Origin of the sequence: Nonomuraea sp. NPDC000554, from assembly GCF_040300065.1 — a bacterium.
In the GTDB taxonomy this organism is placed as follows: Bacteria; Actinomycetota; Actinomycetes; order Streptosporangiales; family Streptosporangiaceae; genus Nonomuraea.
The window spans coordinates 397,634-492,878 of record NZ_JBEPDC010000004.1 but is presented as its reverse complement, the minus strand read 5'-3'; the positions used below and the strand labels follow the sequence as shown (position 1 = coordinate 492,878).

Here is a 95,245-nt window from a genome sequence, read left to right as displayed (position 1 = left end):
TCTTGATCGCGGCAGTTGCCTATGTCCCGAGACACACCTTGCTGGAGTTTCCTATGTCTTGCGACATGGGTTTCCTATGTCCTGAACCAGCACACCACCACCACCGCCACTCAAAGGGCCTCTGACCCGCAACTGCGGGTCAGAGGCCCTTTTGCTTGGGCAAGACCCCTGGGGAACGAGCCCGCCGAGGCGCCCATCCGCGCGCGGCCGGTCGCTGGGAGGGGCGGTTCCTACCGCCTGCAGGGTCGCGCTTACCGCCTGCAGGGCGGCGCTTACCGCCCGCAGGGCCGCGCCAGGCCGTCGCCTCCCGACGGCTCTTCGCAGTGGATGTGCGTCTGCGGGTGTGGTCAATCGGAGGGGACGGGTCGTCTGCCTCTCGGGGGTGGCGGCGGGAGGGTGAGGACCGCGCGGACGGCGGCCGCCAGACGTTCTCGGCTGTCGGCTTCGATGACGGGCCGGCCGTCTGCGGACGGCGCGGCCAACGCCCGGCGGAACACGGCCGTCGGCAGGTCGACCACGCACAGCGTCACCACTTCGACGCTGACCCCGTCGGCCCGGCCCCACAGCGCCCGCGCCAGGCGGGTCAGCAGCGCCACCAACCGCTTGTCCAGGGCGAAGATCGCCTCGGCCAGCTCCTCTGGCACCTTGGGGCCGAGCAGCTGGTCGCGGCGCACCGCCACGAGCATCCGCGCGGCCGCGGGCCGCCTGTCGGCGAACACCGCGGGCGCGCTCGCCGCCGCCACCACGGCCTCGACTGCCGCCTCGGCCGCCTCGCGGCCGCCCCCTTGCGCCGCGTCGACGAGCTCGACCTGCAGATCCAGGAAATCTCCCGCCGCCCTCAGCCACAGCCGGCCGAGCAGCACCGGCAGCGAACCGAACGCGTGGTAGATCGCCCCGTTCGAAACCCCGGAGGCCGCCGCCAGCCCCCGCACCGTCAACCGTTCCGGACCGCCGTCGGCCACCAGCCGCTCGGCGACGTCAAGCAACTGATCGAGATCGTGAACCCGAGGACGAGGCATGTCCAACAGCATAATAACAGAGCGCGTGCTCTATAATTGTGCACGTAGCTCTGAGCCGAGAGTCAGGAGTCCTGATGTTGCGCAAATCCCTGTCGGTCCTGCTCCCGATGGTCGCCGTCGTGGCCTTACAGGCGGTCGACGCGGCGCCGGCGAGCGCGGTCACGTACGGCTGCAGCGGATCACCGGTGGGAAGCTGGCCCGTGACGATGAAGAACGCGGCGGGAGGCACCTACTACCGCAGCGACATCAAGCTCTACTACAACGCGGACACCGGCTGGAAGTGCGCCGTCCTCGTCAAGCGTCCCGGCCTCCCCAGGTACGGCGAGCGCACCCCCATGTCCATCTACATGGAGAACGCCCGCATGTCCCGCGGCAACGTGAGGAACAACCAGGACAATGACGCTGGGCGCTTCAAGTACTACGCCGGTCCGGTGAAGGTCTACGGCAGGCACCTCTGCGTGACCATCGTCGCCGCACACGGCGACCACACAGGCACGCGCTACGACGAAGGCCCCTACGGCACCCGGCAACTCGGATCCATAGCCTGCGACTAAAAGATCATCCCCATTTCAGGGGACTCCTGGTCCGTAGAGCGGATTTCTGGCGAGGTGCGCCTCTATCGGCTACTGGGGGCAAATGGGTTCACGTCCCGCCGCCATGAACGGAAAGGGGCCCCGAGCCTGGCTCGGGGCCCCTTTCCGGATGTTCCCGGATCATTCGGTCGGCAGCTCCAGGACCCTGGCGTGCAGGATCGACCTCTGGTGCAGGGCCGCGCGCAGCGCCCGGTGCAGGCCGTCTTCCAGATAGAGCTCGCCCTGCCACAGCACCACGTGCGGGAAGAGGTCGCCGTAGAACGTGGAATCGGCGGCGAGGAGCGAGTGCAGGTCCAGCATGGCCTTCGTGGTGATCAACGAGTCGAGCCGGACCTGCCGCGGAGGGATCTGCGCCCACTCTCTGTGGGTCAGACCGTGGTCGGGATAGGGGCGTCCGTCGCCGACAAGCTTGAAGATCACCCCATTGATTTTAGGAGAGAATTCGTTTCCTCGCGCTGTCTGATGGCATCACCGCAGCTCCGACTGGTCGCAATCGGCGGGTTTGCCGGACTTGTAGCCCTGCTGGAAAGCGTTGACGCGTTGCTTGGAACTGCCGTGCGTGAACGATTCCGGATCCACCCTGCCGCGGGTTCTGCTCTGGATCCGGTCGTCGCCCACCGCCGCCGCGGCGTCCAGTGCCTCGGCGATGTCGGTGCTCGTGAACGGCTTTTCGTAGAAGCCGGTGTCCACGGCGTTCTTGGCCCACACGCCCGCGTAGCAGTCGGCCTGCAGCTCGGTCGGCACGGAGCTGCCCGACGAGCCGAGCTGGCTGAGCAGGTGCTGCGCGTGGTGGCCGTACTCGTGGGCGATCACGTACGCCTGCGCGAACGGGCCGCCCTTGGCGCCGAACCGGCTGTGCAGCTGGTCGAAGAAGCTCAGGTCCAGGTAGACGCGCTGGTCGCCGGGGCAGTAGAACGGGCCGACCGCTGAGCTGGCCGCGCCGCACGCGGTGCGCAGGCTGCCCGAGTACAGGATGGTCTTGGCCTGGCGGTAGCCGGAGATCTGCGTCCTCCAGTAGCCCTGGACACTGTTCACCACGCCGACGACCCGGCACTTCTCCGACTGGTCGGCGTCCTTGCCCGTCCGGCACTCCTGGGCGAGGTTCGACGGGGGCCGCCGCTGGACCGGCCGGCTGCCGCCGCCGTCGCCGATGTTGTTGAGCACGAACACCACGACGAGCGCGATCAGTGTGACGATGCCGCCGCCGCCGATGACCATGCCGCCCGGGAACCCGCCACCACCGCCCCCACCACCGGCGTCCTCGACCTGTGACGAGTCGAGGTCGGCGTCGTCCCTGAAGTCCATCGCTGACGTCCCTTCTCGGAGGCTGCCCGAAGACAGCTTCCCGAAAGGGACGCCCGGACGCCACCGCGGACAGCGGAACGGAGCCTCGCACCCGGCGCGACTGCTGTGAAGGCGGCGGCTGGCTCCGGGACGTGGGGGCGAGCGGGGCATTTCGGGCGGGTCCGCTAGTCTGCCCGTATGACAGGCGGCTTGCTTGGAATCGCGCTGGTATCCCTCGGTATGGTCCTCACCCCGGGGCCGAACATGATCTACCTCGTCTCCCGGTCGATCACCCAGGGCCGCCGGGCCGGCCTGATCTCGCTCACCGGCGTGGCGCTGGGCTTCACCATCTACCTGACCGCCACCTGCCTCGGCCTCACCGCGATCTTCGCGTACGTCCCTGTGGCGTACACCGCGCTCAAGCTCGCGGGAGCCGGTTACCTGCTCTGGATGGCCTGGAACGCGGTCAAGCCGGGCGGTACGTCCGCCTTCGAACCGCGCGAGCTGCCGGTCGAACCGCCCCGCAAACTGTTCGCCATGGGCCTGCTCACCTGCCTGCTCAACCCCAAGATCGCGATCCTGTACCTCTCGCTGCTGCCGCAGTTCATCGACCCCGCGATGGGCCACGTCCTGCTGCAGAGCCTGGCGCTCGGTTCGGTTCAGATCGCGATCGGCACCCTGGTCAACGGCCTGATCGCGGTGACGGCGGGAACCCTGGCGGCCTTCCTGGCCAGCCGCCCGCTGTGGCTGCGCGTGCAGCGCTACTTCATGGGGACGGTGCTCGCCGGCATCGCCATCCACCTGGCCACGGACCGCACCAAGGCCCTGGTGACGGCGTAGCGCCCCTGGGGTTGCGCCTGCGTCACGTCCGCGTCGCGGACCGGTGGCGTGCGGCTGGCCACGATGGACGTCGACAGTCAGAGCGGTCGCCGTCGATCGACTCGGGTGGCCGGACCCGATGGGGAGGGGGCGCCCCATGCAGGACACGCGCTCTACCAAGAGGCTCGGATCGCTGCTTCTCGCCATGCTCGCCGCTTTCGCGCTATCTCTGACCGTGGCGATCGTGGCGTCGGCCTGGCCCTCGCGGACGAGCTCGCCGCCCAAGATCGTGCTCGACGTCGGTGGCGACGGGCATGGCCAGAGCGGTACGGCTCCGCGGCCGTCGGGCCGGGGGTACTAGCGTCCGTGGACGGGAAAGCGCTAGCGCCGCTCCGCGCCGGCGCCGCGCACGCTCTTGTAGAGCCCGTACAGGGTCTCCAGCCCGCCGACGACCATCAGGACGACACCGACCTTCGACGGCGTGAACACGACGATCTCGACGTCGAGCCCGAACAGCCACAGCGCCGACCCGACGGCGAAGGTGGCCAGGCCGGCGAGGATCGTCTTGTGGGCGGGGGCCATGCAAACCTCGTTCGATCATCAGGGGAGCGCGTTGCCCCGTTCTCCGGCAACGCTAGTGAACATCCGGATCGAGAGGCTTCCTGCACATTGAGGAGATCGGGATACACCTTTCGGATGACGCTCGCGATGAGTTACGGAACCCCCGCCTGAACTGTCCCGTTACGTAGTACGACGGGACGATGATCAGAAGGAGGCGGGATGGCGGAGGTAGTGCAGATCTGGTGGGACGCGGCAGGCGTGGCGCGGGGCGTGCAGGTCACGAGCTCGCTCGGTCCCCCCTGCACCTACACGATCCACTACGACCAGTGGGGCGCCCAGGTGCGTCTCGCCGGCCAGAAGCTGGTCGCGACGGCCGGATACGTCGCCCAGCTGGGGTGCTACCGGTTCACGGCCGTCGGATTCACGCCCGCCCTCCAGCTGGGCGAACGGCGATGGGCGACACTGGCCGACGCAGCAGCCGGAGCCGCCCACGCGCACGCGATGCGCATGAACGAGGAGCTGGCCTCGATGAGCGTCGTCGTGGCCGCGATCGCGGCCGCCGTGTGATGCGGGAGCAGCCGCTCGATACGGCGCCGGCTCCTCGCCGCAGCAGGGCTGCGCCGAGGGCTCATTGACACAACGGCCGCCGGTCACCGACCAGGTGACAGGGAGCTGCGCTCGACGGTGGGGGTGATGCCCAGGCGTTCCAGCAGCAGCCCTTCGCGGGTGGACCAGGGGCAGATCTCCACGCCGGCGGCCTGGCAGGCGTCCATGATGGCCTCGGCCACCAGCGCGCCGGCAAGCGACTGCTCGGCGCGGTGGCGGCTGATGCCAGGCAGTTCGCCGCGGCGGGACGTGTCGGTCTCGGCCAGCAGGGCGATCGACGCCCGTAGCTGGGGCAGGGTCAGCTCCTGGCCGCTGTGCGGGGGCCGGCCGGACGGCTTGCCGTACGCGGCGACGAGCCCGGCGAGCTGGGCGAAGGCCTTGGAGCAGGCCAGCACGCGGCCGCCCGGTGGGGCGGTCGGGAGGCGGGGCAGCTCGCTGAGCGCCTGGCGCAGATGCTGCCTGACCTCTTTCAGGTGCCTCTTGGACGAGATGACGCCCCCGGGCAGCCACCGGCGTGTGACCGTCCTGGCCCCCAGCGGCAGTGAATGGGCGACCTCCGGCTGGACGCCGGTGCCGGCGGCGATCTCCACGGTGCCGCCGCCGATGTCCAGGACCAGCAGCGGTTCGGACATGCTGCCCGCCCACTGACGAGCGGCCACGTAGCTCAGTCGCGCTTCCTCCTGGCCTGGCAGCACCCGCAGCCGGGTGCCGGTCGTCCGCGCGACCCGGGCGATGACCTCGTCGCGGTTGGGAGCGTCGCGGATGACGGAGGTCGCGAACGCGAACACCTGCGGCCCCTGGTCGGAGTCCTCGCCCAGCGCCTGCGCCACCGCCCGCTGCACGCTGCGGACCCCGCGCTCGCGCAGGCGTCCGTCGGGCGTGAGCATCTGATGCAGGCGAAGGCGTACCTTGCGGGATAACAGCGTCTGCAGTGCCCCGTCAGCACGCCGTTGCCGCCCTCGCACCACCGTGAGCAGGGCACTGTGGCACCCCACATCCAGCACCCCTGCCTTACGCATCGGGCACCACCTCCTCATCGTCGGGGAAGGCCCCCAGTCGGTACCCGGGGGCAGATTCACCTTCCCCGCGATCACTGGAGGGCGCCAGCGGTTCTCAGTAAGGAGACGAAGCCCACATCGTGCATGGGCCCCTTCAAGGAACCAGGGGACGTCCGTCGAAGCAGGCGGCTCGTCTCTCGGAGGTTGAGCCGCGCCGAACAGAGACCCGCAGGTCAGAATGGGTATGGGGTTCGTCGCCGTTGGTCAATGCGTGGCGGCCTGAGCTTGCCTGGCACGTGGCATGGGCATCGGCTCTCGGGGTAGCCCGAATTGTCAGGCCGACAGGATCCACGAGGTCGCCCAGCCAACTACCGTCAGCGAATTGCGGAAGGCCCGCGGGCCGCCGGTATCCGCGGTGGAGGACTCGGATGAAAACGCGGACAGCTCAGCCCCAGGTCGGGATCACCCCGAACATGTTCGGGATCTCCTACGGTCTGGCCGGTCTGGCCACCTGCTGGGGGTACGCGGCCATGCTGAAGATCGCGCCCGCGCTGGTGGCCGACATCTTGTTCATCGTCGCCGCCGCCGTGTGGCTGGTGCTCGTCGTCGGCTACGTGTCGCAGGTGCCGCGCCGACCCGGCGGCTGGCGTGCCGAACTGGCCGATCCGGTGCTGGCGCCGTTCGTGTCGCTGATCCCGATCGTCGGCATGCTCCTGGCGATCGGTCTGATGCCCCACGCCGTCACCGCCGGCCGGTGGCTGTTCGCGGTCTTCGCCGCCGCCACCACCATCCTGGCTGGGTGGATCACCGGCCAATGGATCGTCGAAGACCTCGACCTGGACCGGTTGCACTCCGGCTACGTCCTTCCCGCCGTCGCTGGAGGACTCATCGCCTCCATCGGCGCCGCCCGCGCCGGCTGGACCGCCGTCGCCCACGCGTTCATGGGCGTCGGCGTCGTGTCGTGGCTGCTCATCGGCTCCGTCATCATGGCCCGGCTGCTGTTCCGCTCCCGGCTGCCTGCGCCGCTGATGCCCACGCTGGCCATCGAGATCGCGCCGCCCGCTCTCGCCGGCCTTGCCTACCTGGCCATCACCCACGGCAGGGTCGACGCCGTCGCCCTGGTGTTCGGCGGTTTCACCGCGCTCGCGGCCATCGTCCAACTCCGGCTGATCCCCCTGTACCGCCGGCTGGCGTTCAGCCCCGCGTTCTGGTCGTTCGCGTTCCCATACGCCGCCGTCGCCACCTTCGCCCTGCACTGGATCGACTACGGAAGACCCGTCGGGTACACGGTGTGGGCCTGGGGCGTCCTGCTCGCGATCACAGCCTTCATCGCCGCGCTCGTCGTCGAGACGACGGTCGCCCTCGCCCGCCGTAGGTTCCTGCCCCGACTCCAGTGACCGCGAGCAGCGAGGACGGGTAGCCACGGGGGCCGTACCGGCTGCGCCCGACATTGCAGCCGATGCACCAGGCCGGACAAGGTCAGGGCAGATGCCGGACGTCATCAGGGAGTACCGGCACCTGCCAAGTCTGGTGCAGCGGTGGTGACCAGTCGTGCGAGAACGGCCCCTGCCGTGACTCGATCAGCCCGACGACTTCCTCGCGAGCAGCAATAACGCGCCGATGCACCTGATCGTCGACCAACCCAAGCCGCCGACCATGGTGATACTCGTCCTCGTCCTTCCACTGGAAACGTGAGCAGTCCGGATCGACGATCAGGTCCAGTAGAAGATCGAAGGTGTCGATGCCCATGCGGGTGCGCTGTTTCGGCAGGTCGAAGTCCACGTACCAGGCAAGCGGCCGCTGATCCGCGTCGAAGTACTGCCGCACGGTGAAATGGGCGTCGAGGCAGTACCAGCTGCGCACCGTGGTATCGCGCCACGCCCACCAGCCGAGCTCCCAGGTACCCGATGCCAGCTCACGGATCGTCCGCTCCCGGTGGAGCCCACCGTTCAAGAACGAAGCAATCCATGTGGTCGATACCAAGCTGCGCAGACCTGGCCAGTTCGCCACCACGAGGTACCCATCGCTGTCCTGGAGCACCCGGTACGGCATCGCCGACCACACCTTGCCGTTCCATACGTGGCGACGCACCACGGTCGTACCCGGCTCGAAACGTTCGGGCTTGATCGTCATGCACTCGATCCTGCATTACCGGTTCGGAAAGAGGAGCAACCTGGCATGTCCGCATTCGCCGATCTTGCTCGCGAACAGGCGGCAACCGATGCGGTGCTGGCCGGGTATCCGGATCTCGGCGCGCGGGTGGGTCAGGACGGCATCGCCGTCCGGGAGCTGTGGGTGCACCGGATCGAGGAGTACGCCCGCCACTGCGGGCACGCCGATCTGCTGCGCGAACGCGTCGACGGCCGCGTAGGGCAATAGCGCACTCGACCGCTGGACGTTGCCTCGGGCACATGAGCACCGCGGCCCTCGGAGCGGCTGAAGGCTCCGCGTTGGTCAGGCACAGCTGAGCCTCCCAGGCGCTTCATCACATGCGGGACGAGCGGGATCGTTCAAGCTCATGTCGGTACGCGTCCAGGACGAGGCCGTGAAAATGGTGGACCGCGTGCTCCGACAACCCGGACCCGTCGGGGTCATAAACGATCTTCCCCTGGGTGAACGCAGGAGTGCGCATCCCGCGCTGGACGCTCTCCACCAAGGAGATGTCCTCCACCTGGAGGACCTCGTCGATGTACCGGATACTGTCCAGTTCGGCCTCGTTGGGCTCCGTGGTCTCCAGATAGAAGTCCCAGATCTCGCGAGTCCGTTCCGGGCCGTCAGGGATGATCTGCAACACCATGAAGTTACCGCGGCCGGGATAGCGCAGCAGGCAGGTGTTGGGCCACAGCCACCAGACCGCGTGCTCGGTGACCGTCGCCCCCGACACGTCGTAGGCGGAGTTGTCCGCCTTCCCCGCCTGGGCCATGTGGCTGGAGTAGATCCCATACGTGGTGACCTTGTAGGTGCTCATGTCGACCAGGGACACGAAGTCCTTGTGGGCCACGTGGCAGTGGTAGCACTCCAGGAAGTTGTCGACGACGTTCTTCCAGTTGGAGGCGATGTCGTAGGTGAGCCGGCGGGCGAGGGTCAGCTTGGCCACGTCCGGCGCCCGCGCCTCGATCTCCGCCTCCAGGCCCCCGGCCTGCTCCGACAGGAGGGCCGCCCCCGGATCAAGGTTGACGTAGACCATGCCGCCGAACTCCGCGACCTGGATCTGGTCCAGGCACACCGCGGACGTGTCGAAGCCCGGCATGCCGCCAGTGTTGCGCGCTCGCCTCAACCGGCCGGTCAGATCGAAGTTCCAGGCGTGGTAGGGACACACAATGCTGCGCCGGACACCGGAACCGGACAGCAGTTCATGCGCCCGGTGCTTGCACACGTTGTAGAACGCCCGCAGCGTACCTGCCTCGTCCCGGACGGCGACGATCGGCATGCCGGCCACCGTGCCAGTCATGTAGCTTCCCGTCTCCTGCAGCTGCTCCACATGGCACAGCCACTGCCACGTACGTGCGAAGATCGCCCGCTGGTCGACGTCGAACCACATCGGATCGGTGTAGGCGTCGGCGTGCAAGGACATCGACAGCGCGGGATCCGGGTCGTACCCGGCCGAAATGCGCTCGATTGCGGGGATTGAATCCGGTGTCACCGGACCTCCAATGCAGGCACCAAACGCATGCTTGCCCTGGGCGGGCATCGAGTGAGACGGCACAGAGGTTCTGCGTTCCGGATTGAGGCTAATGATCCTTCCAGTGAGGATTCAAGGCCCCCAGCGCGCGGCCGACATCGCGCCGGTCATCACCATGTGTACGACCCATTGCGCGACGACCGGGCAAACGTGCTGATCAGACACGTCCGAGCGCTCGGCGAGCGCACCGCGGCGGAGCTGAAAGGGCGTTGGCGTGCCCTCAAGCACGTCACCCTCAGCCCGAGCCGGATAGGCGACATCGCCCGCGCCGCTCTCGTCCTCAGCGGCCAGTGGAAATGATCTCCGTTGAGAGAACCTCACTGGCTGGCCCGTTCTTCCTGGCTCTCGGCGGACGAGCCGGCTAGCGCGCCACGCGGTAGCGGAGGTAGACGACTCTGGGGCTGAAGGTGCGGGTCTCGACGAGTTCGAGATCCACCCGGCGCTCGCGCTGGGGAAAGAACGGAATGCCACCGCCAACCAGCACCGGGTAGACCCTGGCCCGGTACTCGTCGATCAGGCCCAACGCGGCCGCCTCGGCGGCGAGAGTCGCGCCGCCGATCGCGATGTCGCCCTCCCCCGGCTCGGCTCGCAACCGCTCGATCTCCTCCGCCAGGCCGCCGGAGGCCAGGCGGGCATTGCCCTGCACCGCCGACAGCGTGGTGGAGAACACCACCTTTGGGAGCGACTTCCAGATCGCGGCCCACTCGAGCTTCGAGTCGTCGAGCGACGGATCCTGGTCGGCGGTCTCCCAGTACAGCATCGTCTCGTACAGCCGTCGTCCCAACAGGTGGACGCCGACCTCTCGTATCTCGTCGATCCAGGAGCGAAAGACCTCTGCGTCGGGCGGGGTCCAGTCGAAGTCGCCGTCCGGCCCGACGATGTAGCCGTCAAGTGAGACGTTCATCGAATAGGTCACGCTGCGCATCAGAAGCCCTCCTCGGCAGCAGGTTCGACAGTACGACCGCCGGACGCCGCAGAACTCATCGCGGCTCGCGGAATCCCTGCGCCGAGTCACTTCACGAGATCATTTCGTTGGGAAACCTCACTATTCAGGGTCTTCAGGCATGTCAGATGTGCTGCCTCGGTACTGCCAGCCTGAGCAGGTGGTCGCGGCCGACGAATCGGTGTCGTGGGTGGCGGTCGGTGAGGGCCTCGGGTTGCACGTCGAGGCGTGCGCGTGCCTGGCGGGGCTACACGCGGCCGGCCGCCGGTCTGCTGGCCTGAGAGCGGCCGTCACCAGGCGCAGAAGGGGGGATGCTCGCGGATGAGTACGCCCAGTACGTTGCTGCTTTGGACCAGGGGCAGGCCAGGCAGCATATGTGGTCGGCTCCCAAAGTCCTTCGGGGGTTGACGCGAGGCTCGTCAGGCGCTCGAACCTGGTGCCGTGGTAGGGCTGGCCCCAGGGCGGATACGCCCGCTGGCCGGGTAACGGGCGAGCGCGGTCGTCACTAGCGTCTGCGGCATGAAATCCGCTTATTCAACAGGCAATCCGCGCTCCGTGTTGCGTCGGCTCAGCGCTGTGACAGTCCTGGTCGGCCTGGTGTTAGCCGCTACAACGGTGACGACCGGAGCCGCCTCGGCGGACGCGGTGGCCCCAAGCGATCGCGGACAGTTGGTGTCCGCTCAGCAGGTGAGCACACTGGCCACGAAGCAGGACGTCGCAGCAGCACTGGCCGCTGCCGGATTCGACGCGAGTACGGTCCGGTTCGGGGTGGACGCCTACCGGCTCGTGTACCGCACCGTGGACCCCGAGGGTCGGCCTACCACCGCCAGCGGACTGCTGGTGCTGCCCCGTAGCCGCGAACACGAGTTGCGGACAGTCTCGTTCACTCATGGCACCACCAGCTACCGGTCCGATGCGCCGTCCTCCATGGTCAAGGTCGGCTTCGTGTCCTCTCCCGCCATTACGTACGCGTCCGCCGGGTTTGCCGCTGTCGCCCCGGACTACCTCGGCCTCGGCGCTGGTCCGGGGCTCCACCCCTGGATGGACGTGCCCTCTGAGACGACCGCCTCGTTGGACATGCTGCGGGCAGCCCGCGCCTTTGTTCCGCATACTGGCCGGGCGCTGGGACATGACGTGTTGGTCACCGGGTTCTCCCAGGGAGCCTCGGCGGCGATGGCACTCGCGCGAACGCTCCAGGCCGGCGGCGATCGATGGTTCCGGCTCGAAGCCGTCGCGCCGATCAGCGGTGCTTACGACTTCCAGAACGCCGAGATGCCGGCGCTGCTCGACGGCTCCCTCGATGCAAAGTCCGGTGTGTTGTACACGGCATATCTTCTCGTCGCGTGGAATCGGCTGCACCATCTGTACGACTCGCCGGGCGAGGTCTTCCAGGCGCCGTACGACAGCACGATTGAGGCACTGTTCGACGGTTCGCACACGGGTCAGCAGCTCTTCGCCGGCACGCCCGACACCCTCAGCGAGTTGCTCACCGAACACGGCTTCGACATGCTGCGCCACCCGACTGGCCAGCTGGCGGCAGCGCTGCGGGTGGCCGACAACACCTGCGCATGGAGCCCCCGCGTCCCGATCCGCCTGTACGCCGCCAGTGCGGACGAGCAGGCGGCCAATGCCAACACCGACCACTGCGAGGCCGCGTTGCAATCGCACGGCGTGACGGCGCCAGTCGTCGATCTCGGCAGCCCGGACTTCGCGGGTTCCCGGCACCTTGGCTCCAACGTCGCGGGCACAGCCGCCATCGTCCGCTGGTTCAGCCAACTGCGCTGAGCCACCGGACCACGCCGGGCCCGCCCTGCGCTCGCGAGGCGCGCCGGTTGCTCGATCAACCGGCGAGGCGGAACGAGGCAACGCACAACACTGATCCCCCCGAAGGACAGCCGACACGCCTTGACCTCTGCTCGACGCGAGCGGATGCGTGGAAGTCATCGGGCTGGTGGGACGACTTGCACGGCAGCCGGGCTACCGCAGCCCCGCCAACTTCGGGGACGCCCGTACGGCCTAACCACCGCACCGATGGTGTCCGTCATAGCGGGGCAAGCTCAATCCGAGGCAATGCGCTGACGTCAACTGAGACTAAAGCTGAGAGTGGGCATAGCAAAAGGGGCCGACTTGGATGGGGTCGGCCCCTTTGCGTTTACTGCCTCAACCAGGCGCGGAGGATAGGGGATTTGAACCCCTGATAGGTTGCCCTATACACGCTTTCCAAGCGTGCGCCCTCGGCCACTAGGCGAATCCTCCGCCGACGAGCTTACCGGACTCCCAGGCGTGCGGAGACCACGATTTTCGTCGTGGCGCGGGCTGGAGCGAGCACTGCCGCGTCGGGCTAGACTGTCTCTGGACCCCTCGCGCGGCGTCATCCTGTGAACCTCCCCAGGGCCGGAAGGCAGCAAGGATAAGCGGGCTCTGGCGGGTGTGCGAGGGGTCTCTTCGTTGGGAGCCCCTCGCAGGCGGGATGGTCGCATGAGCCTTGCGCTTTACCGCAAGTACCGGCCCGGTACGTTCGCCGAGGTCAAGGGTCAGGAGCACGTCACTGAGCCGCTCCGGCAGGCGCTGCGGACGAGCCGCATCAACCACGCCTACCTCTTCAGCGGTCCTCGCGGGTGCGGCAAGACGTCCAGTGCCCGTATCCTCGCCCGCTCCCTGAACTGCGAGAAGGGGCCGACCCCTGACCCGTGCGGCGTCTGCGAGTCGTGCGTGGCGCTCGCCCCCACCGGTCCGGGCCACCTCGACGTCATCGAGATCGACGCGGCCTCCCACGGCGGTGTCGACGACGCCCGCGACCTGCGCGAGCGGGCCTTCTTCGCCCCCGTGTCGGCGCGTTACAAGATCTACATCATCGACGAGGCGCACATGGTGACCCGCGAGGGTTTCAACGCGCTGCTCAAGCTCGTCGAGGAGCCCCCGCCGCACCTGAAGTTCATCTTCGCGACGACCGAGCCGGAAAAGGTCATCGGCACCATCAAGTCGCGTACCCACCACTACCCGTTCAGGCTGATGCCGCCCGCGACGCTCCGGGCGCTGCTGGAGGAGATCCTCACCTCCGAGAGCGTCCCGTTCGAGCCGAACGCCCTGCCGTTGGTCGTCAGGGCGGGCGCGGGGTCCGCACGTGACTCGCTGTCCATCCTCGACCAGCTGCTCGCCGGGGCCGAGGACGACGGCATCACCTACGCCAAGGCCGTCTCGCTGCTCGGCTACACCGACGGCGACCTGCTCGACGAAGTCGTGAACGCGTTCGCCGCCCGCGACGGGGCCCAGATCTTCCACGCGGTCAACCGGGTGATCGAAGGTGGCCACGACCCTCGCCGCTTCGCCTCCGACCTGCTCGAACGCTTCCGCGACCTGGTGATCCTGGCCAACGTCCCAGAGGCGGCCTCCAGCGGGCTGCTCGACCGTCCGGCCGACGAGTTGGAGCGCCTGGTTCAGCAGGCGTCCTCGATGGGGCCCGCCGAGCTCACCCGGGCCGCCGAGGTCTTCAACGCGGGCCTGACGGAGATGCGCGGCGCCACCTCGCCGCGCCTGCTCCTGGAGCTGATGTGCGCCCGCGTCCTGCTGCCGGGGGCGTCGCAGGGCGAGGAGGCGCTGCTGGCTCGCCTGGAGCGCCTGGAACGCGGCGGAGCGATCGCCCAGATGGCGGCCCGCGCCGCCACGCCGACCATCCCCACGCCCGGCGTCGCGGTGGCGCAACCCTCCTCTGCTTCGTACGGGAACGGCACAGGCGTTCCCATCGGTCCTGGCAACGCTGACGGTGCTCCCGGCGCCGGTGCCGGCGGCGGATCTGACAGCGCCGGTGGTTCCGGTGCTGGGGCTGCGTCGGCGGCTGACGACTGGCCGGAGGCGGCGCGCCCGGGCGCGCCCGTCCAGCCTGTGCAGGCCGCTGCTCCGGGGCCCGCCGCGCCCGCGGTGGGGGCGGCTTCCGCGATCCAGCCGCAGTGGCCTGCGGTGCTGGCCGCGCTCAAGCAGCGCAGCATCGTGGTCTGGGCCAACGTGAGCACCAACGCTCAGCTGGTCGGCGTGGAGGGCAATCTGGTCACGCTCGGCTTCTCGCAGGTCGGCGCGATGAAGAACTTCACGGGTGGCGGCAAGGACGCCGTGGTCGCGAGCGCCCTTGGCGACGTCCTCGGGGGCACCTGGCGGGTGGAGGCCGTCGTGGGCGGCTCTCCCGCCCCGCAGGGCAACCGGGGAGGGCCGTCGCGTCCGCAGCCGTCGCAGGGGCATTCCGGGGCTCCCGGCCAGCCGGAAGCGCAGGGTCCGTCCGGGGCCGGTCCGGCGGTGCAGGGGCATGGTGGGCACGCCGCGCCCGCCCAGCCCGCGCCCGACAGCAGCACCTCGCCGCAGGGGCCGGCATCAGGGGGCCACGCCAGCGGCCGCACGAGTTCGCACGGCGGGTCGCAGGACGGAAGCGCACAAGACCCGTCGCCTGGCCCGGCCGCCAGCGCCGCGCAGCCGACGTCCCAGGCGAGGCAGACCACGGACGAGTCCTGGCCCGACGCCCCCGACGACCCCGGCCCGGGCTCTCCCCCCACCCCCGACCCGACGCGCGCCACGCCAGGCGCCGGGCTCGCCGCCGCCAGGTCGGCTGCCAAGGCCGCCGCCCAGGCAGGTCCCCGGGCCCCGGCTACACGGCAGGGCGGCTCCTCGGCGTGGCCGGACGCCATCCCAGGCAGAGGCAAGGGCCCGGAGTCCGACGACGTGGACCCGCTCAACGACGCGGACGCCGACGTCGACGAACTGTCGGGCATGGCCCTCCTCCAACGGGAACTGGGCGCCCAGGTGATCGGCGAAATCGATCACACGTAACCCCGCTCGCCACGACTACCGCCCAACGGGGTAGACGCCTAGACGGCCGCCCAAGTGGTGGCCGGCTGGCGAACGTGAAAGGCGTGAGGTCGGAGAACGGGCGGAGCCCGCTCCGGTGGGCAGGAAGTACCGGCGTGCCAAATGGTGGTCGGCTGGCGAACGTGAAGGACGCGAGGCCGGAGAACGGGCGGAGTCCGCGGCCCCGTCGGTGGGCAGAGAGTACCGACGTGCCAAGTGGTGACCGGGGGACTGGTGGGGCCGGACGGTCGGCGATGCGCCGACGGGCCAGGCAGGACGTGCCAGCGGGCGGGGCGCTGGGTGGATGCGCCGGCCGAGCGGATGGTTGACGTGGGTGGAGGCGTGAGGTCGTGGAAGGGGCCGGCGAAATACCACCCAGATGTCTTCCGCGGTACGTAACGGCGCTCAGCCCGAACCACCCGACTGGCGTGGAACTGACAGACCGCAGTGGCGACGGCGGGCGGTGTCTTCGCGTGCTGGCCGTAGAAGAAGGCAGTAAAAGAAGGAAACGCCCACAGTAGGTCGCGGAAGGTTCAGTCGGTGTGGAGGCGGATGTGGGCGGCGGCGGCGCGTGGGTCCGAGGCGGGGAGTGAGGCCGACAGGCGTTCGAGGATGTGACGGTCGTCGCGCCCGTTGGGGGTTTGGGCGTACGTCCACAGGTCGTCGGGGGAGCCGTGGCGGAGCAGGCACGCCCGTACCTGGACCTCCAGTTCGTCCCGTTCTCTGCGGATTTCCGGTGACTCCGAGCGGGGGAGCAGGGGGCCGGAGTAGGAGCGCGCGACGGAGGCCGGGTCGTTGACCGACAGGAGGTGTCTGACCTGTAGGAAGTCGGCTTCGATGGGGGCCGTCAGGTGGTACGGCTTGGCGCCGATCGCGCCGCCGAGCTGGGCGCGGAGGCGGTGGATCTCGGCCCGGATGGTCACGGGGTTGCCGTCGTCGCCGTACAGGTGGAAGGTGAGCTGTTCGGCGGTGAGCCCGCGGGGGTGGAGCGCCAGCAGGGCGAGGATCTCGGCGTGTCTGAGCGACAGCGGCACGCGGCGTCCGCCCATGGTGGCCGTCGGTGGGCCGTCGCCGAGGAGCGACAGGCGGAGCGTGGGCGGTGCGGCGATGGTCGACAGCGCGTGCAGCAGGTAGCCGTCGACGAACGGTTCGAGCAGCGCCACCCGCCCGTCGCGCAGGATCATGTGCTTGCCCGGTTCGGCGAGCAGGACCCGCTCGCCGACGCTGCCCGACGGGTCGCCCGCGAGGACACGTCCGGTGGACGAGAGCAGGATGCCGGGACGGCCGCGCAGCGACTCGTAGCGGCGGCGCAGGCGTTGGTCGCGTTCGTGCATGCGCAGGGCCAGTTCGGCTTCGGCGAGCCTGGACGTCGCGGCGACCAGGGCGACGGTCGCGGGGTGCAGGCTGGGCGCGGTGCCGCTGACGTCCACGCAGCCGAGCACGGCCCCGGAGTCGGGGTCGGTGATGGGGGCGCCGCTGCACGACCAGACGTGCAGGACGCGCATGAGGTGCTCCTCCGAGTAGACGTGCACGGGCCGCCGGGTGGTGAGGGCGGTGCCGATGCCGTTGGTGCCGACGTCGCTCTCGGCCCAGAGGTGTCCGGCGGACAGCCCGATCCGGTCGGCGACGCGCATGACCGCGCGGTCGCCGTCGCGCCAGAGGACCCGCCCGGCGCCGTCGGTGACGATCATGACGTGCGCGTTCTGGTAGGCGAGCGAGGTGAGCGTCTGCGTGAGCAGGGGGAGCAGCGGCCGCAGCGGGTGCGTCTCGCGGACGTCGTCGATCTCGGCACGGTCGTAGATGAGGGGAGCGGCGTCGGCTTCGATGTCGACCCCGGCCTCCATCGAGCGCTTCCACGACGCGGCGACGAGGTGGCGCGGCCCGTCGGGCCAGCCTTCCCCGGTGGCCACCGCTTCCTGCGCTCGGCGGAGGCGGCGGGAATAGGCGTCGAGATGGCTGTAACTCATCGGCCACTCCAAGTAGTCGAGCCGTATTGCGAGCATCCGGGGTCGAGGGGATGAACGCAACCCGTTCAGAAGATTGCCGACGGTGATCAAACGGTCGCAACGTGTGTGCAACGTTGGCGGGACTAGCGTCCCCGCTCAGCGCGTCGGCGAGGTGCGGCCGCTCCTGCCGGCGCGGTTGGCCGGGTCTCGGACGCTGGAGGGGGGCCGAGACCCGGCCAGGGCCCGACGCGGCCGAACCCAGAGAACAGCCGCAGAACCCCGAGAACACCAGGGTTGGCACACGAACAGGGCGAAACACGAAGGCCGCCAGTGCATGACGACGCCCAAACACCGTAGGCTCGTGGCAGTCAACGACGACGCGGAGCCACGAGGAGCGCACGACGGTGAACCCAGGGGATGTCAACCTGCAGCAGCTGCTGGAGCAGGCCCAGCTCATGCAGCAGCAGCTAGTGAGCGCCCAGCAGGAGCTGAACGACGCGCAGATCGAGGGCTCGGCCGGCGGCGGCATGGTGACCGCCGTGGTGAACGGTTCGGGCGAACTGCTGGAGCTGAAGATCGATCCGAGCGTGATCGACGCCGCCGATCCGCAGGACACCGCTGACACGATCGCCGACCTGGTGATCGCGGCGGTCCGTGACGCGGTGCGAGCCGCCTCCGACCTGCAGCAGGAGAAGCTCGGCCCGCTGGCCCAGGGGCTGGGCGGCGGCGGTCTCGGTCAGTTGCCAGGGTTCTAGACCATGTACGAGGGGGTCGTCCAGAACCTGATCGACGAGCTGGGGCTGCTGCCCGGCGTCGGTCCCAAGAGCGCGCAGCGCATCGCGTTCCACCTGCTCGCGGCCGATCCGGCCGACGTCAAGCGGCTGGCGCACGCGCTGCTTGAGGTCAAGGAGAAGGTCAGGTTCTGCAGGACCTGCGGCAACGTGGCCTCCGAGGAGGAGTGCCGCATCTGCCGCGATCCGCGCCGCGACACCCACGTCATCTGCGTGGTGGAGGAGTCGAAGGACGTGGTCGCGATCGAGAAGACGCGCGAGTTCCGCGGCACCTACCACGTGCTCGGCGGCGCGATCAGCCCGATCGACGGCATCGGCCCCGACGATCTGCGTATCCGCGAGCTGATGACCCGGCTGGCCGACGGCCGGGTGACCGAGCTCATCCTCGCCACCGACCCCAATCTCGAGGGCGAGGCGACCGCCACGTACCTCGCCCGTCTGGTCAAGCCGATGGGTGTGAAAGTGACACGACTGGCCAGCGGTCTGCCTGTGGGCGGTGACCTCGAGTACGCCGACGAGGTGACCTTGGGCCGCGCTTTCGAAGGACGGAGGCTACTGGATGTCTGACCAGTGGAGCACGCTGGCGGAGGAGATCGCCGGGCACGCGCAGAACTATGTCGACGGTCTGGCCAGGGTCGCCAGCGGCGAGGGCGGCGACGCCATCTGGTCGCTGCTGCTGGTCGAGGTGGCGCAGGTGAGCCTGGCCGGGGCCAAGCTCGGCGCCAACGAGGACGTGATCCTGTCGGGCAACAACGAGCCGCCGCTGGGCGAGGACCCCGACATCGACGGCGTCCGCACCGCTCTGGCCGAGCTGCTGGAGGCGGTCGACGACTACGCCGAGGTGTTCGACCCGTACAAGGACACCGGCGTGACGGCGTACCGGCTGTCCGACGACCTGACGGCGGTCGCGGCCGACCTCATCCACGGCCTGCGCCACTACCATGCGGGCCGGCCGCACGAGGCGATGTGGTGGTGGCAGTACTCCTACTTCAACACGTGGGGCAACCACGCGGGGGCTGCGATGCGCGCGCTGCAGGCCCTGGCGGCGCACTCCAGGCTCGACGTGGCCGAGGAAACCACAACGGTCTGATCATCCATATAGTGGTACGAGCCATCGGCTCCATCAGAGGCCCCCAGTAGACTGGCAGCTCACAGTCCAGACCGGGAGACTCTCGTGGCGCTCGTTGTGCAAAAGTACGGTGGTTCGTCCGTCGCCGACGCGTCCTGCATCAAGCGGGTCGCGCAGCGGATCGTCGCGACGAAAAAAGCCGGCAACGACGTGGTCGTGATCGTCTCCGCCATGGGCGACACCACTGACGAGCTGCTCGACCTGGCCGAGCAGGTGTCGCCGCTGCCTCCGGCCCGCGAGCTCGACATGCTGCTGACCTCGGGTGAGCGCATCTCGATGGCGCTGCTGGCGATGGCGATCGCCAACCTGGGCCATGAGGCGCGTTCGTTCACGGGTTCGCAGGCAGGCGTGATCACCGACTCCACGCACGGCAAGGCGCGCATCATCGACGTGTCGCCGAGCCGTATCCGTGAGTCGATCGACCAGGGCCACATCGCGATCGTGGCCGGCTTCCAGGGCGTTTCGCAGGACACCAAGGACATCACCACGCTGGGCCGCGGCGGTTCCGACACCACCGCGGTGGCGCTGGCGGCGGCCCTGGAGGCCGATGTCTGCGAGATCTACACCGACGTCGACGGCATCTTCACCGCCGACCCGCGCATCGTGCCCGCCGCGCGCCAGATCCCCAGGATCTCCTACGACGAGATGATGGAGATGGCGGCCTGCGGCGCGAAGATTCTGCACCTGCGCTGCGTCGAGTATGCTCGCCGGTTCGACCTGCCGATCCACGTCCGCAGCTCGTTCAGCACCAGGGAAGGCACGTGGGTCGTCTCCGACCCTTACACCGAAGGAACCGAGATGGAGCAGCCGATCATCTCCGGCGTCGCGCACGACCGGAGCGAGGCCAAGATCACCGTTGTCGGTGTTCCCGACAAGGTCGGAGAGGCTGCCGCGATCTTCAAAACTCTGGCCGACGCCGAGATCAACATCGACATGATCGTGCAGAACGTCTCGGCAGCCGCGACGGGCCGCACCGACATCTCCTTCACGCTGCCCACGGCCGACAGCTCGACGGCGCTGACGGCGTTGAAGAAGATCCAGGGCGACATCGCCTACGAGTCGCTGCTGTTCGACGACCAGATCGGGAAGGTGTCGCTGATCGGCGCGGGCATGCGCTCGCACCCCGGTGTCACCGCGACGTTCTTCGCGGCCCTCGCCGACGCGGGAGTCAACATCGAGATGATCTCCACCTCGGAGATCCGCATCTCCGTGATCGTGGGCCAGGACGGTGTCGACTCGGCCGTGGCGGCCGCGCACCGCGCCTTCGATCTCGACGCCGACCAGGTCGAAGCCGTGGTGTATGGAGGTTCAGGACGATGAGCAGGCCGAATCTTGCCCTGATCGGGGCCACCGGTGCCGTCGGCACCGTCATGCGGGACATCGTCTCGTCCCGCGACGACATCTGGGGCGAGATCCGCCTCGTCGCCTCGCCGCGCTCGGCGGGCAAGGTGCTGAAGGTCCGCGGCGAGGACGTCGTCGTCCAGGCCCTGGCGCCCGAGGTGTTCGACGGTATCGACATCGCCATCTTCGACGTGCCCGACGAGGTGTCGGCCGTGTGGGTGCCGATCGCGGCCGAGCGAGGTGCGATCGCGATCGACAAGTCCGGCACGTTCCGGATGGAGCCGGACGTCCCCCTGGTCGTGCCCGAGGTGAACCCGCTCGACGCGCGTGAGCGGCCCCGCAACATCATCTCCACGCCCAACTGCACCACGCTGTCGATGATGGCCGCGATGGGCGCGCTGCACGCCGAGTACGTCCTCAAGGAGCTGGTCGTCGCCTCCTACCAGGCGGTGACAGGCGCGGGCGTGGCAGGCTCCGCGCGGCTGTACGACGAGGTCGAGGCGCTCGCCGGCGACCGCACGGTCGGCCAGGTCGCGGGTGACGTCCGCAAGGTGCTGGCCAACCGGCTGCCCGAGGAGTCGCCGTTCCCGGCGCCGATCGCGTTCAACGTGGTGCCGTGGGCGGGCTCGTACAAGGACGGCGGCTGGGCCTCCGAGGAGGTCAAGCTGCGCAACGAGTCGCGGAAGATCCTCGGCATCCCCGACCTGAAGGTCTCCGCGACCTGTGTCAGGGTGCCGGTGATCACCACGCACTCGCTGGCCGTCCACGCGCGGTTCGAGCGCGACATCACCGTCGCCGACGCGCACCGGGTGCTGGAGGCGGCGCCGACCGTCGTCCTGATGGACGATCCGGCCAACGGCGTCTACCCGACCCCGGTCGACGTGGTGGGCACCGACCCGACCTACGTCGGGAGGGTCCGTCAGGCGGTCGATTTCCCGAACACGCTCGACCTGTTCGTCTGCGGTGACAACCTGCGCAAGGGCGCCGCGTTGAACGCCGCCGAGATCGCCGAGCTGGTGGCGTCCGAGTTCTGAGGCGTCTGCGAGGTGCTGCGCCCGCTCGCTGAGCGGGCGCAGCTCACCGGAAGAGGATGTCCCAGTGGTTCGCCTCTCTCGCGAACGTGACGCCCTCTGGCGAGCGGTAGAGGCCTGCGCCGTCTCCGCGCTTGCCGGAGTAGTCGTAGTTCTCCGTGATATAGCGGTTCATGCACGCATTGGGCGTGATGTCTAGTTTGTAGCCGTTGCTGTGGCTGTAGCGGCCGGCCGCGTGCCCGGTTTCGGTGCCGCCCGTGACCATGATCGGGCAGCCGCTCTCACGCTTCAGGTCGATGAGGCGAGAGATCGTGTCCGTGCGGACCGACTCCAGCGAGGTGCAGTTGTACCTCCACCTGTTCGAGCAGTGTCCGGACGACGTCCAGTGCAGGCCCTCGTCCTGGAGCCAGTCGGTGGCGCTGGCGTGCGTCAGGTGGATCATCGCCTGTCTGGGCATGGCCCGGCTCAGGTCGACCTTCTGCCGCTTGTCGGGCCGCGATCCGCGCGGCGTGGCGCCCCGACGTGACTCTGGACCGGCCCTCTGGCTGTCCAGCCTGGTGTGCCAGCGGGCGAGCTCGATCCCGCCGCCCAGGTGATAGCCCCGGACTATGTTCGACGACATCTGCCGCGACTCCCCGACGGGTGTCTTGGGAGCGGCGGAGGCGGCCGATGCCAGTGCGATTATGGTGATCTCAATGCCGAGGAGTGCGACCCCTAGAGGGCGCCATGTTCCACGTATCCACATGTCGATGCCTTTTCGCGGAATAGCCCTTCCGCCAGAATCATCAATCCCACCATTCACACCAGATGATCCCTGTCGCACCAGGATCTTTGCCGTGTGTCGGTGATCACCGTGCGGGTCCATGACCTAACCCGCGACAAAGACGTAAAGTGACGAACGTGTCCGAAGCCCGAAACCGAGGATCGGAGAGCACCCGAGAGGTCATCGTCGAGACGGCCTTGCGACTGTTCCGGGAGCGTGGCTTCGACGCCACGACGATGCGGTCCATCGCAGCCGAGGCCGGCGTGTCTGTCGGTAACGCCTACTACTACTTCGAGAGCAAGGAGGCGTTGATCCAGGCGTACTACGACCGCGCCCAGGCCGAGCACGAGGACGCCTGCCGGGAGCTGCTCGCCACCGAGTCCTCGTTCGCCGCCAGGCTGAGCGGGGTACTGCGGGAGTGGGTGCGGGTCTCGGAGCCGTACCACGAGTTCGCGGTGAAGTTCTTCAAGCACGCGGCCGAGCCCGCGAACCCGTTGAGCCCGTTCAGCGCGCAGACGTCCCCGGCGCGTGAGGCGTCCATCGCGATCTACCGGCAGGTGGTCGAGGGGGCGCGCGACCGGATGAGCTCCGAGCTGCGCGAGGAGCTGCCGGAGCTGCTGTGGCTGCTGTCGATGGGCATGGTGCTGTTCTGGGTCCACGACACCTCGCCGGGATGCGCGCGTACGCACCGGCTGATCGAGGTCACCGTGCCCCTGGTGGACCGGCTCGTCGGCCTGTCGCACCTGCCCGGCCTGCGGGGCATCACCACGGACTTCATCGCGGCGATGCACGAGCTGCGCGCCTGACGCGGTCACGGCGAAGATCCGGCTGGAGACGGCATACCGCCCGGTTGGTATGGTCAGCCTGGGTGACGCCGAGCTGAGAGGCCGCGATGACGCAGAACTGGGGCATGACGATTCCGTTCCACGACCGCTCGCTGGCGCAGTCGCGCGAGCTGATCGAGGAGCTGCCCGCGCTGGGCTACACGGACGCCTGGTCGGCCGAGGTCAACGGCGTCGACGGCTTCGTCCCGCTGGCCATGGCCTCGCAGTGGGCGCCCGGTATGAGGCTTGGCAGCGCGATCGTCCCGGTCTTCACCCGCGGCCCCGCGCTGCTGGCCATGCAGGCCGCCACGCTGGCCGACCTGGCACCCGGCCGGTTCGTGCTGGGCATCGGCTCGTCCTCCCCGGCGATCGTGGAGCGCTGGAACGCGGGCGAGTTCGCCAAGCCGTACGCGCGGACCCGCGACACGCTGCGCTTCCTCAGGAAGGCGCTGGCAGGCGAGAAGGTGTCGGAGGCGTACGAGACGTTCCACGTCAAAGGGTTCAAACTCGACCGGCCGCCGGAGAACCCGCCCAGGATCGTGCTGGCCGCCCTCAGACCCCGGATGCTGCGCCTGGCCGCGTCCGAGGCTGACGGCGCGATCACGAACTGGCTCTCGCCCGACGACGTGCGCCGGGTGCGGGCCGAGATCGGGCCGGACACGGAGCTGATCGCCCGCCTGTTCGTCTGCGTTACGGAGCTCGGCGAGGACGCCGACAAGGTGCGCGAGCTGGCCCGCTGGATGCTGGCGAGCTACCTCACCGTGCCCGTCTACGCCGCCTTCCACGACTGGCTGGGACGCGGCGAGGTGCTCCGCCCCATGCACGAGGCCTGGGCGGCGGGCGACAGGCAGGCGGCGCTCAAGGCGATCCCGGACGAGGTCGTCGACGCGCTGGTCGTCCACGGCGACGCGGAGACGTGCCGGGCCCGGATCCAGCAGTATGTCGACAACGGCCTCGACACCCCGATCCTGGCGCCGATCCCCGGCGGAAAGGTGCCGCTCGCCGAGGCGGTCCGAGCCCTGGCCCCCTGACGGAGGGATGACCGACCCATGGACGAGGTACTCAGGCTGGACGCGATCGGGCAGGCGCAGGCCGTACGAGACGGGCAGGTGTCGCCACGGGAGCTGGTGGAGGCGGCGATCGCCCGGATCGAGGCGCACGACGGCGAGCTCAACGCCGTCGTCCACCGCAGGTTCGACCGGGCGCTGGCCGAGCTCGACGCCGCGCCCGCCGACGCCCCCTTCCGCGGGGTGCCGATCCTGCTCAAGGACCTGGGCTGGCCGCAGGCGGGCGAGCCATACAGCGCGGGCTCACGGACGCTCGACGGCGTCCGGGTCGAGGAGGACGGCTACGGCGTGGCCAGGCTGCGCGCGGCGGGCTTCGTCGTCCTCGGGCGGACGAACACGCCCGAGTTCGGCAGCACGATCACCACCGAGCCGGTGGCGTTCGGGCCCACGCGCAATCCGTACGACACCGGGTACTCCGCGGGCGGGTCGAGCGGCGGCTCGGCGGCGGCGGTCGCGGCCGGGATGGTGGCGCTGGCCACGGCGAGCGACGGCGGTGGCTCGGTCCGCATTCCCGCCTCCCTCTGTGGCCTGGTGGGGCTGAAGCCGACCCGTGGGCGCGTCAGCCTCGGGCCGCGCCTCGGCGAGGGCTGGAACGGCTTCTCCTGCCCCGGGTTCGTCACCAGGACCGTGCGCGACACGGCGGCGGCGCTCGACCTCGTCCTCGGCTACGAGCACGGCGACCCGTACGACGCGCCCGCGCTGCCGGGGCCGCTCGCCCGCGAGGTCGGCGCGGACCCCGGACGGCTGCGGATCGGGTTCCTGACCGCGCACCCGAGAGGCGACGTCCCGGACGTGCCCGACCTGGCCGAGGCCGTCGACCGGGCCGCGGGCCTGCTGGAGTCGCTGGGGCACCAGGTGACACCCGGCGGCCCGCCGGCGCTGGCCGACCGGGGCTTCGCCGAGCAGTTCGGCGCGATCGTGTCGAACAACCTGGCCGCCGAGCTCGAGAACATCGGCCGCTGGCGCGGCAAGCCCGTGGACCTGGACGAACTGGAACCGCGCAACGCCGCCATGGCCAGGGCGGGCCGCGGGCACAGCGCCCCCGAGCACATCCTGTCGACCCAGTGGATCGACGCCTTCCGCAGGCGGATGGCCTCCTGGTGGAACGCGGGCCACGACCTGCTGCTGATGCCGTCGCTCGGGGTGGCGCCGTTCCCGCTCGGCTGGATCCCGCCCGACGACCTGAGCACCGCCTTCGGCAGGACGGCCCACTCGGTCGCCTACACCTCGCCCTTCAACGCGACCGGGCAGCCCGCGATCTCGCTGCCGCTGCACATGACAGCGGCGGGACTGCCGGTCGGCGTCCAGCTCGTGGCCGCCGCCGGACGGGAGGACCTGCTGGTACGGGTGGCGTCGCAGATCGAGGAGGCCAGGCCGTTCGTCCATCCGATGATCGACAGGAACCCCGGCCGGAGGTAACGCGTTATGTCGTGAAGAGTCCGGGGTAGAGGGGTGCTCATGATGGCGAAGGCAGCACGGGCGGCGGCGGCGTGGAAGACGTACCGCGAAGTGACCAAGCCAGGCACACCTGGCGTGCTGAGCAGGGTGCGGGCCATCCCCCGCATGATCGGCGCGGTGATGCGCGGCCAGTACGACGGCATGGGCAAGGGCAAGCTGGCGCTGCTCGCGCTCGGCGTGGTCTACATCGTCTCGCCCATCGACGTGATCCCGGACTTCCTCGTGCTGGTGGGCGTCGCCGACGACTTCGGCGTCTTCCTCTGGCTGATCGCGTCGCTGCTCGGTGAGAGCGGGCGTTACGTCGACTGGGAGCACAAAGTCATCGCCGGCCAGGTCGAAAGCTAGATCTGCTCCATCCTGAGCCAGGCGCGCGACGGCAGCGGGTGGCCGAACAGGCGGGCCGCGTTGCCGTACGCGACCCTGGCGATGTCGGCCGGTGGGAGCGTTCCGAGGTTGGTGGCCAGCGACTTCTGGGTGTCGGGCCACGTCGAGTCGGAGTGCGGATAGCCGCTCTCCTGCAGCACGTGGTCGAGGCCGACCGCGAGCCGCACGCCTGACAGCGCGTGGTCGTCGAGGGTGCCGAAGTAGAAGTTGCGGCGCAGCACCTCGCTCGGCTTGAGCCCGCCGTCCCACTCCGCCTCGCCCGCGACCGGGTGGTCGAGCGCGTAGTCGGCCCGTGTCGCCAGCAACGGCAGCCAGCCCACGCCGCCCTCCACGATGAGGATGCGCAGCGACGGGAAGCGCAGCGGCACCCCCGACCAGAGCCAGTCGGCGCAGGCGAACATGGCGCTGGTGGGCATCAGCGTGGTGATCGCCTCGATCGGCGTGTCGGGCGACGGGACGGGCGACCAGCTCGACGCGCCCGTGTGCAGGCAGACGACCGTGCCGGTCTCCTCGCAGGCGGCGAAGAACGGGTCCCAGTGGCCCGAGTGGATCGACGGCAGCCGCAGCCGGGTCGGGAACTCGGGGAACACCACGGCCTTGAAGCCACGGGCCGCGTTGGCGCGGATCTCCTTGGCGGCGATGTCGGGATCGGGGAGCCACGGGAGCTGCAGGCCGATGATCCGCTCGGGGTAGGTGCCGGCCCAGACGTCGATGTGCCAGTCGTTCCACGCCTTGACCAGAGCCAGGCCGAGCTCCTGGTCGCGGGTCCTGGCGAACGGCATGCCCGCCTGGCCCGCCAGCATGCCGGGGAAGCAGAGCGCCGCCCAGATGCCGGCGAGATCCATGTCCTCGACCCGGGCCTCGATGTCGTGGCAGCCGGGACGCATGTTCTCGAACCTGACCGGGTCGAGGGTCCACTGCTCGCGCGGCAGCCCGGCGCCGACGTCTATCCCCGCGCAGGGATAGGTCGCGCCGCCGTAGCGCCACACCTGGTGACCGGCCTCCGTCTCCACGACCTTGGGCGCGACCTCGGCGAACTTCTCCGGCAGCCTGTCCTCGAAGAGGTCAGGAGGCTCGATCAGGTGATCGTCGGCGGAGATGATCACGTAGTCGCGCCGCCTCGGATCTGGGTCGGGGAGCAGCGGCGTAGTCACGCAGGTAACCGTACGACGACGGGATAACGTCGAACAAGCTGCGACGTATCCGTTGGGTATCCAAGCCCTCTTCGGACCCGGGATCGCCGGGGAGGGGGCGCGGGCGACCCCGGGGTGCCGACGGTCCGCTCAGCCCACGCGGACCCAAGTACCCGCTACCCCGCTGAAGCCGCCTCAGTCAGCAGAGCACGCCGCAGTTCGTCGACGACGCCCGACCCCACGCGCAGCACCTCGGCGCAGTACCGCGCAACCGAGCCGTGCCGCGCGACCAGGTCGGCGAGGAAGAGCCGCATCGCCTCGGCGGGAGCCTGGCCGAAACCCGGCCACATGGGGGAGCCGGGGTGTCTGGCCTGCCAGTCGGCGATGAAACGCTCGGTGGCCAGGCCGGTCAGCGCGTAGTCGGCCACGATGTCGTCCTCCGCCACGCCGAGGAGCGCCAGGATGATCGCGATGAGCAGGCCGGTACGGTCCTTGCCGGCCGCGCAGTGGACGACGACCGGGGCGCTGTCGTCCCGCGAGACGGTCTCGACGGCCTCGCGCAGGTTGGCGACGCCGTCTTCCGAGACCTCCAGGTAGCGGTCGGCGAGGAACCTGGGGACGCCCTGCGCGTCGTCGTTGTACGAGCTGGTGTCCCAGCGCCTTACCTCGATAGGCAGGTTGTGGTACCGCAGCTCCTCGTGCTCCGCTCATCACCCTAATTCGGGGCGGGATGCGTCTCCTGCTGCTCGGTGGAGGACTCCGCGGTCTCCGGCACCTTCGGGGACTCCGGCACCTCAGCGGACTCCGCTGCCTTTCTGTCGGCGACCTCGCGCCGGATGAGCAGGATCCAGCCGCCGATGGCCACGCCGATGAACAGCCACCACTGGACGCCGTACGCCAGGTTGAGCCCGCCGCCCGAGCCCACGTCGGGCGCGGGCACCGGCTCCGGCGCCGCGGCGGGCTTCGGCTGCTGCCCGGTCAGCTCCACGTACCCGCCCACGAGCTGGTACGGCAGCCCCTTGCCGATCTTGCCGGGGTCGATCAGCAGCACCTGGCCCGGAGGCAGCCCCGAGCGGTCCTTGAGCCCGCTTGACTCCTCCGTCTCCCCCGGGCGTAGCCGTCCGGTGACAGTTACCTGCCCTGCGGGCGGCGCGGGCACCTCGGGCGGCGCGTCGGCGCTCGCCCCCGCCTTCACCCAGCCCCTGTTCACCAGGACGGCCTGACCGCCACCCGTCACCAGCGGGGTCAGCACGTAGAAGCCGGGCCTGCCCTCCTGCGGTCGCCTGCGCACGACCAGGCCGTGTGCCGCGTCGTAGCTGCCCGAGACGGTGACCGTGTGGAACCGGTCGTCCACCTTCACCTGCCGGCCCGGCCCGGCCAGCGTGCCGAGGGGCACCGGCGCGGCCGCCAGGTTGGCGGTCACGCGGTCGCTGTTGGCCGAGCGCTCCTCGAACCGTCCGAACTGCCACCGGCCCAGGAACACGAAGGCGGGGATGACCAGCAGCACCACGATGTGGAGCGCGACCCAGCGAGGCGTAAGGAGGAACCGGTACACCCTTCAAGAGTAGGCAGCGCGACCTGTGCTCCCTCATCTGCCACCCTGCTGCCCCGATCTGGAGGAATGGCTTACCAGAACGGTGGTTCATCGCGTACGGTCGGGTTCGTCCCCCTGCGACCTCCCACCCCAAGGGCCACATGACCCTGCTTGCCGCGCCCCCGGAGGCGCCCGCGTTCGAACTGCCCCGGTTCGTCTCCCTGTTGCGCCATGCGGTGCCGCGGGTGCTGGAGGGCATGATCCTGCCCGTCGCGGTGTTCTACGTCGGCCTGGTGCTCGGGGGGTTCACCGCCGGCGTGGTGGTGGCGGTGGCGTGGGTGTACGGGGGAGCGGCCTGGCGGATCGTCAAAGGCCGGGCCGTGCCGGGAAGCGTCCTGCTGGCGGCGGGCATGGTCACGGTCAGGGCGGTGCTGGCGCTGCTCACCGGGAGCCCGGTGCTCTTCTTCCTGCAGCCGACGCTGGGCGTGTTCTGCGCCAGCGCGGCGTTCCTCAGCACGGCGCGGTTACGCAGGCCACTCGCGCGGCGGGTGGCGGAGGATCTGGTGCCGCTGCCCGACCAAGTGCTGAACAAGCCACTCATGCAGCGATTTTTCCGCCGACAGTCGCTGATCTGGGGGTGCGCGCAGTTCGTCAACGGCTCGCTGAGCCTGTGGCTGCTGCTCAGCCAGCCTGTGGAGACCTACCTGCTCGTCCGGACGTCCGCGGTGGCGGTGCTGCTGTCGGGAGCCGCCCTGGTGACGCTGGCGGACTTCCGGGGCCGCCTACGCGCTCTTCAGCGCGGCGCCTGAGCCGGGCAGCGGGGTGATCTCCCGGGGCCCCGCCACCTCGTGCCCGTCCGCGCAGCGCAGGTACTGCTCGACGGGGGCGCCGCAGTCGCGGTGCGTCAGCAGCACGGGCGGGCCCGCCTCGCCCGCCAGGTACCTGTCGCCCCAGTGCATGAGCGCCACCAGCAGCGGGTACAGGTCGCGGCCCTTGTCGGTCAGCCGGTACTCGTAGCGCTGGCGCTGGCCCGGCTCGCGGTACGGCTGCTTGCGCAGCAGGCCCTCCTCGACCAGCCGGGCCAGCCGCGCGCTGAGGACCTGGCGCGGCGCCCCGGTCATGGCCTGCATGTCGGCGAATCGGCGGACGCCGGTGAACGCCTCGCGCAGCACCAGGAAGGTCCACTTCTCCCCGACGATGTCCAGGGTGCGCTCGATCGAGCAGTTGTCCACCCGAAAAGGCACGTTCATGCCGACTATCATACCTGAGTTCAATTGACAGACTCAGCATTCGACCGGCAAGCTGAGTCCATGCTCGGAACCCAGATTCGTCCGGTCAGGTCGGACGACGAGGAGAGCGTCCGCCGCTTCCTGGCCGGGCTCTCGCTGCACACGCAGACGCTGCGGTTCTTCACCGGGGTCGGCTGTCCTGCCGCCGCTCTGGTGCGCGCGCTGCTCGCTACAGACGAGCACAGGGACGTCCTGGTCGCCGTCCAGGAGGGCGAGATCGTCGGTCACGCCATGAGCTACCGGGGCGGTGTGGCCGACGTGGAGATCGCGATAGTGGTCACCGATCGGTGCCAGGGGCGCGGGCTCGGCCGCAGACTGATCAAGAGGTTGCTGTACAGGGCCGCCGTGCGCGGCGCCACGACCGTCGGCATGGACGTCATGGGCGAGAACAGGCGGGTGCAGGGGATGATCCGCAGGCTGTGGCCGGACGCCAGGATGACCGCCTCTTCGGGATCGGTGGAGGTGACCGCTATCATCCAGGAGGCGGCAGTATTTGCGGAACAACGTTCTGGTGGCTCACCATTGACAGCGTGAAGAGTGTCAGGAACGGACGCGACGGCCGGACCCGCATCATCGAGGGCGCCCTCCGCCGATTCAGCCAGGACGGAGTGTCGGCCACCACGCTGGCCAGCCTCCGCGAGGAGAGCGGCGTAAGCGTCGGCAGCTTCTACCACCACTTCGCCAGCAAGGAACACGTCTTCGGCGTGCTGTACGCCGAGATCCAAGCCGCCTACCAGGAGGCGTTCCTCGCCGAGCTCGTCAGCCATGAGGAGGCCCGCGACGGCATCGAGGCCGTCGTCGCCTTCCACATGCGCTGGGCGGGCGAGCATCCCGAGCGGGCCAGGCTGCTGGTCAGCGAGCGCCCGCCGCGCAAGACCGAGCCGGGCGGCCCCGAGGTGGCCGAGGCCCGCCGTGCCTTCTTCCGCCAGGTCTCCGACTGGTGGCGGCCGCACATGAAGAACGGCCTGCTCCAGCCGGTGCCCGCGACCATGTGCTACGTCCTCTGGCTCGGCCCGGCCCGGGAGATGTGCAGGCTCTGGTTCGCCGGGGCCCACACGCCGACCGACGAGGAGGTCAAGGGGCTGGGCGAGGCCGCCTGGCAGAGCCTCCGCCAGCGCGGGGAGTGACGAAGCGACCACGTTGGGTGGTGTTATTGTCCGATTGTGACACGACCTCGGGCACTCGTCCTGCCCATCCTGCCGGAGCGTGCGCTCGCCCGCCTGGGCGAGGTCGCCGACCTGGCGCTGGCGTCCGACCGGCCCAGCGTCGGCTTCACCGACGAGCAGCTCGCCGACCTGGTCGTCGAGACCGGCGCGACCGTGCTCGTCACCGACGGTGACGAGGTCCGCGCGTCGGTGCTCTCGCTTCCCGTGCAGGTCGTCGCCAGCATGGCCGCGCCCACCGGCATCGATCTGGAACTGGCCGCCGAGCACGGCGTCACCGTCCTGCACGCCGCCGACCGCGACTCGGAGGCGGTCGCCGAGCTGACGATCGCGCTGCTGTTCGCGGTCGGCAGGAACCTCGTCACGGCCGACAGGGAGGTGCGGCGGGGCCGCGGCTACCGAGGCCGGATGCCGCCCGCGCAACGCCACCGCGGCATGCGCCTGAGCGGGCGCACATTCGGCATCGTCGGGCTGGGCCGGGTCGGCAGGGCGGTGCGCTGGCGCTGCGAGGGCCTCGGCATGCGGGTCATCGCCTGCGACCCGTACGTGGAGGAAGCCGCGCACAGCCTGCCCGCCCTCCTGGCGGAGGCGGACGTGATCTCGCTGCACACGCCGGTGACCGGCGAGACCAGAGGCCTGTTCGGCTCCGCCGAGTTCGCCGCGATGCGCCCCGGCTCGATCTACCTCAACACCGCCCGGGGCGCGCTGCACGACCTGACGGCACTGGTGGAGGCGCTGCGTGACGGGCAGCTGGGCGGCGCCGGGATCGACCACTTCGAGGGCGAGTGGCTCGACCCCGCCCATCCTCTGACCAGGCTGCCGAACGTGGTGCTCACGCCGCATCTGGGCGAGGCCACGGGAGAGAGCCACGAGGAGCACGCTGAGATGATCGTGGAGGACATCGCGCGGCTGCTGCGCGGCGAGGAGCCCGCGCACGCCTGCGCGCCCGTCATGCCGGTTGCCGGATCCGCGTAGGCACCCGCCAGCTGGCGGTGTCGAGGGAGATGTCGAGCCGCAGGTCGCCGCGCTGCCTGCGCAGGCCGGGCACGCGCACCCGGTCGTGGACGTCGAAGCGCCCCCGGTGCGGGTAGCCGAACCCCAGCTCGCCGGGCAGGACCCGCAGGTCGTCGCGGTTGCCGCAGCTCGGGCAGGTCCAGGAGACGAGGTCGAGGCCGCGGTTGTAGTCGGAGCAGGCGCTGAAGTACTCGTCGGGCATGAAGCGGGACTCGCAGGCCAGGCAGGGGATCAGCATGGGACCCGCTCCTATCCGGACGTGGGTTTGGCTCACTAGAGATATCGCGCGTCGGTTGTCCCTCGCTTGCAGAACACTTGGGTATTCCGGTAACAGTATGATTACTCTAAGTGTCCGATCATGTCGATAGCCTGGCGGTGAAAGGATGGTCGCGTGGAACGACTGCGCGAACACCTCCTGGAGACCGACTACACCATCGACGGCGTCCGCGACAGGCTGGGCGACATGGCGGCCTCGGCCCTGGCCCGCGAGGAGCTGGTCCCGGCGTTGCGCGCCACGGCCGACGGCGATCCGCTGGCCGCCCTGATCAGGCTCTGGTGGCTGGGCGTGCCCGTTCCGGCGGGGGCGGTGCCCGCCGCGGTGCTCGACTCTGTGCTCGATTCTGGCCTGGCCGTCGCCGAGGGGGGCGAGGTCAGGGCGTCCGTGCAGCTCCAGCCCTGGGAGACCGGCGGCTACGTGGTCTCCGACCGCAAGGTGCGGCCCGGCGATCCCGCCCTGCGTCCCGACCACGTGGTGGGCGCGGGTGGTGCTTCGGCGAACCTGGCACAGCTCGTCACCCGCCGCCCGGTCCAGCGGGCGCTCGACCTGGGCACCGGCTGCGGGGTCCAGGTGCTGCACCTGGCGGGCCGGGCGGGCGAGATCGTGGCCACCGACGTGAACCCGCGCGCCGTCGAGCTGGCCGAGCTTAGCTGGAAATTGTCGGAAATTTCGGGTGTGGAGGCCCGGGTCGGCTCGATGTTCGAGCCCGTCGAGGGCGAGCAGTTCGACCTGGTCGTCTCCAACCCCCCGTTCGTCATCACGCCGCCCGGCCGGCGCTCGACGCTGACCTACCGCGAGACGGGCCGTGAGGGCGACGCCTTCTGCCGCGACCTCGTCCGCCAGACGCCCGGCCACCTCGCCCCCGGCGGTCAGGCCCACTTGCTGGCCAACTGGCTGCACGTCGAGGGCGAAGACTGGCGCGAGCGCGTCGGCGGCTGGCTCAGCGAGACCGGCTGCGACGCCTGGGCGGTCCAGCGTGACGTCCAGGACCCCGCGCAGTACGTCGAGCTGTGGCTCAGAGACGCGGCCGAGCAGGGCACCCCCGGCTACGCCGAGCACTACGACCGGTGGCTGAGCTGGTTCGACGAGCAGAAGGTGGAGGGCGTCGGCTTCGGCTGGATCACCATGCGCAACTCGGGCACGCTCGACCCGGTCGTCCGCGTGGAGCAGCTCACCCACCAGGTCGCGCTCCCGGTCGGCGAGTACGTCGACGGCGTCCTCGACTCGATCGCGACCGCCCACCGCGTCCAGAACCTCGACTCCGCGCTGCTGCGCACCGTCGACGGCCTGCTGGACGAGCGCGTCGGCCTGCCGGGAGCCGAGGACCCGATGCGGATCGTGCTGCGCCAGACCACCGGCCTGCGCCGCAGCAGGGAGGTCGGCACCGTCGAGGCCGCGCTGGCCGGCGTGTGCGACGGCGAACTGGCCCTCGGCCCGCTGCTCAACGTCATCGCCGAGTTGGTCGGTGACGGCGACATCCTGCATGCCGACGCCATCCGCCCGCTCATCGCTGAGGGATATTTCACGCTTTGATCCGGCATTGATCCGACGTTGACAGCGACCGGCGAGGCTGGCGAGCACGGCACGAGCCTGGGGGGTTCGAGGTTCGTGTCAGGCCCGGCCGGCCGTCGATGTGAGGCGGCTAGCCGCCGCGCGGAGCATCCCGATAACCGGGCCCCCTAGCGACGCGAGGCGGTCAGATGGCCGGCCGGGCTGAACGTTCGTGACTCCCAGGGGACAGCCTTGTTCAATCATGTGTGGATGACACGTCTGGACGACGAGCTGTACTCAGGACTCGACGACCTGGGCGCTGTCGAGGAGAACCCTGAGGTCCGCGGCCTCGGGAGCGCCGAGCCTGGTGAAGATGTCCAGGGCCTGGCGTAGGCAGTCGGTGCTCCGCGAGGCGTTGCCCAGCCCGCTGAGCGCGTTGCCCAGCACGGTGAGCGAGAGCGCCTCGCCGTACGGGTGGCCGATCTCCCTCGACACGATCAGCGCCTGCTCCGCGTGACGCACGGCGTCCGGGTAGCGCTGGGCGGCGATGAACGTCTCGGCCAGCCGCGAGCACACCCGCTGCTCCCACACCCGCTGCTTGCTCGCCCGGAAGAAGGCCAGGCACTCCGCGTGGTGGTGTACCGCCTCCGTCAGCCTGCCGACCCGGCTGAGCACGATGCCCAGGTGGTAGCGGGCGCGGGCGGTGCCGGCGCCGCTGCCGATCTCGGTGAAGATGGCCAGCCCCTTCTCGGCGGCGGCGATCGCGTTGTCGGCGTGGCCGAGCCCGAGGTGGTCGCGGGCCGAGTAGCTGAGCACCAGCGCCTCACCCGCCGGGACGCCGTTCTGGCGGTAGAAGCCCATCGCCGCGTCGAACCACGACAGCGCCTCGGTGTGGCGGCGCTGCCTGCCCACGACCACGGCCAGCGCGTTCAGCACCTCGCCCGTGACGACCTTCTCGCCGCCCGCGACGGACAGTTCGTGCACCCTCCTGAACTGCTCCTCGGCCTGGGTCAGGCGGTTGCCCGCGAACAGCACCCGGCCGAGCACGTAGCGGGCGCGCAGCTCGCTCGCGGGGTCGCCGATGCGCGTGGCCGTCGCCAGCACCGCCCGGGTGCCGTGGTCGAACTCGCGCGTGTGCGTGCCGGACTCCAGCAGCGGCTCCATCGCCACCAGCAGGTCGCCGGCAGGCAGGAGCTGGTCCGCCGTCGTGGACGCGTCGGCGGCCTGGTTGATCGCGGCGAACAGCGAGTCGCCCTCGGCGATCAGCCAGGCGACGGCCTCGTCGGCGGTGCCGAAGGTGAGCCCGCTGCCGACCACCACGAGGTTGTCGGAGATCATGCTGCCCTCGTAGGCCAGCCGGTGCGCCGACTGAGCGGAGGCCAGGTAGAAGCCGAGCAGCCGCCGCAGCGCCATCGCGCGGGCCTGCGGACGCTCCGACTTCTCCAGCTCCCGCCTGGCGAACAGCCTGAGCAGGTCGTGGAAGCGGTAGCGGCCGGGCGCCGGGGCCTCCAGCAGGCTGGCGTCGACCAGCGACTCCAGCAGGTCCTCCGTCTCGAACGTGGTCATGGAGAGCACGGCGGCGGCGGCCCCCGCCGAGACGTCGGGGCCGTTGGGCAGCGAGAGCAGCCGGAACGCGCGGGCCTGGGCGGCTTCGAGCTGCCCGTACCCGAGCGCGAAGGTGGCCTCGACCGCGAGGTTGCCCACCCGCAGCTCGTCCAGGCGGCGTTGCTCGTCGGCCAGTCTGGGCACCAGCGACGCCACCGTCCACGACGGGCGGGCCGCCAGCCTGGCCGCGACGATCCGCACGGCCAGCGGCAGGAACCCGCAGGCCGCGACGACGTCCATGGCCGCGCCGTGCTCGGCCGCGACCCGCTCGGGGCCGGCGACGGCGGCGAACAGCGACAGCGCCTCGTCGGGCTCCATCACGTCCAGGTCGATCAGGCGGGCGGAGGGCAGGTCGGCCAGCTTGACCCGGCTCGTGACGATCGCCGCGCAGCCGGGGGAGCCCGGCAGCAGCGGGCTGACCTGCTCGGCGTCGCGGGCGTTGTCGAGCAGGACGAGGACGCGCCGCTCGGCCAGCAGCGACCGGTAGAGCGCGGACCGTTCCGACAGGCCCTCGGGGATGATGTCGGGCGGGATGCCGAGCGCCCGCAGGAACGCGCCGAGCGCAGAGGCGGGCGAGATGGCCTCGTCGGTGTAGCCGCGCAGGTCGGCGTAGAGCTGGCCGTCGGGGAACAGGTCGCCGGTGGAGTGGGCCACGTGCACGGCCAGGGCGGTCTTGCCGACACCCCCTATGCCGCAGATCGCGGCCACGGGCACCCCCTCGGCGGACGCCTGGGCCGACAGTAGCGTGCGCAGCCGGCCGGCGATCTCCTTGCGTCCGGTGAAGTCGTTCACCGCGGCCGGGAGCTGCGCCGGGCGGGGGAACTCCGGGAGCGGCTCGTCCTCGTCCGGCTGGTCCTCCACGACCTCGGCGGCGGCCAGCGTGGGGTCGGCGGCCAGGATGCGCTGGTGCAGGGCGGCCAGCTCGGGGCCGGGCTCGATGCCCAGCTCCTCGATCAGCGCCTCGCGGGTCTCGGTGAACACGGCCAGCGCGTCGCCCTGACGGCCGCAGCGGTAGTAGGCCAGCATGAGCTGCGCGCGCAGCCGCTCGCGCAACGGGTGGTCGGCGGTCAGCGCGATCAGCTCGGAGACGACGGCCGCGTGCGCGCCCAGCTCCAGGTCCACGTCCATGAGCGTCTCGAGCACGCTGAGGCGGCGTTCGGCCAGCCGGTCGCGCTGGTGCTCCGCGTACGGGCCCACGGCCCCCGCCAGCGGCTCGCCCTCGAACAGCGCGAGCGCGGCGCGCAGGTGCCTGGCGGCCTCGGCCGGCCTGCCGGCCTTGCGGGCGGCCTCGGCGTCCTGGATGCCGCGTTCGAAGCGGGTCAGGTCGAGCGCGCCGTCGGGCAGCCGCAGCGCGTAGCCACGTCCGACAGAGGTGAGCAGCTCGGGCCGGGAGCGGGCGGGCCTGTCAGGTTCGAGCACGGTACGCAGCCGCGAGACGTACGTGCGCAGCGCCCCCAGCGCCCTCGGCGGCGCGTCCTCGCCCCAGACGGCGTCGATCATCTCGGTCGGCGTGACCGCGCGGCCCTCGCGCAGCAGGAGCATTCCGAGAATGGAACGCTGCAACGGCGTTCCCAGGTCGAGCTCCTGGCCATCACGCCACGCGCGGACGGGACCGAGCACGGCGAACCGCAGCCCGCCTTCGAGGCTCTGACCAGCCATGCCGTCTGTCTCCAAGGCAATGGAACGATTTGCTACCAAATGATAGATCCATCTCTGGCCAATACCTAGTTCGTTAACCGAAGCGTTGACCAGCGGCAATCTGCCGCGAAGAATCAGGCCCCGCCCATGTGGCATGAGCGGGGCCGTACGGATGTTCCTATGCTGCTTCGACCAGACCGAGCCTCATGGCCAGCCGTTCTCGGACGGCGGGCCATTCGGAGTTCAGAATCGAGTAGAACGCCGTATCTCGGACCGTGTCGTCGGCGCCTCGGCTTTCCGCTCGTCGCACCCCGTCGAAGTGTGCGCCGAGAGCCTCGATGGCGGCCCGTGATCGGACGTTGCGTACATCAGCCTTGAGCGTGATGCGGTGGACGTTCCAGATGTCGAAGGCGTGCGAGAGCATCAGGAACTTGCTCTCCCGGTTCACACCCGAGCCCTGGGCGGACGCGCCCAGCCAGGTGTAACCGATGTCGGCCACGGACGGGATCTCGCCCACCGCTCCCCGCGTACCCGGAGGCCAGGGCATGGGGCCCTGCCAGTACTCCAGGTTCATGAGACGGGTGGCACCGACCACGCGGTCGGTGTTCAGCCACCGGATGGCGAAGGGCAAAGTGCGGCCCTCCGCCTGCTCAGCCAGCGTGGCCTCCACATAGGAGACCATCTCGTCCCGGCCTTCCGGGACGCGAGTGAAGGCATACGTGGTGCGGTCTTCACTCGCCGCGGCGACGAGTTCGTCGATCGCCGCGAAGCTGAGAGGTTCCAGGCGCACGAAGCGCCCGGACAAGGTGACAAGAGCGGGCATGAGCACATGATGGGGTCTGCTCACCACTGGTGTAACCAGGCATCGCCCGGGAACTTTTGCAGCTTTCTGAAGGTATGGCGTTTCCGCAGGTCAGAGGGCCGATTCCGGAAGATCGGGACCGGCCCTGAAGGTAAAACTTCGGCTAACTGTGCACTGCCGTCGGCACGAGCGCCAATTCCGGTTCAGGCGAGGCGCTCCGCCGTCGCAGCGACAGCTGTCGCAGGCCCGTCGCGAGATGATCGAGACTGTCGGCGATCCACGGCAGCCGGAGCGGGTCTGCGCTGTTCAGCGCGGCCATCCGCTCCTCGGCGGTCTCCCCGTACAGCAGGCTCACCGCCACCCGCACCCGCGCGGCGGCGGGGTCGTCGCCGAACGCGTGGCCGGGCAGCACGCCGATGCCGTGCTCCTCCAGCAGCGCCCTGGTGATTTCGGCCGAGCCGCCGAGCCGCAGGTGGCTCAGGTCCGGGTAGAGGTAGAAGCCGCCCTGGGGGACGGGCACCGAGGCGCCGATCTCGACGAACCGCTCCCTGACGGCACGGGCGACCGTGCCGTGCAGCCTCCGGCTCCGCACGATGCGCTCGACCAGCTCGGGGGCGTCGGTGAAGGCGTAGGTGGCGGCCTCCTGCACCGGGGCGGCGGGGGCCGACCAGATCTCGCTGGCCACCGCGAGCAGCCTGCTGCGCAGCGCGTGCGCGCCGTCCGGCAGCCTGGCCACGCCGATCCGCCAGCCGCCGAGAGCCAGGCTCTTGCTCAGGCCGGTCGTGATGACCGTGCGCTCGGGGGCGAGGTCCGCGGGGGAGGTGTAGGGGAGGTCGGGGTCGTGCAGCAGGTCGCGGTAGATCTCGTCGGAGATGATGATCAGGTCCAGCTCGCGGGCGACGTCCACCAGGCGGCGGATCGTCTGCGGCGACGCGAGGCGGCCCGTGGGGTTGTCAGGCAGCGTCACGAGCAGGCTGCGGACGTCCCTGCCCTGCGCGCGGGCCTGGAGCACCGCGGAGCGTGCCGTGTCGGGGTCGGGGGCGCCGCCCTCTCCCGGCGGTGCGGGCACCAGGATGGGACGCGAGCCGACCAGATCGGCCTGCGCCGCGTAGCTGACCCAGCTCGGCCTGGGGAGGACGATGTCGCCGCCGATCGCCAGCAGCAGGCCGTACAGCAGCGACTTGCTGCCGGGGCCGCAGATGACCAACTCGGGGTCGGTGATGAGGCCCCGTCGTGCCCAGTAGCCCGCCGCCGCCGCACGCAGTCCGGACGCTCCCGCGACCGGCCCGTAGCCGTTGCGATCGGATGCGGCCACCAGCCTTTCGCGCAGCGCCGGGTGGACGGGCAGCCCTGCCTCGCCGAAAGCGAGGTGCAGCACGCGTTCCCCGGCGCGCCGTCTTCGTTCGATGTCTTCGTTCGCCGCCAGGGTGGCGGACAGGGTCACGCTCATGGTTGTCACGTTCCCAGCGTGGTTGGATGAAGGCATCAGCACAAGCGAGGCTTTTCGTGGGTAGGCATAAGGAAGTCCGATGCTCGAACTACGCCGTCTGACGTTGATCTGCGAGTTCGCCCGCCGAGGCAGCATCGCCGCCACCGCCGAGTCTCTCGGCTACAGCCCCTCGGCTGTGTCGCAGCAGCTCGCGGCCCTGGAACGGGAGACGGGCACCGCCCTGATCGACAGGACGGCGCGCAGCGCGGAGCTCACCGACGCGGGCCGCAGGCTCGTCGCGCACGGCGAGCGCATCCTGTCGATGGTGGAGGAGGCCGAGTCGGATCTGTCCGCCCACGCGGGCATCCCGGCCGGACGCGTCGTCGTCACCGCCTTCCCCACGGCGGCCGTCGCCTTCGCCCCGGCGCTCGCCCGATCGCTGCGCCGCCACACCGAGCTGACCCTCCGCCTCGGCCAGAGCAGGTCCGGGCGGGGCATGCGCGAGGTGCAGTCGGGCGAGGTCGACATCGCGCTCGTCGACGACTGGTACGGCCGCGTCCGCGACAACGACAGCCTGCGCGTCTACCCGCTGCTCAGCGACCCGCTGGTGCTCGTGGTGCCGCGCAAGCACCGGCTCGCCGACCCCGAGGTGCCGTTCGACCTGCGCGAACTGCGCGACGAGCCGTGGATGGCCACCCCCGACGGCGAGCCGTCGCGCCTCGCGGTGGACCGCCTCCTGGTGGACGTGGGCGGCACCAAGCCGACGCCGTGGGAGTTCGAGGGGCTGGGGACGATCCTGTCGCTCGTGGCCAAGGGCATCGGCATCGCCGCGGTGCCCGCGCTGGCGCTCGCGGCGGGGGTCCGCGGGCTGGCGGTGCGGCAGTTCCCGGGAAACCCGGTCAGGCGCGAGGTGCACGCGGTCGCCCGCGGTTCCAGCGTGCACCGCCCTTCGGTGTCGGTGACGTTGCGGGCGATCCATGTCGCGGCGCGCTACATCGCCGCCGACCTCGATCCGGTGCGGCCCGCGGAGCGCTGACGCGAACCCCGCTGACGCGCACCCCGGAGCGCCGGCCCGTGTTCCGGTAGCGTCTGCGGCTATGGCGCCGTCCTACTCCATCGAGCAGCTCCTCCTCACCCAGCCCAGCATCGCCCGGGTGGCCGGGGTCGACGAGGTGGGCCGGGGAGCGTGGGCCGGGCCCGTGACGGTCTGCGCCGTCGTGACCGACCTGTCGGAGCCGCCGTCGGGCCTGACGGACTCCAAGCAGCTCTCGGCCGCCAAACGCGACTCGCTGGCGGGGGAGCTGGAGAGCTGGGCGCTCGGCATCGGGTACGGCGAGTCGTCGCACACGGAGATCGACCGGCTCGGCATGACCGAGGCCCTGCGCCGGGCCGCCCGCCGCGCCCTGGAGGCGCTGCCGGTCAGGCCGGACGCCGTGATCCTCGACGGCAAGCACGACTACATCGGTCCGCCGTGGCCGGTGCGGCTGGAGGTCAAGGGCGACGCGGCCAGCATCTCGGTGGCGGCGGCGTCCGTGCTGGCGAAGGTGCGGCGCGACACGTACATGGGGACGATCGGCTGCGCGGAGTACGCGTTCGCGGAGAACGCCGGCTACCCGTCACCGGTGCATCAGGAGGCGCTGGCCCGCCTGGGGCCCACGGAGCATCACCGTCTGTCCTGGTCGTACCTGGACGACCTGCCGCGGTGGCGCCACCTGAAGCGGCACCGCGACCCGTCCGTGGGAGAGGGTCAGGCCAGCCTGTTCGGCTAGGTGGGATGGCTGTGCAGAATCGGTCATCATCGGGTGGGTGCGTATCGGGATCTTTCTGGTTGTGGCCCAGTTTCCGGGGCAGGACGCGGGGCGGGTGCTGGCCGACGCCGTCGAGTTGGTGGTGGCCGCCGAGGAGGCCGGGTTCGACGACGCGTGGATCGCCGAGCACCACTTCATGTCGTACGGGGTGTGCCCGTCGGCCGTCACGCTGGCGGCCGTGGCGATCGGCAGGACCAGCGCGATCGGGGTCGGCACCGCCGTGAGCGTGCTGTCCACGCAGCATCCGGTGGCGCTGGCCGAGCAGGCGGCGATGTTGCACCACCTGTCGGGCGGACGGTTCGCGCTGGGCGTTGGGCGGGGCGGGCCGTGGGTCGACCTGGAGGTGTTCGGCACCGGGCTGGAGAGGTTCGAGCGGGGGTTCGGGGAGTCGCTCGACGTGCTGCTGGCGGCGCTGTCGCGGGAGCGGGTGTCGGCTGAGGGGGAGTTCTTCCGGTTCCGGGAGGTGCCGGTGGTGCCGTCCGCCAGGTTGCGGCCGGTCGTGGCGTGCACGTCAGAGGCGACGGTGGCGCTGGCGGCGGATCGGGGGCTGCCGATGCTGCTCGGGATGCACGTCGATGACCGGGAGAAGGCCGCCGTGGTGGACGCGTACGAGGCCCGGCGGGGGGCGCCGGAGGCGGGGCACGTGGCGGCGGCGGTCGGGTACGTGGCCGACTCGACCACGCGGGCCGTGCGGGAGCTGAAGGAGACGATGCCGCGCTGGCTGGAGCCCGGGCTGGCAGGGTACGTGCCGGTGGACGATCGGGCACGACCCCCGCGAGATGTCAGGAAATATGTGGACTTCTTGACCCGGGTGCATCCCGTCGGGTCGGCCGAGCACTGCGTGGAGACCATCCTGCGCACCGCCTCGGTGACGGGCCTCGACCATCTCGTCCTGATGGTCGAGGGCCTGGGGGAGCATCGGCGGACCCTCGAGAACATCCGGCGGCTGGGGGCCGAGGTGCTGCCCCGCGTCAGGCCCGCCGCCGCGTCTCCCTGACGAAGACGCCGGTCCCCGCCACTGCCGGGCACGGTGGGGAGACAGCGCCGTGCCGCCGGGTGGCGAACCCCGAGACGCCCGCCACCGTACAGCGGTGGCGGGCGTCCTGGCGGTCAGCAGTCGACCAGTGGCGAACCCGAGTCGCCGGTCAGCAGTCGACCAGTTCGGGTTTCTGGTTGAGGATCTGGGCCCTGGGGGTGACGAAGTCGCGCAGGGCCTCGGTCGCCGTCGGGTCGAAGACCGCCACCCGGTGGCAGTTCTGGAAGGCCAGCCGGACGCCGAAGTGACTCTCCAGGGCGCCGCGCATCGCGTCGCTCGCCAGGCAGCGCAGGAGCTGGCCGCGGGCCTCCTCGGACGGCGGCGGAACCTGGTTGTCGGCGAAGTCGGCCCCTGACTGGTCACGCTGCTCGACCAGCTCGCTGATCACCGACCAGGCGTAGGGCAGGGAGTCGCGGACGCAGGCGATGAAGGCCGCGTCGTCGATCTCGCCGGTTCTGGCCTGGTCGAGCAGATCGTTCGGAACGGTCAGCGACATGCTGTCTCCTCTCGAAAGGGGTGAATCTGACGCTAGGTGTGGCCGGCCGGTCACTCCAGATGACCGGAGGGCGACAGTCATGGGCCGTAGACGAAGTGCGGGTCGATCTGCTCAGCCAGGTCGAGGCCCGTGCGGTCGTTGGCCCAGGCGCGGGCGTTGCGGAGGTGGAACTCCGCCGTCTGGCGGCCGAACCGGGGCCAGTCCTTCACCTGCCCGTCGAGGTGTTTCAGCAGGACGGCCAGGGCGTCGGCGTTGCCGGGCTCCAGGTCGTCGAGGGCGAAGCGACGCCCCTGCTCCATGGCGCGGACGGCAGCCGAGTGCTCCATCCAGGTGAGCAGATCGTCACCTACATGCTCGCGCAGGAAGTCGACGTCGGAGGGCGCGTGCACCTTGTTGCCGACGACCGCGAGCGCGACGTCGTAGTCGGCGGCGTACTCGCGGTACTGCCGGTAGACGCTGACGCCCTGCCTGGTGGGCTCGGCGACGAGGAAGGTCAGGTCGAAGCGGGTGAACAGGCCGGAGGCGAAGGAGTCGGCGCCGGCCGTCATGTCGACCACCACGTACTCGCCGGGCCCGTCGACCAGGTGGTTGAGCAGCAGCTCCACGGCGCCGACCTTGGAGTGGTAGCAGGCCACGCCCAGGTCGTCCTCGGTGAACGGGCCCGTCGCCATCAGGCGGACGCCCTCGGCGGTGCTCACCGCGTACGGGCTGGCGGCGAGGTCGTCGAAGCGCAGGAGGCGGGAGCCGCGGCCGGGCGGCGTGGTCTTGACCATGGCCTCGGCCGCGGGGATGCGCGGGTTGTCGCCGCGCAGGTGCTCCTTGATCTCGGTCAGGCGCGAGCCGAGCGGCTCCGGCGACTCGTCGGCGCCGAGCACGAGGGCGAGGTGCTGGTTGATGTCGGCGTCGATGGCGACGACGGGTGCGCCCTGGCTGGCGACGTGTCTCGCGAACAGCGCCGACATCGTCGTCTTGCCGCTGCCGCCCTTGCCGACGAAGGCCACTCTCACGATCGCGCTCCTGAAGCTGATTATGAAAACCGTTTCCATTCGAGGGTGCGACCATCATGCCACACTTGGTCCGTGCGTGACGACGAATTGGAGCAGGCGGTTCGCCTGCGCGAGCAAGGGCAGCGCGAGGAAGCGCGGACGATCCTGCTGGAACTGGCCAAGCGCCACCCCGACGACGCCGAGGTTGCCTACCAGACGGCCTGGGTGCACGACGCGCTCGGCCTGGAGGCCGAGGCGGTGCCGTTCTACGAGCGCGCCCTGGCCGACAAGGGCCTGGACGACCGGTTGGGCGCCTTCACCGGGCTGGGCAGCACGCTCCGGGTGCTCGGACGCTACCGCGAGGCCCTGGAGACGTTCACGCGCGGCCTGGAGGAGTTCCCCGGCGACCCGGGGCTGCGCACGTTCATGGCCATGGCGCTGTACAACGAGGGCCGCGCCCGGGAGGCGGTCGGTTCCCTGCTCAAGCTCCTGGCCGAGTCGGGCCAGGTCGGCGGGTACCGCCGGGCCGTCGAGTACTACGCGGAGAACCTGGACGAGACGATCTGAGCGAAGGTGATCTCGGTGAGCAGGCGTTCCTCGTGCTCGCGCAGCGCGGTCCAGACCTCGGCCAGCGGGCCCGCCACGCCGGGGTAGCCGCCGTGCTCAGGGTATTCGGGCCTGCCCTCGATGACGGTGATCACGTCCGCGAGCGTGAGGTCCTCGGCGGGACGGGCCAGCCAGTAGCCGCCCTCCGGCCCGCGCAGGCTGTGGATCAGCCCGGCCCGCCTGAGCTGGAGCAGGATGTTGTCCAGGAACCTGCGCGGGATGTTCTGGGCCGATGCGATCCGGTCCGCCGGCACCGGCCCCGGTGGCGCCGCGGCCAGTTCGGTGACCGCCCGCAGCGCGTAGTCGGTTCTCGCGGAGATCCGCATCACACCGGATTGAGGCCCCAGCGCCGCCGCAGCGCGCTGTCAGCCACCTCGAACAGCATGTCGATCACGATGCCGATCAGCAGGATGACGATCATCGTGCCGATCAGCCCCGGCGAGTCCGACAGCTCGCGGGCGTTCGCGAGCTGCTCGCCGAGCGACGACTGGTAGGCGATGATCACCAGCAGCTCGCCCGCCATCAGCGACCGCCAGGCGAACGCCCACCCCTGCTTCAGCCCCGCCAGGAACGACGGCAGCGAGGCGGGCAGGATGACGTGGCGGTACAGCTGGAGCCGCCTGAACCCGAGCATGTGCCCGGCCCGCAGCAGCAGCGGCGGCGTGTAGTCGACGCCGGTGATCAGCCCGTTGGCGATGGACGGCGCCGCGCCCAGGATGACCACGAACGTGATCGCGCTCTCCGTCAGCCCGAACAGCAGGATCGCGAAGGGGAACCAGGCGATCGACGGCATGGTCTGCAACCCGGTGATCAGCGCTCCGCACGCGGCCCGCAGCACCTTCACCCGCGACACGGCCGCCCCGATGACGAGCCCGGCGAGCACGGCGAAGGCGAACCCGGTGACCGCCCTGCGCATGGTGGTGGCGACCGCCTGGTAGAACTCGGCCTCGCCCAGCCGCGACGCCAGGTCCTGGAAGGTCGTGAGCGGCCCGGCGAAGACGTACTCGGGCCACCGGCCGCTCAGCACGACCAGCTCCCAGACGACCAGCACCAGCGCGACGGCGGTCAGCATCGGCCAGACCCGCCCCCAGACGCGGGCGGCGACCCCCGAGCGCCGCTCGCCGGCCAGCTCCAGCGCGTCGAGCCCGGCGAGCTGCCGGGCGTGCGTGTCAACGGCCATGGCGCATGACCTCCTCCTTCAGCCGGTCGGTGATCTGCACCGCGAGGGAGGCGACCTCGGCGGACTCGGTGCGCCGGGGCCGGGGCAGCGCGACGGGGAACTCCTCGACGACGCGGCCGGGGCGGCTGCTCAGCAGCACGACCTTGTCGCCCAGCCGTACGGCCTCGCGCACGTTGTGGGTGACGAACAGCACCGACAGGTGCCGCTCCCGCCAGATCCGCTCCAGCTCGTCGTGCAGCAGGTCGCGGGTCATCGCGTCGAGCGCGCCGAACGGCTCGTCCATGAGCAGCACCGCGTCGGAGCCGGACGAGGACGCCGACGACTGGGCGAGCGCGCGGGCCAGGGCGACGCGCTGGCGCATGCCGCCGGACAGCTCGTGCGGGCGCTTCCCGCCGAAGCCGCCCAGGTGCACGATGTCCAGGAACTCGGCCGCCCTGGCCTGCCGCTCGCGCTTGGGCAGGCCGTCGGCGCGCAACGCCATCTCGACGTTGGCCGAGACGGTCAGCCAGGGGAAGAGCGCCGGGTCCTGGAACATCATCGCGACCCTGCGCCCGCCCGTGGAGATCTCCCCCGCGGTCGGCCTGTCGAGCCCGGCGACCAGCGAGAGCAGCGTGCTCTTGCCGCATCCGGACGCGCCGAGCAGGCAGACGAACTCGCCGGGGACGACGGAGAGCGAGACCTGGTCGAGGGCGAGCAGCCCGGTCCTGCCGTGGCCGTACACCTTGGAGACGCCCTCCAGCCGTACGGCGTCCTGCTGGTCGACTACCTGAGTCGTCATGTCCCTCACCTGTCCGATACGGACTTCTGGCCTTCCGCGGCCAGCACCTCGTTGAGCGGCTTGAGGTCGTAGATGCCGTTCAGGTCCACCGGCTTGAGCAGCCCGACCTGCACCGCGTGGTCCGCGCTGGCGGTGAGCGAGGAGGCGATCGGGTCGTTGGTGAACGTGATGTTCTTGAAGGCGCTCTGCAGCACCTCGGGCTTGAGCGGCTTCTGGGTCAGCTTCTCGATCGCGGTGTTGGCGGTCTGCGCGGCCGCCGCGGGGTCGTCGTTGATGAACTTCGTCGCCTCGACGTGCGCCTCGAGCAGCTTCTTGACCAGGTCGGGGTTGGCCTTGGCCCACTCCTGGCGGACGATCAGGTGGGTGATCACGAACTGCTTGTCCGGCCAGAGGTCGCGCTCGTCCTGAAGGATCTTGCCCTTGCTCTCCAGCACCAGCCGGCTGGCGAACGGTTCGGGCACCCAGGCGCCGTCGATGTCGCCGGTGGCGAAGGTCTGCAGGGTCTGCGCGTTCTCCTGCGGCACGATGTGGACGTCGCCGCCGCCCTTGGTGTCGGTCTTGAGGCCCTTGCTCTGCAGCCAGTAGCGCAGCGCCACGTCCTGGGTGTTGCCGAGCTGCGGGGTGGCGATCTTCTTGCCCTTGAGGTCGGCGGCCGTGTTGATGCCCGGCTTGACCACCAGGTAGACGCCGCCGGACGCGGCCCCCGCGATGATGTTGATGGCCTTGCCCTTGGACTTCTCCCAGGCGTTGATCGCCGGGTTCGGGCCGATGTAGGTGGCGTCGACGGCCCCGGAGAAGATCGCCTCGATCGCGGCGGGACCGGCGTTGAACGTGCTGGTCTTGACCGGCACGCCGAGGTGCTTGGCGTACAGGCCCTTCTCGACGCCGACGAGCGCCGTGGCGTGGGTGATGTTCGGGAAGAACCCGAGCCGGACCTCCTTGGCCTTGCCTCCCGCGTCGGACGCGGCGCCGCCCCCGCAGGCTGCCACCAACGTGGTGAGTGCCATGGCTGCCACCGCGGCGAGCACCCTGCGAGCGTTCATGCCCACTCCCTATTTCCTACTTAATAAGTCGGCTATGTGAGCATAAAACGCCGTTGTTTCCCTGATGTCAAGTCGGAATTAGCTGGAAGCGGCTCCCGGCCATCGGCGTGTCGGCGCGGTGGGTTTCCTGTCCCCGTCCGGCGGGCACGCGCGCGTCCTGGCGAGAGGCCGCGCTGCCGGTCCAGGCCGCCCACTGGGTGCCTGGACCGGTCGACGCGCCCAGTGCTTCGCGTGCGCGAGCAGGCCGCGATCCGCAGCGGCTAGCCGCAGGTGCTGTCGAGCGCCAGCGGGTTCTCCGGCGACCTCTTGGACGTGCTGCCCGCGGCGGTCGCCGTCCTGTTGGCCGGGCGTTCCGCGATGGCCTGGGCGACCTTGCGCCTGATCAGGTTCCAGTCCGGGTAGGCGGTGTTGATCAGCGGCGGGACGAAGCTCAGGCTCCTGATCCTGGTCTCCTTGACCTTCAGCGACAGATCCACCAGGGCGGGCAGCAGCCCCTGCGGGATGTCCGTGGAGATCGCCCGCTTGGTGGCGGTGGCCAGGCCCTCGAAGCGGTTCAGCACGGTCAACGGGTCGGCCTGCTTGGCGACGGCGTTGAGCAGGCACTTCTGGCGGCCCATGCGCACGTAGTCGTCGCTGTCGGTGCGCGAGCGGCCGTACCAGAGGGCCTCCTCGCCGGAGAGCCGGCGCGTGCCCGCGGGCAGCCGGCCCTCGCGGTACTTGCCGTAGATGATCGGCTCCTTGATGGTGACCCGGACGCCGCCCATCGCGTCGATGATCTCCGCGAAGCCCCGCATGTCGACTATGGCGTAGTAATTCACCGGAATGCCGAGGATGCCGCTGATCGTCTGCTTGAGCATGGTCGGGCCGCGCTGCCCCTTGTGGACGCCCGGCACCATCTCCGGATAGTCCTCGGCGTACTGGAAGATCTCGTTGAGCAGGCCGGGCGTGCTCTGGTCGCCCGCGCCGGTGAAGCCCTCCGGGAAGCGCCGCCTGGCCGGGCCCGGCGGCAACGGCACCCGCTCCAGGTTGCGCGGCAGGCCGAGCAGGACCGTCGCGCCGGTCGCGGTGTCGACGCTGGCCACGGTCATGCTGTCGGTGCGCACGCCGGGCCTGCTCGGGGCCGAGTCGGCGCCGATGAGCAGGAAGTTCACGCGCTCGGCGCCGTTCCACGGGTCCTCCGCCATCACCGGGGACGAGGGCGCGGTGAACAGGCTGTCGACGACGTCCCGAGACAGGTAGGCCAGGTGGGCCGCGTACGCGGTCGGGACGAGCACGAGCACGCACAGCGCGGCCGCTACGGCCGTGAGGACGGCCCGTCCCGTGGTGTTGGCGGCCTCCGGCCGGACGAGCGCGAAAGACCAGATGATCACGACGGACCAGGCGAGCGCGATCAGCCCGAGCGTGATCGACAGGATGGTGAGCCAGCTGGGTTGCACGGCCAGCGCCAGCAGCCTGGCGCTGAACGCGGTCAGCACGGTGAGGACGAAGGCCATCAGCGCCAGGTGGGTGATCATGAGGGCGAAGCCGGTTCTCCGGCGGTCGGTGGCGAGGTGGGCGATGCCCCAGAGCAGGGCTGACCCCATCATCAGGGCGACGCTCGCGCCGAGACCGAATCCGCGTTCTCTGCCTGTCATCCCTGGTCAACCCCCGTTAACGCTGAATCATCCCAGGCTAGTTACAGGGCGTGACCGGTTAGTTCTGCGCGGATTCCGTGTCGGATCAATTCCCGGTAAGCCACTCTTGAGATATAACGTGAATTGTGAGTGATCGACATGGAAGCTATGGGTTCGATGCTCCCTGGGCGCTTGGCGGCCTCGTCCTGGGGGCGCTCGGCCTGCTGGCGCTCGCGGCGGTGTCCTTCGCCTTCGACGTCCCCGCTGCCGGAATCGCCTTCCTGATCGGCGCGCTGTACACGCTCGCCAGCGCGGCAAGCTACGTCTACACCACCCGGGGCGGCAAGTTCGCCGTCTGGAAGGAGGAGCTCGGCCGGCTGCGCGGAGACGAGCGGCTGCTCGACCTCGGCTGCGGGCGCGGGGCGGTGCTGATGCTGGCGGCCAGACGGCTGTCCGACGGCGAGGCCACCGGCCTGGACCTGTGGAGCACCAAGGACCAGTCGGGCAACGCAGAGACGGTCACCAGGGCCAACGCCGAGCGCGAGGGCGTCTCCGAGCGGGTCGAGCTGGTCACGGGCGACATGCGGGAACTGCCCTTCGTGGACGGCGCGTACGACGCGATCGTGTCCAGCCTGGCCGTGCACAACATCCCCACCACCGAGGGGCGCGACAAGGCGATCAGGGAGGCGCACCGGGTGCTGCGTCCCGGCGGGCTGATGCTGATCGCCGACTTCCAGCACACGCCCGAGTACGAGGCCACGCTGCGCGACCTCGGCGTCGTGGACGTGCGCCGGCGCGACCTCGGCTGGCGGTTCTGGTACGGCGGCCCCTGGTTCAGGACCTGGATGCTGGAGGTCCGCAAGCCCGCGTGACCGCAGCGATGCCGCTCAGGAGAGCGGCAGGCTCAGCCGACCGGGGTGAGCTGGGCGAGTGAGGCCACCCGCTGGATGTAGGCGTCCGGCAGCTCGCGCAGGAGGGTCGCCACCTCCTGGTCGCGGATCGCCGGGAGGGCGGCGACGGCGTCCGCGGCGAGGTCGCGGCAGTAGGCGAGCGTGATGTCCACGATCCCGCCCGCCCGCAGCCGGCGCAGCACCTCCTCCGCCCGTTCGTCGGACATGTCCCTGCCGAGCAGCTCGGTGACGTCCGCGCCGGTCATCAGCAGCGGCAGGCTGTAGACGCCCTGGCGCAGGTCGTTGCCCACCGGCTTGCCGAGCCGCTCGCTGGACGCGGTCAGGTCGAGCAGGTCGTCGAGGATCTGGAAGAGCAGCCCGAACCGCTCGCCGTACGTGGCCATCCGCACCCTGTCCTCGTCGGACGCGTGCGCGCACACGGCCGCCACCAGGCATCCGGCCCGGAACAGCGCCGCCGTCTTCCCGGTGATGGACCTGAGCGCCGACTCCTTGGTCCGGTGCGGGTTGAACAGGTCCGTCGTCTCCAGGTACTGGCCCTCGGCCAGCTCCACCACGGCCGCCGCCAGCACCTCGGCCACCGGCCTGGACACCGCTGTGATCGCGGCCAGCCCCGCCCTGGCCAGCATGAAGTCGCCCACGACCAGCGCCCTGCCGTCGCCGAGCTCGGCGTTCAACGTCCGGGCGCCGCGCCGCTCGGTGGCCCCGTCCATGAGGTCGTCGTGCACCAGCGACCCGGCGTGGATCAGTTCCACGCAGGCGGCCGCCGTGACCACGCGTCGGTCGGGCGTCTTTCCCAGGGCGAGGGAGGTGGCGAGGGTCATGGCGGGCCTGAGCCGCTTGCCGCCGGCCCTGATGATCCTCCCGGCGGCGTCGTTGATCGCCGGCAGCGCGGACGACCCGCCCAGCCGCTGAACCCTGGCCTCGACCTTGCGCAGCCCCTGGGCGATGGCGGGCGTACTCAGCAATTGATCCATATGTCCAGCCTGCGCCGCGGCCGCTGTGCCACACCTGAGAGACCCTGAGGCCCCTCTCAGCCGGAGTCGGTTGACTCTGACACCGTGTGAGGCGCTATGCCAGGATGTGCCGACTCTAGGAGGACGTCATGGGGATCGCCGAAAGAATCGACGAGCTGCTGAGCTCGGGCAAGGCTCCCAACCTGCACGGTCTCGTGGTCGTCCAGGACGGGCAGATCGTGCTGGAGCGCTACGGGGCGGGGGACGATTTCCGGCTCAACGACCCCATCGGGCACGTCACGTTCGACGCCGGCACACCGCACGACCTCCGGTCCGTGACCAAGAGCGTCGTCGCGCTGCTGTACGGGATCGCGCTCGGCGACGGGCTGGTGCCCAGCCCGGATGACGGGCTGCTCGCGCATTTTCCGCAGTACCCCGAGCTGGCCGAGGGCAGGGAACGGCTCACGGTCGAGCACGCGCTGACGATGACGCTCGGGCTGGAATGGGACGAGAGCGTCCCGTACACCAGCAGCGCCAACAGCGAGATCGCGATGGAGGAGGCGCCCGACCGGTACCGGTACATCCTGTCGCGTCCGGTCATCGAGGAGCCGGGGAAGCGGTGGCTGTACTGCGGGGGCGCGGCGGCGCTGATCGGCAGGCTGATCGCCGACGGGGTGAAGGCGCCGCTGGAGGAGTTCGCCAGGGAGCGGCTCTTCGGGCCCCTGGGCATCGACGCCGAGTGGATGACCTACCGCGGGGTGGCGATGGCGGCGTCCGGGCTGCGGATGCGCCCGCGCGACCTCGCCGAGCTCGGCCGGCTCGTGCTCGAAGGGGGGCGCGGGCTGGTGCCGGAGAGCTGGATCGGGGAGATGCTGCGGTCCCGGGTCCGCATCGACGACGGGTTCGAGTACGGCTACCAGTGGTACATCACCCCGGGCCGCTGGGTCGCCGCGCACGGCAACGGCGGGCAGGCGCTGGTGGTGGCGCCCGACCGCCGGCTGGTGGCGGCCCTGACGGCCGGCGACTACAACTCCGACCAGGCCAGCACCTCGGCCGTGATGGAAGAGCTGCTCAAGGACTGAGCGAGGGGCGCGGCGCGGGAGCTGGTCAGGGGGTGAGCAGGACCCTGCCCAGGGCTGTGCGGGCTTCCAGGAGGCGGTGGGCCTCGGCGATCTGCTCCAGCGGGAGGGTGGCGTGGACGTGGGCGCGGCTGCGTCCGCTCGCGAGCCTGGCGAGGATCTCCGGGTAGTGGGTGCCGAACACCTGGGCGGCCCAGGCGGGGCCGCTGCATCCGGTGACCGTCACTCCGCGTTCCATGAGGTCGGCGGCGGTCACGGCCGGAGGCTCGCCGCTCAGCAGGCCGTAGGAGAGCATCCGGCCGGTGCCCGGGGTGAGACGGCCGAGGACCTGCCTGGCGGACGAGCCGCCGATGGACTCGAAGACCACGTCCACGTCCGGTAGCGCGTCCGGCCAGCCGGCTTCGCGGTGGTCGAGCACCTCGTCGGCGCCCAGCGCGCCGGCCCGGTCCCGCTTGGCCCGCGCGCCCGCGGTGGCGATCACCTTGCCCGCGCCGAGCTCCTTGGCGTGCTCGATCAGGTACGCGCCGACCGAGCTGGCCCCGGCCTCCACCAGGACGGTCTCCCCACCGGTCAGCCCGGCCTTGTGCAGCAGCGCCAGCGCGATCGCGCCGGGCGCGCCGGTGGCCACGGCCTCGACGGGGGTGACGCCGTCCGGAAGCGGGCTGGTCAGCGATACGGGCACCGCCACGTACTCGGCGTACGCCCCCGCCCCGCCCGTCACGCCGACGCGGCGGGTGCCGAGCAGCGCCTCGTCCACCCCCGCGCCGACCTCGACCACCTCTCCCGCCGCCTCCGCGCCGAGGACGGCGGGGAGCGGCAGCGGCACGGGCATCGGCAGGGTTCCCGCGCGGAGCTGGGTCTCGGCGTAGCTGACGCCGATCGCCTCCGTCCTGATGACGATCTGGCCCTCGTCCGCGACCGGCCGCGGCCGCTCTTCCAGCTTCAGCACCTCGGGACCGCCCAGCTCGTACGCCACGATCGCGCGCATGACTGCACCTCCATAACTGAACCATTGGTCCAGTTAATATATGGACCGCTGGTCAAGTTTGTCCATCGGCGAGAATGACCGGATGGAACGTCGAGAGCGGGCCGACGCCGCGCGTAACCGGCAGGCGATCCTGCGGGCCGCCGAGGAACTGCTGCGGGAGCACCCGCCCGAGCAGGTCTCCGTCGAGCGGGTCGCCGTGGCGGCGGGCGTCGGCAAGGGCACGGTGTTCCACCGCTTCGGCAGCCGCATCGGCCTCATGCAGGAGCTGATGGCGGAACGGGCGCTCGCGCTGCGGGAGGCCGCCACGGAAGGGCCGCCGCCGCTCGGGCCGGGGGCGCCCCCGAGAGAGCGGCTCGTCGCCTTCCTCGACGCGGTGGTGGCGCTGGCCACGCGCAACGCCGGGCTGATGGCCGCGCACGAGCACGCCATCGCCACCAGCAGGAGCGGGCCGCGCCAGACCAACCCCATCTACGTGTTCTGGCACGCCCACGTGTCGGCGCTGATCGCCGAGGCCCGTCCGGACGTCGACGCCGAACTGATCGGGCACGTCCTGCTGGGCACGCTGCACATGGAGCCGATCTCCGACATGCTGCGCGCCGGGGACGGCGGGCGGCTCGCCGCCGGCCTCGACGAGCTGGTGACCGGTCTCCTCCGTGAGGGAGCCGGGTGATGGGGGTGACGGCCCCGACCGGTCTCCTCAGAGAGGGAGCCGGGTGATGGCGGCGTGGAAGGCGGCCACGGCCGCTCTGACCGCCGGATGCTCGCCGTACCCCCTGCGGAAGGCGGCCAGCGTGCGGCGGTTCAGCGGCAGCGCGGCCAGCGTCACGCCCTGCGGGGGTGCGAGCGCCGCGAGGTGCGGCACCAGCGCGACGCCCTGGCCCGCGGCGGCGAACGCGAGGACGGTGTCGTAGTCGTCGATGTGGTGCCTGACCCGCGGCTCGAACCCCGCCGCCTGACAGGCCCTGATCGCCATCGTGTAGCAGAGCGTGCCCGGCGTGCTGGTGATCCACGGTTCGTCGCGGGCCTCGCCGATCGAGGTCCGGTTCGTCAGGTACATGGGCTCGCTGAACAGCGGCTCGGTCTCCAGTGACGCGTCGGTGACCGGCGGTACGAAGTCGTACTCGTGGACGAGCGCGACGTCGAGCTCGCCCGCTCGCAGCGCGGCGGAGACGTCCGCCGGGTCGATCTCGGAGATCATCGGTTCCAGCGCGGGGTGCGCGTCCGACAGCTCCGCGAGGGCGGGCGGCAGCAGCACCCGCGCCGCCGTGGGGAACGCGCCGACCCGCAGCGGCCCCGACGGCCCGCCACGCGCCGCGGCGAGCGCCGCCGACGCGCGTTCGAGCTGCTCCAGGACGGCCTGCGCGTGCTCGACGAGCAGCCGCCCGGCAGGTGTCAGCGTGACGGTGCGGCCGGTGCGTTCGAGCAGTGGCACGCCCGCCTCCCGCTCCAGCGCGCTGAGCTGCTGCGACACCGCCGACGGCGTGAACGTGACGGCCTCGGCGACGGCGGCGATCGTGCCGCGCTGGGCGAGCTCGCGCAGGAGGCGGAGCTTGCGAGGGTCGAGCATCAGGCCAGCCTACCTGGCGAGCATCAGTCGAACTTAAGCTCGGCCGGGTCGACCATAAGCAAGCGAGCATCGGTCGAACTTAAGCTCGGCCGGGTCGACCATAAGCAAGCGAGCGTCAGTAGATCTTAAGCTCGACCGCAGAAATCCGCGCTGGACCTAACGGGTCGCGGCACGCGAAGCTCGAAGCATGCTGAGGGGAATCCATGTACCGCTGGTCACGCCGTTCGACGCGTCGGGCGAGGTGGCGATCGACGCGATCGAGAAGCTCGCCGGGCACGTCCTCGACCAGGGCGCGTCCGGGCTGGTCGCGCTGGGCACCACCGGAGAGGTCGCGGCGCTGACCTCCGCCGAGCGGTCCCGGGTGATCGACGTGTGCCGCCGGATCTGCGCCGAGCGCGGCGTGCCGCTGACGGTCGGCGTCACGGGCAACGCCACACGCTCGACCGCGGAGGCGCTGAAGGCGCTGCCCGACGGGATCGCCGCCGCGCTGGTGACCGTGCCGTACTTCCTGCGTCCGGCTGAGCGGGGCGTGGTCGCGCACTTCGAGGCGCTGGCCGAGGAGACGCCGGTGCCGTTGGTGATCTACCACATCCCCTACCGGACGGGTCAGCAGGTGAGCGCCGCCACCCTGCGCCACCTCGGACGGCACCCGATGGTCGCCGGAGTGAAGTACGCGGCCGGCGGCATCGACCAGGACGCCGTCGACCTGCTCGGCGACCTGCCCGTCGGGTGTGACGTGCTGGGCGGCGACGACGCGTTCGTCTCGCCGCTGCTCGCGCTGGGCGCGTCCGGAGGCATCCTCGCCTCCGCGCACCTGGCCACCGACCGGTTCGCCGAGCTGGTCGACGCCTGGCACGCCGGAGACACGGCCAGGGCCAGGGCGCTGGGGCACCGGCTCGCCAGGCTGTCGGCCACCCTGTTCGCCGAGCCCAACCCGACCGTGATCAAGGGCGTGCTGCACACCCGCGGCCTGATCCCGACCCCGGACGTGCGGCTGCCGCTGCTGCCCGCGAGCGCGGAGTCGGTCTCGCGGGCCGACTCCGCGTGGCGGCTCATCGAGGAGGGCGGCTCGTGACAGTCGGGCTCGCGCCGTCCCTGATGGCGGTGCCGACCTCGCCGACGCGGTCGGCGAGCAGGCCGATCGCGCCGACCGCCCGGGTCATCGGGTCGTCGGCCGTGCCGCCCAGGGCCTTCTCCCTGAGGTAGGCCGCCTTGATCTCCGTCCAGCGGGCTTGCTGGGCGGGGGTGAGGCGGCCGCGGAGCTCCGCCAGCTTGAGGAGGTTGGCCTCGGCGTCGGCGGTGAGGGTCTGCGCCTCGCCGAGGTAGTGGTCGTCGACGACCGCCTCCAGCTCCTCGTCGTTCATCGCCGGGACGATCCGCTCCGCCAGCTTGTTCATGTTCCGGTAGGAGCCCTGGAGCCGGTACGGGGGCTCGGTGCGGGCGGCGTCCGACTGGGCGGCCGAGGCGATGTACGCCTGGTTGTTGGCCAGGACGACGTCCCGCACCCTGACCAGCTTGCGCAGGACGCTGAGGATCTGGTCCAGCTCCGTGCGGGCGTACGGGTGTTTCAGGTGGTCGGCCGTGACGGCCTGGTCGCCGCGGGCCAGGCGTACCAGGAGCTCCACGTCCCCTCTGTCGCGGGCCGACAGGGGCGCGAGGACGGGGTTCGAGGTGAGCGCCGTGTCGATGTAGCTCAGCGCGAACAGGTCCTCCCTGCCCGAGAGGACGTCGCCCAGGTTCCACACGTCGGCCCGGTTGGCGAGCATGTCGGGGATGCGGAAGCGCTGCCCGGACTCGGTGTACGGGTTGCCCGCCATGCACACCGCGAAGCGCTTGCCCCGCAGGTCGTAGGTCCGGGCACGGCCGTTCCAGACGCCCTCGATGCGGCGCTGCGCGTCGCACAGCGAGATGAACTTCTGCAGCAGCTCCGGCGAGGTGTGCTGGATGTCGTCCAGGTACAGCAGCGTGTTGTTGCCGGCCTCGAGGGCGAAGGAGATCTTCTCGACCTCCTGCCTGGACGTCGCGTCGGGCGCCTCCGCGGGGTCGAGCGAGGTGACCGCGTGACCCAGCGCGGGCCCGTTGACCTTGACGAACACCAGGCCGAGGCGGCTGGCCACGTACTCCATCAGCGTCGTCTTGCCGTAGCCGGGAGGGGAGATGAGCAGCAGCAGGCCCATCTGGTCGGTGCGCCTGCCCGCTCCGGCGGCCCCGAGCTGCTTGGCCAGGTTGTCGCCGATGAGCGGCAGGTACACCTCGTCGAGCAGCCTGTTCCTGACGAAGGCGGACATCACCTTGGGCCGGTACTCGTCCAGCCGCAGCCTGGCCCGTTCCGTCGCGAGCAGCTCGCCACGCCGCTTCTGGTAGGCGCGGTAGGCGGGGACCCGCTCGGTCCTGAAGCGGCGGGTCCGCGACAGGGTCTCGTCGAGGCGGAGTTCGAGCGTCCTGCCGGTGATGCGGGGGTGGGTGCCGAGCAGGGTCTCGACGGTGGCGGTGACCGTGGCGCTGGAGTCGTGCCTGGGCAGGTCGCAGAGCTGGACGGCCAGCGCCTCGGGCAGCTCTGGGGCCTGCTCGAAGGCGCCGAGCCAGGCGTCGGCCAGCTGGATCCGCTCGGTGAGCGGCAGCGCCGCCAGCTCCTCGTCGAACTCGCGGGCCCTGGCCGGGCCGAGCGTCTGGCGGAACCGGTCGAGCAGGCCGCGCGCCGCCGCGCTGGTGACGAACCCCGCCGGGTTGGCGGCCAGCTCCTCGACCAGGTACTCGCCGGCGTCCCGAGCGGCCCCGGCGTCCAGGGCGGGCCGGGCGAGGCCCGCCCCTGCGTCGGGAGCGGGCTTGGCGAGGCTCGTCAGGAACGTCCCGATCTGTGCGGACAGCTCGGCTGACAGCGCCTCCAGGGCCGGGGACGGGCCGAAGACCGAGCGGGCGCGCACCAGCGACACGGCCCGCGTGGTCAATGTTTTACGTGAAACCTCGTCGATCCCGAACGTCCAGAAGAGCTGGGCGGCGGCCCTGGCCTCGGGGAGGTAGCGCAGCAGCCCGGCTCCCTCGCGCAGCCTGAGCAGCGTGTCGAGGATGGCGGTGGCGTCGTGGTCGTGGACGCCGCGCTCGTAGCCCTCGTCGTAGCGCTCCTCGGCCGCCCGCCGCACCAGGTCCGGCAGGGACGTGCCGGACGTGACCCGGTCCACCAGGGACGCCGCCAGGTGCTCGGCCCGGTAGACCTCCGGCGTCTCGGAGACGAGCAGCTGGTCCCAGAAGGGGCGGGTGTCGGCGAAGGCGGCCGGCACGGGGGCGCGGTAGTCGGTGCCGGTGATGGCGAACTGGACGCCGTTCTCCGCCGGAACCAGCGTGAGGTCGATGGGCTGGGTGTTGACGGCGAAGCGGTGGCGTCCCAGGCGGAGTGTTTCGCCGCCGTCCGCGAACAGGTCCAGGCGGTCCCGCAGGGTCCGTCCGGCCTCCTGCTGGGCGGCCTTGACGCGGCCCTCCAGCTCCTCGGCCCGCACCTGGTCGCCCAGCTCGCGCAGCTCGGCGGCCACCGCGTGCAGCCTGGTCACCATCGGGTCGGTGGCGAAGTAGGTGTTGACCTCGTCCAGCGAGCCCAGCGTGGACGTCCTCCTGGCGACGCTGCCCAGCACCCGCTCGGCGGAGGCGAAGATCCGGTCGGCGCGGCGGGCGAGCGCGTCCAACTGCGTCTGCTTGCGTGCGGAGAACGCCTCGTAGACGTCGTCGCGTTGGGCGGCGAGCTGGGACGCGAAGTCGTCGAACTCGCCGAAGCGGGACTCCAGGTTTTCCAGGCGCAGCATCAGCCGTCCGAGCTGCTCGTCGCACCTGCCGGGCGTGTCGGCGACCGCCAGGGCGCCGGTGACGGCCTGCCCGAGCAGCGCGAACTCGGCCGCGAAGGCCGCCCGCCCCTCCGCGCCGAGCAGCTCCTTCCTGCGCCCTTCCAGGACGGCCCGCGCCCGGTTGACGCCGCCCAGCACCTCGGCGATCCGCTCCAGGATGCCGGTGCGGACGGTGGCGTCGGCGATGTCCAGCGAGCCGACGACCTCGGTGACGACCTCCAGCCCCTCCGCCTGGGTGGCCAGCCGCTCGGTGACGGGCTCCGCGCCGGCCACCGTGGAGATCGCGGCGGCCTCGGCGGCGAGCCGCTCCACGGCCTCGTGGTAGCCGGTGAACGCGTCCTCGCCCTCCAGGAAGGCCACGGCTCTGCCGCCTGCCGAGACCAGCTCGGCGGCCAGCTCCTCGGCCAGCGCGTCGAGCCGGGCGAGGTCGAGGTAGCGGACCTCGCGCAGCGTCACCAGCCGTCCCTGCGTCCTGCGCAGCGTGGCCAGCAGGCTCACCCAACCGTCGGCCGTGGCGGGGGAGTCGGCCCTGACCTGCCGGATCAGGGTGGTCGTCTGCTCGGCGGCCTCGTCCAGCGTCCGCCGGGCCTGGGCGGTGAGCTGCTCGACGTGCTCGTACTCGTCCAGGACCTGTTCCGCGGTGGCGCGCACGTCGGCGAGCGGCTCGCCCAGACCCTGCTCGCCCAGCCAGTGGTAGTGGTCGAAGGCGCGGGTGCAGGCGTCGATCAGCGCCTCGAACGTCGCGGCCGACGGCGCCATCTCCTCGATCATGCGGCCGATCGACAGGCAGTCGGACAGCCCGCGCACCAGCTCGGCGTTGCCGATGCGCTCCAGCGGTCCCGCGCCCACCGGCCGCGCGGCGGCGTAGGCGTCGGACACGTACGGGGTCTGCCAGACCTGCATGGGGTGGACCCGGGTCGGCTCCTCGGAGGTGGCGCGGAAGACCACCATCGTGCCGTCGTCGAACAGCGAGTAGCCGTGGCAGGCGACCGGGTTGGCCACCTCCTTCCTGATCACGTTGTACGGCAGCAGCAGCGACCGGCCGTCGCCCCTGGCGCGGAAGACGTACAGGGCGTCCTCACCGTTGGGGGCGCGGACCACGCGCTCGAACTCGAGGTCCGTGACGTCGGCGTCGAACGTCTTGCTGACGCCGGTGGCCAGGTAGTAGCCGCCGGGGAAGATCAGCCCCTGGTCCTCCGGGAGGCGGCGGCAGGCCCGGCCGATGCCGTCGAGCCTGGTCACGGACTTGGTCCGGGTGTTGAACACCAGGTGGCGCCAGGCTTCCTCCTTGTACGGCCTGATCCGGAGGAGTATCAGGGGGCCGACCCTGGCGTGCTCGACGTCGGCGTCCGCGAGGCTCTGGAGAGGCTCGTCGACGGGCTCGGCGTAGATGCCCTCGCCCGTCTCCGTGTTGTTCTCGATCTTGATGGTGAGGTCGCCGCCGACCGTCTCGACGAACACCTCGCCGCCGATCGAGATGTGCGGGTGGCGGCCGAGGACGTGGTCGTCGCGGGTGGTGGGCGTCCAGGTGAAGTCGTGGGACGGGGGGAAGGCGTGGTCACGCTCCCCGCGATTGTCCTGATATTTCGGGACCCCGGCGGTGTTGACCGTCCAGCGCAGGACCCTCGTGTCGCCCGGCCCGGTCTGGAAGACCGCCAGCAGCTTCCCCTCGACCCGCCTGAGCTGCTGGAGGCCGGCGTCCTTGTAGTAGCGGTACAGCTCGGCGAAGTCCTTGAGGAAGGCGGGGTCGTCGAGGGTCGGCAGCGTCCCGGGCGCGAAGGTGAAGGTGTCGCCGTCCCTGCTGAAGCGGTGCACCGAGAAGACGTCGGCGACGGACGTCTCGGGCTTCAGGCCGATGAAGACGTTGTACCCGAACAGCATCACGTCCCCCAGAGAGACGATGTCCCTCGGGACGCAGTTGTTCTCCGTCCGGATGCGCTCGGTGCCGAGCAGGCGGAGCTCGGTGGCGCCGAACACCGCCAGCCGCTCGCGGTTCACCTCCTCGGCGACCGCCGCCAGCGCCTTGGCCTGAACCTCCAGCCGGTTCCTGAGCACCTCGTAGGTTCCGGCGTCGAGCTGTTCCGTCATCGTCAGGCCTTCGCCGCCGCGAGCGCGGAGACGGAGGAGTCGGCCACGCCGAGACGGCGGGCGGTCTCCAGGAGCTCGCCGAGGGCCGTCGAGTCCGGGCCGCCCCGCTGGATGAGCCGCATGAGCAGGGCCGACACCGTCAGGTTCTTGACGTCCTCGGTGCGAACGCCGCCGATCACCGCGGCGAGGTCCGCCGGGAGGCTGGCCGTCCCGTTGAGGTACGGCCCCGCCAGCGACTGCGTCACCTGCGAGTGCTCGACGAAGCCGTCGACGACCTTGCCCGCGGTGATCGCGCCGACCACCTTGTCGAAGAACATGGTGTCGCCGCCGACGATGTCGATGTTCGCCTGGGCCAGCCCCGCCGCCAGCACGGACGCCTGCGACTCCGCCACCTGCCGGGTGACGTCGATGTGCTTGAGCCGGATCTCCTTGTCGGCCTCCAGCCGCAGGCGGTACTCCTCGTGCGCCCGGCTCGCCTCGTCCAGCGCGGCCATCGCCGCCGCCTTCTCCGTCAGACCCTCGGCCTCGGCCTTGAGCTTCTCGCCCACCGCCGCTGCCGCCGCCAGCGCCATCGCCTGCTCGCCCTCGGCCTGGGCCTTGAGCCGGTCGCCGTCCACGACGGCCAGCGCTCTGGCTCCTTCGGCCTCGGCCCTGAGCTTCTCGCCGAGCACCAGCGCCTCCGCGCGGCCGACCTTCTCGATCGCTTCCGCGTCCCGCTCCTTGACCTGGACCTGCGCCAGGCCGGACGCCGCCGACTCCGCCTGGACGCCCTCCGCCAGCCGGATCTTGGCGCGTGTGTCGAGCTCGGCGGCCTGCTGCCTGGCCTCCGCGAGCACCAGCTCCTCGCGCGCCCTGAACTTGGAGGCCGCCTCCGCGGCCTCGGCCGCCTTGATGTCCTTGACCAGGTTCTCCTGCGCCTCGGCCTCGGCCGCGATGATCAGGCTCTGCCGGGTGCGCTCGGCCTCCTCGACCACGCGCAGCCGCTTGATGCTCTCCTCCTGCTCGGCCACCGTCCTGTCGACGGCGATGCGCTCGCGCACGACCTCGGCGATCGACCGCTTCTCGGTCTCGATCTCCTTGTCCTTGGCGATGCGCGACAGCTCGGTCTCCCGCTCGCGGGAGATGACCTCCAGCATGCGGTCCTTCTCGATCCGCTCGCTCTCGATCGCGATCACCCGCTCGCGGTTCTTCTCCGCGACCGCCACCTCGCGCGCCCGGTTCTCGTGCTGGACGCCGAGCTGCTCGTCGGTCCTGATGTTGGCGGTCTGCGCCTTCAGCCGCTCCTCGGCCTGGACGCGGGCGATCTCCGCCTCCTCGCGGGCCTTGACGGTCTCGATCTCGCGCCGCTGCTTGAGCTCGGCGTCGGCCTGGCGGCGCTCCAGTTCGAGGATGGCCTCGCGGGCGTCCACGTTCTGGCGGGTGATCTCCTTCTCCTCGTTGCGCTGGAACTCGTTGGTGCGCACGTGCTCGATCGCGGTCAGCTCGGTGATCTTGCGGATGCCCTGCGCGTCCAGGATGTTGCTCTTGTCGAGGGCGATCAGCGAGGTCTGCTCCAGGTAGTCGATGGCCGCGTCTTCCAGGCTGTAGCCGTTCAGGTCGGTGCCGATGAGCCGGACGATCTGGTCGCGGAACTCGTCCCGCTTGGTGTAGAGATCGACGAAGTCGAGCTGCTTGCCGGCGGTCTTGAGCGCCTCGGAGAACTTGGCGCTGAACAGCTCCTGCAGCGTCGCCTCGTCGCTGGCGCGCACGGTGCCGATGGCCTGGGCGACCTTGATGACGTCCTCGGCCGTCTTGTTGACCCGGACGAAGAACGCGATCTTGATGTCGGCGCGGATGTTGTCGCGGCAGATCAGGCCCTCGCGGCCGGTGCGCTCGATCTCGATGGTCTTGACGGAGATGTCCATGGTCTCCGCCTTGTGGAAGACGGGGAGGACCACGGCGCCGGTGAACGTCACGTCCACCTTGTTGACCTTGGAGACGATCAGCGCTTTGCCCTGCTCGACCTTGCGGAAAAGGCGGCTGATGGTGATGAGCAGAGCCAGCACGATCACCAGGATGACTGCCAGGAAAATTCCTAAACCGGTGGAGATTACACCCATCAATGCTCACTTTCGTAGGGCATGACCCAGAAGAACTCGCCGTGTCCGTCGTATTCGAAGATGAGGGCGGTTTCGCCGCGTGTGAGTCGGTCCTGTCCGGTCGTCCGGACCTGGACGACCGCCGAGGAGCCGTCGGGGGCGGTCACCTCGGCCTGGCCGAAGTCGTTGGTGGCCTCCCCGGTGCGGATCACACACGGCCGGCCGACGAGGTCGCCACGGGTGGTCCCGCGCTCTCCCGCGAACAGGCGGCGCAGCGGCCGCAGCGCCGCGCGGGTGGCCAGCCACGCTCCCACCAGGGCGATCAGCGGGACGGCCAGCAGCGGCGGGCCGCTCACGAGCCGGCTGCCGACCAGGCTGAGCAGCCAGGCCATCGCGATCATCAGCGAGAGCGCGATCCCGGCGGGCACGCCGCCCAGGCCGAGCCAGTGCGCGCCGGTGTCGTCGAGTTCCAGGAGACCCGTGAGGACGACGAGCCAGTATCCGGCGACCACCAGCAGCAGAAAAGTGAAAATCACCGTCGGAAAGCTCATCGCGGCATGCATGAACTCCGTCATCGGCCCCGTTTGTCCCATCCCCCTGTGATGCTGACGAACTATGTATCCATATAAAGAACAGGTAAAGGGGAAGGTTCCCGAGAAAGCATGAAATTTCGTACGACTTGACCTCAACCATGGTCGAGGTTGCAGGCTCGGCTGCATGAGTGCAGAAGAAGTCATGAGAGCAGCCGCGTTCGCGTCCCCCGGTGGCCCGGACGTCCTTCAGGTGATGGAGCTCCCGGCGCCCCAGGCGGGGCCGGGCCAGGTGCGGGTCCGGGTCAGGGCGGCGGGCGTGCAGCCGTTCGACGCCGCCGTGCGCGCGGGCTGGGTCCCCGCGGGTGTCACCGGCGAGCTGCCCCGCATCCCGGGCAACGAGTTCGCGGGCGTGGTGGACCAGGTCGGCGAGGGGGTGACCGGGGTCTCGGAGGGAGCCGAGGTGCTCGGGTTCTCCCTGTTGAACAGCTACGCGGAGTACGTCGTGGTGGCCGCGTCGCAGGTGACGTCCAAGCCGGACGGCGTGCCCTGGGAGGTCGCGGGCGCGCTGACCGCCGCCGTGCAGACCGCCGAACTGGCCGTGGACGGGCTCGCCGTCGGCCCGGACGACACGCTCCTGATCCACGGCGCGGCCGGCGCGGTCGGCACCGCCGCCGTGCAGATCGCGGTGTCACGAGGCGCCACGGTCATCGGCACGGCGCGCGAGGCGAACCACGCCTACCTGCGCGAGCTCGGCGCGATCCCCGTGACCTACGGCGCGGGCCTGGCGGACCGGGTGCGCGCCCTCGCGCCCGGCGGGGTGGTGGACGCGGTGCTCGACGGCGCGGGCGGCGAGGCGCTCGACGTGTCGCTGGAGCTGGTCGAGCACCGCCCGCGCATCCTCACGCTGGTCGAGCACGCCAAGGCGGACGGGCTGGGCATCAAGGTGACCCGGGGCGAGCGGACCGCCGAACGCCTCGGCCGCTACGCCGCCCAGTACGCCGACGGCAGGCTGAAGTTCCTCATCCGCCGGACGTACCGGCTGGACCAGGCCGCCGACGCGCACCGCGAGATCGAGACCGGGCACGGACGCGGCAAGATCGCCCTGCTCGTCGGTTGACGCTCACCGGTGGGCCGTTCGCTGCCGCTGGTGGAAACGGCCCACCTTGGCCCGGTTGCCGCACACGTCCATGGAGCACCAGCGGCGGCTGCCGTTCTTGCTGACGTCCAGGTACCAGAGCACGCACTCCGGGTTGGCGCACTTGCGCACGCGGTCAGGCCGCTCGCGCAGGATCCTGACGAGGTCCGCCGCCGCCACCCACGCCGCGTGCCAGGACGGATCATCCACCACGACCACCTCGTACGGCTCGGCGCCGCGCACCTGTGGCCGCAGGCTGCCGTGGCCGAGCACGGCGTTCAGGCGTCCGGGGCCGCGCCCGTCGAGGGCGCCGCGCAGCGCGTCGCGGGCCTCGACCAGGTGGTCGCGGACGCGGTCGAGGTCGTCGGCGCCGGGGAGGTCGTGGTCGTCGAGCCAGGCGCGCACCCCCTCCGGGTCGTCGAACTGGTCGGCCAGGCTCCCGTGCTCCATCCACACGGTGTCGACCAGGTCGAGCGCCACGGGCTCGCCACGGAGCGGGCGGACTCTCACCGTTAACCTCTCAAAGCGATTTGACTGGTTAGGTAGCACCATGCTATCACTTAACCGACAAAAGCGATTTAGCAGGTTAAGAGAGGGCGTTGTGAGGATTCGCTACCGCACGGCGGTGATCGAGGGGCTTGAGGTGTTCTACCGGGAGGCGGGCGACCCGTCCGCACCCACGCTGGTGCTGCTGCACGGCTTCCCCACCTCGTCCATCGCGTACCAGGAACTGATCGTCGCGCTGTCGGACGAGTTCCACCTGGTCGCCCCCGACTACCCCGGCTTCGGGCACAGCTCGGCCCCCGCCGCCGACACCTGGGAGTACACCTTCGACCACCTCGCCGACGTGGTCGACCAGCTCCTCGACACGCTCGGGCTCACCCGGTACGCCCTCTACGTCCACGACTACGGGGCGCCCGTCGGCTTCCGGCTCGCGCTGCGCCACCCCGACCGGATCACCGGCCTCATCACCCAGAACGGCAACGCGTACGAGGAGGGGCTGACGCCGTTCTGGGAGACGCTCCGCACCGTGTGGAACGACCCGTCCGAGCAGAACCTCGCGCCCCTGCGCGAGAACTACACCCGGCAGGCCACGCACTGGCAGTACACGCACGGGGTCCGCGACGTCACCCTCGTCAACCCCGACAAGGAGGCGCTCGACCAGGCCCTCCTCGACCGTCCTGGCAACCAGGAGATCCAGCTCGCGCTCTTCCGCGACTACGGCACCAACGTGGAGCGGTACCCGCAGTGGCAGGAGTACCTGCGCAGCCACCAGCCGCCGGTGCTGGCGGTCTGGGGCCGCCACGACGAGATCTTCGGCCCGGAGGGCGCCCTGGCCTTCGCCCGCGACGTCAAGAACGCGCGCGTCCAGCTCCTGGACGCCGGGCACTTCGCCCTCGAAACCCGCGGCCCCCAGATCGCCGCCCTCGCCCGCACCTTCCTCCGCACCCTCCCGGACTGACCTCCCCACCCGGGGCCGCCGGGCGCATGACTCTCAGGGCGGCTGCCTGCCCGCTTCGCGCCCGTGTGAACGTATCCGTTCGCTTTCGCGTCCGCTCAGGGCGCTCGCCGTTTACCGGAGGTCTTTGTGGCCCAGCGCCGCCGTAGCGGGCATCCCCCTCATTTCACGACGACGGGTGCGTCCGTGCGCGAAGCGTCTGCGCACCTGAGGCCCTCGCGGGAGGCCTCGGTGTTCGTGGCGTCCGCGCGTGGCACGCCCTCGGGAGACGGCTCCTCGCACGTCACGTCTCCGCGGGAGGGGGTTCCCGCTTCTCGGGACAAGGGCGGGTTGGGAAGGCCGTCCGTCTGGGGGGTTGTGAAGGCGGTGATGGCGTTGCTGGTGCTGCTGCTCCTGCTGGCCGCCGTCACCACCGCTACCGGGCTGGCCCTGTTCGCGCTGCCGTTCGTCGCGACCGCCGCGCTCGTGGCCATGGCGCCGGGCGCGCCGTTCGCGCAGCCGCGCAGCATCGTCGTCGGGCATCTCAGCGCGACAGCCCTGGCGCTCGGGGCGACGGCCGTCGCGGGCCCGTCCGTCTGGACGGCGGCGGTGGCGACCGCGCTGTCCCTGGCCCCGATGATGCTGCTGCGTGCCCCGCACCCTCCGGCGGCGGCCACGGCCGCGCTGGTCGGACTCACCGCCCCCGCACCCCTGTACCTGCTCACTCCGGTCCTGTCCGCGAGCGCTCTCGTGATCGTGGCCGGCCTGGTCATCGGCAGGGCCCTGCCCGGCCACGACTACCCGGCCTCCTGGCGGTAGCGGACGACTTGACCTTGCCCCCAAGGGCAGGGCTTAGCGTCCCGGCCATGGAACAGACGAACACCCTACACTGCCGGACAGTGCTCATCACCGGGGGAGGCACCGGGATAGGCCGTGCGGCGGCGCGGCAGTTCGCCGCCGCGGGCGCCGAGGTCCTCGTCGTCGGCAGGACCGCGGAACGGCTGGCGGAGACCGCCAAGGAAGCCCCGGGCATCCGGACGTTCGTGGCCGACGTCGCCGATCCCGACGCCCCTGCCGGCATCGTCGCCGCCGCGCTCGACGCGTTCGGCCGCATCGACGTCCTGGTCAACAACGCCGCGATCACCCGTCCGGCGCTGCTCGGCGCGATCGACAGGCAGGTCGCCGAGGAGCAGATCGCCACGAACCTCCTGGCGCCCGTGTTCCTCGCGCAGCACGCCCTGCCGCACCTGGAGGCGGGTGGCGTGATCGTGAACGTCACGTCCAACCCGCCCTACTACGGCTGGCCGCGCAACTCGGTCTACGGCGCCACGAAGGTGGCTCTCGACTTCCTGACCCACACGTGGGCCGTCGAGCTCGCGCAGCGCGGCATCCGCGTCGTGTCGGTGGCCCCCGGGGTGACGTCGACGCCGGTGCTGAGCCACGCCGGCTTCTCGGACGAACAGCTCATCGAGCTGGGGAAGGAGCTCCGGGCCCGGATCCCGCTCGGCCGGATCGCCCAGCCGGAGGAGATCGCCTGGTGGATCGTGAACGTGACGCGTCCCGAGGCTGCGTACCTCACCGGTACGGTCGTCCGTGTCGATGGTGGGCTGGGCGCGTCCGGATGAGGGCAGGGCGATGTTGATCGGGGAGCTGGCGAGCAAGGCAGGCGTCACCGTCAAGGCGCTGCGGTACTACGAGGAGCAGGGCCTGCTGCACCCCCGGCGAGCTCCGAACGGCTACCGGGAGTACGGCGAGTCGGCGGTCGCCCGGGTGGCGAACATCAGGCTGCTGCTCTCGAGCGGCCTCACCGCCCATGACGTCCGGGCCTTCCTGCCCTGCCTCGATCAGGACGTCGACGCCCCGCTGATCTGCTCGGCGAGCGCGGGGGTCATCTCCAGCAGGCTCACCGAGGTGGAGGAGAAGATCGCCGCCCTGGACGTCGTCCGCGGGCGTCTCGTCGAGGTGCTGGCCCGGGCCGGAGGTTCCTAGCCGCCTCGCAGACGGCCTCGGCGAGCACAGCGGGGTCGCCTGCTCGGGAGCGGTCAGAAGTGCCAGGGGAAGGGGGACCAGTCGGGGGCGCGCTTCTCCAGGAACGAGTCGCGGCCCTCGGCGGCCTCGTCGGTCATGTAGGCCAGCCGGGTCGCCTCGCCCGCGAACACCTGCTGCCCCACCAGCCCGTCGTCGATCATGTTGAACGCGAACTTCAGCATCCGCTGCGCCGTCGGCGACTTGCCGTTGATCTTGCGGGCCCACTCCAGGGCCGTCTCCTCCAGCGCGGCGTGCGGGACGACGGCGTTGACCATCCCCATCCGGTGCGCGTCGGCGGCCGAGTACGTGTCGCCGAGGAAGAAGATCTCGCGGGCGAACTTCTGCCCCACCTGGCGGGCCAGGTACGCCGAGCCGAAGCCGCCGTCGAAGCTGGCCACGTCGGCGTCGGTCTGCTTGAAGCGGGCGTGCTCCTCGCTCGCCAGGGTGAGGTCGGCGACGACGTGCAGGCTGTGGCCGCCGCCCGCGGCCCAGCCGGGCACCACGCAGATGACCACCTTCGGCATGAAGCGGATCAGCCGCTGCACCTCGAGGATGTGCAGCCGGCCGGTCGACGGGGTGCCGTCGGCGTACTGGTAGCCGTCCTTGCCGCGGATGCGCTGGTCGCCGCCGGAGCAGAACGCCCAGCCGCCGTCCTTGGGCGAGGGGCCGTTGCCGGTGAGCAGGACGCAGCCGACGTCGGTGGTCTGCCGGGCGTGGTCGAGCGCCCGGTAGAGCTCGTCAACGGTCTGCGGACGGAACGCGTTGCGCACCTCGGGACGGTTGAAGGCGATGCGCACCGTTCCCTGGTCGATCGCCCGGTGGTAGGTGATGTCGGTGAAGTCGAACCCCTCGACTTCCTGCCACGCCTTGGGATCGAACAGTTCGGAGACCATGGCCAGAGCCTAACGGATCTGCTCCTCGGCCCATTCGGCCCATTCACACTGCGCCTTGCCGAGCCGCAGGCCGTACTCCAGCGCGATCCTCCCGTACACCGACAGGTTGTCCTCGCCGCTCTCGATGTACTCGCGCATGCCTTCCATCCGCTCCACGTGCTGGGCGACCAGCTCGCGCTGGCGGCGCAGGTAGTCGCGGGCCTTCAGGCGGTCCACCTGGTGGAGGAAGAACACGCGCAGGAGCATGTCGCTGCGCATGACCCTGGTCGGCTCGACCTCGGTCACCCAGTGGCGCAGCTCGGCCAGCCCCTCGTCGGTGATGGAGTACTCTTTGCGGCCGCGTGGCCCTTCGGCGGCCACGCGGACCAGCCCGGCTTCGGCGAGTTTGCCCAGTTCGGAGTAGAGCTGGCTCTGCGTCGCCGGCCAGACGTTGGCCAGCGAGACGTCGAACAGTTTCATCAGGTCGTATCCGCTCGCGGCCCCCTCGGACAGCAGGCCCAGCACAGCGTGTCGAAGACTCATATTCCTATATTGACATATCCTGCATGGAGGTTCTACTTTCGACATGTCTGCATAGGAATGTCATAGGGAGCATCACATGCGCGGTCTGCTGGGTTTCCTGCCCTGGATCGTCTACGCCGTCATCGCCACCGGCGACGAGTGGCGCTGGGGAGCCATCACCGGGCTCGTCATCGCGGTGGCGCTCGTCGCCGTCGACCGCCGGTCCGGCAAGGCCTGGGACGAGATCGTGATCGAGTCCAGCGCCGTGGTGTTCTTCGCCTGCCTCACGGTGCTGTCGCTGATCGATCCGCACTCGCCGCTCACGCCGTACGGGCCGGCCCTGGTCAACGTCTGGCTGGCGGGCACCGCCTGGGGGTCGCTGGCCATCCGCAAGCCGTTCACGCTGGGAATCGCGCGCACGATGGCCCCCAAGGAAGCCTGGGACTCTCCGCTGTTCCACCGGGTCAACGTGGTCATCACCGTGGCCTGGGCGTGCGCGTTCACCGTCGCCGCGGTCACCCTGACGCTGGTGCTCGCGGCCGCGCCGCACGCGACCGCGCTGGTCATCGCCGTCAAGGTGCTCAGCTTCGTCGTCCCGAGCGTCTTCACGGCCGTGTACCCGAAGGCCGTACGGGCCCGCGCGGGTGCCGCAGGGAACTAGGTGACCTCGGCTCTCAGCTCCGCCAGCAGTTCGCCCTGGTCGGCGAGCATGTCGGTGAGGATGCGCCGGGCGGCTCCGAGCAGATCTGCCAGCTCGGGCGTGGCCAGCGTGTAGACCACCGTGCTTCCTTCTCGGATTGCGCTGACGATTCCTGCCCTGCGTAGCACCGCCAGTTGCTGGGAGAGGCTGGACGCCTCGATGTCGATCTGGGCGAGAAGATCCCGTACGGGGAGCGGTCCTTCCTGGAGCAGCTCCAACACCCGGATGCGAGCGGGGTGGCCGAGCGTTCGGAAGAAGTCGGCCTTGGCCTGGTAGACCTCCACGTGCATAGTGTCAGACTAATCCAGCGCAGTTGCATAATTCTTCAAGTCGTAACGTTGTTGGATAGCATGACAGCGGGGACTAGGGAGTAGCCATGGGCCGAGGAAGAGCCAAGGCGAAGCAGACGAAGGTCGCTCGCCAGCTGAAGTACACCAACCACAACATCGACTATGACCGGCTTCGCGAGGAGCTGGGCGCCGACACGCGGCGCGACGAGATGCCCCCCACTACGGCGTCCGAGCAGGAGTCCGAACACGCGCGATGACGCGGGTCCGCTTCGCGGGGGCGAAGGTGACGTTCTTCAGCCGCCTGGCCTCCGGCGCCGGATCCGGTGCCGTGAGCTCCAGGCGGTGCAGCACCTCGCGGATGATGACCCGCATCTCCAGCAGTGCGAGCTGCGCGCCGACGCAGAAGCGCCGGCCGCCGCCGAACGGCATCCACGACCTGCTCTGCTGCCCGTCCAGGAAGCGTTCCGGCCGGAACTCGGCCGGTTCCGGGAAGGCCGACGGGTCGTGGTGCACCAGCGGGATCACCGGTCCCACGTACCATCCGGCGGGGATCTCGTAGCCGCCCAGCCGGAGCGGGGCGTCGAGCACCCTGGGCGCCTCGTAGACGACCGGCCGGACACGCAGGACCTCCTTGACCACCGCGTCGAGGTAGTCCTCGTCGTCCGGCAACCGGTCGAGCATCTCCCGGTCGCGTAGCAGCCGCTCGAAGGCCCACGACAGCCCGGTCGCGGTGGTCTCGTGCCCGGCCACGAGCATGGTGATCAGCTCGTCGCGTACCTCCTGGTCGGCCAGCTCGGTCTCCAGCAGCCTGCCCAGCACGTCGGTGCCGCCCGGCTCGGCGCGCCGGCGGGCGATCTCGTCGAACAGGATCTCGTCCACGGACGCGCGCAGCCGTACGAACCTGGCGTTGGGCAGGAACGGCACGCGTTCCATCACCTTCCGCAGGCTCGGCGGTGTCATCGCGACCGAGGGCGAACTGGCGACCTCCATCAGCTGCGGAACCAGCGCGCGCAGCCGGTCGAGCCGGGCGGCGTCGCGGATGCCGAACACCAGCCTGAGTATCACCTCCATGGTGATCTCCTGCATCCGCTCGCGGAGCGTGAACGGGGTGCCCAGAGGCCAGGTCGCGATCCGGTCCGCGGCGATGGACGCGATCTCGTCCCGGTAGCCGGCGACCTGCTTGGCCCGCAGCGGCGGGGTGACCAGCCGCCGGTGCCGCTGCCACGACTCGCCGTCCAGCGTGAGCACCGAGTGCGCGCCGACCAGCGGTTCGAGGAAGTCGCGCCGGGCCTGGCCGGCGCGCCCGCCGCCCTGGTCCAGCTGGTAGACCTGCTCGGCCAGCTCGCCGGTGGTGACGTAGACCTCGGGCGGGAAGCCGAGGTAACGCAGGGTGAAGATCGGGCCGTACTTCTCGTGGCAGCGCTCGAATGCGCGCGCCGGGTTCGTCAGGAACCATGCGGTCTGCACCAGTGCGGGCAGCCGAGGCCCGGGAGGGAGCATGTTCGCCTCCATGTAGATATACGTACGTCATATACGTTCGTCTACATCTGTACCATGGATCACGTGTCACGAACAGAGGCCCCCGGATACCGCGAACGGCTGCTGGCCGCAGCCGTCAGCTGCCTGCAGGAGAAGGGGTACGCCCGTACCACGGCCCGCGACCTGGTGGCCGCGTCCGGCACCAACCTGGCCTCCATCGGCTACCACTTCGGCGGCAAGGACGCGCTGCTCAACGAGGCCATCGCGGGCGCCTTCGACGCGTGGATCGAGCGCACCGAGCAGTCGATCTTCGGTTCCAACGTCGGCACGCCCAGGGAGATGCTGGAACGGGCCATGACGGCGTTGGTCGACGCGTTCGCGGAGATGCGTCCGATGCTCGTTCTGTGCGTCGAGGGCTACCCGGTCGCGCTGCGCGAGGCGGTGCTCCGCGAGAAGCTCGCCGCCGCGTACGCGCGGGGGCGGCAGGCGGGCGTCGACATGGTCAGGCGGGCCTGCGCGGAGCTCGGGATCGAGCCGCCGTTCGACGCCGAGGTGCTGGTGTCCGTGCTGATCGGGATCTCCGACGGGCTGATGATCCAGTGGCTGCTCGACCCGGCGAGCACGCCCGACTCCCGCCAGGTCGTGGACGCGCTCGCCGCCCTCTCCGCCTTCCTGGGGCCCGCCTGAGCACCGAAGCCGGGCCTCCCGCTGGAGGGTGTCACCGCTCGGTGGTGTGCGCGAGGACGGCCGCGGCCAGCTCCCCGTGCACCTGCGGCGGCAGCGTGTGCCCCATCCCCTCCACCATGAGCAGCTCGGCCCCCGGGATCCGCTCGGCGATGATCGCGCCGTGGCCCGGCTTGGCCGGTTCGCACGTGCCCTCGACGACCAGGGTCGGCGCCTTCACCCGGTGCAGCGCTCCCTCCGGCTCGAAGTCCGGGTCGGCGGCATGGGCCAGCCGGTGGTTGGCCAGCGCCGACAGGTCGCGGGCCCGCTCGTAGATCCGTTCCTGGAGCCGCCGCTCCTCGTCCTCGTCGAACGGCAGCGCCGTCCCGTGCAGGACGCGCGCCTCCGCGATCATCCGGTCGATCTGCTCGCGCCGGTTCGCGGGCGGCGGGCTGCTGATCACCTCGGTGAAGAACGCCACGAACTCGGGCGTCGGCGGCGGCAGGCTTCCCTCCGGCTGCGGCTGCCCCATCAACGCCCGCATCAGCACCTGCCCCTCGCGCTCGCCCAGCGGCGAGGAGCCGATCACGGTGAGGGTCCGCACCCGCTCGGGGTGCTCCACGGCGATCAGCTGCCCGAGCAGGCCGCCCGCCGAATGGCAGACGAGGTGCGCGCTGTCGAGCCCGTAGGCGTCGAGCACGCGCAGCACGTCGTCGCTGATGTCACGCCAGGTGTAGGGACGGGCGGCGAAGTCGATCGTGCCCGACCTGCCGATGTCGCGGTGGTCGTAGCGGATCACTCGGCGCCCGCCGGCGGCCAGCCGCCCGACGAACGCGTCCGGCCACAGGACGCCCTGCGACATCGAGCCCATCACCAGCAGGATCGGAGGGTGCGCGGGGTCCCCGAACTCCTCGGTCCAGAGTTCCACGCCGTCAACGTTGATCAGGTTCGTTTGCATGGCTCAACCTTCGCCGGTACGCGCGCCGGCGCCTTCCGTAGGACTACTGGCGTTCAAAGCAACCGGGCCAGTTCGGTACGGGACGTGATGCCGAGCTTCGGATAGATCTTGTACAGGTGGTACTCGACCGTGCGCGGGCTCAGGAACAGCTGCGCCGCCACCTCCTTGCTCGACGCGCCCTCCGAGACCAGCCGCGCGATGCGCAGCTCCTGCGGGGTCAGCGCGGCCAGCGCGTCGCTCTCCGGCCGCGCCGCCGACTCGCCCGCCGCCCGCAGCTCGCCGTGGGCGCGCCGAGCCCACGGTTCCGCGCCGAGCCGCTGGAACGCCTCCATCGCGCCCCGCAGGTGGGCCCGCGCCTGCCCGGGCTGGTGGGCGCGGCGCAGCCTCTCCCCGTACAGCAGGGACGTGCGCGCCCTCTCGAACGGCTCGCCGTGCAGGCGCAGCGCCTCCTCGAACAGTTCGGCGCCGCCGCCGACCAGCGCCCGGCACCGGGCGAGCAGCGCCCGCGCCTCGCTCGTCGCGGCGTCCGCCGACCACCTCTCCAGGCCCTCCAGCGCCGCGCGGGCCGCCTCCGGCTCGTCCGCCGCCACGGCCGCCTCCACCCGGTCGGGCGTGGAACGCCACACCACCGTCGGATGCCCGGCGCCCGGCCCCGCCTCCGTGATCGCGACGAACCGCGAGTGCGCCGCGGCGAACCGGCCCAGCCCGAGGTCCAGCATCGCCAGCGCGTAGGACGCCACCCCGGCCCGCAGGCCCACCCGGTGCGGGATCGCGATGGCCAGCGCCTCGTCCGCATGGCTCCGGCAGGCGTCCTCCTCGCCCCTGAGTGCCGCCACCACGGCGAGGTTCGCCAGATGCGCCGCCACCGAGTTGAGGTAGCCCGCCTCCCGGGCCAGCGTCAGCCCCTCCTCAGCGACGGCCGCGCTCTCGGCCAGCCGCCCCCGGATCCGTTCGGCCGTGGACACGAACTCCAGCACCACGGGAAGCTGCCCCACCATTCCCGACATCCTGGCCACCCGCCCGGCCCGGCCTGCCAGCTCGGCGGACACGTCCGCCTCACCCAGGTAACTGGCCGCCGCCGACGCCCACAGGAACTCGGCCGCCTCCCTCAGCTCTCCGGTTCGGGCCAGCGCCGCGCGCAACAGCTCGGCGCCGCTCCCGTCGTCCAGCATCGCCCCGATGCCGGCCACGACGTCCCGCAGGAACCCCGGCGCGAACGCCCGCGCCCGGCGGCCCAGCTCCACCATGGCGGCCACGTCGCCCACGTAGCTCGCGGCCTCGGACGCGTCGGCCACCATCGCCAGGCTCTCGCCCGACGCGAGGATGCGCATCGCCTCGGCGGCGTCTCCGGAGTTCAGCTCGAACCGCCCCCGCAGCTGCGCGATCTCCTCCAGCAGGCTCTCCCGCGAAGAGCCTGCTCTGGCGAGGTCGCGGGCGTCCGCGAGGAAGCTCTCCGCCTGCCCGGGGCGGCCGCCCAGCCAGGCCGCGACCGCGGCGTCCTTGAGGCGTTCGGCGCGCAGGGACGTGGCCGGGGTCAGTTCCGCCGATCGCGCGAGGGCCGTCGCCGCGTCGCCGAAGCCGCCTCGGGAGCGCGCTCCGGCCGCCGAGGCGGCCAGGGCGTCCGCCACCTGCGCGTCCTGGCCCACGGTGGCGGCGGCCAGGTGCCAGGCGCGCCGGTCGCCGTCCACCAGGTCGGCCAGGACGGTGTGCGCCCGGCGCAGCTCCACCGAGCTGGCGGAGGCGTGCACGGCCGACCTGACCAGCGGGTGCCGGAACCGGATCGCGGCCCCCGACACGCTCACCAGACCGGACGTCTCCGCCTCGTGCAGGGCGCCGGGGTCCGCGCCGAGGCGTTCCACCGCGCGCAGGACCAGGGCGAGGTCGGCGTCCAGCGCGGCGACCAGCGTGACCAGGCGGGCGTCACCGGACAGCCGCGCCACCTGCCGGCCGAAGAGCTGCTCGCCACCGGGGAGCGGGTCGGGCAGCGGGGCGCGTCCTGAGAGCTGCTCGGGGGTCAGCAACGCGGCCGTCTCGCGCAGGACGAGCGGGTTGCCGCCGGTCAGCGCCACCAGCCGGGCCCGCGTCCCCGCAGGCACCTCCACGACGGAGTCGAGCAGCTCCGCCGCGCTCTCCGCGTCCAGCCCGCCGACCCGCACCTCGACGACGTCTGGCTGCCCGCCCATGGCGGGGTGGGCGTCGCCCCGGACGGCCAGGATCAGGGCGACGCGTTCGGTTCGCAGCCGTCGGGCCGCGAACAGCAGCGCGTCGGCCGAGGCGCGGTCGAACCACTGGAAGTCGTCCACCAGGCAGAGCAGGCCGTCCCGCGCGGACGCCTCCACCAGCAGCGACAGCGCCCCGGCTGCCACCAGGAAGCGGTCCCCGGCCGGGGCGGCCAGGCCGAGCGCCCCCGACACGGCGTCACGCTGCGGTTTCGGGAGCGCGTCCAGGAGGCCGGTCACGGGGCGCAGGAGCTGGTGGAGCGCCGCATACGCCAGCCCGGACTCGGGCTCGGCGCCGCTCGCCCGCAGCACCCGAAGCGCCCCCGCCCTGGACGCCGCCAGGTCGAGCAGGGCCGACTTGCCGACCCCCGCCTCACCACGCAGCGCCAGGGCGCGCCCGTGGCCGGAACTCGCCGAGGAGATCAGGTCGTCGATCGCGGTGGTTTCCGCCGCTCTGCCATACAACACGGAGAACGAGGGTAGGCGGTGCTCCCGCCTGGGAGTGCCGTCAGGGCAGGAGTCGGCGGAGGTCGGCGAAGAGGCGGTCGGTGGCGGCTTCCGACTCCGGGTCGGCGTTCTGGACGAAGCCGTGCGCGAGGCCGGGCTCCTGCCGGTGGATCACCCGGACGCCCGCCTCGGCGAGCCGCCTGGCGTAGGCGTCGCCCTCGTCGCGGAGCGCGTCGTGCTCGGCGGTGACCATGAGCGCCGGCGGCAGCCCGGTCAGGTCCGGCACGAGCAGCGGGCTCACGCGCGGGTCCGCGCGCAGCACCGGGTCGGGGACCCACTGCTCGGTGGACCACGCCACGAAGTCGGCGTCGAGCCCGTAGCCCGTGCCCTTCTCCTTGATGCTGGGCTGCGACAGCGTCAGGTCGGTGTTGGGACATATCAGGACCTGCGCGGCGGGCAGGGGCTCGCCCGCGTCCCGCAGCAGCAGGCAGGCCATCGTCGCCAGATACCCGCCCGCGCTGTCACCGGCCACGGCGTCCGGCCTGGCCCAGCGGATCACCTCGGCCGCGTCCTCGATCGCCGCCGGGTAGGGGTGCTCGGGCGCCAGCCGGTAGTCGACCGCCAGCACCTCCACGTCGCACGCGCGGGCCAGGCGGCGGCAGGTCCTGTCGTGCGTGTCGAGGTCGCAGAACACCCACGCGCCGCCGTGCACGAACACCACCAGCGGACGTCTCCCCTCGGACGGCCGGTAGTGCCGCAGCGCCAGCCCCCCGGGCCCGGCGACGTCCGCCACGTCCGCCAGCTCGGGACCTCGGAGCCGGAGCCCGGCGCGCTTTCGGGAGTTTTCGCGCAGTTCGCGCAGGCTGGGAACGGTCACAGCCCGGAATTGTGCCGCACCCGCCCCCCGCCGGGCGAGCGATGGGTACGGCAAAGCTCTGCCTAAGTGAAGCGTGCCCGCCATTCGGGAGGGGGAGGTCCCGAGCTGGGTGTGCGTCGGCAAGGAGATCGACATGCGCGTAGGGATCGTGGGCTCCGGCAGGATCGGCTCGGCACTCGGCCGCCTGCTCGTGTCGGGCGGGTACGAGGTGCTCTTCAGCGCCGCGAGCCCCGGCAGCGCCGAGGCTGCCGCGAGCGCGGCGGGCGGTGGCGCGCGCAGCGGCAGCCCGATGGAGGCCGCCAGGTTCGGCGAGGTGGTGGCCATCGCGGTCGGGTGGGAGGCGTTCCCCGAGGTGGCCGAGGAGATCGGCGGCGCGCTCTCGGGCAAGGTGGTGATCGATCCCAGCAACCCGATCGCGGAACGCGACGGCAGGACGCTGGTGCTGGCCGTCCCCGACGGCCTGACCAGCCCCCAGTACCAGCAGCGGGTGCTCGGGCAGGACATCCGGCTGGTGCGCACGTTCAACACGAAGTTCTCCCACGAGCTGCTCGAGCTCGGGACGGCCGGCCAGCGGGGCGGGCCGCGCGCCGACATGCCGTACTGGGGCGACGACGACGCCAAGAAGTCCGTGGTGCCGCTGATCGAGGACGCCGGCTTCACCGCCATCGACGGCGGCGGCCTGGCCGAGGCCCTCTGACGCGGCGGCTAGGAGGCGCAGGTGTCGTGGGTGGCGTCGAAGCCCTTGAGCGCCTCGGAGTCGTCGGTGCGCAGGGGCTTCAGCCCCTTCCAGTCGTCGCCGATCACCAGCACCAGCCGCGAGGTCTGCGCGCCCGCCACCAGCTTGGGCGCGCCGGACAGCAGGTCCTTGGTCAGGGTCGGGACGCGGGTCTCGCCGTTCGGCGAGTAGAGGACCGTGGTCTTCGGGTACGGCTTGCGCGGCGCGTCGCCGATCTTGGTGATGTGGTAGCCGCGCTGCTCAAGCCCGGCCGCGACCTGGGTGCCGAGGCCGCTCCGGTAGGTGCCGTTGCGCAGCTCGATCTGCACCTTCGAGCGCGGCACCTTGGTCTGGCCGCCCTTGACCCCCTGCAGGCTGCGGTCGCCTGCGACGATCTGGAAGAGCCTGCCTGCCTGCGGCTGCACCCATTCGACCCGTCCGGGGTGGGTGAGGGAGTAGTGCCAGGGGGTGGTGATGAAGCGGATCTGCCCGGCGTTCAGCCCCTGGAGGCTTCCGGCGAGGTCCTTCATGACGCCGGGCGTCAGGTCGGGGTCGGTGGTGACGGCGCCGAGGCCCGCGTCGAGGAAGCCGATCAGCTTGGCGGGGTCGGTGAGCGTCTCGCCGCTCATCACCTTCTTCATCATGGACGCGATGAACATCTGCTGCCGCTGGATGCGTCCGATGTCGGAGCCGTCGCCGAGGCTGTAGCGGGCGCGGACGTACCCGAGCGCCTGCTCGCCGTTGACCGTCTGCCGCCCGGCGGCCAGGTGGAGCAGCGCCTTCTTGTCGTCGACCCGCTCCGGCAGGCAGATCTCCACGCCGCCCACCGCGTCGACCATGCTCTTGAAGCCGGTGAAGTCCACCTTCACGAAGTGGTCGATGCGGATGTGGGTGAGCGTCTCGATCGTCTTCCAGGTGCAGGCGATGCCGCCGGAGTTGAACGACTCGTTGATCATGCCGAGGTGCGGCTGCTGGCCCGGCAGGTTCCCCTTGGCGCGGCAGGCGGGGAGCTGCACCAGCGAGTCGCGCGGGAAGCTGATCACCATCGCGTTGTCGCGCTTGGACGACACGTGCGCGAGCATGATCGTGTCGGTCCGCTCGCCCGAGACGCGGTGCCCGTACTTGGCGTTCTTGCCGTCGCGCTGGTCGGAGCCGACGATCAGGACGTTCAGCGCCGTGCCCGCCACCTTGGGTGGCCGGGTCGCGCCGAGGTCGCCCGTGACGTCCTCGTGCTTCACGTTGGACAGCTTCACCCACACGCCGACCACCACGCCCGCCACCAGCAGCACCACGATCACCACGATCGCGATCACCCAGCGCAGCCAGCGCCTGCGGCCGCGGGGAGGGGCGTTCGGCGGCGAGGGGGGCGCGTCGACAACCACGTGACTCCCAAGGGGACGGGGCCGCGGGCCGCCGCCCATGGCCAAGAGGCCTCGCCGTACAGATCTCGGCCGGTTGGACGCGAGCGAGTCTACTGAGTCCGTGTATGCCCGGCGTAAGGATTCGGGATCACTCGGGCAGGGCGACCCGCAGCGACACCGCGCCGCGCAGGTCGAGCCAGGCGACGCCGGGGCCGCGCACCACGCGCAGCACGACCTCGTCGCAGCCGGGGCAGCGGGCCACCAGGCCGGGCTCGGGGCCGTAGACGCGCAGCCCGGCGACCGGCCCGGCGAGCCCGCAGCTCGCGCAGCGGCCGGTGGCGGCGGTGACGTCCACGGCGAAGATCTCGCCGAGCGGCCCGGCGAGGACGTTGCCGTCGAGGTGTTCCATGGTCATGTCAGCCTCCGGTGGGGCCGAAGCGTTCGGTCCTGATGCGGCCGGCCTGGTGGCCGAGAGTGAGCAGCAGGTCGGCCGCGGCCTCGACGAAGCCCGTCGGGCCGCAGACGTAGCAGTCGGGCGCGAAGTCGGCGGGCCAGCCGCCTTCGGCGAGGTCGTCCAGCATGAGCCGGCCCGGGCCGCGCGGCCAGCCGTCGGGCACGCTCCTGGTGTAGAGGTAGGTGACGTCCAGTCCGGGCTCCGGGCGGCGCAGCTCGTCGGCGTAGTAGCGACGGGACGGGTCGCGCAGCGAGTACAGCAGCCGGAACGGGACCTTCGCGCCCGCCCGGCGACGGGCGCGGATCATGGCCATCAGCGGCACGACGCCGGAGCCGCCGCCGACCAGCAGCACGGGCACCGCGGACCCGGGCCGCCAGACGAACCAGCCGCCCACCGGCCCGCGGATCTCCACCTCGTCGCCCACCTCGATGACCTCGGTCAGGTACGGCGACACCTCGCCGTCGGGCACCCGTTCCACGGTGAGCTCGACCACCTCGCCGTCGGGCGGCGCGGCCAGCGAGTAGCTGCGCTGAGCGCTGTAGCCGTCCTCGGCGGTCAGCCGCACGTCCACGTGCTGGCCCGGCAGGTGACCGGACCAGCCCGGCACCTCGAACCGCAGCGTGCGGGCCGTGGCGGTCTCGTCGCGGACCCCGGTCAGCCGGGCCGCCCGCCAGGTCAGGCGCGCCACCTAGTCGCCCTCGTAACGCTGCTCGCGCCACGGGTCGCCGTAGTTGTGGTACCCGGCGGTCTCCCAGAAGCCCGGCCAGTCCTCATTGAGCAGCCGGATGCCGCGCACCCACTTGGCCGACTTCCAGAAGTACAGGTGGGGCACCAGCAGCCGGGCGGGCCCGCCGTGGACGGGCGCGAGGTCGTCGCCGTCGTAGCGGTGCACGAGCCACGCCTTGCCGTCGAGCAGATCCTCCAGCGGCAGGTTGGTGGTGTAGCCGCCGTAGGAGTGGATGAGCGCGTACTCGGCGGCGGTCTCGACCTCCTCGAACAGGACGTCGAGCGAGACGCCCTCCCAGCTGGTGTCGAGCTTGGACCATTTGGTGACGCAGTGGATGTCGACCGTCGGGGTCTCGCTCGGCAGGGCCGTGAACTCCTGCCACGTCCAGCGGTGGGTCTGCTCGTCCTCGGTGTCGATGGCGAACTCCCAGCGGTCGAGCGGGACCCGGGGGGTCGGCCCGGCCGAGAGCACGGGGAAGTCGTCGACCAGGTACTGGCCTGGGGGCAGCCGCTCGTCGCGTCCCCGGGAACGGCCGCGGAAGCCGCGCGAAACGATGGCCACGAACTCCTCCTCCAGTGATGCCCCCTCAACGACGTACGGCATACCCACAAATGGTGATATGTGTCCTGGACGTCAGGTGGCCTGGGTGAGGAGGGCGTCGAGGTCGGCGGGTTCGGCGGTGCCCCCGGCGGCCAGGACGGTGCCCGACCCGTCCGTCACCACGGCGTACGGCGGCCACGGGACGCCGTTGCGGTCGAAGACCTCCGGGTCGATCACCAGGGGCAGCGTCATGGCGTGCCCGGCGAGGTACGCGCGGACGGCGTCCTCCTCGGCGGCGCTCACCAGGACGACGTCCACGCGGCCTGAGGCGGCGGCGAAGGCCGGGAGCATGGCGCTGCAGAGCCCGCACGCGGGCGAGATCAGCGCATAGAGGACACGGTCGCCGGCCGGTTCCGGCGCCCGCACGGCGAAGCGGGTGCCGGGGCGCGGGCCGTACGTCCGGGCCTTGACGGCGCGGGGCAGCAGGAGGGCCAGGCCGAGGAGGAGCGCCCCCACCAGCAGGTGGACCGGCGTGAACGTCGACGGGCCCGCCACGGCGGCCATCGCCGCCAGCGCCAGCAGCAGGCCGGTGCGCGCCAGCGTGCGGGCGCCGACGAGGTCTCCGCCGCCGAAGCAGCCGCAGTCGACGCTGAGCCCGCGCCGCACCACGGAGACCATCGCGACCAGGAACACCACGAACAGCGCGGCCGCCAGCAGAGCCCCCCAGCGCCGCGTGGCCGGGATGGCGAGCAGCCCGGCTGCGACCAGCTCGGCGGCGACCACCAGGCCCGCGACCGGGGGCGTCAGCCGGTCGCGCAGCAGACCGTAACCCGCGATGTCGGCGGCGAACGCGCGCAGGTCACGCGCCTTGCCCACCGCCGCGAACCCCAGCACCGCCACCAGCGCCACGTACGCCGACGCCATCAGAACCACAGCGCCGTCTTCGGGAAGGAGCGCGGTCACGTGACCGCCTGCCGGTCGGCCGACGCCGTCAAGAACCACGGGACCCCGCTTTCGGAGGGCGGATCGGTCACGTGACCGCCTCCCGGTAGGCCGACGCCTGGAGGCTGTAGAGGTCGGCGTAGAGGCCGTCGCGCTCCATGAGCTCGGCGTGCGTGCCCTGCTCGGCGACCCGGCCGTGGTCCAGGACGTAGATGCGGTCGGCGAGCCGGACGCTGGCCAGCCGGTGCGTGATGAGGACGATCGACCGGCCGTCGGCGTGCTGGCGGATGCGCTCGAACAGCGCGTGCTCGGCCCGCGCGTCCAGGGCCGAGGTGGGCTCGTCGAAGATGACCAGCGCCGCGTCGCGGTAGAACCCGCGCGCCACGGCGATGCGCTGCCACTGCCCGCCCGACAGGTCGTGCCCGCCGCGGAAGCGCCGGTCGAGCAGCGAGTCGTAGCCCTGTGAAAGCTCGGCGACCACCTCGTCGGCTCCGGCGGCGGCCGCCGCGTCGGCCAGCCGCTCCTCGTCGAGGGGGCGTCCCATGAGGATGTTCTCGCGGACGGTGAGCGGCCACCGGGTGTGGTCCTGCGCGATCACCGAGACGAGCCTGCGCAGGTCCAGGTCGGCGAGGTCGGCGCCGTCCCAGTGGATCGTCCCCGACTGCGGCCGGTACAGGCCGGCCAGCAGCTTGGCGAGCGTGGTCTTGCCCGACCCGTTCTCGCCGACCAGCGCGATCACCTCGCCCCGGTTCACGGTGACGCTGACGCCGTTCAGCGCCGGACGGCTCGCCCCCGGGTAGCTGAACGTCACCTCGTCGGCGGACAGGCGGGCGAAGGCGGCCACGGCCTTGCCGGCGGCCGGCTGGACCCGCGTCGCGGCCAGTTCCTGGAAGGCCAGGTAGTCGCCGAAGTAGAGGCCGGCCTCGTACAGCCGGTTCATGGTCTGCACCAGCGCGGTGAGCGAGGTCTGACCGGCTCTGATGGCCAGCACGGCGGCTCCTGCCACCGCGAGCGGGACGACGCCGACCGCGAGCAGCGCGCCGAGCGCGACGTAGACGGCGACGGTGGCCACGCCGGTCAGCAGGTCGCCGGTCGCCTTGGTGACGGTCTTGCGGCGCGCGACGTCGAGCTGGACGTCCTGCTCCAGGTCGGCGACCTTGCCGTACTGGCCGAGCAGGAAGTCGCGCAGCGCGAACGCCCGCACCTCGGCGGCGGGCAGCCGCTCCGCCATCAGGTCCGACAGCATGAACTTGCGCCGCCGCGCGGCCGACAGCCGGTAGAAGGCCTGGTAGCCGAGCCGCGCGGTACGCACCGCGGCCCAGCTCGCGGGCACCGCCGTGACCAGCAGCAACGGCATGAGCGCCGGGTGCAGGACGCCGAGCGCCACCGCGGAGGCCAGCACGCCGACGGCCCCGGTGAGCACGGCGATGGTGGACTCGACCACGGTGGCGGTGTCGGGCACGCCGTTGTCGCGGGCCCGTCGCATCGCGTTGTGGAACTCGTCGTCGTCGAACGCCGCCAGCTCCACCCGGGTGGTCAGCTCGAACAGCCGTGTCTCGGCCAGCCGTTCGACCTGCGGCTTCAGTCGTGCCTGAGCCCAGCCGGCGGCGGTCAGCAGCGCGCCGCGCAGCCCGGCGGCTCCCGCGACGAGCGCCAGGGACGGCAGCGCGGCCCGCACGCGTTCCGGGGTGGGGCCGGCGTCGAAGAGCGAGGCGAGCACGTCGGAGGTGGCCACCAGCCCGTAGACGGTGAAGACGCCGGCGGCGAGGTTGCCGGCCAGGGCGATCACGGTGTCGCGCGGCCCGGCCTGCCACGCCATCCGCAGCGCGGACGCCACCAGGTACGGCAGCCGGCGGGCGATCCTGCCGAGGCTCGCCGTCAGGAGTTCCTCGTCGTGACTCTGCCAGTACGCGACGGCCAGCCCTGAACTGTCCGCTGGAACGCTCGGGGGCCGCTTCGGCCAAAGCCTCATGTGGGGGACGGGATGGGCCGGATCACCCCGCCAATCTAAGCGACCGATGTTTGCGTGTAAAGGACGGTGTAAACGGAATTGTCAGCGTTCCTGGCGGCTACTTCGGAGGGTGGCGACAGGTTACAGATCGCGTATGGACACGGCGAAGACGATATGCACATAATGCCACCGTTTGAACCACGACAAGGGATTCTCGTCGTGGTCAGGGCGCGGGTAACGGCGCTTATCAGTGCCGTCCCAGGCTCAAGTCCCCCATCTGACCGTCCACAGACGGTCGAGGAAGGAGCCCTCATGTCCGTGCTTGCGCTGGAGCCCCGTGACGCCGGTGTGCTCGAGTTCGAGGACCTTGTCGTCGACTTCGAAGGTGAACTGTCCGCGCTGCTCCATGGCCCGCAGGCCTGTGTCAACACCTGCAAGCGCACTGTCTGCAGCAGCTTCCCCTGCTGCCCCTCCATCGTCTGACTCTTGCTGAAGCGCGCGTGATGCGCGCGGCGGAAAGGCCATCGGTGCGACTTCCGGTGGCCTTTTCTTAAAACGCCTGTTCGTCCGGGTCAGAGGGGTCGTTTTCGTTGGACGTGAATGTGCTCGGCAGTCTTACCCGATTTGCCGAGTTGAATAGTAGGGAAATCTACGAGGACGACACCTGGATCAGCGTTCACGATCCGCGTTTCGAAATCCCCAACCAAGGCTGGAAACTGCACGTCTCCGCCCGTCCGGGAACGCTGGCTGACACCCTCGACCGCGTCCTGCCCTTGCTGGCCGCCGCCACCTGCGACTTCAAGGTGGCCAGTTCGCTCAGGATGCTCGCCGAGCTCAACTCGGGCGACCTCGACGCGGGAGCCGTGGGCAAGGCCATCACCGTCTACCCGCCGCAGGACGCCATCGTCCAGCTCGGCCACGCGCTGGCCGACGCGCTGAAGGGGCTGGCCGCGCCGCGGATCGTCAGCGACCGCCGAGTGCGCCATGACGCGCCCGTCTACTACAGGTACGCCCCCTTCGCCCCCCAGTACCGCGTCGACGACAACGGCGACTTCGAGCTCGTCCTGATCGGCCCCGACGGGGAGCACCTGCCCGGCGCGGCGGGCCCCGAGTACACCTGCCCGCCCTGGGCCGAGGACCCCTTCCGCCCCGCCACCCCGACGCCCGTCCAGACGGTGGCGGAGACGGTGGCGGAGACGGCGTCGGGAGAGGAGCCGCCCGCACGGCTGATCGGCAACCGCTATCGGGTGACGTCCGGTGTCGTGCGCGGCCCGCGCGGCAACGTCTACCGGGGCACCGACGCCACCGGCAGGCAGGTGGTGGTCAAGGAGGCCCGCGCGTACGTGGGCGAGCAGGCCGAGGGCTGGGACCTGCGCATGTACCTCCGCAACGAGCTGCGCATCCTGCGCGCGCTCGACGGCGTCGAGGGCGTCCCGATCCCGGTCGACCACTTCAGGCACGGCGAGGACGAGTTCCTCGTCATGACCGACGCCGGAAGCCTCGACCTCAACAGGTACGTCGGCGAGCAGGGCCTGTTCACCGACGGGGGAGCCGAGCGGAACCTCGCCACCCTCGCGAACGGCATCCTGGACGTGCTGGACGCCGTGCACGCGCACGGCGTCGTCGTGCGGGACCTGTCGCCCAAGAACGTCGTGCTCGGCGAGGACGGCCGCTGCACCCTCATCGACTTCGGCAACAGCAGGTACGACGGCCTGCAACTGCCCGGCTGGACCCGCGGTTACAGCGTCCCCGACCAGCAGACGGGACGGCCCTCGGAGCCCGCCGACGACTACTTCTCGCTGGGCGCCACCCTGTTCTTCGCGGCCGCCGGGATGAACCCGATCATGATCGACCCGGACCCCTTCCGCAACCTCGAACTCACGCTGCTCTGCCTGGCACGGATGTTCCCCGGCGTCACCACGGGCATCCGGGGCCTGCTGCCGCGCCTGCTCAGCCTGGACCCCGAGGAACGCGCCGACGCCGTCGCCGACATCCGAACCGGGCGGCAGGGCCGTCCGTCGCCGGCCCCGTCCGGCGTGCGGTTCACCGGTGACCTGCTCTCGCGCGTCCTCGACCACACCACCCGCCAGTGCGTCCGCTTCGCCGAGGGCCTGATGGACGGCCCCGCCGACGCCCGCCGATCGAGCCCGCCCGTGACCAACGTCTACGGCGGCTCGGCCGGGGTGGGCATGGAGCTGCTGCACCACCCCGAGGCCAAGGCGGTCGCCGCCGACCTCGCGCGCTGGACCGCCCGCGTCATGCCACCCACGAAACTGCCCCCCGCGCTCTACTTCGGCCGCACGGGCACGGCACTCTTCCTCGCCGCCGCCAGGCTGACCGCCGTCCCGGAACTGGAGGCCCAGCAGCCGATCACCCTGGACGGCCGGCAGCGCGCCGACCAGGCGCACGGCGTCGCCGGGATCGGCTCGGGGCACCTGGCGCTGGCGGCCCTGGAGCAGGACCCGCGCCATCTCCAGGTGGCGGCCGAGTGCGCCAGGCTGCTCGTCGCCGGGGACGTCACCGACTCCGAGGACGCGGTGGCGCCCGCCCAGCCCGGCTCCGGCGTGTCCGTCGAGGCGGGCTACGCCCACGGCGCGTCGGGCTGCGCGGACTTCCTGCTCTCCTTCCACGAGGTCACCGGCGACCAGGAGGCGGGAGAGGCGGCCAGGGAGCGCTTCGAGTCGCTCGCCGCCGAGGCCGAAACCATGATCGCCGACCTGGCGGGGCCCGACGCCCGGCCGATGGGCGCGTCCTGGTGCCAGGGACTGTCCGGCATGGTGAGCGCGTTCGCCCATGCCGCGCGGGCCTACGGCGACGACCGCTACCTGGACCTGGCGGAGCGCGGCGCCCGCGCCGGCCTGGCCATCGCCCCGCAGGCGTGGGTGGTCTCACAGTGCTGCGGGCTGGCGGGCATCGGCGAGGCGCTGATAGACCTGGGCATGATGACGGGGGACGACGTCCACTGGCGAGGCGCCGAGGAGGTTGCCGAACTCATGCTGATACGCAGCGGCGGAACGCCCACCGCGCCCCTCTTCCCCGGGAACGACCTCACCGAGGCCGGTTTCACGTGGAGCACGGGCGCGTCCGGGGTGCTGTCCTTCCTCCGGCGCCTCGACCGCCGCTCCGGCGCCCGGATGTGGACGGCGGGCTGGCGGCTGCCCGGATAGCGCCCATGGCAGCCCCTGCGGTGGAACGCCGCACCATCGACGTCATCCCCGACGAGGAGCGGCACGGCTCGCCGCGCAACCAGTTCACGCTCTGGTTCGGGGCGAACATGCAGATCACCGCGATCGTCGACGGCGCGCTCGCCGTCGTCTTCGGCGCGGACGCCCTGTGGGCCATCCCGGCGCTGCTGATCGGCAACGTCGCGGGCGGGACCGTGATGGCCCTGCACTCCGCCCAGGGGCCGCGCCTGGGCCTGCCGCAGATGATCTCCAGCCGGGCGCAGTTCGGCGTGTTCGGCGCGGTGCTGCCGCTCGTGCTGGTCGTGCTGATGTACCTCGGGTTCGCGGCGACGGGGAGCGTGCTGGCCGGGCAGGCGGTCGGCCAGATCCTGCACGTCCCCGCGACGTTCGGGATCCTCGTCTTCGGCGTGCTGACCGCGGTCGTGGCGGTGACGGGCTACCGGCTCATCCACGCCATGGGCCGGGTCGCGACCGTGGTGGGCGTCATCGGTCTCGGGTACCTCGGGGTCGCCCTGCTCCTCAAGTACGACATTTCGCAGTTCGTCGGCAGGAAGCCCTTCGACGTGGTGACGTTCCTGCTGGCGGTCTCGCTCGGCGCGGGATGGCAGCTCACCTTCGGCCCCTACGTCGCCGACTACTCCCGCTACCTGCCCCGCGACACCCCCGAGCGGGCCACGTTCTGGGCGACCTTCCTCGGCAGCGTGATCGGGTCGCAGTGGGCCATGACGCTGGGCGCGCTCATCGCCGCCGTCTCGGGCAAGGCGTTCGTCGCCGACCAGGTGGGCTTCGTCGGCGAGCTGGCCGGGCCCGCGGTCGTCGCGCTGCTGATCTACATCGTGATCGTGGTGGGCAAGCTGACCGTCAACTGCCTCAACGCCTACGGCGGCTTCATGTGCGTCCTGACCACCGTGACCGCCTTCACCGGCCGGTCGAGGATCTCGCCCGTCGCCCGCGCGCTCTACATCGTCACGTTCACCGCGGTCTCGGTGGCGATCGCGGTGCTGGCGAGCGCCGACTTCCTGGACAATTTCAAGAACTTCGTCCTGGTGCTGCTGACGGTGTTCACCCCGTGGAGCGCCGTCAACCTGATCGACTACTACCTGATCTCCCGCGAGCGGGTGGACGTGCCCGCGCTGTACGACCCCGACGGCAGGTACGGCCGGTGGAACGCCGCGGCGCTGACCTGTTACGTCGTCGGCGTCGTCGTCCAGATCCCGTTCATGGCCCAGAAGCTCTACACCGGGCCGGTCACCGAGTTGCTCGGCGGCGCGGACATCTCCTGGATCGTCGGGCTGAGCGTGACCGCGGCCCTCTACTACCCGTGGGCCCGCCGCACCAGCAGGCCGCCGGCCGAGATGATCTACCCGGCCTGAGCCGCTCAGCGGCCGGACTGCTCGTCACACCAGGGAAGGCGGCCGTCGATCGCAACCGGTTCGGCCTGATGGCGGCCGAACTCGCTTTCAACAGGCGTTATCGAATCCAGCCACCAGCGGTTCAAAAGGTGATATAGGCGATAAAACTGGTCAGGCTTGCGTGCGGCTTCAACGGCCTCTTCGTACTCGGCGAGAAAAAGCGGTCGCCGTTCTTTCGGGAGTGCTTGAAGGATGGCCTGTGGGTCGAAGCGGGGGTAATCGACAGGCTTGTTCGTCACGCCGCCACTGTACTCGCGCGGCATCGCCCCGCCACCCGGATCCGTGCTACCTGCTGACACTTTTCCCGTCACCCGAGGTGAAGTGCCGCTTCTGCGGGGATTTCGGCATATTGCCAGCTGCGAGGGGGTAGTGTCGCGATATTTCACGCTTAATGAGGGGTGGCGCGGTTTGTCGTGTCGTTTCGGTATTGATCGGCGCCCTGGCTAGCCGGTGGTCGCCATTCGGCTGATTCCCCGTCCTCGCGTCGTCCAATCCCCATGCGGACGTGTGCGATATTCCCAGACCTCCGCGTTCCCGCTTTCAGCGGATTGCCGCGGGAGTAATCTCCCCTTGCGATCAGTAGCCGCCGGGGGGCGTGCGCGGCGCCCAGCGACGTCCCCAGGCCAGAGTTCAGTCGAGGAGACGGCGCAATGGCGACAGACAACTCCACCGCTGCCCGGCAGCCGCTGACCGGCGATCACCTCGACCGGTTCCTGCGCGCGCTGGCCGACGCCGCGGAGCAGGCCCTGGCCGCGCAGGCCGACGCCGTGCGGAACTACCGCGAGCTGGCGGCGGCCGAGCAGCGCAACCGCGCGGCGCAGGGCGGCGCGCCCGAGGGGCTGCGGCTCGACCCGCCGGCCTCGCTCACCACCCAGCGGGTCCTGCTCGCCGAACGGCTCGTCGACCAGCACGAGACGACGGCCAGGGCGTTCGTCGCGTGGTGGGCCGACGTGGCGGTCTGCGCGGTGGAAGCCGTCCTCACCGGAACGCCCCTGAGCCGGGGCCGGGCCGCGGCGGCCGACCCGTCCTCGTGCATGGAGCCCGACGTCCTCGCCTGCCTTCCGCCCGTCCCCGACCACGACCGCCGCCTCGCCGAACTGGCGCTGCGCATGGAGGAGGACCGGATGCGCCAGGACGGCCTGCCTCCCGCGGGAGCGCGGGAGCACGCCGCCGACATCGGCCTGACCACCCGCCCCGCCCCCGGAGGCGGCTACGCCCTGGTCGAGGACGGAACCCCGGAGGCCCGCCGCCGACGCCTGTGGGGGCAGATGTGGCGGGAGCACAGCATGCCGTCGCTCCCGCAGACCGACGACCTGCTCCACGCCCTGACCGCCGCCGGCGCGCCCCCGTCGGTCGTCGCCGCCGTCAGGGAGGTGTCCGAGGCGGTCGACTCCGCCCTGGCCGCGAAGGCCCGCGCCATCATGCTCAACGACCAGCTGGAGGACGAGCCGCCGGAGGACACCGCGCGCTACGACGACCTCATCGAAGCCCTGTGGAAGCAGGCGGACGAGCTCCCCACCCTCCTCACCGCCTATGCCCGCGTCCTCACCACCCACCTCCACACGTTGCGCCCCCCGCGCTGAGGCCGCCCGCGTGAACCGGCTCCGTCGCGTACACGCGCGAGGCGCCGGTCGCTGTCGCGCGTGATAATGCATCCGTGATCGAATACTCCAGGCGATTATTCCTCCAGCTCAGCGGGGTCGCCGTGGCTGGAGCGGCGCTTGCGTCGCCGCCGGGCCGGGACGGTTCGTTCGCCCTGCTGCGCCGCCAGTGGCGGGACGTGACGGCGGGCGCGCGGTTCGACGCGGCGGCGGAGCCGTACCGGACGCGGCTGGCGAGGCTGGGCGCCATCGCGGACGGGCACCGGAAGTCCATGGCCCCGACCGGCACCTCGCTCTGGCCCGGCCTGAAGTTCCCCTCCTTCACCGAGACTCCGGCGCGACTGCTGGCCATGGCCCGCGCGTACGTCCTGCCGGGAACCGGTCTGACCGGCGACGCGAGGCTGGCCAAGGCCGTCGCCGCAGGCATCGACCACTACCGGCGCCAGGTGTACGCCGCCGGTGCCGACCCTGACGGCAACTGGTGGAACTGGCAGATCGGCACCCCCAGGAAGCTCCTCGACGCGGCCGTGCTGATCGGCCCGCACCTGGCAGCGCAGCAGGGCAGAGCCTTGCGGGACGCGGTGGACCACTTCGTCCCCGAATGCCGACTCGACGACTACAGCGGCACCAGCACCGGCGCCAATCGGGTGGACCTGTGCACGGTGATGCTGCTGCGCGCCATCCTCGGGTCGGACCCGGGGAAGGCCGAACTGGCCGCCTCGGCGCTCTCCCCGGTCTTCCGCTACGTCTCCGAAGGCGACGGGATCTACCGGGACGGATCGTTCCTCCAGCACACGTCCGTCCCCTACCAGGGCGGGTACGGGGTGGTGCTGCTGTCGGGCCTGGCGACGCTGTTCGCGGTGTTGCGCGGTTCGCCGTGGGAGGTCACCGACCCGAACCGGCAGGTCGTCCTCGACATGGTGGAGCGGTCGTTCGCGCCGTTCGTCCACGACGGCTTCTGCATGGACCTCGTCAGCGGGCGGGGGATCGGCCGGGAGCCGTACGGCGACCACAGGCGGGGGCGCGCGATCGCCGCCGCGATCCTGCTGCTGGGGGAGTCGGCCTCCGCCGCCGAGCGGGCCCGCTGGCAGGGCATGGTCAGGGGGTGGGCGGCGCGCGACACCCACAGGCCCATGCTCAGCGCGGCCGAGGGCGGCGACCTGGGATTCCACGCCCGCCTCGCCGCGATCATGGAGGACGACGCGCTCAGCGCGTCCGCCGAACCCACCGGGCACCGGCTGCTCGCGATGAGCGCCCGCGCCGTACACCGCAGGCCGGGCTGGTGCGCGGGGCTCAGCATGGCGTCCTACCGGATCGGCCACTACGAGCACGGCAACGGCGAGAACCCGCGCGGCTGGCACACCGGCTCGGGGATGCTCTACTGGTGGGCCGAGGGCCACGGCGACCAGTACTCCGACTCGTTCTGGCCCACGGTCGACCCCTACCGGCTGCCGGGCACGACCGTCTCCACCCGGCGGCTGGCCGACGGCGCGGGCGAGGGGTGGGGCGCCACCTGCCCGCCCGGCCGCTGGGTCGGCGGCGCCACCGACGGCAGGTACGCGACCGTCGGCCAGCACCTGAACGGTTTCCAGAGCACGCTGGAGGCCTTCAAGTCGTGGGTCTTCCTCGACGACGCGGTGGTCTGCCTGGGCGCCGGGATCACCAGCCAGGACGGCGTCCCGGTCGAGACCGTCGTGGACAACCGCCGGACGGGCGCGCTCCTCACCGTGGACGACGAGGCGGGCTGGGCGCACCTGGAAGGGCACGGCGGCTACGTCCTGGGCGACGGCGCCCTCCTGCACACGCTGCGTGAGGAGCGCACCGGCGGCTCGCCCGCGGTGACGCGGAGCTACGTCACCCTCTGGCTCGACCACGGCGTCGATCCCGGTTCGGCCGGATACGTCTACCTGCTGCTGCCGGGCGCGAGCCTGGGCGAGACCCGGGCCCGCGCCGCCGACCCCGGCTGGGCGCGCGTGCTCGCCAACACCGCCCGCCAGCAGGGCGTCCGGGTGCCGTCGCTCGGGATCACCGCCGTCAACTTCTGGGACGACGGCGCGGTCGGCGGCCTGTCGGCGTCCGCGCCGTCGGCGGTGCTCGTCAGGGAACGCGGCGACGGCACGGCCACGCTGACCGTGTCGGACCCTCGGCGCGACCTGAACGAGCTGACCGTGACCTGGGATCGGCCGGTGGCCGAGGTGCTCCGGGGGCACCCGCTCCTGGTGAGCGCCGCGACCGGCGCGAAGCTCACCCTCGTCTTCGGCAGGCTGGCGGACCGGGGCGGCAGCTCGAAGACGATCACTGTTCGGCTCGCCTAGCAAAGGCGGCATGGTTCGATGAAGCACGAAATATCGCCGCGATACCGTCAGCTCCATGCAACAAGTCGTGGAATCGCGGATGGATAGGCGGGCGCTCGTCGCCGCCGGCGTGACGGTCGTGCTGTGGGCGTCGGCCTTCGTGGCCATCCGCAGCGCCGTGGAGTCCTACTCTCCCGGCGCGTTGGCTCTGGGGCGGCTGCTGGTCGGCGCGCTGACGCTCGGTGTCATCCTCGTCGTGCGAGGCGAGGGCTGGCCCGCGCGTAAGGCGTGGCCCGGGATCGCCGTGTCGGGAGTGTTGTGGTTCGGCGTCTACATGGTCGCTCTCAACTGGGGCGAGCAGGAGGTCGAGGCGGGCACCGCCGCGATGATCGTCAACATCGGGCCGCTGTTGATCGCGTTGCTGGCCGGCTGGTTCCTGCACGAGGGCTTCCCCCGCAAACTGCTGGTCGGCATGGCCGTCTCGTTCGCCGGCGCGGTGGTCGTGGGGATCTCCAAGTCCGGGGGCGGCGCCTCCTCGATCCTGGGTGTGGGCCTGTGCGTGCTGGCCGCCCTGTCCTGGGCGGTGGCCATCCTGGCGCAGAAGCCCGCGCTGCGGCACGCTTCCGCGTTGCAGGTGACGACCTTCGGCTGCGCGATCGGGGCGATCGCCTGCCTGCCGTTCGCCGGGCAACTGGTGAACCAGGTGGCCCAGGCGCCGCCGGCGGCGACGCTGAACGTCGTCTTCCTCGGTGTCTTCCCGACCGCGCTGGCCTTCACCACCTGGGCCTACGCCCTGGCCAGGACGACGGCGGGCAACATGGGCGCCACCACGTACCTCGTCCCCGCGCTGGTGGTGCTGATGTCGTGGGCGCTGCTCGGTGAGATTCCCGGCTGGCTCACCTTCGCCGGAGGCGCCCTCTGTCTGGTCGGAGTCGCCATCTCCAGGCGCAAGTGACGCCGCCGGTCTTCCCTCTCAGCCCAGTTCGCCCCTCGGCCCAGTTCGGCCTCAGCCCTGGGCGCGCCCGGCCCGCGGATGAAGTTATACGCTGAGTCACTTCTCTTTACTCAACGTGATGTAATGTGAATGTGTGATCGTGGGCTCGCAGGTCGGCCGCCTGGCGCGTCATCGCCGGGCTCCGGGGGCGTTGCTGGCCCTGCTCGCACTGATCACGATTCACTTCGGGCTGTGGGCTCCCGACTGGCGCGGCGCAAGCTCCTCGGCGGGCGGCACGGTCGCCGTCCAGGTGGCGTCGCAGCCGAATGTCCTGCCCCTCACTCTTGGGCCGGTGGCGGCTGCGAGCAGGTGCTCGGCGCTGCCCCCGGGGCACAGTCACCCGCTCGCGCCCGGCACCAGTCACGCCTGCCGGAGCCTCAGCGCCCGTCCCGCCAAGCTGCTGGCCGGGAGGGGCGGGCTGGTCGGCTGCCTGCTCGTGCTGCTCTGGCTGGTGGCGGCCTGCCCGCCTCCCGCGCGTCGGCGCGCGGGCGCTCTGGCCGCCGTCCCTGCCGGAACGCCGCTGCTCAGCCGTCTCTGCGTCTGCCGCACCTAGGACGACCCGGCGTCGAGCCGGTGTCTGGCCGCGTGCGTCAACTCGGCCATCCTGGTCACGTGGGCGAAACCGCCCGTGAACGGGGCTGTCCGGCCACGCCTTCTGCGATCTGTTGATCACGTCATGGATCCAGGAGCGAAGTCCCATGCGCGAGATGCACATCTTCACCGAGACGTGGGTGTTCCGGTGCCTCTGCTGCCGCGAGACCTGGCAGGACGCCTACGAGGCGCACGACGGCGGCAACGTCGTCGTCTGGCTCCGCGGTGGCGTCCCCGCCATGCCGCCGTGGAGCGAGCCGTCCTGTCACCGGTGCCGCAGTCTGTCCGTCCAGGCGCTGCTGGGTGTCACCCGCCCGGCTGACGGCCCGCCGAGCCCACGTCCCGCCTGCGAAGCGGCCGAGGACTGACACCGTGCGCATCCCCTTCGGCTTGACGGTGACGGTATTGATCCACTTATGCTCCAAATGTGAAGAGTTCTTCAGATAGCCAGGTGGCGTCGATCGACGGATGCGCGGTCCGAGTGGTGAACGCCGAGCGGGTCGCGGCGGTGTGCGCGCGCATGCCCGCCGAGACCGATGTGGTCGACACCGCGGACGTGTTCGGGCTGCTGTCCGACCCCGGCCGGCTCCGCGTGCTGATGGCGCTGCTCGAGGGCGAGCTGTGCGTGTGCGACCTGGCGGTGGTCAGCGGGCTGAGCGAGTCGGCGACCTCGCACGCGCTGCGGCTGCTGCGCGCGCATCGGGTGGTGTCGGTGCGTCGCGACGGGCGGATGGCCTACTACCGGCTCAACGACGCGCACGTACGGATGCTCCTCGACCTGGCTATCGCGCACACCGAGCACACCGACGCCATCCACCCGGAAAGAGGCCAGGAGCCGACCCCGTAGGGGCGCGTGTCGCGAACGGGCGGCACTGTGTACATTTGTACATGTACATCTGTACTACAGGAGGGCCCGACTCATGCCGTACGTGTTTCTCGGCCTCGCCATCGTGGCCGAGGTGCTGGGCACCAGCCTGCTCAAGACCACCGACGGGTTCACCCGGCTGTGGCCGACGATGGCCTGCCTGGTGGCCTACGCCGGGGCCTTCTTCGCGTTGGCGCTGGCGATCCAGCAGGGGCTGAAGGTCGGCGTCGGGTACGCCGTGTGGTCCGGCCTGGGCACCACCCTGATCGTCGTGATCGGAGCGCTGTTCCTCGGCGAGTCGATCACCGTGCCGAAGGCCGTCGGCGTGGCCCTGGTCATCGCGGGTGTGGTGGTGCTCAACCTCGGCGGTGCCCATTGAGCGGCCGGCGCGACCCCGAAGGACGCCGCCGCAGCATCGTCGACGCCGCCTGCCGCCTGATCGCCGAGGTGGGCGTCGGCGGCCTGACCCATCGCCTGGTCGCCGCCCGCGCCGGGGTCCCCCTGGGGGCGACCACCTACTACTTCAAGACCCTCGACGACCTGGGCGAGGCGGCTCTCGAGTACGCCGCCCAGGCGTCGGTCGAGAGCCTGGACGCCTGGGCACAGGCCCTGCGCGCCAGCACGGACGTCCCGAAGACCCTGGCCGTGCTGACCGTCGACTACCTCGCGGACCGCCCCCGGGCCCTGGTCGAGACGGAGCTGTACCTCGCCGCCGCCCATCGGCCGGAACTGCGCCCCCTGGCGCACATCTGGTTCGACGGACTGGTCGAGATCCTCGGCGTCCACGCCACCCCGGAAGCCGCCCGGGCCGCCACGATCTTCATCGACGGCGCGCTGCTGTACGCCCTCACTCACGACCAGCCTCTCGACGCGGTCGCGCTCGCCACCTCGCTGGACGCCCTCCTCAACCCGCCCGGCTGAAGACCCAGAAGGGTTTATTCAGCTCCGCTGCGAGTATGGGG

97 protein-coding genes, 1 tRNA gene and 1 other RNA gene are annotated in these 95,245 nt (G+C 70.9%); 52 read left to right on the top strand and 47 right to left on the bottom strand.

Annotation, left to right across the window (positions count from 1 at the left end; genetic code table 11):
- Positions 1-347: 347 nt before the first annotated feature.
- Positions 348-1,019: a TetR/AcrR family transcriptional regulator gene (locus ABT294_RS11260; RefSeq protein WP_350805147.1), complete on the bottom strand. Its 672-nt coding sequence runs from the start codon at positions 1,017-1,019 to the stop codon at positions 348-350.
- 74 nt (positions 1,020-1,093) lie between these two features.
- On the opposite strand from ABT294_RS11260, the gene ABT294_RS11255 reads away from it, so the two are divergent.
- Entirely contained in the window at positions 1,094-1,573 is a 480-nt protein-coding gene (locus ABT294_RS11255; protein WP_350805146.1) for a hypothetical protein, read from the top strand.
- 159 nt (positions 1,574-1,732) lie between these two features.
- On the opposite strand, the gene ABT294_RS11250 is transcribed toward ABT294_RS11255, so the two are convergent.
- Positions 1,733-2,032, bottom strand: a complete 300-nt coding sequence (locus tag ABT294_RS11250) for a type II toxin-antitoxin system VapB family antitoxin (RefSeq protein ID WP_350805145.1) — start codon at positions 2,030-2,032, stop codon at positions 1,733-1,735.
- Between the two features lie 48 nt (positions 2,033-2,080).
- Positions 2,081-2,917, bottom strand: a complete 837-nt coding sequence (gene ypfJ / locus ABT294_RS11245) for a KPN_02809 family neutral zinc metallopeptidase (RefSeq protein ID WP_350805144.1) — start codon at positions 2,915-2,917, stop codon at positions 2,081-2,083.
- A gap of 219 nt (positions 2,918-3,136) precedes the next feature.
- On the opposite strand from ypfJ, the gene ABT294_RS11240 reads away from it, so the two are divergent.
- Together ABT294_RS11240 and ABT294_RS11235 are read left to right on the top strand one after the other, a co-directional pair.
- On the top strand, positions 3,137-3,736 hold the full coding sequence (locus ABT294_RS11240; RefSeq protein ID WP_350805143.1) for a LysE family translocator: 600 nt from the start codon (positions 3,137-3,139) through the stop codon (positions 3,734-3,736).
- A gap of 136 nt (positions 3,737-3,872) precedes the next feature.
- Positions 3,873-4,076: a hypothetical protein gene (locus tag ABT294_RS11235; protein ID WP_350805141.1), complete on the top strand. Its 204-nt coding sequence runs from the start codon at positions 3,873-3,875 to the stop codon at positions 4,074-4,076.
- A gap of 20 nt (positions 4,077-4,096) precedes the next feature.
- On the opposite strand, the gene ABT294_RS11230 is transcribed toward ABT294_RS11235, so the two are convergent.
- Positions 4,097-4,297: a DUF5708 family protein gene (locus ABT294_RS11230; protein ID WP_350805138.1), complete on the bottom strand. Its 201-nt coding sequence runs from the start codon at positions 4,295-4,297 to the stop codon at positions 4,097-4,099.
- 198 nt (positions 4,298-4,495) lie between these two features.
- Between ABT294_RS11230 and ABT294_RS11225 the strand changes: the two genes are divergently transcribed.
- On the top strand, positions 4,496-4,843 hold the full coding sequence (locus ABT294_RS11225; RefSeq protein WP_350805137.1) for a hypothetical protein: 348 nt from the start codon (positions 4,496-4,498) through the stop codon (positions 4,841-4,843).
- A gap of 83 nt (positions 4,844-4,926) precedes the next feature.
- Here the strand turns inward: ABT294_RS11225 and ABT294_RS11220 are convergent, their stop codons facing one another.
- Complete coding sequence (locus ABT294_RS11220) at positions 4,927-5,901, bottom strand: Ppx/GppA phosphatase family protein (protein ID WP_350805135.1); 975 nt, start codon at positions 5,899-5,901, stop codon at positions 4,927-4,929.
- A gap of 407 nt (positions 5,902-6,308) precedes the next feature.
- Between ABT294_RS11220 and ABT294_RS11215 the strand changes: the two genes are divergently transcribed.
- Positions 6,309-7,277 (top strand): SLAC1 family transporter, encoded by a 969-nt coding sequence (locus tag ABT294_RS11215; RefSeq protein ID WP_350805134.1) that lies wholly within the window; start codon positions 6,309-6,311, stop codon positions 7,275-7,277.
- A gap of 82 nt (positions 7,278-7,359) precedes the next feature.
- On the opposite strand, the gene ABT294_RS11210 is transcribed toward ABT294_RS11215, so the two are convergent.
- Positions 7,360-8,013: a ribonuclease FAU-1 family protein gene (locus ABT294_RS11210; protein ID WP_350805133.1), complete on the bottom strand. Its 654-nt coding sequence runs from the start codon at positions 8,011-8,013 to the stop codon at positions 7,360-7,362.
- A 45-nt stretch (positions 8,014-8,058) separates the two neighbouring features.
- On the opposite strand from ABT294_RS11210, the gene ABT294_RS11205 reads away from it, so the two are divergent.
- Positions 8,059-8,259: a mycothiol transferase gene (locus ABT294_RS11205; RefSeq protein WP_350805131.1), complete on the top strand. Its 201-nt coding sequence runs from the start codon at positions 8,059-8,061 to the stop codon at positions 8,257-8,259.
- A gap of 106 nt (positions 8,260-8,365) precedes the next feature.
- Here ABT294_RS11205 and ABT294_RS11200 read toward each other — a convergent pair whose 3' ends face one another.
- Positions 8,366-9,523 carry an aromatic ring-hydroxylating oxygenase subunit alpha gene (locus ABT294_RS11200; RefSeq protein ID WP_350805130.1) on the bottom strand — a complete coding sequence of 386 codons (1,158 nt, stop codon included), beginning with the start codon at positions 9,521-9,523 and terminating at the stop codon, positions 8,366-8,368.
- Between the two features lie 189 nt (positions 9,524-9,712).
- On the opposite strand from ABT294_RS11200, the gene ABT294_RS11195 reads away from it, so the two are divergent.
- Complete coding sequence (locus ABT294_RS11195) at positions 9,713-9,862, top strand: hypothetical protein (protein WP_350805128.1); 150 nt, start codon at positions 9,713-9,715, stop codon at positions 9,860-9,862.
- A gap of 61 nt (positions 9,863-9,923) precedes the next feature.
- On the opposite strand, the gene ABT294_RS11190 is transcribed toward ABT294_RS11195, so the two are convergent.
- The gene (locus ABT294_RS11190; protein WP_350805127.1) at positions 9,924-10,487 is read right to left on the bottom strand and encodes a dihydrofolate reductase family protein; all 564 of its coding nucleotides are present in this window, start codon (positions 10,485-10,487) and stop codon (positions 9,924-9,926) included.
- A gap of 537 nt (positions 10,488-11,024) precedes the next feature.
- Here ABT294_RS11190 and ABT294_RS11185 point away from each other — a divergent pair.
- On the top strand, positions 11,025-12,290 hold the full coding sequence (locus ABT294_RS11185; RefSeq protein ID WP_350805125.1) for an alpha/beta hydrolase family protein: 1,266 nt from the start codon (positions 11,025-11,027) through the stop codon (positions 12,288-12,290).
- Positions 12,291-12,676: 386 nt separating this feature from the next.
- On the opposite strand, the gene ABT294_RS11180 is transcribed toward ABT294_RS11185, so the two are convergent.
- Positions 12,677-12,761: transfer RNA gene (locus ABT294_RS11180), tRNA-Ser, on the bottom strand.
- Positions 12,762-12,857: 96 nt separating this feature from the next.
- Between ABT294_RS11180 and ffs the strand changes: the two genes are divergently transcribed.
- Positions 12,858-12,953: signal recognition particle sRNA small type (gene ffs / locus ABT294_RS11175), an RNA gene on the top strand.
- A gap of 30 nt (positions 12,954-12,983) precedes the next feature.
- Complete coding sequence (locus tag ABT294_RS11170) at positions 12,984-15,320, top strand: DNA polymerase III subunit gamma and tau (RefSeq protein ID WP_350805124.1); 2,337 nt, start codon at positions 12,984-12,986, stop codon at positions 15,318-15,320.
- Positions 15,321-15,871: 551 nt separating this feature from the next.
- Here ABT294_RS11170 and ABT294_RS11165 read toward each other — a convergent pair.
- Positions 15,872-17,305 carry a GAF domain-containing protein gene (locus ABT294_RS11165; RefSeq protein ID WP_350805123.1) on the bottom strand — a complete coding sequence of 478 codons (1,434 nt, stop codon included), beginning with the start codon at positions 17,303-17,305 and terminating at the stop codon, positions 15,872-15,874.
- A 383-nt stretch (positions 17,306-17,688) separates the two neighbouring features.
- Between ABT294_RS11165 and ABT294_RS11160 the strand changes: the two genes are divergently transcribed.
- The 5 genes from ABT294_RS11160 to ABT294_RS11140 all read left to right on the top strand — a co-directional run bounded on the left by ABT294_RS11160 (position 17,689) and on the right by ABT294_RS11140 (position 21,579).
- On the top strand, positions 17,689-18,039 hold the full coding sequence (locus ABT294_RS11160; protein ID WP_350805122.1) for a YbaB/EbfC family nucleoid-associated protein: 351 nt from the start codon (positions 17,689-17,691) through the stop codon (positions 18,037-18,039).
- Positions 18,040-18,042: 3 nt separating this feature from the next.
- The gene (gene recR / locus ABT294_RS11155) at positions 18,043-18,642 is read left to right on the top strand and encodes a recombination mediator RecR (protein WP_350805121.1); all 600 of its coding nucleotides are present in this window, start codon (positions 18,043-18,045) and stop codon (positions 18,640-18,642) included.
- Complete coding sequence (locus tag ABT294_RS11150; protein ID WP_350805119.1) at positions 18,635-19,165, top strand: DUF5063 domain-containing protein; 531 nt, start codon at positions 18,635-18,637, stop codon at positions 19,163-19,165. The genes recR and ABT294_RS11150 overlap by 8 nt, the downstream gene beginning before the upstream one ends.
- 84 nt (positions 19,166-19,249) lie before the next feature.
- Entirely contained in the window at positions 19,250-20,524 is a 1,275-nt protein-coding gene (locus tag ABT294_RS11145; protein WP_350805118.1) for an aspartate kinase, read from the top strand.
- Positions 20,521-21,579 (top strand): aspartate-semialdehyde dehydrogenase, encoded by a 1,059-nt coding sequence (locus tag ABT294_RS11140; protein ID WP_350805116.1) that lies wholly within the window; start codon positions 20,521-20,523, stop codon positions 21,577-21,579. The genes ABT294_RS11145 and ABT294_RS11140 overlap by 4 nt, the downstream gene beginning before the upstream one ends.
- A gap of 43 nt (positions 21,580-21,622) precedes the next feature.
- Here ABT294_RS11140 and ABT294_RS11135 read toward each other — a convergent pair whose 3' ends face one another.
- The gene (locus ABT294_RS11135; RefSeq protein ID WP_350805115.1) at positions 21,623-22,198 is read right to left on the bottom strand and encodes a hypothetical protein; all 576 of its coding nucleotides are present in this window, start codon (positions 22,196-22,198) and stop codon (positions 21,623-21,625) included.
- A gap of 278 nt (positions 22,199-22,476) precedes the next feature.
- On the opposite strand from ABT294_RS11135, the gene ABT294_RS11130 reads away from it, so the two are divergent.
- The 4 genes from ABT294_RS11130 to ABT294_RS11115 all read left to right on the top strand — a co-directional run bounded on the left by ABT294_RS11130 (position 22,477) and on the right by ABT294_RS11115 (position 26,033).
- On the top strand, positions 22,477-23,145 hold the full coding sequence (locus tag ABT294_RS11130; protein WP_350805114.1) for a TetR/AcrR family transcriptional regulator: 669 nt from the start codon (positions 22,477-22,479) through the stop codon (positions 23,143-23,145).
- Positions 23,146-23,231: 86 nt separating this feature from the next.
- A complete protein-coding gene (locus tag ABT294_RS11125; protein WP_350805113.1) occupies positions 23,232-24,194 on the top strand; it encodes an LLM class F420-dependent oxidoreductase in 963 nt (320 codons plus the stop codon).
- Between the two features lie 18 nt (positions 24,195-24,212).
- Positions 24,213-25,649 (top strand): amidase, encoded by a 1,437-nt coding sequence (locus tag ABT294_RS11120; protein ID WP_350805112.1) that lies wholly within the window; start codon positions 24,213-24,215, stop codon positions 25,647-25,649.
- A 39-nt stretch (positions 25,650-25,688) separates the two neighbouring features.
- Positions 25,689-26,033, top strand: a complete 345-nt coding sequence (locus ABT294_RS11115) for a YkvA family protein (RefSeq protein WP_350805111.1) — start codon at positions 25,689-25,691, stop codon at positions 26,031-26,033.
- Here ABT294_RS11115 and ABT294_RS11110 read toward each other — a convergent pair.
- The 3 genes from ABT294_RS11110 to ABT294_RS11100 form a co-directional block, all read right to left on the bottom strand.
- Positions 26,030-27,226, bottom strand: a complete 1,197-nt coding sequence (locus ABT294_RS11110; protein ID WP_350805109.1) for an amidohydrolase family protein — start codon at positions 27,224-27,226, stop codon at positions 26,030-26,032. The two genes, ABT294_RS11115 and ABT294_RS11110, sit on opposite strands and share 4 nt — an antisense overlap.
- Before the next feature lie 155 nt (positions 27,227-27,381).
- Positions 27,382-27,897: a tyrosine-protein phosphatase gene (locus tag ABT294_RS11105; protein ID WP_350805169.1), complete on the bottom strand. Its 516-nt coding sequence runs from the start codon at positions 27,895-27,897 to the stop codon at positions 27,382-27,384.
- Between the two features lie 23 nt (positions 27,898-27,920).
- Positions 27,921-28,760: an SURF1 family cytochrome oxidase biogenesis protein gene (locus tag ABT294_RS11100; RefSeq protein ID WP_350805108.1), complete on the bottom strand. Its 840-nt coding sequence runs from the start codon at positions 28,758-28,760 to the stop codon at positions 27,921-27,923.
- A gap of 140 nt (positions 28,761-28,900) precedes the next feature.
- On the opposite strand from ABT294_RS11100, the gene ABT294_RS11095 reads away from it, so the two are divergent.
- Positions 28,901-29,548, top strand: a complete 648-nt coding sequence (locus tag ABT294_RS11095) for a VC0807 family protein (RefSeq protein ID WP_350805107.1) — start codon at positions 28,901-28,903, stop codon at positions 29,546-29,548.
- Here the strand turns inward: ABT294_RS11095 and ABT294_RS11090 are convergent.
- Positions 29,522-29,989 (bottom strand): winged helix-turn-helix transcriptional regulator, encoded by a 468-nt coding sequence (locus tag ABT294_RS11090; RefSeq protein ID WP_350805106.1) that lies wholly within the window; start codon positions 29,987-29,989, stop codon positions 29,522-29,524. The two genes, ABT294_RS11095 and ABT294_RS11090, sit on opposite strands and share 27 nt — an antisense overlap.
- 60 nt (positions 29,990-30,049) lie before the next feature.
- Here ABT294_RS11090 and ABT294_RS11085 point away from each other — a divergent pair, with 60 nt between their 5' ends.
- From ABT294_RS11085 to ABT294_RS11075, 3 genes are read left to right on the top strand one after another with little or no spacing between them, the layout of a single operon-like run.
- On the top strand, positions 30,050-30,562 hold the full coding sequence (locus ABT294_RS11085; RefSeq protein ID WP_350805105.1) for a GNAT family N-acetyltransferase: 513 nt from the start codon (positions 30,050-30,052) through the stop codon (positions 30,560-30,562).
- Positions 30,559-31,155 carry a TetR/AcrR family transcriptional regulator gene (locus tag ABT294_RS11080; RefSeq protein ID WP_350805104.1) on the top strand — a complete coding sequence of 199 codons (597 nt, stop codon included), beginning with the start codon at positions 30,559-30,561 and terminating at the stop codon, positions 31,153-31,155. The genes ABT294_RS11085 and ABT294_RS11080 overlap by 4 nt, the downstream gene beginning before the upstream one ends.
- A 36-nt stretch (positions 31,156-31,191) precedes the next feature.
- Positions 31,192-32,166: an NAD(P)-dependent oxidoreductase gene (locus ABT294_RS11075; RefSeq protein WP_350805103.1), complete on the top strand. Its 975-nt coding sequence runs from the start codon at positions 31,192-31,194 to the stop codon at positions 32,164-32,166.
- Here ABT294_RS11075 and ABT294_RS11070 read toward each other — a convergent pair.
- Positions 32,141-32,443, bottom strand: a complete 303-nt coding sequence (locus ABT294_RS11070) for a hypothetical protein (RefSeq protein WP_350805102.1) — start codon at positions 32,441-32,443, stop codon at positions 32,141-32,143. The two genes, ABT294_RS11075 and ABT294_RS11070, sit on opposite strands and share 26 nt — an antisense overlap.
- A gap of 153 nt (positions 32,444-32,596) precedes the next feature.
- Here ABT294_RS11070 and ABT294_RS11065 point away from each other — a divergent pair, with 153 nt between their 5' ends.
- A complete protein-coding gene (locus tag ABT294_RS11065) occupies positions 32,597-34,015 on the top strand; it encodes a DUF7059 domain-containing protein (RefSeq protein WP_350805101.1) in 1,419 nt (472 codons plus the stop codon).
- A 255-nt stretch (positions 34,016-34,270) separates the two neighbouring features.
- Here the strand turns inward: ABT294_RS11065 and ABT294_RS11060 are convergent, their stop codons facing one another.
- From ABT294_RS11060 to ABT294_RS11050, 3 genes are all read right to left on the bottom strand, one after another.
- Positions 34,271-37,237, bottom strand: a complete 2,967-nt coding sequence (locus ABT294_RS11060) for an AfsR/SARP family transcriptional regulator (RefSeq protein WP_350805099.1) — start codon at positions 37,235-37,237, stop codon at positions 34,271-34,273.
- Between the two features lie 157 nt (positions 37,238-37,394).
- Entirely contained in the window at positions 37,395-38,039 is a 645-nt protein-coding gene (locus tag ABT294_RS11055; RefSeq protein WP_350805097.1) for a GNAT family N-acetyltransferase, read from the bottom strand.
- A gap of 142 nt (positions 38,040-38,181) precedes the next feature.
- Entirely contained in the window at positions 38,182-39,468 is a 1,287-nt protein-coding gene (locus ABT294_RS11050) for a pyridoxal phosphate-dependent aminotransferase (protein ID WP_350805168.1), read from the bottom strand.
- 79 nt (positions 39,469-39,547) lie between these two features.
- Here ABT294_RS11050 and ABT294_RS11045 point away from each other — a divergent pair, with 79 nt between their 5' ends.
- The 3 genes from ABT294_RS11045 (at position 39,548) to ABT294_RS11035 (ending at position 42,252) form a co-directional block, all read left to right on the top strand.
- Positions 39,548-40,483 (top strand): LysR family transcriptional regulator, encoded by a 936-nt coding sequence (locus ABT294_RS11045; RefSeq protein WP_350805095.1) that lies wholly within the window; start codon positions 39,548-39,550, stop codon positions 40,481-40,483.
- 61 nt (positions 40,484-40,544) lie between these two features.
- Positions 40,545-41,216 carry a ribonuclease HII gene (rnhB, locus tag ABT294_RS11040; RefSeq protein WP_350805094.1) on the top strand — a complete coding sequence of 224 codons (672 nt, stop codon included), beginning with the start codon at positions 40,545-40,547 and terminating at the stop codon, positions 41,214-41,216.
- A 37-nt stretch (positions 41,217-41,253) separates the two neighbouring features.
- A complete protein-coding gene (locus ABT294_RS11035; RefSeq protein ID WP_350805093.1) occupies positions 41,254-42,252 on the top strand; it encodes an LLM class flavin-dependent oxidoreductase in 999 nt (332 codons plus the stop codon).
- A gap of 148 nt (positions 42,253-42,400) precedes the next feature.
- Here the strand turns inward: ABT294_RS11035 and ABT294_RS11030 are convergent, their stop codons facing one another.
- Both ABT294_RS11030 and ABT294_RS11025 read right to left on the bottom strand, forming a co-directional pair.
- Positions 42,401-42,787: an SCO5389 family protein gene (locus ABT294_RS11030; RefSeq protein WP_350805092.1), complete on the bottom strand. Its 387-nt coding sequence runs from the start codon at positions 42,785-42,787 to the stop codon at positions 42,401-42,403.
- Between the two features lie 77 nt (positions 42,788-42,864).
- Positions 42,865-43,794, bottom strand: coding sequence for an ATP-binding protein (locus ABT294_RS11025; RefSeq protein ID WP_350805090.1), 930 nt, complete (start codon positions 43,792-43,794; stop codon positions 42,865-42,867).
- Between the two features lie 72 nt (positions 43,795-43,866).
- On the opposite strand from ABT294_RS11025, the gene ABT294_RS11020 reads away from it, so the two are divergent.
- The gene (locus ABT294_RS11020; RefSeq protein ID WP_350805088.1) at positions 43,867-44,340 is read left to right on the top strand and encodes a tetratricopeptide repeat protein; all 474 of its coding nucleotides are present in this window, start codon (positions 43,867-43,869) and stop codon (positions 44,338-44,340) included.
- Here the strand turns inward: ABT294_RS11020 and ABT294_RS11015 are convergent.
- From ABT294_RS11015 to ABT294_RS10995, 5 genes are all read right to left on the bottom strand, one after another.
- Entirely contained in the window at positions 44,310-44,705 is a 396-nt protein-coding gene (locus ABT294_RS11015; protein WP_350805086.1) for an RrF2 family transcriptional regulator, read from the bottom strand. The genes ABT294_RS11020 and ABT294_RS11015 overlap by 31 nt on opposite strands.
- Positions 44,705-45,559, bottom strand: coding sequence for an ABC transporter permease (locus ABT294_RS11010; protein ID WP_350805084.1), 855 nt, complete (start codon positions 45,557-45,559; stop codon positions 44,705-44,707). Before ABT294_RS11010 ends, ABT294_RS11015 begins: the two co-directional genes overlap by 1 nt.
- Complete coding sequence (locus tag ABT294_RS11005; protein ID WP_350805082.1) at positions 45,549-46,337, bottom strand: ABC transporter ATP-binding protein; 789 nt, start codon at positions 46,335-46,337, stop codon at positions 45,549-45,551. Before ABT294_RS11005 ends, ABT294_RS11010 begins: the two co-directional genes overlap by 11 nt.
- A gap of 5 nt (positions 46,338-46,342) precedes the next feature.
- Positions 46,343-47,380 (bottom strand): ABC transporter substrate-binding protein, encoded by a 1,038-nt coding sequence (locus tag ABT294_RS11000; RefSeq protein ID WP_350805080.1) that lies wholly within the window; start codon positions 47,378-47,380, stop codon positions 46,343-46,345.
- A gap of 260 nt (positions 47,381-47,640) precedes the next feature.
- On the bottom strand, positions 47,641-48,966 hold the full coding sequence (locus ABT294_RS10995) for an LCP family protein (RefSeq protein ID WP_350805079.1): 1,326 nt from the start codon (positions 48,964-48,966) through the stop codon (positions 47,641-47,643).
- Between the two features lie 173 nt (positions 48,967-49,139).
- On the opposite strand from ABT294_RS10995, the gene ABT294_RS10990 reads away from it, so the two are divergent.
- Positions 49,140-49,865 carry a class I SAM-dependent methyltransferase gene (locus ABT294_RS10990; protein WP_350805078.1) on the top strand — a complete coding sequence of 242 codons (726 nt, stop codon included), beginning with the start codon at positions 49,140-49,142 and terminating at the stop codon, positions 49,863-49,865.
- A gap of 32 nt (positions 49,866-49,897) precedes the next feature.
- Here ABT294_RS10990 and ABT294_RS10985 read toward each other — a convergent pair whose 3' ends face one another.
- Positions 49,898-50,878, bottom strand: coding sequence for a polyprenyl synthetase family protein (locus ABT294_RS10985; RefSeq protein WP_350805077.1), 981 nt, complete (start codon positions 50,876-50,878; stop codon positions 49,898-49,900).
- A gap of 128 nt (positions 50,879-51,006) precedes the next feature.
- On the opposite strand from ABT294_RS10985, the gene ABT294_RS10980 reads away from it, so the two are divergent.
- The gene (locus tag ABT294_RS10980; RefSeq protein WP_350805076.1) at positions 51,007-51,939 is read left to right on the top strand and encodes a serine hydrolase domain-containing protein; all 933 of its coding nucleotides are present in this window, start codon (positions 51,007-51,009) and stop codon (positions 51,937-51,939) included.
- A gap of 25 nt (positions 51,940-51,964) precedes the next feature.
- Here ABT294_RS10980 and ABT294_RS10975 read toward each other — a convergent pair whose 3' ends face one another.
- A complete protein-coding gene (locus tag ABT294_RS10975; RefSeq protein ID WP_350805075.1) occupies positions 51,965-52,924 on the bottom strand; it encodes a quinone oxidoreductase family protein in 960 nt (319 codons plus the stop codon).
- A gap of 82 nt (positions 52,925-53,006) precedes the next feature.
- Here ABT294_RS10975 and ABT294_RS10970 point away from each other — a divergent pair, with 82 nt between their 5' ends.
- Positions 53,007-53,594: a TetR/AcrR family transcriptional regulator gene (locus tag ABT294_RS10970; RefSeq protein WP_350805074.1), complete on the top strand. Its 588-nt coding sequence runs from the start codon at positions 53,007-53,009 to the stop codon at positions 53,592-53,594.
- Positions 53,595-53,621: 27 nt separating this feature from the next.
- Here the strand turns inward: ABT294_RS10970 and ABT294_RS10965 are convergent, their stop codons facing one another.
- Positions 53,622-54,491 carry a LysR family transcriptional regulator gene (locus ABT294_RS10965; RefSeq protein ID WP_350805073.1) on the bottom strand — a complete coding sequence of 290 codons (870 nt, stop codon included), beginning with the start codon at positions 54,489-54,491 and terminating at the stop codon, positions 53,622-53,624.
- A gap of 187 nt (positions 54,492-54,678) precedes the next feature.
- On the opposite strand from ABT294_RS10965, the gene dapA reads away from it, so the two are divergent.
- Complete coding sequence (gene dapA, locus ABT294_RS10960) at positions 54,679-55,566, top strand: 4-hydroxy-tetrahydrodipicolinate synthase (protein ID WP_350805072.1); 888 nt, start codon at positions 54,679-54,681, stop codon at positions 55,564-55,566.
- On the opposite strand, the gene ABT294_RS10955 is transcribed toward dapA, so the two are convergent.
- The 3 genes from ABT294_RS10955 to ABT294_RS10945 are packed head-to-tail and all read right to left on the bottom strand — an operon-like array spanning position 55,544 to position 63,026.
- Positions 55,544-60,412, bottom strand: coding sequence for a DNA repair ATPase (locus ABT294_RS10955; RefSeq protein WP_350805071.1), 4,869 nt, complete (start codon positions 60,410-60,412; stop codon positions 55,544-55,546). The genes dapA and ABT294_RS10955 overlap by 23 nt on opposite strands.
- Before the next feature lie 2 nt (positions 60,413-60,414).
- A complete protein-coding gene (locus ABT294_RS10950; RefSeq protein ID WP_350805070.1) occupies positions 60,415-62,511 on the bottom strand; it encodes a flotillin family protein in 2,097 nt (698 codons plus the stop codon).
- A complete protein-coding gene (locus ABT294_RS10945; RefSeq protein ID WP_350805069.1) occupies positions 62,511-63,026 on the bottom strand; it encodes a hypothetical protein in 516 nt (171 codons plus the stop codon). The genes ABT294_RS10950 and ABT294_RS10945 overlap by 1 nt, the downstream gene beginning before the upstream one ends.
- A gap of 181 nt (positions 63,027-63,207) precedes the next feature.
- Between ABT294_RS10945 and ABT294_RS10940 the strand changes: the two genes are divergently transcribed.
- Complete coding sequence (locus ABT294_RS10940) at positions 63,208-64,140, top strand: NADP-dependent oxidoreductase (RefSeq protein ID WP_350805068.1); 933 nt, start codon at positions 63,208-63,210, stop codon at positions 64,138-64,140.
- 3 nt (positions 64,141-64,143) lie between these two features.
- Here the strand turns inward: ABT294_RS10940 and ABT294_RS10935 are convergent, their stop codons facing one another.
- On the bottom strand, positions 64,144-64,668 hold the full coding sequence (locus ABT294_RS10935; protein ID WP_350805066.1) for a CGNR zinc finger domain-containing protein: 525 nt from the start codon (positions 64,666-64,668) through the stop codon (positions 64,144-64,146).
- Between the two features lie 91 nt (positions 64,669-64,759).
- Here ABT294_RS10935 and ABT294_RS10930 point away from each other — a divergent pair, with 91 nt between their 5' ends.
- The 4 genes from ABT294_RS10930 to ABT294_RS10915 all read left to right on the top strand — a co-directional run bounded on the left by ABT294_RS10930 (position 64,760) and on the right by ABT294_RS10915 (position 67,585).
- The gene (locus tag ABT294_RS10930; protein ID WP_350805065.1) at positions 64,760-65,620 is read left to right on the top strand and encodes an alpha/beta fold hydrolase; all 861 of its coding nucleotides are present in this window, start codon (positions 64,760-64,762) and stop codon (positions 65,618-65,620) included.
- Between the two features lie 126 nt (positions 65,621-65,746).
- Positions 65,747-66,415 carry an HPP family protein gene (locus ABT294_RS50835; RefSeq protein WP_502912007.1) on the top strand — a complete coding sequence of 223 codons (669 nt, stop codon included), beginning with the start codon at positions 65,747-65,749 and terminating at the stop codon, positions 66,413-66,415.
- Positions 66,416-66,462: 47 nt separating this feature from the next.
- Entirely contained in the window at positions 66,463-67,221 is a 759-nt protein-coding gene (locus ABT294_RS10920) for an SDR family NAD(P)-dependent oxidoreductase (protein ID WP_350805062.1), read from the top strand.
- A gap of 10 nt (positions 67,222-67,231) precedes the next feature.
- The gene (locus tag ABT294_RS10915; RefSeq protein WP_350805060.1) at positions 67,232-67,585 is read left to right on the top strand and encodes a MerR family transcriptional regulator; all 354 of its coding nucleotides are present in this window, start codon (positions 67,232-67,234) and stop codon (positions 67,583-67,585) included.
- A 53-nt stretch (positions 67,586-67,638) separates the two neighbouring features.
- On the opposite strand, the gene ABT294_RS10910 is transcribed toward ABT294_RS10915, so the two are convergent.
- Both ABT294_RS10910 and ABT294_RS10905 read right to left on the bottom strand, forming a co-directional pair.
- Positions 67,639-68,517 carry a 1,4-dihydroxy-2-naphthoyl-CoA synthase gene (locus tag ABT294_RS10910; protein WP_350805059.1) on the bottom strand — a complete coding sequence of 293 codons (879 nt, stop codon included), beginning with the start codon at positions 68,515-68,517 and terminating at the stop codon, positions 67,639-67,641.
- 9 nt (positions 68,518-68,526) lie between these two features.
- Entirely contained in the window at positions 68,527-69,039 is a 513-nt protein-coding gene (locus ABT294_RS10905) for a PadR family transcriptional regulator (RefSeq protein WP_350805058.1), read from the bottom strand.
- 76 nt (positions 69,040-69,115) lie between these two features.
- Between ABT294_RS10905 and ABT294_RS10900 the strand changes: the two genes are divergently transcribed.
- Positions 69,116-69,679, top strand: coding sequence for a hypothetical protein (locus ABT294_RS10900; protein ID WP_350805057.1), 564 nt, complete (start codon positions 69,116-69,118; stop codon positions 69,677-69,679).
- Here ABT294_RS10900 and ABT294_RS10895 read toward each other — a convergent pair.
- A complete protein-coding gene (locus ABT294_RS10895; protein ID WP_043615149.1) occupies positions 69,676-70,008 on the bottom strand; it encodes an ArsR/SmtB family transcription factor in 333 nt (110 codons plus the stop codon). The genes ABT294_RS10900 and ABT294_RS10895 overlap by 4 nt on opposite strands.
- An 86-nt stretch (positions 70,009-70,094) precedes the next feature.
- On the opposite strand from ABT294_RS10895, the gene ABT294_RS50830 reads away from it, so the two are divergent.
- Positions 70,095-70,265 carry a DUF3073 domain-containing protein gene (locus ABT294_RS50830; RefSeq protein ID WP_502912006.1) on the top strand — a complete coding sequence of 57 codons (171 nt, stop codon included), beginning with the start codon at positions 70,095-70,097 and terminating at the stop codon, positions 70,263-70,265.
- Here the strand turns inward: ABT294_RS50830 and ABT294_RS10885 are convergent.
- Positions 70,228-71,508: a cytochrome P450 gene (locus ABT294_RS10885; protein ID WP_350805056.1), complete on the bottom strand. Its 1,281-nt coding sequence runs from the start codon at positions 71,506-71,508 to the stop codon at positions 70,228-70,230. The two genes, ABT294_RS50830 and ABT294_RS10885, sit on opposite strands and share 38 nt — an antisense overlap.
- A 63-nt stretch (positions 71,509-71,571) precedes the next feature.
- Here ABT294_RS10885 and ABT294_RS10880 point away from each other — a divergent pair, with 63 nt between their 5' ends.
- Positions 71,572-72,174: a TetR/AcrR family transcriptional regulator gene (locus tag ABT294_RS10880; RefSeq protein ID WP_350805055.1), complete on the top strand. Its 603-nt coding sequence runs from the start codon at positions 71,572-71,574 to the stop codon at positions 72,172-72,174.
- Positions 72,175-72,205: 31 nt separating this feature from the next.
- Here ABT294_RS10880 and ABT294_RS10875 read toward each other — a convergent pair whose 3' ends face one another.
- Genes ABT294_RS10875 through ABT294_RS10865 form a run of 3 tightly spaced genes read right to left on the bottom strand, consistent with a single transcriptional unit; the run spans position 72,206 to position 76,651 of the window.
- Positions 72,206-73,108, bottom strand: coding sequence for an alpha/beta fold hydrolase (locus tag ABT294_RS10875; RefSeq protein ID WP_350805054.1), 903 nt, complete (start codon positions 73,106-73,108; stop codon positions 72,206-72,208).
- A 53-nt stretch (positions 73,109-73,161) separates the two neighbouring features.
- On the bottom strand, positions 73,162-75,795 hold the full coding sequence (locus ABT294_RS10870) for an ATP-binding protein (protein ID WP_350805053.1): 2,634 nt from the start codon (positions 75,793-75,795) through the stop codon (positions 73,162-73,164).
- Positions 75,796-75,835: 40 nt separating this feature from the next.
- On the bottom strand, positions 75,836-76,651 hold the full coding sequence (locus tag ABT294_RS10865; RefSeq protein WP_350805050.1) for an alpha/beta hydrolase: 816 nt from the start codon (positions 76,649-76,651) through the stop codon (positions 75,836-75,838).
- Positions 76,652-76,784: 133 nt separating this feature from the next.
- On the opposite strand from ABT294_RS10865, the gene ABT294_RS10860 reads away from it, so the two are divergent.
- Positions 76,785-77,348 carry an NADPH-dependent F420 reductase gene (locus tag ABT294_RS10860; RefSeq protein ID WP_350805049.1) on the top strand — a complete coding sequence of 188 codons (564 nt, stop codon included), beginning with the start codon at positions 76,785-76,787 and terminating at the stop codon, positions 77,346-77,348.
- 8 nt (positions 77,349-77,356) lie between these two features.
- On the opposite strand, the gene ABT294_RS10855 is transcribed toward ABT294_RS10860, so the two are convergent.
- The 6 genes from ABT294_RS10855 to ABT294_RS10830 all read right to left on the bottom strand — a co-directional run bounded on the left by ABT294_RS10855 (position 77,357) and on the right by ABT294_RS10830 (position 83,362).
- On the bottom strand, positions 77,357-78,748 hold the full coding sequence (locus ABT294_RS10855; protein WP_350805048.1) for an LCP family protein: 1,392 nt from the start codon (positions 78,746-78,748) through the stop codon (positions 77,357-77,359).
- Positions 78,749-78,875: 127 nt separating this feature from the next.
- Positions 78,876-79,142 carry a DUF6510 family protein gene (locus ABT294_RS10850; RefSeq protein ID WP_350805047.1) on the bottom strand — a complete coding sequence of 89 codons (267 nt, stop codon included), beginning with the start codon at positions 79,140-79,142 and terminating at the stop codon, positions 78,876-78,878.
- 1 nt (position 79,143) lies between these two features.
- The gene (locus ABT294_RS10845; protein ID WP_350805045.1) at positions 79,144-79,869 is read right to left on the bottom strand and encodes a ferredoxin reductase; all 726 of its coding nucleotides are present in this window, start codon (positions 79,867-79,869) and stop codon (positions 79,144-79,146) included.
- Positions 79,870-80,469: a sulfite oxidase-like oxidoreductase gene (locus ABT294_RS10840; RefSeq protein ID WP_350805167.1), complete on the bottom strand. Its 600-nt coding sequence runs from the start codon at positions 80,467-80,469 to the stop codon at positions 79,870-79,872.
- 72 nt (positions 80,470-80,541) lie between these two features.
- Positions 80,542-81,411, bottom strand: coding sequence for a MauE/DoxX family redox-associated membrane protein (locus ABT294_RS10835; protein ID WP_350805044.1), 870 nt, complete (start codon positions 81,409-81,411; stop codon positions 80,542-80,544).
- Positions 81,412-81,478: 67 nt separating this feature from the next.
- Positions 81,479-83,362, bottom strand: a complete 1,884-nt coding sequence (locus tag ABT294_RS10830) for an ABC transporter ATP-binding protein (RefSeq protein ID WP_350805043.1) — start codon at positions 83,360-83,362, stop codon at positions 81,479-81,481.
- Positions 83,363-83,653: 291 nt separating this feature from the next.
- Between ABT294_RS10830 and ABT294_RS10825 the strand changes: the two genes are divergently transcribed.
- The 3 genes from ABT294_RS10825 to ABT294_RS10815 all read left to right on the top strand — a co-directional run bounded on the left by ABT294_RS10825 (position 83,654) and on the right by ABT294_RS10815 (position 87,899).
- Complete coding sequence (locus ABT294_RS10825; protein WP_350805042.1) at positions 83,654-83,824, top strand: SflA family class IV lanthipeptide; 171 nt, start codon at positions 83,654-83,656, stop codon at positions 83,822-83,824.
- Between the two features lie 149 nt (positions 83,825-83,973).
- Entirely contained in the window at positions 83,974-86,508 is a 2,535-nt protein-coding gene (gene lanL / locus ABT294_RS10820) for a class IV lanthionine synthetase LanL (RefSeq protein ID WP_350805041.1), read from the top strand.
- Between the two features lie 5 nt (positions 86,509-86,513).
- Positions 86,514-87,899: a purine-cytosine permease family protein gene (locus ABT294_RS10815; protein ID WP_350805040.1), complete on the top strand. Its 1,386-nt coding sequence runs from the start codon at positions 86,514-86,516 to the stop codon at positions 87,897-87,899.
- 5 nt (positions 87,900-87,904) lie between these two features.
- Here ABT294_RS10815 and ABT294_RS10810 read toward each other — a convergent pair whose 3' ends face one another.
- Positions 87,905-88,177, bottom strand: a complete 273-nt coding sequence (locus tag ABT294_RS10810) for a DUF6247 family protein (RefSeq protein ID WP_350805039.1) — start codon at positions 88,175-88,177, stop codon at positions 87,905-87,907.
- 411 nt (positions 88,178-88,588) lie between these two features.
- Here ABT294_RS10810 and ABT294_RS10805 point away from each other — a divergent pair, with 411 nt between their 5' ends.
- The 8 genes from ABT294_RS10805 (at position 88,589) to ABT294_RS10770 (ending at position 95,204) form a co-directional block, all read left to right on the top strand.
- Complete coding sequence (locus ABT294_RS10805) at positions 88,589-89,521, top strand: hypothetical protein (RefSeq protein WP_350805036.1); 933 nt, start codon at positions 88,589-88,591, stop codon at positions 89,519-89,521.
- Between the two features lie 74 nt (positions 89,522-89,595).
- Positions 89,596-91,854, top strand: a complete 2,259-nt coding sequence (locus ABT294_RS10800) for a polysaccharide lyase 8 family protein (protein ID WP_350805035.1) — start codon at positions 89,596-89,598, stop codon at positions 91,852-91,854.
- 55 nt (positions 91,855-91,909) lie between these two features.
- Entirely contained in the window at positions 91,910-92,788 is an 879-nt protein-coding gene (locus ABT294_RS10795; RefSeq protein ID WP_350805034.1) for a DMT family transporter, read from the top strand.
- A gap of 133 nt (positions 92,789-92,921) precedes the next feature.
- Positions 92,922-93,380 (top strand): hypothetical protein, encoded by a 459-nt coding sequence (locus ABT294_RS10790; protein WP_350805033.1) that lies wholly within the window; start codon positions 92,922-92,924, stop codon positions 93,378-93,380.
- 145 nt (positions 93,381-93,525) lie between these two features.
- The gene (locus tag ABT294_RS10785) at positions 93,526-93,786 is read left to right on the top strand and encodes a hypothetical protein (protein ID WP_350805032.1); all 261 of its coding nucleotides are present in this window, start codon (positions 93,526-93,528) and stop codon (positions 93,784-93,786) included.
- A gap of 59 nt (positions 93,787-93,845) precedes the next feature.
- The gene (locus tag ABT294_RS10780; protein WP_350805031.1) at positions 93,846-94,265 is read left to right on the top strand and encodes an ArsR/SmtB family transcription factor; all 420 of its coding nucleotides are present in this window, start codon (positions 93,846-93,848) and stop codon (positions 94,263-94,265) included.
- 73 nt (positions 94,266-94,338) lie between these two features.
- Positions 94,339-94,662, top strand: a complete 324-nt coding sequence (locus tag ABT294_RS10775; protein ID WP_350805029.1) for a DMT family transporter — start codon at positions 94,339-94,341, stop codon at positions 94,660-94,662.
- Positions 94,659-95,204, top strand: a complete 546-nt coding sequence (locus ABT294_RS10770) for a TetR/AcrR family transcriptional regulator (protein WP_350805028.1) — start codon at positions 94,659-94,661, stop codon at positions 95,202-95,204. The genes ABT294_RS10775 and ABT294_RS10770 overlap by 4 nt, the downstream gene beginning before the upstream one ends.
- Positions 95,205-95,245: the final 41 nt, after the last annotated feature.

Excerpts from the sequence above, each read along its gene's own strand:
- ABT294_RS11260 (WP_350805147.1), bottom strand. The coding sequence starts at position 1,019 with ATGCCTCGTCCTCGGGTTCACGATCTCGATCAGTTGCTTGACGTCGCC.
- ABT294_RS11255 (WP_350805146.1), top strand. The coding sequence starts at position 1,094 with ATGTTGCGCAAATCCCTGTCGGTCCTGCTCCCGATGGTCGCCGTCGTG.
- ypfJ (WP_350805144.1), bottom strand. The coding sequence starts at position 2,917 with ATGGACTTCAGGGACGACGCCGACCTCGACTCGTCACAGGTCGAGGAC.
- ABT294_RS11240 (WP_350805143.1), top strand. The coding sequence starts at position 3,137 with ATGGTCCTCACCCCGGGGCCGAACATGATCTACCTCGTCTCCCGGTCG.
- ABT294_RS11235 (WP_350805141.1), top strand. The coding sequence starts at position 3,873 with ATGCAGGACACGCGCTCTACCAAGAGGCTCGGATCGCTGCTTCTCGCC.
- ABT294_RS11230 (WP_350805138.1), bottom strand. The coding sequence starts at position 4,297 with ATGGCCCCCGCCCACAAGACGATCCTCGCCGGCCTGGCCACCTTCGCC.
- ABT294_RS11225 (WP_350805137.1), top strand. The coding sequence starts at position 4,496 with ATGGCGGAGGTAGTGCAGATCTGGTGGGACGCGGCAGGCGTGGCGCGG.
- ABT294_RS11220 (WP_350805135.1), bottom strand. The coding sequence starts at position 5,901 with ATGCGTAAGGCAGGGGTGCTGGATGTGGGGTGCCACAGTGCCCTGCTC.
- ABT294_RS11215 (WP_350805134.1), top strand. The coding sequence starts at position 6,309 with ATGAAAACGCGGACAGCTCAGCCCCAGGTCGGGATCACCCCGAACATG.
- ABT294_RS11210 (WP_350805133.1), bottom strand. The coding sequence starts at position 8,013 with ATGACGATCAAGCCCGAACGTTTCGAGCCGGGTACGACCGTGGTGCGT.
- ABT294_RS11205 (WP_350805131.1), top strand. The coding sequence starts at position 8,059 with ATGTCCGCATTCGCCGATCTTGCTCGCGAACAGGCGGCAACCGATGCG.
- ABT294_RS11190 (WP_350805127.1), bottom strand. The coding sequence starts at position 10,487 with ATGCGCAGCGTGACCTATTCGATGAACGTCTCACTTGACGGCTACATC.
- ABT294_RS11185 (WP_350805125.1), top strand. The coding sequence starts at position 11,025 with ATGAAATCCGCTTATTCAACAGGCAATCCGCGCTCCGTGTTGCGTCGG.
- ABT294_RS11170 (WP_350805124.1), top strand. The coding sequence starts at position 12,984 with ATGAGCCTTGCGCTTTACCGCAAGTACCGGCCCGGTACGTTCGCCGAG.
- ABT294_RS11165 (WP_350805123.1), bottom strand. The coding sequence starts at position 17,305 with ATGAGTTACAGCCATCTCGACGCCTATTCCCGCCGCCTCCGCCGAGCG.
- recR (WP_350805121.1), top strand. The coding sequence starts at position 18,043 with ATGTACGAGGGGGTCGTCCAGAACCTGATCGACGAGCTGGGGCTGCTG.
- ABT294_RS11150 (WP_350805119.1), top strand. The coding sequence starts at position 18,635 with ATGTCTGACCAGTGGAGCACGCTGGCGGAGGAGATCGCCGGGCACGCG.
- ABT294_RS11140 (WP_350805116.1), top strand. The coding sequence starts at position 20,521 with ATGAGCAGGCCGAATCTTGCCCTGATCGGGGCCACCGGTGCCGTCGGC.
- ABT294_RS11135 (WP_350805115.1), bottom strand. The coding sequence starts at position 22,198 with ATGTCGTCGAACATAGTCCGGGGCTATCACCTGGGCGGCGGGATCGAG.
- ABT294_RS11125 (WP_350805113.1), top strand. The coding sequence starts at position 23,232 with ATGACGCAGAACTGGGGCATGACGATTCCGTTCCACGACCGCTCGCTG.
- ABT294_RS11120 (WP_350805112.1), top strand. The coding sequence starts at position 24,213 with ATGGACGAGGTACTCAGGCTGGACGCGATCGGGCAGGCGCAGGCCGTA.
- ABT294_RS11115 (WP_350805111.1), top strand. The coding sequence starts at position 25,689 with ATGATGGCGAAGGCAGCACGGGCGGCGGCGGCGTGGAAGACGTACCGC.
- ABT294_RS11095 (WP_350805107.1), top strand. The coding sequence starts at position 28,901 with ATGACCCTGCTTGCCGCGCCCCCGGAGGCGCCCGCGTTCGAACTGCCC.
- ABT294_RS11090 (WP_350805106.1), bottom strand. The coding sequence starts at position 29,989 with ATGAACGTGCCTTTTCGGGTGGACAACTGCTCGATCGAGCGCACCCTG.
- ABT294_RS11085 (WP_350805105.1), top strand. The coding sequence starts at position 30,050 with ATGCTCGGAACCCAGATTCGTCCGGTCAGGTCGGACGACGAGGAGAGC.
- ABT294_RS11070 (WP_350805102.1), bottom strand. The coding sequence starts at position 32,443 with ATGCTGATCCCCTGCCTGGCCTGCGAGTCCCGCTTCATGCCCGACGAG.
- ABT294_RS11060 (WP_350805099.1), bottom strand. The coding sequence starts at position 37,237 with ATGGCTGGTCAGAGCCTCGAAGGCGGGCTGCGGTTCGCCGTGCTCGGT.
- ABT294_RS11055 (WP_350805097.1), bottom strand. The coding sequence starts at position 38,039 with ATGCCCGCTCTTGTCACCTTGTCCGGGCGCTTCGTGCGCCTGGAACCT.
- ABT294_RS11050 (WP_350805168.1), bottom strand. The coding sequence starts at position 39,468 with ATGAGCGTGACCCTGTCCGCCACCCTGGCGGCGAACGAAGACATCGAA.
- ABT294_RS11045 (WP_350805095.1), top strand. The coding sequence starts at position 39,548 with ATGCTCGAACTACGCCGTCTGACGTTGATCTGCGAGTTCGCCCGCCGA.
- rnhB (WP_350805094.1), top strand. The coding sequence starts at position 40,545 with ATGGCGCCGTCCTACTCCATCGAGCAGCTCCTCCTCACCCAGCCCAGC.
- ABT294_RS11030 (WP_350805092.1), bottom strand. The coding sequence starts at position 42,787 with ATGTCGCTGACCGTTCCGAACGATCTGCTCGACCAGGCCAGAACCGGC.
- ABT294_RS11015 (WP_350805086.1), bottom strand. The coding sequence starts at position 44,705 with ATGCGGATCTCCGCGAGAACCGACTACGCGCTGCGGGCGGTCACCGAA.
- ABT294_RS11010 (WP_350805084.1), bottom strand. The coding sequence starts at position 45,559 with ATGGCCGTTGACACGCACGCCCGGCAGCTCGCCGGGCTCGACGCGCTG.
- ABT294_RS11005 (WP_350805082.1), bottom strand. The coding sequence starts at position 46,337 with ATGACGACTCAGGTAGTCGACCAGCAGGACGCCGTACGGCTGGAGGGC.
- ABT294_RS11000 (WP_350805080.1), bottom strand. The coding sequence starts at position 47,380 with ATGAACGCTCGCAGGGTGCTCGCCGCGGTGGCAGCCATGGCACTCACC.
- ABT294_RS10995 (WP_350805079.1), bottom strand. The coding sequence starts at position 48,966 with ATGATGGGGTCAGCCCTGCTCTGGGGCATCGCCCACCTCGCCACCGAC.
- ABT294_RS10985 (WP_350805077.1), bottom strand. The coding sequence starts at position 50,878 with ATGGATCAATTGCTGAGTACGCCCGCCATCGCCCAGGGGCTGCGCAAG.
- ABT294_RS10980 (WP_350805076.1), top strand. The coding sequence starts at position 51,007 with ATGGGGATCGCCGAAAGAATCGACGAGCTGCTGAGCTCGGGCAAGGCT.
- ABT294_RS10975 (WP_350805075.1), bottom strand. The coding sequence starts at position 52,924 with ATGCGCGCGATCGTGGCGTACGAGCTGGGCGGTCCCGAGGTGCTGAAG.
- ABT294_RS10970 (WP_350805074.1), top strand. The coding sequence starts at position 53,007 with ATGGAACGTCGAGAGCGGGCCGACGCCGCGCGTAACCGGCAGGCGATC.
- ABT294_RS10965 (WP_350805073.1), bottom strand. The coding sequence starts at position 54,491 with ATGCTCGACCCTCGCAAGCTCCGCCTCCTGCGCGAGCTCGCCCAGCGC.
- dapA (WP_350805072.1), top strand. The coding sequence starts at position 54,679 with ATGCTGAGGGGAATCCATGTACCGCTGGTCACGCCGTTCGACGCGTCG.
- ABT294_RS10955 (WP_350805071.1), bottom strand. The coding sequence starts at position 60,412 with ATGACGGAACAGCTCGACGCCGGAACCTACGAGGTGCTCAGGAACCGG.
- ABT294_RS10950 (WP_350805070.1), bottom strand. The coding sequence starts at position 62,511 with ATGGGTGTAATCTCCACCGGTTTAGGAATTTTCCTGGCAGTCATCCTG.
- ABT294_RS10940 (WP_350805068.1), top strand. The coding sequence starts at position 63,208 with ATGAGTGCAGAAGAAGTCATGAGAGCAGCCGCGTTCGCGTCCCCCGGT.
- ABT294_RS10920 (WP_350805062.1), top strand. The coding sequence starts at position 66,463 with ATGGAACAGACGAACACCCTACACTGCCGGACAGTGCTCATCACCGGG.
- ABT294_RS10915 (WP_350805060.1), top strand. The coding sequence starts at position 67,232 with ATGTTGATCGGGGAGCTGGCGAGCAAGGCAGGCGTCACCGTCAAGGCG.
- ABT294_RS10910 (WP_350805059.1), bottom strand. The coding sequence starts at position 68,517 with ATGGTCTCCGAACTGTTCGATCCCAAGGCGTGGCAGGAAGTCGAGGGG.
- ABT294_RS10905 (WP_350805058.1), bottom strand. The coding sequence starts at position 69,039 with ATGAGTCTTCGACACGCTGTGCTGGGCCTGCTGTCCGAGGGGGCCGCG.
- ABT294_RS10900 (WP_350805057.1), top strand. The coding sequence starts at position 69,116 with ATGCGCGGTCTGCTGGGTTTCCTGCCCTGGATCGTCTACGCCGTCATC.
- ABT294_RS10895 (WP_043615149.1), bottom strand. The coding sequence starts at position 70,008 with ATGCACGTGGAGGTCTACCAGGCCAAGGCCGACTTCTTCCGAACGCTC.
- ABT294_RS50830 (WP_502912006.1), top strand. The coding sequence starts at position 70,095 with ATGGGCCGAGGAAGAGCCAAGGCGAAGCAGACGAAGGTCGCTCGCCAG.
- ABT294_RS10885 (WP_350805056.1), bottom strand. The coding sequence starts at position 71,508 with ATGCTCCCTCCCGGGCCTCGGCTGCCCGCACTGGTGCAGACCGCATGG.
- ABT294_RS10875 (WP_350805054.1), bottom strand. The coding sequence starts at position 73,108 with ATGCAAACGAACCTGATCAACGTTGACGGCGTGGAACTCTGGACCGAG.
- ABT294_RS10860 (WP_350805049.1), top strand. The coding sequence starts at position 76,785 with ATGCGCGTAGGGATCGTGGGCTCCGGCAGGATCGGCTCGGCACTCGGC.
- ABT294_RS10850 (WP_350805047.1), bottom strand. The coding sequence starts at position 79,142 with ATGACCATGGAACACCTCGACGGCAACGTCCTCGCCGGGCCGCTCGGC.
- ABT294_RS10830 (WP_350805043.1), bottom strand. The coding sequence starts at position 83,362 with ATGAGGCTTTGGCCGAAGCGGCCCCCGAGCGTTCCAGCGGACAGTTCA.
- ABT294_RS10825 (WP_350805042.1), top strand. The coding sequence starts at position 83,654 with ATGTCCGTGCTTGCGCTGGAGCCCCGTGACGCCGGTGTGCTCGAGTTC.
- ABT294_RS10815 (WP_350805040.1), top strand. The coding sequence starts at position 86,514 with ATGGCAGCCCCTGCGGTGGAACGCCGCACCATCGACGTCATCCCCGAC.
- ABT294_RS10805 (WP_350805036.1), top strand. The coding sequence starts at position 88,589 with ATGGCGACAGACAACTCCACCGCTGCCCGGCAGCCGCTGACCGGCGAT.
- ABT294_RS10795 (WP_350805034.1), top strand. The coding sequence starts at position 91,910 with ATGCAACAAGTCGTGGAATCGCGGATGGATAGGCGGGCGCTCGTCGCC.
- ABT294_RS10785 (WP_350805032.1), top strand. The coding sequence starts at position 93,526 with ATGCGCGAGATGCACATCTTCACCGAGACGTGGGTGTTCCGGTGCCTC.
- ABT294_RS10775 (WP_350805029.1), top strand. The coding sequence starts at position 94,339 with ATGCCGTACGTGTTTCTCGGCCTCGCCATCGTGGCCGAGGTGCTGGGC.